The sequence below is a fragment of the Arthrobacter sp. fls2-241-R2A-200 genome (assembly GCF_030209745.1).
GTDB lineage: Bacteria > Actinomycetota > Actinomycetes > Actinomycetales > Micrococcaceae > Arthrobacter.
This window is the reverse complement of the sequence record NZ_JARVRJ010000002.1, coordinates 57,672-173,014: the sequence shown is the minus strand read 5'-3', so window position 1 is coordinate 173,014 and position 115,343 is coordinate 57,672. Positions and strand designations below refer to the sequence as shown.

The 115,343-nt window shown below is 62.4% G+C and carries 102 protein-coding genes, 2 tRNA genes and 1 riboswitch (1 of these 105 only partly in view); of the genes, 80 read left to right on the top strand and 24 right to left on the bottom strand.

Translation table 11 applies throughout. From position 1 onward, the window contains the following. Positions 1 to 515 carry the 5' portion of a vitamin K epoxide reductase family protein gene (locus QRN42_RS02970; RefSeq protein ID WP_284978014.1) on the bottom strand. The gene continues 169 nt to the left of window position 1, outside the view, so the window shows 515 of its 684 coding nt (coding positions 1–515); it begins with the start codon at positions 513 to 515; its stop codon lies off the left edge, out of view. Positions 516 to 983: 468 nt separating this feature from the next. Here QRN42_RS02970 and QRN42_RS02965 point away from each other — a divergent pair, with 468 nt between their 5' ends. From QRN42_RS02965 to QRN42_RS02910, 12 genes are all read left to right on the top strand, one after another. Continuing rightward, positions 984 to 4,193, top strand: coding sequence for a ribonuclease E/G (locus tag QRN42_RS02965; protein ID WP_284978013.1), 3,210 nt, complete (start codon positions 984 to 986; stop codon positions 4,191 to 4,193). A 120-nt stretch (positions 4,194 to 4,313) separates the two neighbouring features. After that, a riboswitch (TPP riboswitch) is annotated at positions 4,314 to 4,411 on the top strand. After that, entirely contained in the window at positions 4,401 to 5,921 is a 1,521-nt protein-coding gene (gene thiD / locus QRN42_RS02960) for a bifunctional hydroxymethylpyrimidine kinase/phosphomethylpyrimidine kinase (RefSeq protein WP_284978012.1), read from the top strand. Its footprint overlaps the riboswitch before it by 11 nt. A 396-nt stretch (positions 5,922 to 6,317) precedes the next feature. Beyond that, positions 6,318 to 6,626 (top strand): 50S ribosomal protein L21, encoded by a 309-nt coding sequence (gene rplU, locus QRN42_RS02955; RefSeq protein WP_284976517.1) that lies wholly within the window; start codon positions 6,318 to 6,320, stop codon positions 6,624 to 6,626. A gap of 59 nt (positions 6,627 to 6,685) precedes the next feature. After that, positions 6,686 to 6,949: a 50S ribosomal protein L27 gene (gene rpmA, locus QRN42_RS02950; RefSeq protein ID WP_003803426.1), complete on the top strand. Its 264-nt coding sequence runs from the start codon at positions 6,686 to 6,688 to the stop codon at positions 6,947 to 6,949. A 132-nt stretch (positions 6,950 to 7,081) separates the two neighbouring features. Continuing rightward, complete coding sequence (gene obgE / locus QRN42_RS02945) at positions 7,082 to 8,668, top strand: GTPase ObgE (RefSeq protein ID WP_284978011.1); 1,587 nt, start codon at positions 7,082 to 7,084, stop codon at positions 8,666 to 8,668. Further along, the gene (gene proB, locus QRN42_RS02940) at positions 8,658 to 9,839 is read left to right on the top strand and encodes a glutamate 5-kinase (protein WP_284978010.1); all 1,182 of its coding nucleotides are present in this window, start codon (positions 8,658 to 8,660) and stop codon (positions 9,837 to 9,839) included. Before obgE ends, proB begins: the two co-directional genes overlap by 11 nt. Next, positions 9,836 to 11,218, top strand: coding sequence for a glutamate-5-semialdehyde dehydrogenase (locus QRN42_RS02935; RefSeq protein WP_284978009.1), 1,383 nt, complete (start codon positions 9,836 to 9,838; stop codon positions 11,216 to 11,218). Before proB ends, QRN42_RS02935 begins: the two co-directional genes overlap by 4 nt. A gap of 83 nt (positions 11,219 to 11,301) precedes the next feature. Next, complete coding sequence (locus QRN42_RS02930; RefSeq protein WP_284976477.1) at positions 11,302 to 11,535, top strand: hypothetical protein; 234 nt, start codon at positions 11,302 to 11,304, stop codon at positions 11,533 to 11,535. Then, the gene (nadD, locus tag QRN42_RS02925; RefSeq protein WP_502869475.1) at positions 11,468 to 12,214 is read left to right on the top strand and encodes a nicotinate-nucleotide adenylyltransferase; all 747 of its coding nucleotides are present in this window, start codon (positions 11,468 to 11,470) and stop codon (positions 12,212 to 12,214) included. The genes QRN42_RS02930 and nadD overlap by 68 nt, the downstream gene beginning before the upstream one ends. Before the next feature lie 8 nt (positions 12,215 to 12,222). Beyond that, positions 12,223 to 13,440 carry a hypothetical protein gene (locus tag QRN42_RS02920; RefSeq protein WP_284978008.1) on the top strand — a complete coding sequence of 406 codons (1,218 nt, stop codon included), beginning with the start codon at positions 12,223 to 12,225 and terminating at the stop codon, positions 13,438 to 13,440. 119 nt (positions 13,441 to 13,559) lie between these two features. Continuing rightward, on the top strand, positions 13,560 to 13,964 hold the full coding sequence (gene rsfS / locus QRN42_RS02915; protein WP_284978007.1) for a ribosome silencing factor: 405 nt from the start codon (positions 13,560 to 13,562) through the stop codon (positions 13,962 to 13,964). A gap of 113 nt (positions 13,965 to 14,077) precedes the next feature. Then, positions 14,078 to 14,153 (top strand) — tRNA-Ala (locus QRN42_RS02910). 91 nt (positions 14,154 to 14,244) lie between these two features. On the opposite strand, the gene QRN42_RS02905 is transcribed toward QRN42_RS02910, so the two are convergent. Next, positions 14,245 to 14,829 carry a ScbR family autoregulator-binding transcription factor gene (locus QRN42_RS02905; protein WP_284978006.1) on the bottom strand — a complete coding sequence of 195 codons (585 nt, stop codon included), beginning with the start codon at positions 14,827 to 14,829 and terminating at the stop codon, positions 14,245 to 14,247. A 335-nt stretch (positions 14,830 to 15,164) separates the two neighbouring features. Between QRN42_RS02905 and QRN42_RS02900 the strand changes: the two genes are divergently transcribed. Beyond that, positions 15,165 to 15,237, top strand: a tRNA-Ala gene (locus QRN42_RS02900). Between the two features lie 68 nt (positions 15,238 to 15,305). Here the strand turns inward: QRN42_RS02900 and QRN42_RS02895 are convergent. After that, positions 15,306 to 15,683, bottom strand: a complete 378-nt coding sequence (locus QRN42_RS02895) for a cupin domain-containing protein (protein WP_284978005.1) — start codon at positions 15,681 to 15,683, stop codon at positions 15,306 to 15,308. Between the two features lie 317 nt (positions 15,684 to 16,000). On the opposite strand from QRN42_RS02895, the gene QRN42_RS02890 reads away from it, so the two are divergent. Both QRN42_RS02890 and QRN42_RS02885 read left to right on the top strand, forming a co-directional pair. Next, positions 16,001 to 17,104: a class I SAM-dependent methyltransferase gene (locus QRN42_RS02890; RefSeq protein WP_284978046.1), complete on the top strand. Its 1,104-nt coding sequence runs from the start codon at positions 16,001 to 16,003 to the stop codon at positions 17,102 to 17,104. Positions 17,105 to 17,139: 35 nt separating this feature from the next. After that, positions 17,140 to 18,390: an ROK family transcriptional regulator gene (locus tag QRN42_RS02885; RefSeq protein ID WP_284978004.1), complete on the top strand. Its 1,251-nt coding sequence runs from the start codon at positions 17,140 to 17,142 to the stop codon at positions 18,388 to 18,390. A 70-nt stretch (positions 18,391 to 18,460) separates the two neighbouring features. On the opposite strand, the gene QRN42_RS02880 is transcribed toward QRN42_RS02885, so the two are convergent. Then, complete coding sequence (locus QRN42_RS02880) at positions 18,461 to 18,664, bottom strand: hypothetical protein (protein WP_284978003.1); 204 nt, start codon at positions 18,662 to 18,664, stop codon at positions 18,461 to 18,463. 405 nt (positions 18,665 to 19,069) lie between these two features. Between QRN42_RS02880 and QRN42_RS02875 the strand changes: the two genes are divergently transcribed. After that, complete coding sequence (locus tag QRN42_RS02875) at positions 19,070 to 20,032, top strand: methylenetetrahydrofolate reductase (protein ID WP_284978002.1); 963 nt, start codon at positions 19,070 to 19,072, stop codon at positions 20,030 to 20,032. 132 nt (positions 20,033 to 20,164) lie between these two features. After that, on the top strand, positions 20,165 to 22,504 hold the full coding sequence (gene metE / locus QRN42_RS02870) for a 5-methyltetrahydropteroyltriglutamate--homocysteine S-methyltransferase (RefSeq protein WP_284978001.1): 2,340 nt from the start codon (positions 20,165 to 20,167) through the stop codon (positions 22,502 to 22,504). A gap of 85 nt (positions 22,505 to 22,589) precedes the next feature. Here metE and QRN42_RS02865 read toward each other — a convergent pair whose 3' ends face one another. Both QRN42_RS02865 and QRN42_RS02860 read right to left on the bottom strand, forming a co-directional pair. Next, entirely contained in the window at positions 22,590 to 23,093 is a 504-nt protein-coding gene (locus QRN42_RS02865; RefSeq protein ID WP_284978000.1) for a DUF2004 domain-containing protein, read from the bottom strand. A gap of 50 nt (positions 23,094 to 23,143) precedes the next feature. Further along, the gene (locus tag QRN42_RS02860; RefSeq protein WP_284977999.1) at positions 23,144 to 24,109 is read right to left on the bottom strand and encodes a LysR family transcriptional regulator; all 966 of its coding nucleotides are present in this window, start codon (positions 24,107 to 24,109) and stop codon (positions 23,144 to 23,146) included. Positions 24,110 to 24,460: 351 nt separating this feature from the next. Here QRN42_RS02860 and nrdH point away from each other — a divergent pair, with 351 nt between their 5' ends. The 4 genes from nrdH (at position 24,461) to nrdF (ending at position 28,458) form a co-directional block, all read left to right on the top strand. After that, positions 24,461 to 24,703 (top strand): glutaredoxin-like protein NrdH, encoded by a 243-nt coding sequence (gene nrdH, locus QRN42_RS02855; RefSeq protein ID WP_011775022.1) that lies wholly within the window; start codon positions 24,461 to 24,463, stop codon positions 24,701 to 24,703. Between the two features lie 62 nt (positions 24,704 to 24,765). Further along, entirely contained in the window at positions 24,766 to 25,236 is a 471-nt protein-coding gene (gene nrdI / locus QRN42_RS02850) for a class Ib ribonucleoside-diphosphate reductase assembly flavoprotein NrdI (protein ID WP_284977998.1), read from the top strand. A gap of 11 nt (positions 25,237 to 25,247) precedes the next feature. Next, positions 25,248 to 27,389 carry a class 1b ribonucleoside-diphosphate reductase subunit alpha gene (gene nrdE, locus QRN42_RS02845; RefSeq protein ID WP_284978045.1) on the top strand — a complete coding sequence of 714 codons (2,142 nt, stop codon included), beginning with the start codon at positions 25,248 to 25,250 and terminating at the stop codon, positions 27,387 to 27,389. Positions 27,390 to 27,483: 94 nt separating this feature from the next. Next, the gene (gene nrdF, locus QRN42_RS02840) at positions 27,484 to 28,458 is read left to right on the top strand and encodes a class 1b ribonucleoside-diphosphate reductase subunit beta (RefSeq protein ID WP_284977997.1); all 975 of its coding nucleotides are present in this window, start codon (positions 27,484 to 27,486) and stop codon (positions 28,456 to 28,458) included. A 455-nt stretch (positions 28,459 to 28,913) separates the two neighbouring features. Here the strand turns inward: nrdF and QRN42_RS02835 are convergent, their stop codons facing one another. After that, complete coding sequence (locus QRN42_RS02835; RefSeq protein ID WP_284977996.1) at positions 28,914 to 29,462, bottom strand: MarR family winged helix-turn-helix transcriptional regulator; 549 nt, start codon at positions 29,460 to 29,462, stop codon at positions 28,914 to 28,916. Positions 29,463 to 29,570: 108 nt separating this feature from the next. On the opposite strand from QRN42_RS02835, the gene QRN42_RS02830 reads away from it, so the two are divergent. Further along, positions 29,571 to 30,617, top strand: coding sequence for an FUSC family protein (locus QRN42_RS02830; RefSeq protein ID WP_284977995.1), 1,047 nt, complete (start codon positions 29,571 to 29,573; stop codon positions 30,615 to 30,617). Positions 30,618 to 30,850: 233 nt separating this feature from the next. After that, positions 30,851 to 31,018: a YciI family protein gene (locus QRN42_RS02825; protein WP_410550626.1), complete on the top strand. Its 168-nt coding sequence runs from the start codon at positions 30,851 to 30,853 to the stop codon at positions 31,016 to 31,018. Positions 31,019 to 31,023: 5 nt separating this feature from the next. Here QRN42_RS02825 and QRN42_RS02820 read toward each other — a convergent pair whose 3' ends face one another. Both QRN42_RS02820 and QRN42_RS02815 read right to left on the bottom strand, forming a co-directional pair. Further along, positions 31,024 to 32,466, bottom strand: coding sequence for an HNH endonuclease (locus QRN42_RS02820; RefSeq protein WP_284977994.1), 1,443 nt, complete (start codon positions 32,464 to 32,466; stop codon positions 31,024 to 31,026). Positions 32,467 to 32,560: 94 nt separating this feature from the next. After that, entirely contained in the window at positions 32,561 to 33,649 is a 1,089-nt protein-coding gene (locus QRN42_RS02815) for a PDDEXK nuclease domain-containing protein (RefSeq protein ID WP_284977993.1), read from the bottom strand. A gap of 60 nt (positions 33,650 to 33,709) precedes the next feature. Here QRN42_RS02815 and QRN42_RS02810 point away from each other — a divergent pair, with 60 nt between their 5' ends. After that, the gene (locus tag QRN42_RS02810; RefSeq protein WP_284977992.1) at positions 33,710 to 34,201 is read left to right on the top strand and encodes a DNA alkylation repair protein; all 492 of its coding nucleotides are present in this window, start codon (positions 33,710 to 33,712) and stop codon (positions 34,199 to 34,201) included. 80 nt (positions 34,202 to 34,281) lie between these two features. Continuing rightward, positions 34,282 to 35,793 carry an FAD-dependent oxidoreductase gene (locus tag QRN42_RS02805; protein WP_284977991.1) on the top strand — a complete coding sequence of 504 codons (1,512 nt, stop codon included), beginning with the start codon at positions 34,282 to 34,284 and terminating at the stop codon, positions 35,791 to 35,793. Here QRN42_RS02805 and QRN42_RS02800 read toward each other — a convergent pair. After that, positions 35,790 to 36,752 (bottom strand): hypothetical protein, encoded by a 963-nt coding sequence (locus tag QRN42_RS02800; protein ID WP_284977990.1) that lies wholly within the window; start codon positions 36,750 to 36,752, stop codon positions 35,790 to 35,792. The two genes, QRN42_RS02805 and QRN42_RS02800, sit on opposite strands and share 4 nt — an antisense overlap. A gap of 152 nt (positions 36,753 to 36,904) precedes the next feature. Here QRN42_RS02800 and QRN42_RS02795 point away from each other — a divergent pair, with 152 nt between their 5' ends. Next, positions 36,905 to 37,708, top strand: coding sequence for a thioesterase family protein (locus QRN42_RS02795; protein ID WP_284977989.1), 804 nt, complete (start codon positions 36,905 to 36,907; stop codon positions 37,706 to 37,708). After that, on the top strand, positions 37,708 to 38,451 hold the full coding sequence (locus QRN42_RS02790) for a lipoate--protein ligase family protein (RefSeq protein ID WP_284977988.1): 744 nt from the start codon (positions 37,708 to 37,710) through the stop codon (positions 38,449 to 38,451). The genes QRN42_RS02795 and QRN42_RS02790 overlap by 1 nt, the downstream gene beginning before the upstream one ends. A 21-nt stretch (positions 38,452 to 38,472) precedes the next feature. Here the strand turns inward: QRN42_RS02790 and QRN42_RS02785 are convergent, their stop codons facing one another. The 3 genes from QRN42_RS02785 to QRN42_RS02775 all read right to left on the bottom strand — a co-directional run bounded on the left by QRN42_RS02785 (position 38,473) and on the right by QRN42_RS02775 (position 40,599). Then, the gene (locus QRN42_RS02785) at positions 38,473 to 39,114 is read right to left on the bottom strand and encodes an MBL fold metallo-hydrolase (protein WP_284976505.1); all 642 of its coding nucleotides are present in this window, start codon (positions 39,112 to 39,114) and stop codon (positions 38,473 to 38,475) included. After that, positions 39,111 to 40,196 (bottom strand): S-(hydroxymethyl)mycothiol dehydrogenase, encoded by a 1,086-nt coding sequence (locus QRN42_RS02780; RefSeq protein WP_284976506.1) that lies wholly within the window; start codon positions 40,194 to 40,196, stop codon positions 39,111 to 39,113. Before QRN42_RS02780 ends, QRN42_RS02785 begins: the two co-directional genes overlap by 4 nt. 142 nt (positions 40,197 to 40,338) lie before the next feature. Then, positions 40,339 to 40,599: a mycoredoxin gene (locus tag QRN42_RS02775; protein WP_284976507.1), complete on the bottom strand. Its 261-nt coding sequence runs from the start codon at positions 40,597 to 40,599 to the stop codon at positions 40,339 to 40,341. Positions 40,600 to 40,745: 146 nt separating this feature from the next. Between QRN42_RS02775 and QRN42_RS02770 the strand changes: the two genes are divergently transcribed. Beyond that, complete coding sequence (locus tag QRN42_RS02770; RefSeq protein ID WP_284977987.1) at positions 40,746 to 41,525, top strand: SOS response-associated peptidase; 780 nt, start codon at positions 40,746 to 40,748, stop codon at positions 41,523 to 41,525. A 28-nt stretch (positions 41,526 to 41,553) separates the two neighbouring features. Here QRN42_RS02770 and QRN42_RS02765 read toward each other — a convergent pair whose 3' ends face one another. After that, positions 41,554 to 41,943 (bottom strand): hypothetical protein, encoded by a 390-nt coding sequence (locus QRN42_RS02765; RefSeq protein ID WP_284977986.1) that lies wholly within the window; start codon positions 41,941 to 41,943, stop codon positions 41,554 to 41,556. A 140-nt stretch (positions 41,944 to 42,083) separates the two neighbouring features. Here QRN42_RS02765 and QRN42_RS02760 point away from each other — a divergent pair, with 140 nt between their 5' ends. From QRN42_RS02760 to pdxS, 6 genes are all read left to right on the top strand, one after another. Then, a complete protein-coding gene (locus QRN42_RS02760) occupies positions 42,084 to 42,449 on the top strand; it encodes a DUF6504 family protein (protein ID WP_284977985.1) in 366 nt (121 codons plus the stop codon). Between the two features lie 3 nt (positions 42,450 to 42,452). Further along, positions 42,453 to 45,953: a DNA polymerase III subunit alpha gene (locus tag QRN42_RS02755; protein ID WP_284977984.1), complete on the top strand. Its 3,501-nt coding sequence runs from the start codon at positions 42,453 to 42,455 to the stop codon at positions 45,951 to 45,953. A 118-nt stretch (positions 45,954 to 46,071) separates the two neighbouring features. After that, positions 46,072 to 48,081 carry a threonine--tRNA ligase gene (gene thrS / locus QRN42_RS02750; protein WP_284977983.1) on the top strand — a complete coding sequence of 670 codons (2,010 nt, stop codon included), beginning with the start codon at positions 46,072 to 46,074 and terminating at the stop codon, positions 48,079 to 48,081. 19 nt (positions 48,082 to 48,100) lie between these two features. Next, positions 48,101 to 48,694, top strand: coding sequence for an HIT family protein (locus QRN42_RS02745; protein WP_284976513.1), 594 nt, complete (start codon positions 48,101 to 48,103; stop codon positions 48,692 to 48,694). Then, positions 48,684 to 49,313, top strand: a complete 630-nt coding sequence (gene pgsA, locus QRN42_RS02740) for a phosphatidylinositol phosphate synthase (protein WP_284977982.1) — start codon at positions 48,684 to 48,686, stop codon at positions 49,311 to 49,313. The genes QRN42_RS02745 and pgsA overlap by 11 nt, the downstream gene beginning before the upstream one ends. 164 nt (positions 49,314 to 49,477) lie before the next feature. After that, positions 49,478 to 50,404: a pyridoxal 5'-phosphate synthase lyase subunit PdxS gene (gene pdxS, locus QRN42_RS02735; protein ID WP_284977981.1), complete on the top strand. Its 927-nt coding sequence runs from the start codon at positions 49,478 to 49,480 to the stop codon at positions 50,402 to 50,404. 89 nt (positions 50,405 to 50,493) lie between these two features. Here the strand turns inward: pdxS and QRN42_RS02730 are convergent, their stop codons facing one another. Beyond that, positions 50,494 to 51,234, bottom strand: coding sequence for a type 1 glutamine amidotransferase (locus QRN42_RS02730; RefSeq protein ID WP_284977980.1), 741 nt, complete (start codon positions 51,232 to 51,234; stop codon positions 50,494 to 50,496). Further along, positions 51,231 to 52,562: a Mur ligase family protein gene (locus QRN42_RS02725; RefSeq protein WP_284977979.1), complete on the bottom strand. Its 1,332-nt coding sequence runs from the start codon at positions 52,560 to 52,562 to the stop codon at positions 51,231 to 51,233. Before QRN42_RS02725 ends, QRN42_RS02730 begins: the two co-directional genes overlap by 4 nt. A gap of 90 nt (positions 52,563 to 52,652) precedes the next feature. On the opposite strand from QRN42_RS02725, the gene pdxT reads away from it, so the two are divergent. From pdxT to QRN42_RS02680, 9 genes are all read left to right on the top strand, one after another. Further along, entirely contained in the window at positions 52,653 to 53,354 is a 702-nt protein-coding gene (pdxT, locus tag QRN42_RS02720; protein ID WP_284977978.1) for a pyridoxal 5'-phosphate synthase glutaminase subunit PdxT, read from the top strand. A gap of 3 nt (positions 53,355 to 53,357) precedes the next feature. Next, complete coding sequence (locus QRN42_RS02715; protein WP_284974528.1) at positions 53,358 to 54,113, top strand: YebC/PmpR family DNA-binding transcriptional regulator; 756 nt, start codon at positions 53,358 to 53,360, stop codon at positions 54,111 to 54,113. Between the two features lie 66 nt (positions 54,114 to 54,179). Then, positions 54,180 to 54,755: a crossover junction endodeoxyribonuclease RuvC gene (gene ruvC, locus QRN42_RS02710; RefSeq protein ID WP_284977977.1), complete on the top strand. Its 576-nt coding sequence runs from the start codon at positions 54,180 to 54,182 to the stop codon at positions 54,753 to 54,755. A gap of 147 nt (positions 54,756 to 54,902) precedes the next feature. Next, positions 54,903 to 55,553: a Holliday junction branch migration protein RuvA gene (gene ruvA, locus QRN42_RS02705; RefSeq protein ID WP_284977976.1), complete on the top strand. Its 651-nt coding sequence runs from the start codon at positions 54,903 to 54,905 to the stop codon at positions 55,551 to 55,553. Continuing rightward, positions 55,546 to 56,622, top strand: a complete 1,077-nt coding sequence (ruvB, locus tag QRN42_RS02700; RefSeq protein WP_284974531.1) for a Holliday junction branch migration DNA helicase RuvB — start codon at positions 55,546 to 55,548, stop codon at positions 56,620 to 56,622. Before ruvA ends, ruvB begins: the two co-directional genes overlap by 8 nt. Positions 56,623 to 56,811: 189 nt before the next feature. Further along, positions 56,812 to 57,195: a preprotein translocase subunit YajC gene (gene yajC / locus QRN42_RS02695; protein WP_284977975.1), complete on the top strand. Its 384-nt coding sequence runs from the start codon at positions 56,812 to 56,814 to the stop codon at positions 57,193 to 57,195. Positions 57,196 to 57,310: 115 nt separating this feature from the next. After that, on the top strand, positions 57,311 to 59,062 hold the full coding sequence (gene secD / locus QRN42_RS02690) for a protein translocase subunit SecD (protein ID WP_284977974.1): 1,752 nt from the start codon (positions 57,311 to 57,313) through the stop codon (positions 59,060 to 59,062). Further along, positions 59,062 to 60,051 carry a protein translocase subunit SecF gene (gene secF, locus QRN42_RS02685; protein ID WP_284977973.1) on the top strand — a complete coding sequence of 330 codons (990 nt, stop codon included), beginning with the start codon at positions 59,062 to 59,064 and terminating at the stop codon, positions 60,049 to 60,051. Before secD ends, secF begins: the two co-directional genes overlap by 1 nt. A gap of 173 nt (positions 60,052 to 60,224) precedes the next feature. Next, positions 60,225 to 62,618 carry a RelA/SpoT family protein gene (locus QRN42_RS02680; RefSeq protein WP_284977972.1) on the top strand — a complete coding sequence of 798 codons (2,394 nt, stop codon included), beginning with the start codon at positions 60,225 to 60,227 and terminating at the stop codon, positions 62,616 to 62,618. A gap of 61 nt (positions 62,619 to 62,679) precedes the next feature. Here the strand turns inward: QRN42_RS02680 and QRN42_RS02675 are convergent, their stop codons facing one another. The 3 genes from QRN42_RS02675 to QRN42_RS02665 form a co-directional block, all read right to left on the bottom strand. Next, positions 62,680 to 63,276 (bottom strand): hypothetical protein, encoded by a 597-nt coding sequence (locus tag QRN42_RS02675; RefSeq protein ID WP_284977971.1) that lies wholly within the window; start codon positions 63,274 to 63,276, stop codon positions 62,680 to 62,682. Between the two features lie 84 nt (positions 63,277 to 63,360). Next, entirely contained in the window at positions 63,361 to 64,857 is a 1,497-nt protein-coding gene (locus QRN42_RS02670) for a DUF349 domain-containing protein (RefSeq protein WP_284977970.1), read from the bottom strand. 66 nt (positions 64,858 to 64,923) lie between these two features. Further along, positions 64,924 to 65,715: a peptidylprolyl isomerase gene (locus QRN42_RS02665; RefSeq protein WP_284977969.1), complete on the bottom strand. Its 792-nt coding sequence runs from the start codon at positions 65,713 to 65,715 to the stop codon at positions 64,924 to 64,926. Between the two features lie 206 nt (positions 65,716 to 65,921). Between QRN42_RS02665 and hisS the strand changes: the two genes are divergently transcribed. From hisS to QRN42_RS02650, 3 genes are all read left to right on the top strand, one after another. Next, entirely contained in the window at positions 65,922 to 67,295 is a 1,374-nt protein-coding gene (hisS, locus tag QRN42_RS02660; RefSeq protein WP_284977968.1) for a histidine--tRNA ligase, read from the top strand. Positions 67,296 to 67,361: 66 nt separating this feature from the next. After that, positions 67,362 to 69,140 (top strand): aspartate--tRNA ligase, encoded by a 1,779-nt coding sequence (gene aspS, locus QRN42_RS02655; RefSeq protein ID WP_284977967.1) that lies wholly within the window; start codon positions 67,362 to 67,364, stop codon positions 69,138 to 69,140. A gap of 72 nt (positions 69,141 to 69,212) precedes the next feature. Then, the gene (locus QRN42_RS02650) at positions 69,213 to 70,004 is read left to right on the top strand and encodes a GNAT family N-acetyltransferase (RefSeq protein ID WP_284977966.1); all 792 of its coding nucleotides are present in this window, start codon (positions 69,213 to 69,215) and stop codon (positions 70,002 to 70,004) included. 1 nt (position 70,005) lies between these two features. On the opposite strand, the gene QRN42_RS02645 is transcribed toward QRN42_RS02650, so the two are convergent. Beyond that, positions 70,006 to 70,581 (bottom strand): Vms1/Ankzf1 family peptidyl-tRNA hydrolase, encoded by a 576-nt coding sequence (locus QRN42_RS02645; RefSeq protein ID WP_284977965.1) that lies wholly within the window; start codon positions 70,579 to 70,581, stop codon positions 70,006 to 70,008. 41 nt (positions 70,582 to 70,622) lie between these two features. Between QRN42_RS02645 and QRN42_RS02640 the strand changes: the two genes are divergently transcribed. The 27 genes from QRN42_RS02640 to QRN42_RS02510 all read left to right on the top strand — a co-directional run bounded on the left by QRN42_RS02640 (position 70,623) and on the right by QRN42_RS02510 (position 99,639). Beyond that, complete coding sequence (locus tag QRN42_RS02640; RefSeq protein ID WP_284977964.1) at positions 70,623 to 72,119, top strand: replication-associated recombination protein A; 1,497 nt, start codon at positions 70,623 to 70,625, stop codon at positions 72,117 to 72,119. Between the two features lie 167 nt (positions 72,120 to 72,286). Next, positions 72,287 to 72,907 carry a 30S ribosomal protein S4 gene (gene rpsD, locus QRN42_RS02635; RefSeq protein WP_284974543.1) on the top strand — a complete coding sequence of 207 codons (621 nt, stop codon included), beginning with the start codon at positions 72,287 to 72,289 and terminating at the stop codon, positions 72,905 to 72,907. A 258-nt stretch (positions 72,908 to 73,165) separates the two neighbouring features. Then, the gene (locus QRN42_RS02630) at positions 73,166 to 73,540 is read left to right on the top strand and encodes a DUF948 domain-containing protein (RefSeq protein WP_284974544.1); all 375 of its coding nucleotides are present in this window, start codon (positions 73,166 to 73,168) and stop codon (positions 73,538 to 73,540) included. A 23-nt stretch (positions 73,541 to 73,563) separates the two neighbouring features. Further along, positions 73,564 to 73,794 carry a DUF6167 family protein gene (locus QRN42_RS02625; protein ID WP_284977963.1) on the top strand — a complete coding sequence of 77 codons (231 nt, stop codon included), beginning with the start codon at positions 73,564 to 73,566 and terminating at the stop codon, positions 73,792 to 73,794. A gap of 113 nt (positions 73,795 to 73,907) precedes the next feature. Continuing rightward, the gene (gene alaS, locus QRN42_RS02620; protein ID WP_284977962.1) at positions 73,908 to 76,586 is read left to right on the top strand and encodes an alanine--tRNA ligase; all 2,679 of its coding nucleotides are present in this window, start codon (positions 73,908 to 73,910) and stop codon (positions 76,584 to 76,586) included. 2 nt (positions 76,587 to 76,588) lie between these two features. Beyond that, entirely contained in the window at positions 76,589 to 77,179 is a 591-nt protein-coding gene (gene ruvX / locus QRN42_RS02615) for a Holliday junction resolvase RuvX (RefSeq protein ID WP_284977961.1), read from the top strand. Further along, positions 77,176 to 78,999, top strand: coding sequence for an endolytic transglycosylase MltG (gene mltG, locus QRN42_RS02610; RefSeq protein ID WP_284977960.1), 1,824 nt, complete (start codon positions 77,176 to 77,178; stop codon positions 78,997 to 78,999). The genes ruvX and mltG overlap by 4 nt, the downstream gene beginning before the upstream one ends. Further along, positions 78,996 to 79,862 carry a shikimate dehydrogenase family protein gene (locus QRN42_RS02605; protein ID WP_284977959.1) on the top strand — a complete coding sequence of 289 codons (867 nt, stop codon included), beginning with the start codon at positions 78,996 to 78,998 and terminating at the stop codon, positions 79,860 to 79,862. Before mltG ends, QRN42_RS02605 begins: the two co-directional genes overlap by 4 nt. A gap of 26 nt (positions 79,863 to 79,888) precedes the next feature. Continuing rightward, complete coding sequence (gene aroC / locus QRN42_RS02600; protein WP_284977958.1) at positions 79,889 to 81,088, top strand: chorismate synthase; 1,200 nt, start codon at positions 79,889 to 79,891, stop codon at positions 81,086 to 81,088. 2 nt (positions 81,089 to 81,090) lie between these two features. Further along, on the top strand, positions 81,091 to 81,663 hold the full coding sequence (locus QRN42_RS02595) for a shikimate kinase (RefSeq protein ID WP_284977957.1): 573 nt from the start codon (positions 81,091 to 81,093) through the stop codon (positions 81,661 to 81,663). After that, positions 81,660 to 82,751: a 3-dehydroquinate synthase gene (aroB, locus tag QRN42_RS02590; RefSeq protein ID WP_284977956.1), complete on the top strand. Its 1,092-nt coding sequence runs from the start codon at positions 81,660 to 81,662 to the stop codon at positions 82,749 to 82,751. The genes QRN42_RS02595 and aroB overlap by 4 nt, the downstream gene beginning before the upstream one ends. Then, positions 82,748 to 83,269: a tetratricopeptide repeat protein gene (locus QRN42_RS02585; RefSeq protein ID WP_284977955.1), complete on the top strand. Its 522-nt coding sequence runs from the start codon at positions 82,748 to 82,750 to the stop codon at positions 83,267 to 83,269. The genes aroB and QRN42_RS02585 overlap by 4 nt, the downstream gene beginning before the upstream one ends. A gap of 168 nt (positions 83,270 to 83,437) precedes the next feature. Further along, positions 83,438 to 84,001 carry an elongation factor P gene (gene efp, locus QRN42_RS02580; protein WP_284974553.1) on the top strand — a complete coding sequence of 188 codons (564 nt, stop codon included), beginning with the start codon at positions 83,438 to 83,440 and terminating at the stop codon, positions 83,999 to 84,001. Further along, on the top strand, positions 84,001 to 84,411 hold the full coding sequence (nusB, locus tag QRN42_RS02575; protein WP_223933009.1) for a transcription antitermination factor NusB: 411 nt from the start codon (positions 84,001 to 84,003) through the stop codon (positions 84,409 to 84,411). Before efp ends, nusB begins: the two co-directional genes overlap by 1 nt. Positions 84,412 to 84,562: 151 nt before the next feature. Next, a complete protein-coding gene (gene pyrR / locus QRN42_RS02570) occupies positions 84,563 to 85,147 on the top strand; it encodes a bifunctional pyr operon transcriptional regulator/uracil phosphoribosyltransferase PyrR (protein ID WP_284977954.1) in 585 nt (194 codons plus the stop codon). After that, positions 85,144 to 86,172 carry an aspartate carbamoyltransferase catalytic subunit gene (locus tag QRN42_RS02565; protein WP_284977953.1) on the top strand — a complete coding sequence of 343 codons (1,029 nt, stop codon included), beginning with the start codon at positions 85,144 to 85,146 and terminating at the stop codon, positions 86,170 to 86,172. Before pyrR ends, QRN42_RS02565 begins: the two co-directional genes overlap by 4 nt. Continuing rightward, entirely contained in the window at positions 86,172 to 87,539 is a 1,368-nt protein-coding gene (locus QRN42_RS02560) for a dihydroorotase (protein ID WP_284977952.1), read from the top strand. The genes QRN42_RS02565 and QRN42_RS02560 overlap by 1 nt, the downstream gene beginning before the upstream one ends. Continuing rightward, positions 87,539 to 88,060: a PH-like domain-containing protein gene (locus tag QRN42_RS02555; RefSeq protein WP_284977951.1), complete on the top strand. Its 522-nt coding sequence runs from the start codon at positions 87,539 to 87,541 to the stop codon at positions 88,058 to 88,060. Before QRN42_RS02560 ends, QRN42_RS02555 begins: the two co-directional genes overlap by 1 nt. Continuing rightward, positions 88,041 to 89,291 (top strand): glutamine-hydrolyzing carbamoyl-phosphate synthase small subunit, encoded by a 1,251-nt coding sequence (carA, locus tag QRN42_RS02550; RefSeq protein ID WP_284977950.1) that lies wholly within the window; start codon positions 88,041 to 88,043, stop codon positions 89,289 to 89,291. Before QRN42_RS02555 ends, carA begins: the two co-directional genes overlap by 20 nt. Beyond that, on the top strand, positions 89,291 to 92,599 hold the full coding sequence (gene carB / locus QRN42_RS02545; RefSeq protein WP_284977949.1) for a carbamoyl-phosphate synthase large subunit: 3,309 nt from the start codon (positions 89,291 to 89,293) through the stop codon (positions 92,597 to 92,599). Before carA ends, carB begins: the two co-directional genes overlap by 1 nt. Continuing rightward, positions 92,592 to 93,464, top strand: coding sequence for an orotidine-5'-phosphate decarboxylase (gene pyrF, locus QRN42_RS02540; protein WP_284977948.1), 873 nt, complete (start codon positions 92,592 to 92,594; stop codon positions 93,462 to 93,464). The genes carB and pyrF overlap by 8 nt, the downstream gene beginning before the upstream one ends. 100 nt (positions 93,465 to 93,564) lie before the next feature. Continuing rightward, positions 93,565 to 93,891, top strand: coding sequence for an integration host factor, actinobacterial type (gene mihF, locus QRN42_RS02535; RefSeq protein WP_284977947.1), 327 nt, complete (start codon positions 93,565 to 93,567; stop codon positions 93,889 to 93,891). Between the two features lie 20 nt (positions 93,892 to 93,911). Beyond that, entirely contained in the window at positions 93,912 to 94,484 is a 573-nt protein-coding gene (gene gmk / locus QRN42_RS02530; RefSeq protein ID WP_284974562.1) for a guanylate kinase, read from the top strand. 39 nt (positions 94,485 to 94,523) lie between these two features. Beyond that, positions 94,524 to 94,784 carry a DNA-directed RNA polymerase subunit omega gene (gene rpoZ / locus QRN42_RS02525; protein WP_017197559.1) on the top strand — a complete coding sequence of 87 codons (261 nt, stop codon included), beginning with the start codon at positions 94,524 to 94,526 and terminating at the stop codon, positions 94,782 to 94,784. 37 nt (positions 94,785 to 94,821) lie between these two features. Further along, positions 94,822 to 96,072, top strand: coding sequence for a bifunctional phosphopantothenoylcysteine decarboxylase/phosphopantothenate--cysteine ligase CoaBC (coaBC, locus tag QRN42_RS02520; protein ID WP_284977946.1), 1,251 nt, complete (start codon positions 94,822 to 94,824; stop codon positions 96,070 to 96,072). 74 nt (positions 96,073 to 96,146) lie between these two features. Continuing rightward, the gene (gene metK / locus QRN42_RS02515) at positions 96,147 to 97,376 is read left to right on the top strand and encodes a methionine adenosyltransferase (RefSeq protein WP_284974564.1); all 1,230 of its coding nucleotides are present in this window, start codon (positions 96,147 to 96,149) and stop codon (positions 97,374 to 97,376) included. Between the two features lie 166 nt (positions 97,377 to 97,542). Beyond that, positions 97,543 to 99,639, top strand: coding sequence for a primosomal protein N' (locus QRN42_RS02510; protein WP_284977945.1), 2,097 nt, complete (start codon positions 97,543 to 97,545; stop codon positions 99,637 to 99,639). A gap of 10 nt (positions 99,640 to 99,649) precedes the next feature. Here the strand turns inward: QRN42_RS02510 and QRN42_RS02505 are convergent, their stop codons facing one another. The 4 genes from QRN42_RS02505 to QRN42_RS02490 all read right to left on the bottom strand — a co-directional run bounded on the left by QRN42_RS02505 (position 99,650) and on the right by QRN42_RS02490 (position 103,618). Continuing rightward, a complete protein-coding gene (locus QRN42_RS02505) occupies positions 99,650 to 100,732 on the bottom strand; it encodes a glycosyltransferase family 4 protein (protein ID WP_284977944.1) in 1,083 nt (360 codons plus the stop codon). Next, positions 100,729 to 101,673: an alpha/beta fold hydrolase gene (locus tag QRN42_RS02500; RefSeq protein ID WP_284977943.1), complete on the bottom strand. Its 945-nt coding sequence runs from the start codon at positions 101,671 to 101,673 to the stop codon at positions 100,729 to 100,731. The genes QRN42_RS02505 and QRN42_RS02500 overlap by 4 nt, the downstream gene beginning before the upstream one ends. A 10-nt stretch (positions 101,674 to 101,683) precedes the next feature. Continuing rightward, positions 101,684 to 102,574: an aldo/keto reductase gene (locus QRN42_RS02495; protein ID WP_284977942.1), complete on the bottom strand. Its 891-nt coding sequence runs from the start codon at positions 102,572 to 102,574 to the stop codon at positions 101,684 to 101,686. 81 nt (positions 102,575 to 102,655) lie between these two features. Continuing rightward, the gene (locus QRN42_RS02490; protein ID WP_284977941.1) at positions 102,656 to 103,618 is read right to left on the bottom strand and encodes a sugar-binding transcriptional regulator; all 963 of its coding nucleotides are present in this window, start codon (positions 103,616 to 103,618) and stop codon (positions 102,656 to 102,658) included. Positions 103,619 to 103,739: 121 nt separating this feature from the next. Here QRN42_RS02490 and QRN42_RS02485 point away from each other — a divergent pair, with 121 nt between their 5' ends. From QRN42_RS02485 to QRN42_RS02455, 7 genes are all read left to right on the top strand, one after another. Next, positions 103,740 to 105,524 (top strand): glycerol-3-phosphate dehydrogenase/oxidase, encoded by a 1,785-nt coding sequence (locus QRN42_RS02485; protein WP_284977940.1) that lies wholly within the window; start codon positions 103,740 to 103,742, stop codon positions 105,522 to 105,524. A 165-nt stretch (positions 105,525 to 105,689) separates the two neighbouring features. Then, positions 105,690 to 106,442 carry an MIP/aquaporin family protein gene (locus QRN42_RS02480; protein WP_284974571.1) on the top strand — a complete coding sequence of 251 codons (753 nt, stop codon included), beginning with the start codon at positions 105,690 to 105,692 and terminating at the stop codon, positions 106,440 to 106,442. A gap of 113 nt (positions 106,443 to 106,555) precedes the next feature. Continuing rightward, on the top strand, positions 106,556 to 108,070 hold the full coding sequence (gene glpK / locus QRN42_RS02475; protein WP_284977939.1) for a glycerol kinase GlpK: 1,515 nt from the start codon (positions 106,556 to 106,558) through the stop codon (positions 108,068 to 108,070). Positions 108,071 to 108,356: 286 nt separating this feature from the next. After that, the gene (gene leuS, locus QRN42_RS02470; protein ID WP_284977938.1) at positions 108,357 to 110,885 is read left to right on the top strand and encodes a leucine--tRNA ligase; all 2,529 of its coding nucleotides are present in this window, start codon (positions 108,357 to 108,359) and stop codon (positions 110,883 to 110,885) included. Positions 110,886 to 110,941: 56 nt separating this feature from the next. Continuing rightward, a complete protein-coding gene (locus tag QRN42_RS02465; protein ID WP_284977937.1) occupies positions 110,942 to 111,925 on the top strand; it encodes a DegV family protein in 984 nt (327 codons plus the stop codon). A gap of 70 nt (positions 111,926 to 111,995) precedes the next feature. Then, a complete protein-coding gene (locus QRN42_RS02460) occupies positions 111,996 to 112,916 on the top strand; it encodes a ComEA family DNA-binding protein (RefSeq protein ID WP_284977935.1) in 921 nt (306 codons plus the stop codon). Further along, positions 112,909 to 114,675, top strand: a complete 1,767-nt coding sequence (locus QRN42_RS02455; protein WP_284977933.1) for a ComEC/Rec2 family competence protein — start codon at positions 112,909 to 112,911, stop codon at positions 114,673 to 114,675. The genes QRN42_RS02460 and QRN42_RS02455 overlap by 8 nt, the downstream gene beginning before the upstream one ends. The last annotated feature ends 668 nt before the right edge of the window (positions 114,676 to 115,343 follow it).

Here is a 115,343-nt window from a genome sequence, read left to right as displayed (position 1 = left end):
ACAAACAAGGGGATCATGATGGACCAGACCACCATGCAGAGCGGGCAAAGTATGTTGATGACGTACAGGGCTTGGGACCATAGCCATACAACGAAGATGAACCCGAGGGTCACACCTGTTTGCAGGCCCAACCAGTACCAGCGCGCGAACTTTGCACCGGCCAGAAGTCCCATGGCGGTGGTGATGATGATGGCGAAAGCAACGATTCCGATGAACATGTTGGGGAATCCGAACACCGAGCTCTGCGGCGTCTTCATCACTTCCCCGCAGGAAACCCAGGGATTCACATCGCAGACGGTGATGTGGTTGGGGTCCTTGAGCACATCGAGCTTTTCCAAGACCAAGTCCCCGGATGCGAGCCAACCGATAATGCCCGTAATGAGCAACAGCCAGCCAAACGGCTTATCCCGAACCATCCGGGGCAGCGACTTCGATGCCGGCTCAGCTTGGCTGGACGTGTTTTCTGCCCTCGTGGAAGCTTGATTGCCCAGGTTTTCCCTGGCGGTGCTTGGCATCGCGGATGTAGTCCTTTTCAAAAAGTGGCCCGGCCTGCCCCGGAACGGCTCTTGGGAGGATTCTAGCCGTAGAGGCTGGGGGCAACCCCGGGGCATGCAGAGCCAGGCGACACAGCGGGCTTCCGTTGATATACGTGGTGATGTGAGAGAATGAACATGGCTGGAAGCCGATCCACATGCGGGTTCCGGTCCGGTGGCTTGTTCCCAAGACCGCCAGCATGAGCAGGGCATGCCCGGATCTGGTGATCCTCGGTAGGCCCGCCAGAACGCTGGACGGCACCTGGTTGTTAAAGCAAAACAACGGGTTTCGGAGCAAAACTACCGGCCTTCGAGGGCTGCCGCACCCCAATGATGGTGCGAACCGGAAGGCATACTACTGACTTCTGTCAACGCCTGCGGGTTTTGACAATAAATGCCCCACCGGGCGCCGGATGTGGCGGTGTCGCTGGGGCAGGAGCGTTGCCACATATGGATAATGACCAAGTTGTAGCTGTTAACGACGAAGCAACCCCCTCGGAAACCGCGGACGTGCCTAAGAAAGCCACCCGGTCCCGCCGCAAGGCTGTGCCAAAGGCGACAGTAGAGGCCGCCGCGGACTCGGCGACGGAAACACCGGTCGTCGAGGCTGGGGCCGAGGAGCCTGTTGCCGAGGCCCCCGCGCCCGTTCGCAGGACAAGGTCCCGCAAGAAGGCTGAACCCACTGAGCCATTGCCTGGCTTGGGCGAGGAAGCCGCCGTCGTGCCCGAAGCTGCTGCCGAATCCCAGCCGGAAGCGCCTGCTGACGCTGCCCCCGAAAAGCCTGTACGCCGTCGTCGGACCGCAAAGCCCAAGGTCGAGGCCGCAGAGGCGCCCGTAGCCGAAGAAGCTGCCCCTGAAGGGGCGGCCGAAATAACGACGCCGACTGCAGCAGACACGCAGGCACCGGCACCAGAGCAGACCCCCGCCCCGGAACAGGAAGCAGCACAGGAACAGGAACTAACACAGGAGCAGGAACCAACTGCGTCCGCCTCGACGTCCCTCTTCCTTGAGCCGGTCTCCATCACGTCCATGATTTTCCAGGCCCCCGACCTGACGACCGTGCCGCGCGTTGCGACGCCGGAGGATAAGTCGATCGAACCGGAAGAAGCGGCTGAGACCGTGGCGGACGATGAGCTTGAAGATGCAGGCAGCCGCCGTCGTCGCCGCAGCCGTGGCCGCAGGGGCCGTCGGGGAACCGAACGGGACGAGAACGGCGCTCCCGAGGATTCCTCGGAGCCTGAGACCGACGATGAGGACGCCCCGGAAGCGGAAGCACTTGAGGAGGGCGTGACGTCGCGTCGTCGTCGCCGTCGTCGCCGTGGCGACCAAGACCTCGAACTGACCGGTGGGACCGATGACGACCCGCCCAACACGGTGACACGGGTCCGCGCGCCGCGCCCGGTCACGGACACTGCTCCGTCCAACCGCGTCACCAGCGTCAAGGGATCCACGCGGCTTGAGGCCAAGAAGCAAAGGCGCCGTGAGTCCCGCGAGACCGGACGCCGCCGCCAGGTCATCACGGAGGCGGAGTTCCTTGCCCGCCGTGAGTCTGTGGACCGGCAAATGATCGTCCGTCAGCGCGACGACAGGATTCAGATTGCCGTCCTCGAGGATGGCGTGCTGGCTGAGCACTTCGTGTCCAAAACCCAGCAGGACTCCCTGATCGGGAACGTCTATCTGGGCAAGGTCCAGAACGTGCTGCCCTCCATGGAAGCTGCGTTTGTTGACATCGGACGCGGCCGGAATGCCGTGCTGTACGCAGGCGAGGTCAATTGGGACGCCGTCAACCTCGAAGGCCAACCCCGCAGGATCGAAAACGCGCTGAAGTCCGGTGACTCCGTGCTGGTCCAGGTGACCAAGGACCCGGTGGGCCACAAGGGCGCCAGGCTGACGAGCCAGATTTCCCTGCCCGGGCGCTACCTGGTGTACGTGCCGGGCGGTTCGATGACCGGTATCTCACGCAAGCTTCCCGACGTCGAACGCAACCGCCTCAAGCGGATCCTGAAGGACCGCTTGCCCGAACACGCCGGCGTCATCGTCCGGACAGCTGCCGAGGGAGCCTCGGAAGAAGAGTTGACCCATGACATCAACCGCTTGCGCGCACAGTGGGATGGCATCGAGGGCCAAGCGTCCTCAACCAAGGTTTTGGCGCCGGAACTGCTCTACGGCGAACCGGACCTCACTATTAAGGTTGTTCGCGACGTCTTCAACGAGGACTTCTCCAAGCTGATTGTCTCGGGCGACGACGCATGGGACACCATCGAGGCCTACGTGACCTACGTTGCGCCTGACTTGGTGGGACGGTTGGAAAAGTGGACCAAGGACCAGGATATTTTTGCTGCCTGGCGCATCGACGAACAGATCCACAAGGCACTCGAGCGCAAGGTCTTCCTCCCCTCCGGTGGCTCTTTGGTCATCGACCGCACCGAGGCGATGACCGTGGTGGACGTCAACACCGGCAAGTTCACCGGCAGCGGCGGAAACCTTGAGGAAACGGTCACCAAGAACAACCTCGAAGCTGCTGAAGAAGTAGTGCGCCAGCTACGCCTGCGGGACATCGGCGGCATTATCGTGATCGACTTCATCGACATGGTGCTGGAGTCCAACCGTGACTTGGTTCTCCGGCGCATGGTGGAGTGCCTCGGGCGGGACCGTACCAAGCACCAAGTGGCAGAGGTGACTTCCCTCGGGCTGGTCCAGATGACCCGCAAACGCATGGGAACCGGCCTCCTTGAGGTCTTTGGCGAGCAGTGTGAACACTGCGCCGGCCGTGGCATCGTGACCCATGACGAACCTGTGGAACACCGCCGCGCCAACGTGGTGGCAGCCGAGCATCACCGGCCGAGCGCCGAGGCCCAACCTCCCGCTGCCCGGACCGATCGCAAGCGTCGCCGCGGCAAGGGTGGGGGACAAGGGCCAGCGGAAGCCGCTGTTCCAGCCCACATGCCTGCGCCGGCACCTTCGGCACCCACGGAAAGCCAGGACCCGGTGCGCCAAGCCAAGGCGGAGGCCACAAGGGCGGCGCTGGCAACTATCGCAGCTGCGGCACATGCCGCGCACCTGCACGACGACGAGGTTCACCGCACCGAGGAGCTGGCGCATCGCCAAGGCGAATCCGGCGAGCCCGTTTCGGGAACCACCCAGGCCGGGCTGCCCGATGCAGAGCCTGCCGCGAGCGACGTCTCCGAGACCCGTTCAACCCCGGTTCTGCGATTTGGCGGCGAGGAAGTCGCCCTTCCGTTCGTCGAACACCACGAGGAGCCAGTGGCAAAGCCAGCCATGAGCTTGGACCTTTTGGCTGAGGCTTTCTCTCATCTGGGAGACGCTCCGGCGTCCGCAGAACAAACACACGCAGGACAGGCACCCGCAGGACAGGAACCGGCTGAACAGGCCCCCGCCGCAGCGGAGCCCGAAACGTCGGCTCCCGCCCCGCAGCAGGATCTGGGCCGTGCGCCTGCTTCCGGGTCGCGCCGTGGCCGCCGTAACCGCAGCGCCAGCAGGGCCCAAGGTGCTGCCAACGAGACAAGCGTGGAGCACACAGTGGGCGCCGCTTCCGGCGGATCGGCCCACGAGGCAAAGGCTCCGGCCGAGCCCGCCAAGAAAGCTTCGTCGGATGAGCCCATCATCCTCGGAGTCGGCGTACCGGCGTCGGAACTGTAGCGCAAACACCTGAAGGACCCGGCAACTCCGCCTACGCGGAGTTGCCGGGTCCTTTGCGGTTCCGGTCGCGGTTCCGAGCACTTCCGAATTACACAGCGGCATGATTGGCCGTTAAGCTGGGGAACTGACACGGGGTGCCGGCATTAGGCCAGGCTGAGATCCAGACCCGTTGAACCTGTCCGGTTAGCACCGGCGAAGGGATGTCCCATGACAACGTCGCCATACCCTGCCGTTTACCCTTTGAACCTTTCGCGTCGCTCCATACCGCGCGTGCTGAGCATCGCGGGTTCCGATCCGTCCGGTGGCGCCGGGATTCAGGCGGACCTCAAGAGCATCGCTGCGCAGGGAGGCTATGGGATGGCGGCCATCACGGCTTTGACAGCACAGAACACCATGGGCGTCCGTGCCGTGCATGTCCCCCCTGTTGAGTTCTTGCGTCAACAGTTGGATGCCATCGGAGACGATATCGCCGTTGACGCCGTCAAGGTTGGCATGCTCGGCGACGTCGCTGTGATCAATGAGGTTCGGGCCTGGATCGAAAAGGCGCGTCCCGCCGTCGTGGTGATAGATCCGGTGATGGTTGCTTCCAGCGGTGACAGGCTCCTGCGCGAATCCTCAGAGTCAGCATTGCGGGAACTCCTGCCCCTGGCGGACCTCATTACCCCAAACCTCCCTGAGCTCGCCGTCCTGTTGGGGGAGCCCGAGGCAACGGACTGGGCTACGGCGCTGGACCAAGGCAAGCGCCTGGCCGCCGAGTACGGAAACACGGTGTTGGTCAAGGGAGGCCACCTGGCCGGTAGTGAATGCCCCGACGCCCTGGTCAACACCACGGGTCTCCTCGGCCAAGACGTCATCGAAGTAGCCGGCACCAGGGTGGAGACTGAAAACAGCCACGGGACCGGATGCTCGCTGTCATCGGCATTAGCCACAGTCCAGGTCCGCACCGGTAACTGGGAGGCCTCCCTGCGCGAAGTGAAACCATGGTTGCTTCAGGCGCTGGCTACGTCCGACGTCCTCGGCGTAGGCCACGGGAAAGGCCCTGTGCACCACTTCCACCATCTCCACACAGGGCTCCAGCAGGGGGAGTTTGCCAAAGTTCTGTGGCAGGAAGCGCTACCTGAATTGGAGGCGATTCACGGACTCAGCTTCATCCAGGGCCTCCAGTCCGGAGCGCTCGACGAAACGGAATTCACGTACTACCTCGCCCAGGACGCCCTCTACCTCAACGGCTACTCAAGGGTGCTGGCCCGGGCCGGCGCACTTGCCCCCACCGAGGAGGAGCAATTGTTCTGGGCCCGGGGATCGCAGATGTGCTTGGAGGTCGAGTCAGAGCTGCACAGGAACTGGTTGAGCACCAGGACGGCGACAACCATAACCGGGCCTGTCACCAAGTCCTACGTGGACCACCTGCTGGCCGCCACATCATCTGGCAGCTACGCAGTGGTGCTGGCCGCAGTGCTGCCCTGCTACTGGCTCTATGCCGAGGTGGGACAGCAGCTGCACTCGGCTTACATCGATGACGGCGCGAACCCCGCCCATCCATACGCAGCGTGGCTGGCTACCTACGCAGATGAAGGTTTTGCCGCGGCCACCCGGAAGGCCATCGACTTCACCGACGCAGCGGCGTCGGCAGCTTCCCCCCGCGAACGCGAGGCCATGGTGGAGGCGTTTAGGCAGTCCTGCCGGTACGAGACAGCTTTCTTTGACGCGCCCAGGCTCTACTCCTGAAGAAACAGCGGGAAGGTTTTTCGACGGCGCACGGGCTTTCCGACGGCGCGCGGGCTTTCCCACGGCGCGCCGGGGCGTTGAATCGTCCGAATGGTCAATCACCCTGTAGGCTAGACGGGCACGGTGCCGGGAGAGTCCGATACCACTGGTGATGCGGGTCACGGGGTAGCCTCCGGACCCGGCCTCATTTGCAGCTGAAGGTCAAACTAGCGTAATCTTGATCTTCGGTGCTTACGCCAACACTTGGGTTATGCCCCTTGGAATTGTTCATGGGATGACTCGCGGGCTTCGATCAGAAGTCCACGGCGTTGAGGCACAGCGCGAACCAAGCCTGATTCCAGTTAAAGGTTCCGCACGCAAATTTAGTAAGAAACGTCGAGAGAAGTGAGTGCCCAAGTGGTGTACGCGATTGTCCGCGCAGGCGGCCGCCAAGAAAAAGTTTCCGTTGGAGACTACGTAACGCTGAACCGCGTCCCCGGTGGAGCTGGCAGCACGCTTGAGCTGCCCGCCTTGCTGCTGGTTGACGGCGACAAGGTCACGTCCGCTGCTGCGGACCTGGCCAAGGTCACGGTTACGGCTGAGATCCTTGAGGACCTCCGTGGCCCCAAGATCGTCATCCAGAAGTTCAAGAACAAGACCGGCTACAAGAAGCGCCAGGGTCACCGTCAGGAACTGACCAAGATCAAGATCACGAGCATCGCGTAACTTTCGTTACTCTGTTCAGATTTTCAGTTTCCCCAGAAATTTAGAGGCAGGCATTCCAAATGGCACACAAAAAAGGCGCGAGTTCCACTCGCAACGGTCGTGACTCCAACGCACAGTACCTGGGCGTCAAGCGCTTCGGTGGTCAGGTAGTTTCGGCCGGCGAAATCATCGTTCGCCAGCGTGGGACCCACTTCCACCCCGGCGCAGGCGTCGGTCGCGGTGGCGACGACACCCTGTTCGCATTGCAGGCAGGTGCTGTCGAGTTTGGTACTCGCCGTGGCCGTCGCGTAGTGAACATTGTTGCTGCTGCAGCTGCAGAGTAACAACAAGATCTGAACCGGTGGGGCGGGCCAATGGGCCCGCTCCACCGTTCTTTTAACCGCATTACAATCGACTAGGACGCTCCGGCGTGCTGGTATGCAACAGCGCTGGGAACAGCAATTGAGGAGATCCACGTGGCGAGCTTTGTAGACCGGGTAGTCCTGCACGTATCCGGCGGTACCGGCGGCCACGGCTGTGTCTCTGTTAAGCGGGAAAAATTCAAGCCGCTCGGCGGTCCCGACGGCGGTAACGGCGGCAACGGCGGTGACGTGATCCTTCGCGTTTCCTCCCAAACCACCACGCTGCTTGACTACCACCATGCGCCTCACCGCCACGCCACCAACGGTGGTCCGGGCATGGGTGACTGGCGCGGTGGCAAGAACGGTGAAACCCTGATCCTCCCTGTTCCGGATGGAACTGTGGTCAAGAACAAGGACGGCGAAGTCCTGGCCGACCTCGTCGGTGAGGGCACTGAATACGTTGCTGCGGCCGGTGGCCAGGGCGGCCTTGGTAACGCATCCCTGTCGTCGCAGAAGCGCCGCGCTCCGGGTTTTGCGTTGCTTGGTATTGAAGGCGAATCCAGCGACATCGTCCTGGAACTGAAGTCCATTGCCGATATTGCCTTGGTCGGGTTCCCCTCCGCGGGCAAGTCGAGCCTGATTGCGGCCATGTCTGCTGCGCGGCCCAAAATCGCCGATTACCCTTTCACCACACTGATCCCGAACCTTGGTGTTGTCCAGGCCGGAGAAGTCCGCTTCACCATTGCCGATGTGCCCGGATTGATCGAGGGCGCCAGCGAGGGAAAGGGCCTGGGGCACAATTTCCTGCGCCACGTGGAGCGATGCGCCGCACTGGTGCATGTCCTTGACTGCGGCACCTTGGAAGCTGACCGCGACCCGCTGTCGGATCTCGCCGTCATCGAGGCTGAGCTCGACAAGTACGCAGTGGACATGAGCTACGCCGGTGTTGACGGCGAGGTGATTCCCCTCAACGAGCGACCCAAGCTGGTGGTCCTCAACAAGGTGGACCTTCCCGACGGCAAAGACATGGCCGAGTTCGTCCGGCCGGACCTTGAAGCCCGTGGGTATCGCGTATTCGAAGTATCCGCGACCAGCCACGAAGGCTTGCGCCAGTTGGGCTTTGCCATGGCGGAGATCGTCCAGGCCGCACGCGACGCCGTAGCCGTGGCTCCTCCCAAAGTGGCACCTCCCGTCCTCCGGCCGAGGGCTGTCAACGAGTCCGGTTTCACCATCCGGCGCGAAGAAAAGAACCTCGAGCCCCTGTTCCGCGTCTTGGGCGAGAAGCCCGTGCGATGGGTCAAGCAGACCGACTTCACCAACGAGGAAGCCATCGGCTACCTCGCGGACAGGCTCGCCAAGCTCGGCGTCGAGTCTGAGCTGTTCAAGGTGGGGGCCAAGCCAGGAGACACTGTTGTCATCGGAGAAGAGGACGGCGTGGTCTTCGACTGGGAGCCCACCATGATGGCCGGAGCTGAGCTTCTAGCAACTCCTCGTGGAACCGACATCCGCGTGGCGGACATCGGGGATCGGCCCACGCGGTCGCAGAAACGCGACGAGCAAGTCGAACGTCGAGAGGCCAAAGCTGCCGCCCGCGCCGAGCTCGAAGCAGAGCGCAAGGCAGGCATCTGGACCGAATCCGTCAATGGCAGGCGAGGCCGTGCCCTCAAGGAGAGCGCCTTGGATTCCGGTGATGACGACTAGGACCCTCGGTACTCCCGGGACACCGCTGGCCCATGAGCGTGATGCGTTAGCTACTGCCAAGCGGATTGTGGTCAAGGTGGGGTCGTCCTCGCTGACCAGCATCAAGGGCGGTATCTCCGAGAAGTCGTTGACCGGTCTGGTCGATGCCCTCGCGGCCAAACGCAATGCCGGTACTGAGATCATCCTGGTCTCCTCCGGTGCTATTGCCGCTGGGCTGGCGCCCTTGGGCCTTGCAAAGCGCCCAAAGGACCTGGCCACCCAGCAGGCGGCGGCCAGCGTCGGGCAGGGGCTGTTGATGGCCCGATACACGCAGGCGTTCAGCGCCCACGGCGTCACTGTCAGCCAGGTCCTGCTGACCGCGGACGATCTCATGCGGCGCACGCAGCACACCAATGCCTTCCGGGCGCTGGATCGGCTGCTGAATCTCGGCGTCGTTCCGGTCGTCAATGAAAACGACACCGTGGCAACCCACGAAATCCGTTTCGGAGACAACGATCGCCTCGCCGCTTTGGTGGCCCACTTGGTCCGTGCCGACGCCTTGGTACTGCTGTCCGACGTCGACGCCCTTTATGACGGTCCGCCGGCCCACGGTGCGCAGCGTATCCCGCTGGTCCGCGGCCCGCAGGACCTCGAGGACGTGACCATCGGTAAGGCAGGGAAAGCCGGCGTTGGAACCGGTGGCATGATGACCAAAGTGCAGGCAGCATCGATCGCTGCCGGCTCGGGAATTCACGCATTGGTGACGTCCACGGCGAACGCTGCCGCTGCCCTCGCCGGCGAGGACGTCGGAACCTGGTTCGCCGTAAACGGCACCCGCAAGCCGGTCCGGCTCTTGTGGTTGGCCCACCTTGCCACGGTCCACGGCAGGTTAACGCTCGACGACGGCGCTGTGAAAGCCGTGCGCGATCGACACAGATCGCTCCTTCCGGCTGGAATTTCGGAGATCGCCGGTGAGTTCGAGGCCGGTGATCCTGTGGAAATGGTTGGACTCGATGGCGTGGTGCTCGGCCGGGGCCTGGTGAACTACTCCTCCGAAGAACTGCCGCGTATGCTGGGCCGCACCACCCAGGAGCTTGGCCAAGAGCTGGGACGTGGCTACGACCGTGAAGTTGTTCATGTTGACGACCTTGTACTCCTGCGGGCCGCACGCTCATCTAAACTGGGAGCATGACTGAAGCGCTGACTCCTGACTCCTTAGTGATTTCCGACGTTTCCGGTACCGCCAGCCTGACGCCGGAGGCTCCCGTGCTAAGCGGCAGTCCAGCGGCAGCTGCTGTTCCCTTGTCAGAGGCCGACGTTCAGGCTGCAGTTCACGCCATCGCCGATCGATCCCGTGTGGCAGCGCGACGCATGGCGCAGGCAAACCGTGCTTGGAAAGACCGCGCCCTGCATGCCATCGCTCAGGCGTTGCTCGAGGGCAAGCGCCACATTTTGGACTCCAACGCAAAGGATGTGGCCGCGGGACGAGCCAACGGGACGTCAGCGGCCCTCCTCGACCGGCTGACGCTGACCCCCGAGCGGATTGACCGCCTTGTTGCCGCTTTGGAAAACTTGGCGGGTTTGCCCGATCCGGTCGGCAATGTTGTGCGCGGACAAACGCTGCCCAATGGGCTGCGCCTGCGCCAAGTGAACGTACCCATGGGCGTGGTGGCAGCAATTTATGAGGCCCGTCCCAACGTCACCGTGGACATCGCCGGCTTGGCCCTCAAGAGCGGCAACGCAGTCATTCTCCGTGGTGGTTCCGCTGCTGCACACACCAATGAGGCCTTGGTGCAGGTTCTCCGGGACGCTTTGGAATCTGTGGGTCTCCCTGCGGACGCGGTCCAATCCATCGATCAATACGGTCGTGCCGGGGCCAATGTTTTGATGCGGGCGCGCGGCCTGGTGGATGTCCTTATTCCCCGGGGCGGACGGGACCTTATCCAGACCGTGGTAACCAACTCTGCCGTTCCCGTGATCGAGACCGGGGAAGGAAACGTCCATATCTTCATTGATGAGTCTGCCAACGAAGAAATGGCTGTCAACATCCTCCTGAACGCCAAAACCCAGCGGCCCAGCGTCTGTAACACCGTCGAGACGCTTCTGGTCCACTCAGGCTCTACCGTTCTGCCCGCCGTGGCCGCGGCCCTGCGGTCTGCGGGTGTGACTTTGCATGTGGATGCGCGAACAGCTGCCGCCTTGGGCCCGAACGTGGAAACGGTTCCGGCCGACGACGACGATTGGGCCACCGAATACATGGACCTGGACCTCGCGGTGGCCATGGTGGACAGCCTGGATGAAGCGGTTGGGCACATCCGGAAATGGACCACCGGCCACACTGAGGCGATCCTGACCAACAATTTGGCCAATGCCGAGAAGTTCATCGCGGACATCGACTCGGCCGCCGTGATCGTGAACGCTTCCACGCGCTTCACAGATGGCGGCGAGCTGGGGCTGGGCGCGGAAGTGGGCATTTCAACGCAGAAGCTTCACGCACGTGGACCGATGGGCTTGACAGAGTTGACCACCACCAAGTGGATCGTCCAGGGCGAAGGCCAAGTCCGCGGCTAGTGACGCGGTAACATAGAAGTTAAGCCAGACGACGGCGGGAGGTTCCGCCGTCGTACACCATTGATAACCAACTAGGGGAGAAGATGCTGTTTCAGCAGATCGCCACGTCCATTGCGCAGGCGGAGACCGCCCATGAGCAACCCGCCCCCCTCTGGGCCGAGCCGTGGGTCTTTGGCGTTTCGATGTTCGCAATCTTTTTGGTTTTGATGTTCGTTGCCCTTTCCTATACCAACCTGGGCAACCGCCACGATGCTGTGGAAGAGCACTCCGATCCGCATCGCCAGCACCCCAACAAGCACACCCACAAGGGCCACTGAAATTATCGCCGCAACACCGCGCGCGGAGTCGGGGCCCAGGCTTCGGCTGGGCGTGATGGGTGGAACGTTTGATCCCATCCATCACGGCCACCTCGTGGCTGCAAGTGAAGTTGCAGCCAAGTTTGACCTCGATGAAGTGGTTTTCGTGCCCACTGGCCAGCCGTGGCAAAAGTCTCACAAGCTTGTCAGCGAGCCAGAGCACCGTTACTTGATGACGGTCATCGCCACCGCCTCGAATCCCCGTTTCACGGTGAGCCGGGTAGACGTCGATCGTCCGGGCCCGACCTTCACCATTGACACACTCCGGGACCTGCGCCAGCTGCGGCCGGACGCCGATCTGTTCTTCATCACCGGCGCTGATGCCTTGGCTCAGATCCTGTCATGGAAAGACGTTGACGAGCTGTGGTCCTTGGCCCACTTTGTGGGGGTAACCCGGCCTGGGCATGAATTGAACGACCTCGGGAGGACTGATGACGTCAGCTTGCTCGAGGTCCCTGCCATGGCTATCTCTTCCACCGATTGCCGCATTCGTGTAGGGGCGGGCAATCCAGTCTGGTACCTTGTGCCGGACGGGGTGGTCCAGTACATCGCGAAGTACGGCTTGTACGCGGATGGCCCCCATTCGGGAGAACTGTCAGCGGTATTGTCCGGACCAGAAGACCAAGCACGCACTGAATGAGTTTCTAAATGAACAGCCAGGAAGAGCGACCCATCCGCAGTCGGCGCGAACTTCGCCGTGCCCGGGAAGAGCAACCTGAGCCCCAGGCTAACCCGAGTACGGGCTTGGACGCAGGCCGGGGTTCCGCCGTCGACGACCGCGCCCAAGGACGCAATCGTCGTGCGGCTGATGCGCCCGTTGATGCTGTCGGCGCTGCTGCGCAGGAGCGCTCCTCGCAGGTCCGGGCCCGTGATCGTGCCACCCTTCGCACCATCAAGGAATTGGCGGGCAAAGAGGAACAGCTCTCAGGCGGCGGTCCGCCTACGCGCCGCCAACTGAGGCTGCAACAGCTTCAAGCGGAGGTGGCAACCTCCGCCCATCCGATCGTTCCGATGCCGGGCCCAGCGGCGGGGTCGGCGCAACCGCCGTCGGAAAAGCAACCGGCCGACGCCTCGCTGACCGGTACTCAGAAAGCCAAGGGCGCTCCGTCTGAATCGGAGATGTCCGTGGAGCAGGCCTTGGCCGTCCGGGAGTTGATTGCTGCCCAGGTCCAGAACCAGACGGCCAAGTTGGAGCACATTGCCGAGCAGGATCCTCTCGCGGTGGATCCTGCGGTATTGGCCGAACAGATTGCCTTGGCGGAGCGGGCTGCGGTGCTGAACAAGCGCGCGGCCGCCAAGCAAAAGCTTGCCGAGCAAACTCAGGCGGGCAAAGCAACCCCCGAGCCCGCCACCCAAGCAGTCGAAACACAAGCCAACGAGTCGCAGCCCGGCAAGTCACAGCCCGCAAAGACCGCGACTCCCACGGGCAGCCAAGTGACTTCCGGCCCATCGACAGCCAACAACCTGGCCATGGTGACCCCGTTGGAGTTCGTCAAGGTCCCGGGTGTCGAGCGGCCCGTGATGAAGCGCCCCAGCACCACCTTCGTCCCCTTGGTCACCTCGGCTTCCCCCAAGGTGGATCAAGCCAAGGCATCCAAGCAACGCAGTACCCGTGGACGTTCCGGTGTTCTGGCACGTGCCGAAGCGGTAGCGAGAAGTGCCCGAAATCGCCCTCAGGTTTCGGAGCCGGCCGAGGAAAAGGAACGGCCGCCCGTCCCCGCGAACACGGCATATGGCCTGGATCCCTTGGATGCAAACACTGCCGGCTTGGCCCGCGCCCAGCGAGCGAGGCTGTTGCAGTTTGGTGTCCTGGCGCTCGGCGTTGTGGCCCTGATCGTGGGCGTCATCATGATCGCCGGCGGCTAACACCGTTACCGCTTCAGAACATCATCACCGCTTTAGAACACCATTAAGCCCTGTACATCACTACCGCTGCAAAGCGGCTCACGCCATTCAAAGGCCACCGGCCACAACAAGGAGTTTCAGTGTCTGCACATGAACAATCGATAACCCTCGCTCGCCATGCAGCGCGTGCTGCGGCCGACAAACTGGCCGAAGACGTTGTCGCCCTTGATGTCAGTGAGCGCCTTGCACTCACAGATATCTTCCTGATTGCGTCCGCTCCAACGGAACGCCAGGTCAACGCCATCGTCGACGGCATCGAAGAAGAACTGCTGAAGCAGAACCTGCGTCCAGTGCGGCGTGAGGGACGTTCCGAGGGCCGCTGGGTTCTCTTGGATTATGCGGACATCGTGATTCACGTCCAGCACGCTGAGGACCGAGTGTTCTACGCGCTTGAGCGTCTCTGGAAGGACTGCCCCGTGGTGGATCTTGAATTGGGGGACGACGCCTCAGCCAAGGCAGTCAGTGCGGAGGACGCGGAGCACTAAGGGGACCTGGACCGAATATTCCCGATTTGGAATTTTCGAAACTGCTGTTCTAAGATATTTGAGTTGCTTCGGCGCCGAGGGTTGGAAAACCTGGCGCGGAGCGGCGAGAATATGGGGCTGTGGCGCAGCTGGTAGCGCACCTGCATGGCATGCAGGGGGTCAGGGGTTCGAGTCCCCTCAGCTCCACCATAGGAGGCCTTGGTTTTCATCCGCTTACGCGGTGAAGACCGGGGCCTCTCGCCGTATCCGGCTAAATCTGTGGAAGTCCCAAGGCCGGTGCCTAAGGTCCCGGCACCAATGCCGGCAGCATGAACTCCCACATCTGTTCGATCCTCAAGAGAACGTCGGCCCGCCCGGTTAGTACATCCGACACCATCTGCACGCCCGTAAAGCACGCGATCAGGTAGCGGGAGAACGCTGCAGCGTCCAACTCAGGCTTGATGTCGCCCTCCGCCTGCGCCTGAGCGAGGAGCCCGGCAACTGTTGCTATCCAATCCTCGTAGGGCCCCGAGATGTCGGCTTGGAAGGAAGCCGCTTCAAAGGTCAGGCGGATCCCGCCACGGACGATCGGCTCATCGAGCAGTTGAAGGCCAAACATCCTGCAGAGTTGGATGATTTTGTCCAAGGCAGGAGCTTCCGAGCCAACAATTGCCGCTCCCGCTGCCAGGACAATCGCGTGCTGTTCCTCTATGACCGCCAAAGCCAATTCTCGCTTTGACGTGAAGTGGAAATACAGCGCGCCCTTGGTCACTTGGGCGCGCTGGGTAATGTCGGCCATGCTGGCGGTGCCGTACCCCACGTCCGCGAAGACATTCGCGGCACCTTCTATGACGGCAAGACGGGTATCTTTCGCACGCTGCTGCATGGGGGCAGGGAACCTCTCAGGTAATGCACGGCTGGCGCACGCTGGGCCGCCGTCGAGACTCCACAACGCTACCACCACCCACCTGCCCGCTCCGCCGGAAACCAACTGAACGGTTTTGTTTTATGGCTGTCAGCTCATAGAATTTGGGCAGACCTGCAGCTGAAGTTTGCTGCCGGTCCGAGGCGGCCGCTTGGGGGAGGTGCGGTGGAGAAATCCAGCGCACCTCGGCCGTTGGGGACTCGCGTCCCGCGATTTCGCTAATCGCGCCATTGTGGTTAGTATTGACGAGTTGCTTCGGCGGGAAGGGATGTTCACCTACCGAATTAAACACATCCGGGGCTGTGGCGCAGCTGGTAGCGCACCTGCATGGCATGCAGGGGGTCAGGGGTTCGAGTCCCCTCAGCTCCACTTCGGAAGAAAGACCCCGCTCGTAGAGCGGGGTCTTTTCACGTTCGGCCCTGGACGGGCGTGAACACTTACGCCAGCGACTGGCTGAACTCGGCAGCGCTGACGAACTCGATTCCTTGGAACGGTTGGTCCCCGACCACTTTGGCCAGGTGGCCTGGTGGAATTGTGTAGGAATCCCCGGACGAAATACTGATCTTTCCGCCGTCGTTCGTTTCCACTTCAAGGTTTCCGGACACGCAGAAACCGACGTGGCTCAACTGGCAGGTGTCCGTTCCAACCACAGGGCCGAGACAGCTTGCCCAGGTCCAGCCCGGTTCGAAGGTCAAACGGCCGAGTGTGTAATCGTTGATTTTGACGACGTCCACGGTGGTCTTCTCCTGATGCCTGGATTCGTCGGGTGAGTTGAGGGACTTTACTTGAAGGTTCGTGACAACATTGACACTCATGACTTGCTCGCAAATGGGGGAGGGAGCCGAATCTCTTCCGGTCCCGGCGCCTGGCTCCATGGGTCCGCCGCGGCCTGTGCCTGCTGCTGCCGCCGACTGTTGGGTCGTCCGTTTGCCAGCAGGTGTTTTATCCACGCACCCCAAGGTTCCTCCTTCGTCGCGACGAAGTCGAGACCAGCATGAATGTGAGTAGTGACGCAGCTGATGAGTCGAAAAGAAAGCGAGTACAGATCGTGACGGCATTGGATCCAGACGCCGGGCTTGAGCAGTTGTTCAACGCGCTCAGCAGGCGCCCCGATGTCGAGGCCGAGAACTTGATGGCCTACGATGCCACCGATCGGCTTCTGCTTGATGCGGCTTCTCACTACGTCAGTCCAGGAACAAGGACGGCGGTCATTGGTGACCGCTACGGAGCCTTGACCCTCGGAGCCCTGTCCGGGCTCGGCGTCGAGCATGTCCGCGTACATCAAGACCTCTACACCGGACGCCTCGCCCTCCAGCGCAACGCGAAGGCCATGGACATGGAGGGACGTTTCACCTCGCACGAGTTAGGACGGGAACTGCTCGACGGCGCCCAGTTGGTCCTCCTGCAACTGCCGAAGTCACTGGCGGAGTTGGAGGAAATCGTCGATGCCGTTGCCCGCTACGCTGCCCCGGACGCGGTCCTTCTGGCAGGCGGTCGGGTCAAACACATGTCTGTGGGCATGAACGCGGTATTGGAACGCTTCTTCGGTACGGTCCAACCGCAACTCGCGCGCCACAAGTCGCGGATCCTCTTGGCACGTGACCCGCAGCAGCCAGCAGGCACGCCGCCGTTCCCGCTAGTTGCCTTTCTGCCGGAACTCGGGCTCACGGTAAAAGCCCACGGCGCCGTCTTCTCCGGTGTTCGACTCGACATCGGGACCCGCTACCTGCTCACCTTCTTGGACCGGATGCCGCCGGTTTCACGGGCGGTTGATTTGGGATGCGGGACCGGCATCCTTGCTGCCATGTACTCGCGGCGGAACCCAGCGGCCCGAGTCATTGCGACCGACCAATCTGCCGCTGCGGTTGCCTCGGCCAAGGAGACCATCGCTGCCAATGGGTTACAGGAGCGGATCGAGGTGGTCCATGACGACGCTATGTCAAAGTTGGCCGCCGGTAGTGCCGACCTCATCTTGTTGAACCCGCCGTTCCACATCGGCGCCGGAGTCCATGCCGGTGCTGCGGTGAAAATGTTCGAGGCGGCTGCCCGGGTCCTCGCCCCCGGAGGGGAACTGTGGACGGTGTACAACAGTCACCTGCAGTACAGGGCTGCTCTTGAGCGTCTGATTGGACCCACAACCGAGATCGGTCGGAACCCAAAGTTCACGGTAACGCGGAGCCAGCGTGTGGCCGTGCCCGCGTCGGCGGGGGTGCCGTACCATTCAGACAGAACTTAATTCCGACCACTTTCTCCGCATGACGAGAGGTATCAGTGACTGAGATCCGGCAGCCAACCCCGAGGCGCGGAACCAATCTTCCCCGGATGGGGGACTTCAACCTCACCGTCATTTTGGAAGCCATCCGCCGCTCGCCCGGCGGGTTAAGCCGTGTCGAACTGGCCCAAGTGGTGGGGCTTTCTCCGCAGACCATATCCAACATCTCGCGGCGCCTTCTGGATCAGCACCTCATCCTTGAGGCGGGCAAGGAAGGTTCTGGCCCGGGCAAGCCGCGGACCATCCTTCAACTCAACCCGGGCGGAATGTACGCCGTCGGTGTGCACTTGGACCCTGCTGTCATTACCTTCGTTGTCCTGGACCTTGTGGGGGCCGTGGTCCGGCATAGCCGCATGGCCACCCCGGGTGGAGATCCGGCCGCGGTCATCACCACGATCGCTGAACAGATCACCGCGCTCATTGATGACTCGGGCGTGGACGCGGCAAAGATCGCGGGGCTGGGAGTGGCTGTGCCGGGCCCTATCGATCTTAAGGAAGGCTCTGTGGTGGAGCCTCCACTTCTGACGCGGTGGAACCGGGTCCGTATTCGTGAGGCTCTTCAGCAAGCAACCGGCTTGGAGACCGTGGTGGACAAGGATGTCACCAGTGCGGCCGTGGCGGAGACGTGGGCCGGTGGTGCCAGCGGTGCCGGCAGCTTTGTCTTCATGTATATGGGTACGGGCATCGGTTGCGGCATTGTTCTCAACGATGAGGTTGTTCGCGGCACCTCAGGCAACGCGGGCGAGATCGGCCACATCATGGTGGATCCTGATGGGCCACCTTGTGACTGCGGGCTCCGCGGTTGCGTGAAATCGTCCTGTATTCCCCAAGTGCTGGTGGCCGAGGCTGAGGCCGCCGGCGTGTTGGCCGGGCACCGCGCGGACGCCGACGGCCCTGAGGTCCAGGAACGCTACGCAGAGTTGTGCGATAAGGCCGACGACGGCGACGAGCAAGCGATTGCGATTCTGGACAGGTCGGCCACCCTCGTTGCCCGCGCAGTATCGGCGGTGACCAACACCCTTGACGTTGAACGTGTCGTGTTCGGAGGACCTTTCTGGGCGCGGATGGCCCCCTACTTCCTGGAACGTGTCCCGGCCCTGGTGGAGAAGGACAGCGCTGCTCGGATGATCCACGGCTTGGAAGTGGTGGGAACAGGCGTGGGGGAGGACGTGGGCGCTGTCGGGGCTGCCTGCCTCGTGCTCGAAGACGCGCTTGCTCCCCGGGCGCAACGGCTCTTACTGGAAGGCTGATCCGCCTGAGGACGTAGCTCGGCTGCGGATTAGTCGTCGATATCGCCGTTAGTCAGTCGATATCCTCGATTCAGTCGATATCCTCGATAATTTCGCCGTAAGGAATCGAATCGTCCAAGTGCGCTTGGTGCCCGGTGGAACCGGTGTTGAAGATGATGCGGACGCCGTGCCTTTGGTCCGCGGCTGATTGCAGCAGGACAGGGCGAATGGCATCTACCACGTGCTGCGTCTGTGCATCCAAGTAGTTCTGGTAGGAGGCTGGTAGTTTGTGCATGGCAAAAGAATAGACCTCGGCGGTCCCCATGGGGAGGGGAATCAGGGGGAGTTCGGCGAATAAAGTTCACGGATCTGTCCGCAACGTTCGTAAAACTGCGTCTTAATTCGGCGCTTGAATTGATCGCGCCGGCTCCCGCCCTTAGAGTCATAGACAAGTTACCGCGGTAACGTGTCAGCGATCCTCCGTTGGATCTGCCCCGCAAGGGCGGTGAGGAGGGTGTGGGTGCCCCCATGTGGGCCTGACATTTGCACACGGAAAAAGCTTCATCCCAGGCGTAACAGTCGCGGCTGCGTCCTGCTGGAGCCCATTCGTGTATCCCAAACTCAATTCATCATCCAAGATTTTCGCCACACCCATGCGGTCCGGCGGTCAGCAGGTGATGTCATACAGCCAAGGACGCAAATGTCGCCACCAAGCCTTATTGACGTACATCCGAATCTTGCCGGAACTGCCCCGGTAGCACTCTCCTACGAACTGTTTCCGCCGCGTTCTGCTGCCGCAGCCGAAACGTTGTGGACTACCATCCGCGAACTCGAAGCCACCGAACCGGATTATGTCTCGGTGACATACGGTGCCAGCGGATCCAACCGTGACACCGCCGTCGACCTTATCAATCGACTTCTCACGGAGACCACCTTGCGTCCCTTGGCGCACCTGACCTGCGTTGGCAATACGCCCACTGAACTGGCAGAAATCATCGGTGAACTGCTCGACCACGGAGTACGCGGCATCTTGGCGCTGCGTGGTGACCTTCCCCAAGACGGCCAGCCCGCCACGGGTTCCCTCCGGTATGCGCAGGACCTCATCGAGCTGATCCGCCGTGTGGAACTTCGCCGGTCAGCCCTGCTGTGCGCAGGCAAGATCGCGGTGGGAGTTGCTGCGTACCCCACCCGCCATCCGGAATCGCCCAGTGAAGGGCACGACGTCGAGGTGTTGCTTGCCAAGCAGCGCTCAGGGGCGGACTTCGCCATCACCCAGGTGTTCTTCCACGCCAGCGAATACGCCGGACTGGTCTCGCGTGCCCGCCGGGCCGGAGTGACCATCCCCATCATTCCCGGCGTCATGCCGCTGACCAGCCTGAGGCGCCTCAAGCGGCTTGGTGAACTGGCCGGCGTCGAGCCTTCCAGGGAACTCATCGAGCGCTTGGGCGCAGCAGAGACGGAAGGCGAACGCCGGCGCATCGGCGTTGCTGCCACGGTGGACCTCGCTAATGCTGCCCTGGATGCCGGTGCGCCCGGAATTCACCTTTACACCTTCAACGAGCACGCACACGCCTTGGATGTGCTGGACAAACTGAATTTGCCGCGGCCTTCCAAAGCTTTGCACCGCATAAAGAGCGCTGTACGCCAGGAATTCGCACACTGACCCCGATAGCTGATCACGGATCAGCTGACCCCACACGCCTGACCCCACACGCCGGGGCTACCGGTTGCCACGACATCACCGATTCAGCACCTACTTCATCGATTCAGCACCTACTTCATCAAGGAAAAATCCATGACTGACCAGATCACTCCCGCTACTCCTTTCCCGTCAGCATCGCTTCTGGGATATCCGCGCATCGGCCGTCGTCGCGAGCTCAAGAAAGCCGTCGAAGCATACTGGGCCGGCAAGATTGACGCTGCAGCGCTGGACGCCGCAGCCAAGGACATCCAGCTCACCATCGCCAAGCGTCTGCAGGAGCTGGGCCTCACCGAGGCGGCCGCAGTTCCTGGCACCTTCTCCTACTACGACCAAGTCCTGGACACCACCGCGCACCTGGGCGCAGTCCCTGCCCGTTTCGGTGAGCTCCTCAATGCGGAGGGGCAGCTGGATATCGATGGCTACTTCACCCTGGCCCGCGGCAACAAGGAGCAGCAGCCCCTTGAAATGACCAAGTGGTTCGACACGAACTACCACTACCTGGTTCCGGAAATCGGCCCCGAAACAACGTTCAGCCTCGCCTCCACGGCCAAGGTGGACGAGTTCGCCTTCGCGCTGGCCAACGGCATCGAGACACGGCCGTACATCGTGGGCCCGGTGACTTACCTTCTGCTGTCCAAGGCCTCCGACGACGCTCCGGCCGGCTTTGCTCCGCTGTCCCGCCTCGAAGACATCCTGCCCGTCTACGTCCAGCTCCTGCAGAAGTTGGCTGAAGCCGGCGCTAGCTGGGTTCAGCTGGACGAGCCTGCGTTGGTAGTCGACCAAGAAACCCCCGCAGCAGAGGTTGAAGCCGCAGTGGCGCGCGCCTACGAGGTCCTCACCTCGGCGGCCAACCGTCCGCAGATCCTCGTCTCCACCCCGTATGGTGCCCTCGACGGGCAGTTCGGCACCCTCGCTGCCACCAACATCGACGCCCTTCACATCGACGTCTTCAAGGGTTCCCTTCCGTCCGACGCAGCACTTGCCGGCTTGGGCAGCAAGACCTTGGTTGCGGGCGTCGTGGATGGCCACAACATCTGGCGCAACGACCTTGCTGCCTCGGCTGGGAAGCTGGATGAACTGAAGGCTGCCGCCGCCAAGCTCACCGTCAGCACTTCCACCTCGACACAGCACGTGCCTCACGACGTTGCCGAGGAAACACAGTTGTCCGAGCAGTTGCGCAGCTGGCTTGCTTTCTCGGACCAGAAGGCCGTTGAGGTCAAGACCTTGGCGTCCTACCTGGCAGACCCCGCTTCGGCCAAGGCCGCCATTGACGAAGCATCCGCAGTCATCGCTTCCCGTGCCACTGCTGAAGGCGTCCGCCGTGACGATGTTCGGGCCCGCACCGCTGCCTTGACCGCAGCAGACTTCAGCCGCTCCGAGTACTCGGTCCGCGAAGCAGCCCAAGAAGAGGCCCTGCACCTTCCGCCGCTGCCCACCACAACCATCGGTTCTTTCCCGCAGACCTCCGAGATCCGCTCCGCCCGTGCCCGCAACAACAAGGGCGATCTCACCAATGAGCAGTACGAACAGCTCATGAAGGATGAAATCAAGCGCGTTGTTGACCTCCAAGAGGAGCTCGGCTACGACGTCCTGGTGCACGGCGAGCCCGAACGCAACGACATGGTCCAGTACTTTGCCGAGAACCTCGAGGGCTTTGACGTTACAGTCCACGGTTGGGTTCAGTCCTACGGTTCGCGCTGCACCCGCCCGTCAATCCTTTGGGGCGATGTCACCCGAAGTGCGCCGATCACCGTGGCTTGGGCAGAGTACGCGCAGTCACTGACCAGCAAGCCGATGAAGGGCATGCTCACCGGTCCGGTCACCATCCTTGCTTGGTCGTTCGTCCGCGATGACCAGCCGCTGGGCGAAACCGCCAACCAGGTGGGGCTGGCACTGCGTGATGAGATCGCCGATCTCGAAGCTGCCGGTATCAAGGTCATCCAGGTGGATGAGCCTGCACTGCGCGAACTCCTTCCATTGCGCAAGGCAGATCACGCCGATTACCTGAAATGGTCAGTGGATTCCTTCCGCCTGGCCACGGCCGGAGCAGCTGACGCCACCCAGATCCACACCCACCTCTGCTACTCCGAGTTTGGTGTGATCATCGATGCGATCGACGGCCTCGACGCTGACGTGACCTCCATCGAAGCTGCCCGTTCCCGCATGGAGGTCGTCCACGACCTCGAGTCCCACGGGTTCGGCCGCGGCGTGGGCCCGGGCGTCTACGACATCCACTCGCCGCGCGTTCCCGGCGAGGCCGAGGTCACTGAGCTCCTGGCAACCGCGGTCAAGCATGTTCCCTCACGCCAGCTCTGGGTCAACCCGGACTGTGGCCTGAAGACCCGCGGTTACGTGGAAACCGAAGAGTCGCTGCGCAACCTGGTCAAGGCAACGCGGACGGTTCGGGCCACGTTGCTGGAGACTGCAAAGTAGTAGCTAGGCGTAAGGAACGACGGCGGCCGGTCACCTCAGAGGTGACCGGCCGCCGTCGGCTGCTTTAAGGCTTCTTTGGAGGTCGCTACTCCCACAGGATTTCGTCATCCACCATGCCGTCTTCATCCGCAGCGGCTACCAGCAATTCGTCGGTGAAGCGCGAGCCGAGGGTGAAGTCGAGGACGAAGTAGCGTTCCGGCTGGCCCGGATAGATGGCCACATGACCGAGCTTGAGGGCTTTGAGGAACACGTTGTTGGTGAGCTGCTCCTTGTCCCTGACGCCAAAGACGGATTCGAGTTGTTCCTCTTTGAGCTGCGAGCAGTGGAAGTGCAGGAACTGTTGGGGGTTGGTCCCGTCCTGGTCCAGTTCCTCGGAGATCATTTCCCGGACTTGGTCCACAAGCTCGGGAAGGAAACGCAACCTGTAGTCCACCTTGCGCATCGCGGCCTCATCGAAATGGTCATGCGCGGCGACGTTGAGGTCCAGTTCAAGCTGGCTACCGCCAATCTCATGTTTGGCAACAAAGCAATGTTCGCGCCCATTGCTGAGCTCAATTTCCCCAAAGTGCTTGCTCGCTAGCTTGCCCATGTGATCAATCTAACCCCAACACCGAGCGTGTTCCAGCAAATGGGGATATTTCAGCGGTTGCGCTGCGGACCCTTGACACGCCCGGTTTTGAGGGGATGCAGCCCGCTCCGGCCGGCGGAGCCGCGCAGCGAATCTGCCAGCATTTGCGTGAACAATTGGACTTGTGCGGTTCGCTTTTCATTGATGAGCAAAGCGAAAACATTTCGGGCCAGGCGGATGTCGGGGACGTCGAGGACCACGACTCCGGATGGCCGGTTCCATAAGGCCAGTTCCGGCACCAGCGAAGCACCGAGCCCGGCGGCCGTCATTTCGAGGCTGGCGTGGAAGTCGTCGCTGTAGGCCACGACCCGGGGATGGAGGTTGCAACTGGCGAACAGCCGCTCGATAACCAAGGCATCGCTCGTGCCGGGATGATGGACGATCCACGGCATGTCCGAGAGGTGGGAGGCCTCCATCTCGGCATCCTCACGGATTTTCCACGATGCCGGCAGGACAACGCGGAAGTCGTCGTCGCCAATCCATTGCCGCTCCAGCGAGTGCGGCCACGCCAAACCGGACTGCCCCACTTGGTAGACCAGGGCTACATCCAGCTCCCCGCCGCTGCGGAGCCCTTGGATGGTTTGGGCTGGTTCTGCCACGGAAACCTTGAGTTCTATGCCCAAGTCCTTCCAGCGGTCACTGAGCAGGATTTCCGGCAGAACGTAGGTGGCCAGGCTGGGGAAGATCCCTAGCCGCAGTTCCTGGGCGGGGGAGTCGTTCGTCCGCGAGGCTGCTGCCATGAGGGCCTCGACGTCGGTAAGTACCTTGGATGCATGGCGCGTCATGGTCACCGCGGCCTCCGTGGGGACGATGCTGCGAGCCGAGCGCTGGAACAGTTCGACGCCGGTATCCCGTTCCAGTGCAGCCATCTGTTGGGATACGGCTGAGGCGGTGTAGCCGAGCTGCGCGGCTGCGGCAGCGAACGACCCCAGTCGGGAAACCTCCATGAGTGTTCGGAGGTGGAGGAGGTTGACCATCACCAAATTTTAGCTGTTGAACGCACCACATTTTCAAAGTGTCACGACACGCCGCCACCCCGCGACACGCGGGAGATTTAATGTGGCTAAGTAGTCCACAGGGTGTGGATTTCATCTCTCACTTCGGCGGAATCACGGACATTTTGAAGGCCCCTGCCTGTGGACGAGCAGTGGATTGAATGACATACTTGTAATACATCATCTTGGGGTTCCATTTCGACGCTTGCACTACATGTAGTATCGGTTTACGGATTGGGCGGGAAACAGGGCCGGTATCGGATTCATTGGTTAGCTCCGGTTGAACCCGCCAGATACGAAGAGAATCAGACTTCAACTTAGGGGACAGGGATCATGACCGTAACGGTTTACACCAAGCCGGCCTGTGTTCAGTGCAACGCAACGTACCGGGCGCTCGACAAGAAGGGCATTGCCTACCAGAGTGTCGATATCTCCCAGGACGCCGAGGCACTCGAACGCCTCAAGGCCCTGGGGTACATGCAGGCTCCCGTCGTCGTGACCGAACAGGATCACTGGTCCGGATTCCGCCCGGACAAGATCGAGGAACTGGCCCAGGCCGTCTCCTCCGTGGCCTAAGTTTCCTGTCAGGCTTCGCCACCATACACACCAAGAATTCCTATGTAGTTGAGGTGACTCCCATGGCACCGGTGGCAGCGGCAACTGTTCGCGATGCGGCGCACGCTGTCACCACCCGGAGTCACCTCATTTACTTTTCCTCCACCTCCGAGAACACCAAACGATTCGTCCAGAAACTGGGCCGGGACGCTGCGCGGATCCCGCTCTATGCCCAGGACGCACCCCTTCAGGCACTTGAGCCTTTCGTCCTTGTGCTGCCCACATACGGTGGCACCAACGGCGAAGGTTCCGTGCCCAAGCAGGTGATCAGGTTTTTGAACGACCCCGGGAACAGGGAACTGATCCGCGGTGTTATCGGAGCGGGGAATACAAACTTCGCGGACAACTACTGTGCAGCGGGAGACATTGTCTCCGTCAAGTGCAAGGTGCCGCATCTTTACAAATTTGAACTCATGGGGACGCCAGAAGACGTCCAACGGGTCAACGAAGGGCTGGAAAAGTTTTGGACACAACTGTCGCAGAAACAGAAGTAACCGGGGGCGCTGTGGACACGGTCAAGAAGCCATTGCCTGAGGCTTACAAGGGACTGGGCTATCACGAGCTCAACGCCATGCTGAACCTGTATGGCCCCAACGGTGAGATCCAGTTCGAGGCCGACCGCGAAGCTGCGCACCAGTACTTCCTGCAGCACGTGAACAACAACACCGTGTTCTTCCACGACCTGGAAGAGAAGCTTGATTACCTGGTGAAGAACCAATACTACGAGCGCGAAACGCTCGACCAGTACACGATGAACTTCATCCGCGAACTCTATAACCGCGCCTACAAGAAGAAGTTCCGCTTTGAGACCTTCCTTGGTGCTTTCAAGTTCTACACCTCGTACACGCTGAAGACGTTCGACGGCAAGCGCTTTCTGGAGCGCTACGAAGACCGTGTCTGCATGGTTGCACTGCACTTGGCCCGTGGTGACGAAGAGCTCGCCAGCAGGCTCGTCGACGAGATCATCGACGGCCGTTTCCAGCCGGCCACCCCGACGTTCCTGAATGCAGGGAAGGCGCAGCGCGGCGAGCTCGTCTCCTGCTTCCTGCTCCGGATCGAAGACAACATGGAGTCGATCGCACGCGCCATCAACTCCGCGCTGCAGCTCTCCAAGCGTGGTGGCGGTGTGGCGCTCTCGCTCACCAACATCCGCGAGCACGGTGCGCCGATCAAGCAGATCGAAAACCAGTCCTCCGGCGTCATTCCCGTGATGAAGCTCCTCGAGGACAGCTTCTCCTACGCCAATCAGCTCGGTGCACGCCAGGGTGCAGGTGCCGTCTACCTGCACGCCCACCACCCGGACATCTACCGCTTCCTGGACACCAAGCGGGAAAACGCCGACGAGAAGATCCGGATCAAGACGCTCTCCTTGGGCGTTGTGGTTCCGGATATCACGTTCGAGCTCGCCAAGAAGAACGAGGACATGTACCTCTTCTCGCCGTACGACGTCGAGCGCGTTTACGGAGTGCCTTTCTCCGACATTTCGGTCACTGAGAAGTACTACGAGATGGTGGACGATTCCCGGATCAAGAAGACCAAGATCAGCGCCCGCGAGTTCTTCCAGACGCTGGCTGAGATCCAGTTCGAGTCCGGTTACCCGTACATCATGTTCGAGGACACCGTGAACCGGGCCAACCCGATCGACGGCAAGATCACCATGAGCAACCTTTGCTCGGAGATTCTCCAGGTTTCTTCGCCGTCGATCTATGCAGAAGACCTGAGCTACGAGACCGTGGGCAAGGACATCTCCTGCAACCTCGGTTCCATGAACATCGCCAAGACCATGGATTCACCGGACTTCGGCCTCTCCATTGAGACGTCCATCCGTGCCTTGAGTGCTGTCTCGGACATGTCCTACATCAACTCGGTTCCGTCGATTGCCCAGGGTAACGCCCAGAGCCACGCGATTGGCCTTGGACAGATGAACCTCCACGGCTACTTGGCCCGTGAGCACGTCCACTACGGCTCTGAAGAAGGCCTGGACTTCACCAATATTTACTTCTACACGGTGTTGTTCCACGCTCTCCGCGCTTCCAACAGGCTCTCTATCGAGACCGGCCAGAAGTTCGGCGGCTTCGAGAAGTCCACCTACGCATCTGGTGAGTTCTTCGACAAGTACACCGAGCAGGAATGGACTCCGGCAACGGAGCGTGTGCGTGAGCTCTTTGCCGGCCACCACATCCCCACGCAGGATGACTGGCGCGAGCTGAAGGCTTCCGTCATGGAGCACGGTATCTACAACCAGAACCTCCAGGCCGTACCGCCTACCGGTTCCATCAGCTACATCAACAACTCCACCTCGTCGATCCACCCGGTGGCCGCCAAGATTGAAATCCGCAAGGAAGGCAAGATCGGCCGCGTCTACTACCCGGCGCCGTACCTGACCAACGACAACCTGGAGTACTACCAGGATGCCTACGAAATCGGCTACGAGAAGATCATCGACACCTACGCCGCTGCCACACAGCACGTGGACCAGGGCCTGTCGCTGACGCTGTTCTTCAAGGACACCGCCACGACGCGTGACATCAACAAGGCGCAGATCTACGCATGGCGCAAGGGCATCAAGACCCTCTACTACATCCGTCTCCGCCAGCTCGCGCTGGAGGGTACGGAGGTTGAGGGCTGCGTCAGCTGCATGCTGTAGCCGACCGCGCACAAAACTGAAGAGTACGACGGCGGGTTCCCACCCGCCGTCGTACGCTTACCTTTAGAACTACCCACCGCTAAAAGGGGATGAAATGACCGAAAAGGTCAAGCTGCTGAGCCATGTCGAGGCCATCAACTGGAACAAGATCCAGGATGACAAGGACGTGGAAGTCTGGAACCGCCTGGTCAACAACTTCTGGCTTCCGGAGAAAGTGCCGTTGTCCAACGATGTCCAGTCGTGGCACACCCTGACGCCGGATGAGCAGCAGCTCACCATGCGCGTTTTCACCGGCCTCACCCTGCTGGACACCATCCAAGGCACCGTGGGCGCTGTCTCGCTGATTCCGGATGCTTTGACCCCGCATGAAGAGGCCGTGTACACCAACATTGCCTTCATGGAGTCGGTCCACGCGAAGTCTTACTCGTCCATCTTCTCTACCCTGTGCTCCTCCAAGGAGATTGACGACGCTTTCCGCTGGTCGCTCGAGAACGAGAACCTGCAGAAGAAGGCACAGATCGTCATGGACTACTACCAGGGCGACGATCCCCTGAAGCGCAAGGTAGCGTCCACGCTGCTGGAGAGCTTCCTGTTCTACTCGGGCTTCTACCTGCCCATGTACTGGTCTTCCCGCGCCAAGCTCACGAACACCGCCGACCTCATCCGCCTCATCATCCGTGATGAGGCCGTGCACGGTTACTACATCGGCTACAAGTTCCAGAAGGGCCTGGAGAAAGTTTCCGAGGCCCGCAGGCAGGAGATCAAGGACTACACGTTCGAGCTTCTGTTCGAGCTGTACGAAAACGAAGTCCAGTACACGCACGACCTCTATGACGGCGTCGGTTTGGCCGAAGACGTCAAGAAGTTCCTGCACTACAACGCCAACAAGGCCCTCATGAACCTCGGTTACGAGGCCATGTTCCCGGCCTCCGTTACCGACGTGAATCCGGCCATCCTGTCGGCACTCTCCCCGAACGCTGACGAGAACCATGACTTCTTCTCCGGTTCAGGCTCCTCGTATGTGATTGGCAAGGCTGTTAATACGGAAGATGAGGACTGGGAGTTCTAGGGTCTCTCGCGCCGCTCGGCGCCTTGGGCCGGGAAGACGGGCTTGAGGTGCGCCGCGTCGGGTGGGACGACAAGCAGCCGCTGTTCCGTCCCATCCGACACGCCTAGCGCGTCGAGGTCGCCCACGGTCACCTCGGCCGGTCCCGACGGCTGGCGAAGTCGTTCTAGAACACCACGACCTCAGCTACCGGCTGGCTCCAGACCGCGTGCATAGCGACCACCCTCCGCCATCTGTTCCTGGCGCGCACCCGACTGGGACCTGCTGCCGCGGCGTGAGCGCCGCCGGTCCCGGGCAGCGCGGAATGCGGCATGATCGGACACGCCTACGGCTGATCCACCGGGAGGATCGTTTAACCGGGCAAAGGCTTGTGTTCGCGCGGAACCCGGTAGCGTCGGCTGATGCTCACCCGAAGCGCGCGCTGCTGCGGCTCATCCGCAGGGCTCCAACGCTCCGTTTCACCGATGCTTGCTGGACCCGTCTTGGAGGCCGCGTCCTTGCTCCCATGCGGAGGTCAGCGCCCGCAGGGGATCGACCAAGCCTTCGATGGCCCAGACCGGGGCCTCGGCGAGTAGGGCATCTTCGAGGGCGAGCTGCGCGGGAATCACCTCGTCCACGAGCGCCGCGCCAGTGTCGGTGAGGACGAGCAGGGACGAGCGGCCGTCAGCCGGGTTGGCCGTCCGGCTCAGCAGTCCCCGAGCCTGGAGGGCGTTCAGCCGCATGGTGATCGCGGAGCGCGGGACAAGCAGCGTCTGGGCCAGGGACGTTGGGCTCAGAGGTTCGCCCGACCGGCGCAGCGCGGAAAGCACGTCCAGCTCGCCGCGGGTGAGCCCGTAGTCGGCCAGGAAGGCGTCGCTGGCTTCGAGGATAAGGCGGGAAGCGCGCAGCACGCGGTGGATCACCCCGAGGCTGCTGAAGCTCAGGTCCGGACGCAGCCGGGCCCACTCAAGCTGCATCCGGTCCACGACGTCGCCGTGAGCGGCGAAGCCGTCTGCATCCTGATTCATCCAGCTCCTCCGCGCCCCCGTGGCCGTCGCCTCGGTCAACCACAATAGTAGTTCATAACTGTAGTAACCTTGAGGTACTTCATTCCTGTACCACTTTGGAAGGTTAAAATGACGCAGGCCACCCCCACGCGGTCCTGGTGGGCGGCAGTCTTCGACGTGGGCCCGCATGCCGGCGCCCATTGGACCGCCCTGCGCGCAAGCCTGGCGATCTTCGTCCCGCTGGTGGCGTGCTTGGCGAGCGGTCGCGGCGACCTGCTGCTGTATGCCGCGATCGGTGCCTTCGCCGCCCTGTACGGCCGACACGAGCCGGCGCGGGTACGCCTAGCCATGCAGGCGCAGGCGGGCGCGGTGCTGGTAGTCGGTGTCGTCGTCGGCGCCCTAGTGGCGACCGTCCCGTTCCGGCTCTGGCTGCTCGTCCCGATTGCGGCCGTTTGGGCGGGCGTCGCGGTAGTGCTAGCCGAGCTTGGCCGATGGCATCCGGCCGGAGCTCTCAACCCGGTCTTCGCCCTCACAGCCTCGGCCACGGTCCCGATCGCGCTGAGCACGGTGCCCGCAGCCGCCCTCGCTGCGGCTGGCGCTGCCGTCTTCGCGCTGATGCTCGCCCTCCCGGGTCGCACAGCCCGCGACGGCGGCCCGGTGGGGTATCGGCTCTCGTGGCGCGACCTACGCCGGTCCGACCCGGTAGGCCGCCACGTCGCCCGCTATCTGCTCGGTATCGCCGCCGCCGGCCTCGCCGTCGCGACCAGCGGCATCGGCCACCCCTACTGGACCTTCGTCACGGCGTCCGTCCCCATGTCGGCACCCGACCTGCACGCCCGCCTCACGCGCGCCGCCCAGCGGGTGATCGGCACCGCCGCCGGCCTTGGCGCCGCAGCCCTCGTCCTGGCCGCCCACCCCAGCAGCTACGCCGCGATTATCGTGATCGCCGTGCTCCAGGCGTGCACCGAACTGACGACCGGGCGCAACTACAGCCTCGGCCTGGTCTTCTTCACCCCGATGGCCCTTCTGCTGGGCGATCTCATGCTGCCAGCCTCGATCGGCACGCTCCTGGCCCAGCGCGCGCTTGAGACCCTGATTGGCCTCACCATCGCCCTAGCCGCCACTGTCATCACCCACGAAAGGCGCACTCCTACGCAAGTCAGTCGGCGTGGGTGATGGCTTAAAAAGCCGCTGCATTGCCGGAGTCCAGAACTGGCCACGTCGGTCAACTAGCCTGCGAGTTCTAAGATCGGCCCGTCTCTGGTAGCTTCCAAGCCCCTTACGCACGGTCGCGTAGGGGGCTTCGCTATTAGTACTGGAGACGGACAATAACAAAGTACTTGATCTTGTTCCCGGGGAGGCCATGCAGCTCACGGCGGACGAGCTCGACGTCGCGGCGGAAGCCGGGCATGCAGTCACGCCGGGGCACGTACCCGGGATACACGGTACCCAATGGCGGCTGCACCATCCTGGAGTTGCCCGCGCGTGAAGCAGCAGTTGAGTGGGCCGCGAAGATCGCCGTCGCATGCCGCTGTCTCCAGGAACTCAGAGAGTTCCAGTACGATCCAGCCAGCTAAGGCCGTTAGGGGCCGCCTTCATCTGCCGACGCCAGCCAATCCATACGTTCGCGGCCTGGTAGGGGCGGGGCCGTGGACCGGTAGGTGTGTCCGGTGGGGGTGCTGACGTTCAGGGTATGCCGGGGGCCAGACTCGCTTCTGACAGACCAGCCAGGGTTTTCTTTGGTGTGATTGCAGGCTTCGCAGAGTCCCGCGCCGTTTTGGATGGACGTAGGACCGCCCAATTGCCACGAAACTATATGGTCGATGTGGCGGATGGGCGCATCACAGTAGGGGGTTCTGCATGCGGTATCCCGGGTCTCGATGAAACGCCGGAGCCGCTGGGGGAATAGCCGGGCTTTGGAGTCCGAAGCGAGCAACTCGCTCGTCGCAGGTGCTGTGTAGAGCCGGCGAAGCCACACACGGAAGTCGATGTCGACGGCAGCGGCATCTGCTCCTGTGCCGGAAGTCCGCGTCAGCTCCCCAGGTTCGCTTGGTTGAAGTAGTTTCCGTGCCCATCCTGCGGGGACTGTTCCGTAGCCTTTGAGCCGTGCTGGTTCGCTGTCGCCTCGGAACAGGGTGCGGTCCGTCATGACGAGTTGGACGTCGACGCCGGAGATTCCGCCAGGGGTGCCGGTGACGCGTTCCACGAGGGTGTCCGCCATGAGTTGTCCCCGGGATCGCTGATCGCCTGCAGACCGGAGCGAATCGGCGGTGCGGGTCAGCGCGGCGTAGGCGGCCACTCCTTGTGCTGCCGGCAAGAGGGCGGTCAGATAGGTCATGGTATCGGGCGCCGGGCGAAGGCTGACGGTTCGCTCGCTGGCGGCGTGGGCGGCACGTTGGGTGACCGAGCGGGGATCACGGCGGTAGGCGGCGGCTTTTGCCGCGGTGATGATGGCCTTGTCCCCAGAACCATTGAAGGTCCCGGTATCGGCGGCGAGTTCCTCATCCACCGCACAGCGATCCTCCACCGACAGGCACGCTGTTTCCTTCACCAGCAGTGTGGCGCGCCATTCGTTGAGCTGACCCGATTCCAGTGCGGCCATAGTGCGAGGCATCTCCGTGACCAAGGCCTTTGCCAAACCCAGCAACCGGCCGCCCCGGTTCGGCGACTCACGACGGGCCAACGCTACCTGCGCGGCGACACCGCCACCCCGCTGGGCAGCAGGAACACCGGCTGCCGCTTGTTCTGCGCGCTGGGCCAGGTCAAATGCGACCGCGATTTTGGCCTGCAAACTCGAGATGGCCGACTTCATATCCTCCAAAGCGCGCAACTGATCGATCAGATCACGGCTGATGGAACCATGACCCACCGAGCCGGGCTGCTCCGAGACCGTACCGTTCGCCACCGGACGTGGAGTCACTGATGCAGGAGCTGGGCCGGACCGTCTCGAAACAGGCCGGGGCGGGGAAGGCAGAAGCGCAGCACCTATAGCTGTGGCTACGTGCCTATCCCGAATCTGCTCCATGCCCCTACTCTGCCAAGGGGCACTGACATTATTAGCTCGCCACAGCGAACGCACTAGATGCCGCCCATTGCACCAGCGGTCAGAGACCGCTGACCTACCCCTCCACCCCCTCCGTCTGGTTCGCCAACTCGGCTTCCAATGTCTCGATGCTCGGCAAGCTCCCAATCAGCTCCTCGGGTAGCGAGTCGGCCAACGACGTTCGCCACTCAGCAATCCCCACCGGGGCTTTGAAGCCACGCAGGGCGTACTCGGCCACCACGCTGTTCTTCTCCTTGCAAAGCAGCAGCCCGATAGTGGGCTTGTCATCCGGGTGTGCCATGAGATCGTCAACCGCAGCCATGTACATCCCCAACTGCCCGAGGAAGCCGGGCTCGAACTTCACAGCCTTAAGCTCGATCACCATGTAGCACCGCAGCTTCAAGTGATAGAACAGCAGGTCCGCTAAAAACTCGTCGCCGGTAATTTCCAGACGAACCTGCTCGCCAACAAAGGCGAAACCTTGACCCAGCTCCAGCAGGAACTTCTCCACATGCTTCACCAACTGCACCTCCAAATCGCGTTCGGTGTGCCGTTCGGCCATGGCGAGGAAGTCAAAGACATAGGGGTCTTTGGTGGCTTGCTGGGCGAGGTCCGAGTCGGCCCGAACCATGGTGGAAGCGAAGTTGGTGATGGCCTGCCCGGAGCGCTCGTGCAAACGGGTGGAGATCTGATGCGTCAGGACGTTCCGGGACCAACCATGCTGGACGGCTGCCGCTGCATACCAGAGCCGCGTGGCGGCGTCGTCGAGCTTTTCCAGCAAGGCGATCTGGTGGTACCACGGCAATGTTGCAAGCGGTGCTTGCAACATCGGGAAGTCCGGCCACGCGTGGGCGAAGCTCTTCATGTACCGAAGGTTCCTGGGGGAGAATCCCTTCGCCCCGGGGAAGCGTGAGCGGATGTCAGCGGACAGCCTCGTGACCACTTTGGCGCCCCAGCCTTCCTGGGATTCGCGCTCGGCAAGCTGCCGGCCGATGCTCCAGTAGGAATTCAGCAGCTCAGCATTGGCGGCAGCGACGGCACGAGTCCGGCCAACACGAACTTCCTGAGCCACGGTGTGGAGCAAGTCCGGATACCACTCGGGCATGGAGGAGGCTCCCGGGACGCCCGGAAAGGAAGCCTCGGTTGCTAGCTCTTGGGACGTCATGTGTCTCCTGTCGGTTGCTGTTGGCCACACGCTATGGGCGGGCACTGACAAAATGGACGGGTGAGTGAAGCCGGTGAGTTCGTGGACTACACACTGCAGCGCGAATCGTCGTGGGAGAAAGCCGCAGAAGCCAGCGAGCGCCTGGGCGAAAGCGTGAAAGTGTATGGGGCATCTGTCGGGGCCGTCCGCGGAACCATCCGTGATGCCTTGAAGAAGTACAAGGCCCTGAGCCACGATGACATCACGGCGTTGAGCTCGGAACTGTGGTCGGAGCCTGTATTCGAACGCCGGCTGGCAGCGGTGGTGTTGTTGCAAGCCCGGGTGAGCTTGCTGGTCAACACCGACCTCACACGGATCGAGGGCTTCGTCAGGCAGGCCGGCACGCGGGAACTGGTGGACCCGTTGGCCAAAGATGTGGTCCGGCCGCTGTTGGCCCAGTTGGAGGGGCTGGCACGCGAGCGCGCGGATCGGGTCATGGACCGTTGGGCAGAGGACCCGGACCCGGAATTGCGGAGGGCTGCCGCGCTCGCGACAGGCCGTCCAACCCCTTGATAAGGACCAGCGACCCGCCTACCGTTGCCATCAACACATGCCAGGTGCCAATTCCGTGAATTGAGAGGCAGGGTTGTTTGATGAAATCGCTGTGGCTGGACAGGGAATCCCACTTCGCGTCCGATGCCCTACCGGATGAAAAGCATTGGGACACCATCGTTGTGGGTGCAGGAATCACCGGGATGGTGGCGGCCTTGCTGTTGTCCAGGTCCGGCCAACGCGTGGTGGTGTTCGAGGCCCGGAGCCTGGGCGCGGTGACCACCGGGAACACCACGGGCAAGTTGAGTTTGCTCCAGGGAGGGGCGCTCTCTGCCCTGCGCAGCCAGTACTCCTTGAAAGTGGTGCAGGCCTATGTTGAGGCCAACAAGACAGGGCAGGCGTGGCTGACGCAGTACATGGAGCAGCAGGCCGTCCCGTTTCAGCGCCGAACGGCGGTCACGTTCGCAACTACTGGCGACGGCGGCCAGCGGCTTCGCAAGGAGGCGGCGGTTGCGCGGGACGCGGGTTTGGATGTCCATTTCAGCCGTGACCCCGGACTTCCGTTTCCCGTGGTCGAGGCCTTGGAGTTGGAAGACCAGGCGCAACTTCATCCCATGGAAGTCCTGGATGCCCTTGCCAAGGACATTCGGGGACACGGTGGCGTGATTGTCGAGGGCGTGCAGGTGCAGAATGTTGGCTCCGGCCAACCGATGGAGGTTTCCACCCGCAAGGGTACGTTCACAGCAGACGCGGTGGTGGTGGCCACGGGAACGCCCATCCTGAATCGCGGCCTTTATTTCGCCAAGCTGGAACCGAACCGCTCGTACGCGGCCGCCCTCCGTCCGCCGGCGGGCACTACGGTCCCGCAAGGTATGTACCTCTCCATCGACTCGCCCACACGCTCCCAGCGCACCCACCCCACACCGGAAGGAGAGCTCCTGCTCGTCGGTGGATATGGGCACACCGCTGGCCGTGCGGCATCTCCGCAACAACATCTGGACGACCTCCTCGGGTGGGCGCAGGAGCATTACCCGGGGTCCGAAGTTACCCACACATGGTCCGCTCAGGACTACCAAGCGACCAACCTCATGCCTTTCTTCGGGAAGCTGCCGCGGGGGCATGGCCGGATCTTTTTCGCCACTGGCTACAACAAATGGGGCCTGAGTAACGGGGTGGCGGCGGCCCTGTCCCTTACCTCAGACCTTCTGGGCGGGCAATCGGATTGGGCGAGCGTCATCCACCATCGCGTCACGTCGCCGCAGGGTGCACTCCAGGCGGTGCGACTTAACGCGAGTGTCGCCAAGCGAATGGTCGAGGATAGAGCGAAGGTCCGGAACAACCCTGAGATCACTGACGAAACCCGGCCACCCGAGGGGATGGGCGTCGTCGGGCTTTATCAAGGTGAACCGGCAGCTGTTTCAACCGTCGACGGCAAAGTATGCAGGGTGTCGGCAAGTTGCGCCCACCTGGGTGGCCTGCTCAGTTGGAATGACGCCGAGAAGTCGTGGGACTGCCCGCTCCATGGGTCACGCTTCACCCCCGAGGGCAAGTACCTTGAAGGTCCGGCAACCCACCATTTGCAGAAGACGGTGGGTAAAAAGAAGAAGGATTAGCTCAGCCGGTCGACGCGCCGCTGTGCTTGGTCTGCGGTGCGTCGATGCTCCGTGGCGGCCCTGACGGCAACTTTCTTGTCAGCCTCGGCTGATTCGGCGTCGCGGGTAATTCCGATGAGTTGCGCTTCAAGGGCTGCCAGGCGTTTCTTCAGGTCCCTGATCTCCGCTTCGACGCCTGACCTTCGGCTCGCCAGCTCCTTCACGACGTCCCACGCCTTGGACGCTGCCTCCTCGGCGTCACGGGCCAACCGATCCGCTGATGCGAAGTGGTCCTGCGCCTCCCTGCGCGCTGCTGCGCGTTTGGCGGCACGGCGTTCGGCCAGGGAGGTCGCCTGCTCCCGCGGTTCGTGATCAGGACGTGGGGCGGTGCCGGCGGAGCGCTCCTTAGCTGCCTGTTTCTTAGCGACCTGGCCCTTAGGCGGCGCGGTTTCACCGGCGTCGAACGTGTCTTCCGGTCCGCCCGCCGCGATGGCGCCGGTGAGGTCCACCGGGTCAAAACCGTTCCCGCTGAGGGCTCGGACTAATCGGCCGGTCGATACGGCCCGGGCGGCCCCGGCGTCGGCCATGGCTGCCCGGAACGTTTGTTCGACGTCGGCAGCTGCGGCGGCACTCAGCGGCGCACCGAGCTCATGTGCCAGGTCCTTGGCGGCGTGAACTGCCGAGGTGAGTTGCCCCTGCCGATGTTGGCTGAGTTCGCGGAACGCTTCCGTGTCCGATTCAGCTTGGGCGTCTCGAAGGGAGGCGCCAAAACGGGCGACGCCGTCGATCACCTCGGGCTTGTGGACGGCCAGTATGTTGACCGCCCAGGCGCCCGCGGCAGGCTTGGCAAGCCCGGCAATTTCCTTGGCCACATCCTTGTCGCCTGCGTCCTTGGCTTTGCGCGATAACGCGGCTCGCTCAGCCGTGAAGTCCCGGGGCAGCACGGTGTACAGCTGCTGCGCAGCGTCACGGAGGTCCATGCACCCATCCTAGGGTTCTCCTTGGCGGCCACTGTGGGTCGGGATCCACGGGTCGTGATGAGGCAGGGTCGTGATGAGGCCGGGTCGGATGGGGCAGACATCAGCGGATAAAGTTGTCTGAGTTGACTGCTGGATCGGCGAAAGGCTTGGGTTTGACTACTGCAATACCGGAACTGGCGGACGGCAATTTCTACTACGAATCCCTGGGCGGGGGCCGATACCGCTCCACGATCCACGCCCAAGGTGCTTGGAATCCCGAAGAACAACACATGGCACCCGCGTCAGGCATCCTCGCTGACGCCCTAGTCCGCCACGAGCCCCGCGAGGACGTACGGATCGCCCGGATCAGCTACGAAATCCTCGGCCTCATCCCGGGCGGCGAGTTCCAGGTGTCCACCTCAACCCTGCGACCCGGCCGGACCATCGAACTCATCCAAGCCGAGCTCTCCGCCCGTGGCCGGGTGGCCATTCGGGCGGCGGCATGGCGGATGATCACCAGCGACACCAGCGCAGTGGCTGCAGTGGAAGACCGGCCCTTGCCCGCGCCCGACGAGTGCAAGCCGTGGGATGGAGCCATCGTGTGGCCCGGCGGCTACATCCGTTCGTTGGAAATGCGCGTCGCCGAAGGGCACCGTCCGGGATCCGGAAGGGTCTGGATAAGGTCTGAGCATCCCCTGACGGACAAAGAGGACAGCAGCGACCTCGCCCGGCTGATGGGACTCGTCGACACGGCCAACGGCATCGCCGCGCGCGTACCTCCTGGGCAAGGCAGCTACATCTTCCCGAACGTGGACTTGCAAATTCACATGTACAGGGCTCCCTCGGGGGAGTGGCTGGGGTTGGACAACGAGGTTTCCTTCGGCTCTGATGGCATCGGCCTGACCTCCACCGTGCTGCACGATATCAACGGACCATTCGGCAGGGCCGAGCAGATCCTGACACTAAGGAAAAGCTGATGACCGTGCCGTTGCCGCTTCCCCTCACGGTCTACCGGCAGCCGGAATCGTTGGGAGCAGGGCATGACCTGGATTTTGCCTTGGAGCTGCTAAGGCGGGCCCGAAGCGGCCAGTTGGGGCCGACGTTGCGCCTGTACCGGCCCGAACCCACCGTCGCGTTCGGCCAGCGGGACGCTAACTTGCCCGGATTCGCAGCCGCGGAAGAAGCCTGCAGAAACCTGGGCTTTGAGCCATTGGTCAGGAAGGCCGGGGGACGGGCAGCTGCCTACAACCCGGGCTCACTCGTGATTGACCACATAGAACCCCATGCGGATGCGATAGTAGGGGCCAAAGCACGTTTCTCGGTTTTTGGCGAGTTGCTCGCTGGCGCCCTTCGCAGCGTCGGCGTCCATGCCGCCGTCGGCGAAATTCCCGGGGAATATTGCCCCGGCGAGTTCAGTGTCCACGGAGAGGACCCGGATTTCCCGGCCCACCGTATAAAACTGATCGGTACAGCCCAGCGTGTGGTGTCCGGCGGCTGGTTGTTCAGTTCCGTGATCGTGGTGGAGGACTCTGCGCCCATCCGTGAGGTCTTGACGGCGAGTTACGCTGCGCTGGGCCTTGACTGGGACCCGACGACGGCGGGTGCCGCCAACGATCTGCTGCCCCACGTGGACGTCAGCGCAGTGGAAGACGCCGTGGTCGCCGCGTATGGCACCTACGCCGACGTGCTCGACGGCGACTTCAGGACGCTTCTGGCGTAGGTGCCCTGCGTGGGTGGATGGTTAGTGGCCCCGAGCTATCCATTCGTCCAAGTGCGGCTTTTCCGCGCCGATAGTGGTCGAATCACCGTGGCCAGTGCGCACCACAGTTTCCTCCGGCAAGGTGAGTAGCTTGGTCCTGATGGATTCGATAATGGTGGGAAAGTCGCTGTAGGAACGGCCGGTCGCCCCAGGACCGCCCTGGAAAAGCGTGTCACCGCTGAACAGGGTCTCCGCGGCGGGTAGGTGGAAGGACACTGATCCAGGCGAATGGCCCGGAGTGTGGATGGCTTTGAGCGCAGCACCAGCCACGGTGAACTCGTCACCGTCCACGATCTCAACGTCCGGGGCCGTGTCAGGGAACACCGCCCGCCACAGCATCATGTCGTCAGCATGGAGGTGAACGGGCGCCTTGACGAGCTCCGCGAATGCCCCTGCGGACGCGATGTGGTCGTCATGTCCGTGCGTGAGCAGTACGGCCTTTACCGCGCGCCCGTCGACGGCGGAGCGAATGGCTTCGGGGTCATGGGCAGGATCAATCACGATGCACTCGGAATCGTCCCCGACGATCCAGACATTGTTATCCACGTCCCAGGTGCCACCGTCAAGGGAAAACGTGCCGGATGTGACCACGTGATCGATGCGGGGGCTGCTTGCGGAGCTCATAGTTCAACAACCGAGCGCAGCACAGTGCCCTGGTGCATCTTGTCGAACGCTTCTTCGACGTCGTTGATGGTGATGCGCTCGCTGACGAAGGCGTCGAGATCCAGTCTGCCCTGTTTGTACAGGTCCACCAGCATGGGGAAGTCGCGGGATGGCAGGCAATCTCCGTACCAGGACGATTTCAAGGAACCACCCCGCCCGAACACGTCCAGCAGGGGCAGTTCCAGGGTCATCTCCGGTGTGGGAACGCCCACCAGTACCACCGTTCCGGCGAGGTCCCGCGCATAGAAAGCCTGCTTGTACGTTTCCGGCCGTCCGACCGCGTCAATGACGACGTCGGCGCCGAAGCCGCCGGTGAGTGCGCGGATTGCTTCCACGGGGTCCCCGGCGGAGGAATCCACCGAATGGGTGGCTCCAAGCTCTTTGGCACGTTCGAGCTTCTTCGCATCGATGTCGACGGCGATGATGGTGGTGGCGCCCGCGAGCGCTGCACCAGCGATGGCAGCTGTGCCCACACCGCCGCATCCGATCACGGCAACGGAATCGCCGCGCTTAACGCCACCGGTGTTCAGGGCCGCACCCAACCCGGCCATGACGCCGCAGCCGAGCAGGCCGACGGCGGCAGCATCGGCGTCGGGGTCCACTTTGGTGCATTGCCCGGCGGCAACAAGTGTCTTTTCGATGAAGGCGCCGATGCCCAAGGCCGGGGAGAGCTCCGTGCCGTCCTCGAGGGTCATTTTTTGGGTTGCGTTGTGGGTGTTGAAGCAATATTGTGCTTGGCCGCGGTTGCAGGCACGGCAGTTGCCGCAGACAGCGCGCCAATTCAGGACCACACGGTCCCCGGGGACGACGTTGGTGACGTCCGGGCCCACTGCGCTGACAACACCGGTGGCTTCGTGGCCGAGCAAGAACGGGAAATCGTCACTGATGCCGCCGAGCTTGTAGTGAAGATCGGTGTGGCAGACGCCGCTGGTGAGGATGTCCACCAACGCCTCACCGGGTCCCGGTTCGGGAACCAAGACGGTTTCGAGGGTTGCGGGTGCGCCCTTGGAGCGGACGACGACACCTTTGACTGCGTGGACCATGAAATGTTCCCTTCGGCCGTGCGGAGAGCAGGCCTGCTTAAAGCAGCAGGGCCCGCTACGGATTTCCCGTTCTGTCTATCACACGTGGCAGACAGTATGTGGAATGTTTCCGTGCGGGCCCGGGGCGCGGGCGCCTCTACAGCTATACGACGGCCAGCCGGCTCTCGACGTCGGAAGCGGACGGGTTGGTGGCGGCCGTTCCGTCGGGGAAGAGCACGGTGGGGACAGTGCGGTTGCCCCCGTTGAGCTGCTCGACGAGCTCGGCAGTGCCTTCGACTTCTTCGATATTGACTTCGGTGTAACCGATGCCCTTGGCGTCCAGCTGCTTCTTCAGGCGGTTGCAGTATCCGCACCATGTGGTCGAGAACATTGTGATGGTGCCGGATTCGGGAGTGAAGTCCATGGGCTCTCCTCTGTAGGTATTCTTGCGGCTGCAGGTAGCTGTAGCCCTTGATGGGTCCGTTCCTACCAACGGTATCCCGGCACTGAAAAATTCCCCGCCTCGGTGACCTGCTGGTGCCCTGCCCGGGTAAAGGGCAGACTGTTGGCATGTGTGGACGATATGTGATGGCTCGTGCGGTGGGGGATTTGCTCGCCGATTTTGATGCTGAACTGGACAGCGAGAATGCCCGCAAGGAGATCGCCCTCGAAAAGTCCTGGAACGTGGCGCCGACCGATGCCGTTCCTATCGTGCTGGAACGGCTTCTCGACGACGGGCCGAAGCGGCAGTTGCATGTTGCCAAATGGGGACTGGTGCCATCCTGGGCCAAGGATGCCAAAGGCGGTGCCCGGCTCATTAATGCACGCAGCGAAACTGTCCTTGAAAAGCCCTCGTTCCGGAAAGCTGCTACTGCCCGGCGTTGCGCCGTCCCGGCGGACGGGTATTACGAGTGGAAGAAGGGTGAAGGCAAGAGCAAGCAACCGTACTATGTGCACCCTGGGAACGGTGCGGCGTTGGCGTTCGCCGGGTTGTATGAGTGGTGGAAAGACCCATCGGCCGCTGAGGACGACCCCGGCCGGTGGCTGCTGTCCATGTCCATCCTCACAGCCGACACTCCAACCGCTGAATCCGCCCAGACCAGGCGCAGCGCCTCGGTGTTCGATGAACTGACAACCCTCCATGACCGCGTGCCGCTGCCCATGAGCAGGGAAACCATGCAAGCGTGGCTCGATCCGCGGGAGAAGGATGCCGCGGGTCTTGTGGAGATGGTCCGTTCGAGGGCGCACGACGCCGCCGCCGACTGGACGCTGGACCCGGTGGGCACCGCCGTCGGGAATGTCAGGAACAATTCCCCGGAACTTATCGAACCCGTCCAGGGCCTGTTCTAACCCGTTCTTCGGGTTTACCCGCGACGCCTCAGAGTGCCTCAGCGACTGGTACGCCTGACTGGAACTCCCTGCCGTCGGCTTCGCTGAAGGCTGTCATGATGTGGCCTTTGCTGAGCCCGTGGATGGCGGAGGCAGGGAAATTGCCGGTGATGACGTTGCCGGAGTGCTCCACGCCCTTGATGTCGTAGTTCTCCTCCGCGCTGAGGGAGTGATTGAACGAGAAGAACGACACTGCTTCGCCGTTCATGAATTCAATGCCGAGCCTGCGCTGGGAGGAATAGTCGGGGCTGGCCGCGACAAGGCCTACAACGTAAGCGCCGGAGCCCGGTATGGTGCCGTCGATTTCGAACCGGGCCACGAGGTTGCCGGCAGTTGCGGTGATGCTGACCTGCTTCAGGAGTGCGTCGTGGGTGCTCATGCCCCAATCCTGCTCTGTGGGCTTCCCGCCGTCCACCCCTGAACTTCGAAGTAGGTTTTGTCGCCTGGGCGTCGTAAACTTGAAGTATTCGAACATACTTTCGAATAGACAATTCGAATGGGCAGGCAAGGAGCGTGGAGATGGGGCTGTTCAGCGAGTCCGTGGACGTCACCTGCACCGACACCGGCCAGCCGCAGGCGGTCCAATGGAAAGGGACCCGGTACACAGTCTGCAGCGAACCCGTCCGATGGTTCGAACGGCGCCAATGGTGGGCCGAAGAAAACCGGGCGCCCCTCGGCAGCGGAGCCGGCCTGGTGGACCACGAGATCTGGCGGGTGCAACTCCAACCCGCCCATGATGCCACCGACTCCACCCGCACCATCACCCTCGACCTTGTCCGCTACGTTGGCAGCCACATTGGCGGCCACACAAGCAACCGGTGGAGACTCCTGCGCATCCACGACGCCGCACCAGCCAAGGCCGTCGAACCCGATGAAGCAGCGTGACCCTTGAGCTTCACCCACTTGCACGTCTCCACGGCATTCAGCGCACACTACGGCGTCTCCTGGCCCGATGAACTGGCCCAAACCGCAGCCGCAGACGGCGCAACAGCGCTCGCCTGCACAGACCGCGACGGCCTCTACGGCACCGTCAAACACCTCAAAGCCTGCATGAGCGCCGGCATCGACCCCATCGTTGGGGTCGACCTCGCGGTCTTCGACGACGACGGCGACCACCGCACCCAAGTCGCGGGCCGCGTCGTCGTACTCGCCCACGGGAACAACAACGGCGCAGGCTACCGCGCCCTCTGCCGCCTCGTCTCCGACGCACACGCCCGCACCTCCGGAAAAGCCGGAGGCGCCATCCCCGCAGCAGTGACCCGTGCCGAACTCGCTTCAAGGATCTTGGACCCGAAAACCCTCAAACCGGTCCTCACAGTCCTGATCGGGCCTGACTCGGACGCCGGACGGGCCATGGGGGGACGTAAATACCTCAGGCCCCGCACCCTCTTCAAACAATGGATCGACGCCATGCCGCCAGGTACCGTCGTCGCCGAAGTCGTCTCCCACCTCAGCGCCCCCGGAATACCCCTCAGCACAGCCCACGCCGTCCGCATGCTCAAGCTCGCCCTCGAATACAACGTCCCCGCCGTCCTCACCAACGCGGTCCGCTACTGCGCCCAGGACGGCGCCCCCACCGCAGATGTCCTCGACTCCGCACGGACACTGAAATCACTCCCCGAACTCACCTCCGAGCCACTGCTTCAACCCACCGGACAGGGATGGCTCAAAAACGGGCAACAAATGCTCCAACTCGGCAAAGAAATCATGCATGCAGCCGGACAAGGACAAGCCGGGCTCCACAAATTACTCGCCAACACAGAAGCGCTCGCCGACAAATGCCGCATGGACCCCGTAGGAGACATGGGATGGAAGAAGCCCGTGGTTCCCGAGTCATCCATCATCGGCATCGACTGCGATCCGATGATGGAACTCTCCCAGCGATGCGAAGCGGGAATCACCCGCAGATTCCCAGGCATCAAAGGCCCGGCAAGAGAACAGCTGCGCTCGCGGTTGGACCATGAGCTGGGGATCATTGGAAAACTCGGATTCGCCCCGTACTTCCTCACCGTGGCTGAAGTCTCGCGGATGATCATCGCCATGGATGTCAGGGTGGCAGCACGCGGTTCAGGGGCATCGAGCCTGGTGAACTACCTGATCGATATCAGCCAAGTAGACCCAATCCGGCATGACCTCATTTTTGAACGATTCCTGTCAAGCCGACGATCAACACTTCCGGATATCGACCTCGACGTTGAAAGTGCCGAACGGCACAACGTTTACCACAAGATCTTTGAACGTTTCGGGCGGGAGCGCGTCACCCTGATGAGCATGCAAAACGGCTACAGGGCCCGGGGCGCCGTGCGGGATGCGGGAATGGCATTGGGGATGGATGAAGGCGAAATCGGAGAAATTGCCAAACAGCTGTGGAGGTTTTCGGCCCGTCATTTCCGTGAAGCACTGGTGGAGAAGCCGGAACTGAGGGATTTTGCCGGCAGGGTGGAACGCAGTGGCCATGAAGAAAACCAGCAGCTGGACCTTCTGGTGGACCTCACCGAGAGGCTGGACCGGTTGCCCAGGCACATTTCCATGCACCCGTGCGGGGTGATTTTGGGAGACGCCACGCTGTTGGATCGGACGCCTGTGCAACCAAGCGGGTTGGGGCTGCCCATGAGCCAGTTCGACAAACATGACATGGATCCCATGGGCATGCTCAAGCTCGACGTCCTGGGCGTACGGATGCAAAGCGCCATGGCCTATGCCGTCCGGGAAGTCATTCGCTTGCACCCTTCCAAAGCCGAAGTTGTGGAAGCCGGAAAACATCCGGTGGGCCCTGATGGCTCAGGTCCGGACTATATCGCCCCCGATGGCAGGATCGAGCTCAATGCGGTGCCGTTCGACGACGAACCTACTTATGAGCTGATCCGCAGTACCCACACGCTGGGCTGTTTCCAGATTGAATCTCCAGGGCAGCGGGAGCTCATCGGGAAAATGGCCCCCCGCGAGTTCAATGACCTCATCATCGATATCTCCTTGTTCCGGCCCGGACCCATGAAATCGGACATGGTGCGGCCCTTCTTGGAGCAAAGGCACGGATTTGCTCCTGAAATCTATCCACACCCGGACCTCAAGCCTGCACTGCAGGAAACCCACGGAGTAACTGTCTTCCACGAACAGATCCTCAGGACCTTCCACATCATGACAGGGTGCGGACTGGACACGGCAGATGAGTTCCGACGAGCCCTGGGCGATGAAATCCTTGAGCCTGAGGTCGAGAAGAAGTTCCGACGCGACGCGATCAAGAAATATCCTCCAGAGGTGGTTGACAAAGTGTGGGCAACGTTGAAGGCCTTCGGCAGCTTCGGTTTTTGCAAAGCCCACGGTGCCGCCTTCGCGGTGCCCACCTATCAATCGGCATGGCTCAAAGCCCATCATCCCGAAGCGTTTCTGGCCGGCTTGTGGGAACACGATCCCGGCATGTACCCCAAGCGCCTCCTGGTCGCCGAAGCGCGGCGACTGGGGATCCCCATCCTGCCCTTGGACATTAACCGCAGCCAGGCTGAATACCGGGTGGAAAAAATCCAGGAGGGCAAGGACGCCGGCAAGTTGGGAATCCGGTTGAGCCTGAACGGTATCTATGGACTCTCAGGAGCTGAACTGCGAAGGATCGCGGCGGGGCAGCCCTACGATTCCCTGGCAGATCTCCGGGCTAGGGCGCGGGTCAGCAAGCCAAATATTAAGAGGCTGGCCCAGCTTGGGGCCTTTGATGCGTTGCATAAAGACTCCGGGGGAGTGGCGAACCGGGCCGATCTGGTCCAGCACCTGCAGTCCCTTCAGAGTGCTCCCTCCAGGAAACCCAGGGATGTTATCGACGGACAACTGGCCTTTCCACTTGGCGATGTGGAGTTGAAAAACCTGGTCCCGGAACTACCTGCGCCCACCTTGGTGGAAAACGTCCGGGCGGAGCTCGATCTAATGGCTGTCGATGTCAGCGAGCACCTTATGGGCAGCTACAAACCATTGCTGGACAAGCTCGGGGTCACTACTGCTGACAAGCTCCTTGGCTTGCGAAACGGGAGTGAGGTTTTGGTTGCCGGAGTCCGGGTCGCTACCCAAACACCGCCGATGAGAGGGGGCAGGCGCGTAGTCTTCATCAGCATTGACGATGGCACCGGTTGCGTCGATTCTGTCTTCTTCCACGAGGCGCAGGAAGAATCCGGCCCCCTGCTGTTCGGTACCAGGTTGCTTTTGATCCGCGGAACCACCCGCCGGACCGGCCCCAGGGGAATCAGCATAAGTGCCAGCAAAGCGTGGGATCTCAGTTCCCCGGAAACATTGCCCTATGGAGAGCTCCTGCCCAGCGGGGCCGGCTTGGATGATGAATTCACTCACGACGGACCGCTGCTGGGCATCTCCAGGAACCTGGCCATCACCGGATTGGGAAGCTGAAACGCCGGGACCGCCCTGCTTTTGCCGCCTCGACGGAAGCGGATACGATTGACGGTGGCTGGCTGTGGTCCCCGTACGCCACAAGCTATGAAGCCTCAACCATGAATAGGAGACACCCGTGTCAGATGCCCAACAGATCACCCTCATCGTCGATGGCGAAGAGACAAAGGTGACGGAAGGGACTACCGGCGCGGAACTCTTCTTCGAACGCCGCGACGTCGTTGTAGCCCGCGTCAACGGCGTCTTGAAAGACCTTGACCAGGTCCTTCCCGCCGAGGCCGACGTCGAAGGCGTCACCATCGATTCTCCGGACGGACTCAACGTCCTCCGCCACTCCACGGCCCACGTCATGGCACAAGCGGTCCAGCAGTTGCGGCCCGAGGCCAAGCTGGGGATCGGCCCCTACATCACGGATGGCTTCTACTTCGACTTCGACGTCGCTGAGCCCTTCACACCCGAGGAGCTCCGGCAACTGGAAAAGATGATGCAGAAGATCATCAACCAGAACCAGAAGTTCGTCCGCCGCGTGGTGACCGAAGAAGAAGCGCGCGAGGCCATGGCCAACGAGCCCTACAAGCTCGAACTGCTCGGCAAGAAAAACGACGCCGCAGACGCTGCTGAAGGGGTCAATGTCGAGGTTGGCGCCGGAGACATCACCATCTACGACAACGTGGACCGAAAGAGTGGCGAGAGCGTTTGGTGCGATTTGTGCCGCGGCCCGCACCTGCCGAACACCAAAATTATTTCCAATGCGTTCGCACTGACGCGTTCCTCCGCCGCGTATTGGCTCGGCAACCAGAACAACCAGCAGTTGCAGCGCATTTACGGCACCGCCTGGCCTACCAAGGAAGCGCTGAAGGCCTACCAGGAGCGCATCGCCGAAGCAGAGCGCCGTGACCACCGCAAGCTCGGCGTGGAATTGGATCTGTTCTCGTTCCCCGATGAGCTGGGTTCGGGACTTCCGGTATTCCACCCCAAGGGCGGCATCATCCGCAAGGCCATGGAGGACTACTCCCGCCAACGCCACGTGGACGCCGGATACGAGTTCGTCTACACCCCACACATCACTAAAGGCCACCTCTACGAAGTTTCGGGCCACCTGGACTGGTACAAGGACGGGATGTTCCCGCCGATGCAGGTGGACGCCGAACTCAACGAGGACGGCACCGTTCGCAAGCCGGCCCAGGACTACTACCTGAAGCCGATGAACTGCCCCATGCACAACCTGATCTTCCGCTCGCGTGGCAGGTCATACCGCGAGCTTCCCCTGCGCCTCTTCGAGTTCGGTTCTGTCTACCGCTACGAGAAGTCCGGCGTGGTGCACGGCCTGACCCGTGTCCGGGGCATGACCCAGGACGACGCCCACATCTACTGCACCCGCGAACAGATGAAGGACGAACTCACCACCACGCTCAACTTCGTCCTCGGGCTGCTCAAGGACTACGGCCTGGACGACTTCTACTTGGAGCTTTCCACCAAGAACGAAGAGAAGTTCGTGGGCGACGACGCCGCATGGGAGGAAGCCACCCGCACGTTGTCGGAGGTTGCCACAGCATCCGGCTTGGAGCTGGTGCCGGATCCGGGTGGAGCTGCGTTCTACGGCCCGAAGATCTCGGTCCAGGCAAAGGACGCCTTGGGCCGGACATGGCAGATGTCCACGATCCAGCTCGACTTCAACCTTCCGGAGCGCTTTGAACTGGAATACCAGGCTGCGGACGGCACCCGTCAGCGCCCGGTCATGATCCACCGTGCCCTGTTTGGTTCCGTGGAACGCTTCATGGGGGTCCTCACCGAGCACTACGCCGGCGCCTTCCCGGCGTGGCTTGCCCCGGTACAGGTAGTGGGGATTCCGGTTGCGGAGGCCTTCAACGATTACATGTTCGACGTCGTCGGGCAGCTGAAAGCGGCCGGCATCCGGGCCGAGGTGGATATTTCCTCGGACAGGTTCCCCAAGAAGATCCGCACTGCCAGCAAGGACAAGATTCCGTTCGTGCTCATCGCCGGTGGCGAGGACGCCGAGGCCGGTGCTGTGTCCTTCCGCTTCCGTGATGGCAGCCAGGATAACGGTGTTCCCGTGTCCGAGGCCGTTCGCAGGATCGTGGACGCTGTCAAGAACCGCGAGAACTGACGGAACGGACAACGAGACGGTGCAGGAGTACACAGGCGACGCAATTGAGTATCCGCACGACGCCGAGGTAACTGATGACTTCAGCCTGGCTGGCGTTCCGGACGCTTTTGCGCGTTTGTGGACTCCGCACCGCATGGCCTACATCAAGGGCGGGCAGGACCAGTTCAAGAACAAGGACGACTGCCCGTTCTGTGTAGGGCCAACCCGTTCGGACGAAGAATCACTCATCGTTTACCGGGGCAAGACGTGCTACGTAGTGCTCAACCTGTTCCCGTATAACCCAGGGCACCTGTTGGTGTGCCCGTACCGGCACGTACCGGATTACACCGATATCACAGAAGAAGAGACGGCGGAGTTCGCCGACTTGACCCAGACGGCCATGCGGGTGCTGCGCAAAGTCTCTAATCCGAGCGGCTTCAACCTGGGAATGAATCAAGGCGTCACGGGAGGCGCAGGCATCGCCGCCCATCTTCATCAACATGTGGTTCCGCGGTGGGGTGGGGACGGCAACTTTTTCCCCATCATTGCCCAGACCAAGGCCATCACGCAGACGCTGGACGAGGTTCGCCAGCTGGTCGCTGAGGCGTGGCCAGGGGAGTCGCATGCTGAATAAGCACGCGCGCGGCTTTTTCACGTCACTTTTCACCCCACTGGCACGATGGCTTCTTAGAAGCGGAGTGTCACCGGACGCCGTCACCATGGTCGGCACGGCCGGGGTGGTTGTGGGTGGGCTGGTGCTCTATCCGCTTGGACACCTGTGGTGGGGTTCGGTGGTGATCGCCTTCTTTGCGTTCTCCGATGTGGTCGATGGCATCATGGCCCGTTTGGAGGGCCGTTCAGGGGGCTGGGGAAACTTCCTTGACTCCACTCTCGACCGCCTGGCTGACGGGGCGATCTTCGCAGGACTGACGATCTGGTCCTTCACGAAGGGCGCGGACCCGGCGATCGGTGCGGCCGCCGTCGTCTGCCTTGTTGTGGGCATGGTGGTTTCCTATGCACGTGCCAAGGCAGAATCCTTGGGCTACCACGCCAGCGTTGGAATCGCTGAACGCGCTGAACGGTTGGTCTCCGTGCTGGTGGTTGCCGGTTTCACGGGCCTCGGGCTTCCGCCCGTTGTCTTGTTGGCCACACTCGTGCTGTTGGCGCTGGCCAGTGCCGTCACCATCGTCCAGCGGATGTCCGCAGTGCGGCGTCAAGCCATGGCTCAAGCGGACGGACCCGCACCAGCGTAAGGTGCTGCCGCTGCTGTCATGAATGTACGGGCACCCAGCTAGCTGGGACTACTATTACTAGTACTTGGTCACCTTGACCTGAAAACCCGGTGTGCACAGAAAGCGGTTATGTGGCTGCGCGTGCCGCCGGTGAGAAGGTCGTTTATCTACCCATAGGGGTTTTTGTGTCTACACCAGATGTAAGCAACGAAGCCGGTTCTGCCGCGAACAGCGTCACGGGCTCCAGCCGTGTGAAGCGCGGTATGGCGGAGATGCTCAAGGGCGGCGTCATCATGGACGTCGTTAACGTCGAGCAGGCCCGTATCGCTGAGGACGCCGGTGCTGTGGCGGTCATGGCGCTTGAGCGTGTCCCTGCTGATATCCGTGCCCAGGGTGGCGTGTCCCGCATGTCCGATCCGGACATGATCGATGCGATCATCGCTGCCGTGTCCATTCCGGTCATGGCGAAGGCCCGCATCGGTCACTTCGTCGAAGCGCAGGTTTTGCAGTCCCTTGGCGTCGATTACATCGACGAGTCCGAGGTCCTGACCCCGGCTGACTACGTCAACCACATCGACAAGTGGAACTTCACCGTTCCTTTTGTCTGTGGTGCCACGAACCTTGGTGAGGCGCTGCGCCGCATCAACGAGGGTGCGGCGATGATCCGTTCCAAGGGTGAGGCCGGGACCGGGGATGTTTCCAACGCGACCGGTCACATGCGGAAGATCCGTGCCGAGATCGCGAAGCTTTCCTCCCTTCCCGAGGACGAGCTGTACGTTGCGGCCAAGGAACTCCAGGCCCCGTACGAGCTGGTGAAGGAAATCGCTGCCACGGGTAAGCTCCCGGTGGTTTTGTTCACCGCCGGTGGGATCGCGACCCCGGCTGATGCTGCGATGATGATGCAGCTCGGCGCTGATGGTGTGTTCGTTGGTTCGGGCATCTTCAAGTCCGGGAACCCGGCAGAGCGCGCCGCCGCCGTCGTCAAGGCCACCACGTTCCACGACGACCCCGATGTCATTGCCAAGGTCTCCCGTGGCCTGGGCGAAGCGATGGTCGGCATCAACGTCGACGAGATCCCCCAGCCCCACCGCCTCGCAGAGCGCGGCTGGTAACAGGGACGCTTCTAGCGAGCAAAAGTACGACGCCGGCCGGTCACCTTGGTGACCGACCGGCGTCGTCGTTTGCTGCTGTTTTCCGAACCTCAGCGGGGCCGGCGTGCTGCGTGCTCCCTGGCGAGGCGGGCGTAGTCGTCGTCGGGCGTTCCCGGCACAAAGGAACCGAATTTGCGCTCGGCAGCGATGCGGATGAGGAAGTCCGCAATGGCCGGGTTTTTCGGCAACAGGGAGCCGTGCAGGTAGCTGGCCACGACGTTCTTGTACCTGGCACCCTCGTGACCGTCCTTGCTGTTGTTGCCCGCACCCTTGGTGACGGTTCCCAGCGGCTGGGCACCGGGACCCAAGGTGGTTTGCCCGCTGTGGTTCTCGTAGCCCATGACGTCGCCGAATTCGGTGGTCTGCATGATGACGTTCCCGATCAGGCGTTCGTCGGTTCCATACGTTTCGACGTCGAGGATGCCGATCCCGGGAATGACCGACCCCGAGCTGGTCTTGAAGAACTTGCCGAACAGTTGGTAGAGGCCGCAGATCGCCAGCATGGGCGCGCCGTCGTCGGCCAGCTTGCGCAACTGCTCCGCCCGGGTCTGGAGGTCGTCCTGGATCACCAACTGGCCACTGTCCTGGCCGCCACCACCGACGATGATGTCGACGTCGTCCGGGAAAGGGTCTCCGACGTTGTATTCCAGCAGTTCCGGGGTGTAGCCGTGCCACGCGATCCGCCGCTTGAGTACCAGGGCGTTGCCCCAGTCCCCATAAATGTTCATGTCCTTGGGATAGAGCTGCAGAACGCGCAGCGTACCCTTGCTTGGCTGTGCTTCCGAGGTCATGAGACCACCTCAACTATGGTGACTTTGGCCAGTTCGCGACGGATGGCGAGCATGGATGTGTAGGTGCAGAAGATCCGTTTCGGCTTGCCTCGCGAGCCGTTGATGAACGTGCGCAGCGCCGCAGTGATGTCCGGCTCCACGACGCCGAAGGGAACCTCGTCGTACTGAAGGCGAAGCGCCATGTCGTAGGCGCGAACCCCGGTGAGGACTTCCACGCCGTCCTCGCGCAACGACTCGAACTCGACATCCCACAGCCATGACATGTCCCTGCCGTCGGCGTAGTTGTCGTTGATGGCGATCATCGTGGCATATCCACCGGCCGGGAACGACTTCAAACCGAGCCTGAAACCACTCGGGTTTTTAACCAAAACCAGCTCGAGCGGCTGTCCATCGACGGTGAGGCTTTCGCCCCGCCCAAAAGCGGGAGCAACTTCGGCCAGTGCCTTGACCAGTTTGGGGGTATCCACCGGTCCTGTCCCGAGCACGGAACGCGCCAGTGACAGCGCCGCAGCGGCGTTGAAGATGTTGTAAACGCCACGAAGCTTCATCTCGGTGGTCACGGTCTCGCCGTCGAACTCAAAGTCGGCGTCCTGACCGCCCACGCGGCGCAGTACGACGTCGGCAGCCGGCAAGGCGACGGGCTCACCGGCGGCGGCAGCAACCGGAGTCCCGGAGGGGGAGGGTCCGATGCCGGTGGCGCGCATGTCGTCGTCGTTGGGGAAGGTGCTGCGGAGGGACTCGTCCAGGCCGAAGTACCTGACCTGCGGATGGTGAGCCGCATCAAGCCGGTTGAGGGTATCGGCGATGCGGGCCACCCGAGGGTCTTCGCGGTTCAGGACAACCGTGTCCGTTGTCTTCGATGCAATGTGCTCCAGCAACCGTGCGGTCTTGTCGATCTCGCCGAAGCGGTCCAACTGATCTCGGAGAACGTTCAACAGAAGGCTGTAACGGGGCTCTACCTTGTTGACGAAGTGCACCGCATGGGCCTCGTCCAGCTCAAGAATGGCCACGTCAGCATCGAGCCGGCCGCGCCAGTCCACCTCACCCAGCAGCGAGGCAGCCACCCCACGGGTGAAGTTGCTGCCGCTGCGGTTCGTGAAGACCTTGAGGCCCTGGCTTTCGAGGAGTTCCACCACCATCTTGGTGGTGGTGGTCTTGCCGTTGGTACCGCTGACCACGGCCACGCCGTGGGGGAGGGAGGAGAGGGTTCTCTGCATGAAGCCGGGGTCTATTTTTTCGACCACCAGTCCCGGAAAAGCGGAGCCTCCGCCCCGAAGCCGGGACAAGGTGCGGACCAGCTTGCCGAGGGGGACGCTGAAGGAAGGCATGCTCTGTAATATATCCCAGTCCCCAATGTGTCCGTCCTGCACGCCAGGTCCATCACCGCTCCATGGCCGCCGGAGCACTATGATGGATCAATGACCAACACCCTTTCTGACGCTTCTTCACGCGTGGGTTCAGGACTCCGGATCGGCGTTCTGGCCCTGCAGGGAGATTTCCGTGAGCACATTCACGCCGTTGAGGCTGCGGGTGCCACCGGTGTAGGCGTGAGGCGGCCATCCGAGCTCGACGACGTCGACGGACTGATCATCCCCGGTGGGGAGTCCACCACCATCGATAAACTGTCCCGCATCTTTGAGCTGCGCGATCCCCTCCGCAAGAAGATCGCCGAAGGCATGCCGGTCTACGGATCCTGTGCCGGCATGATCCTGTTGGCCGACGAGATCGCGGATCCTTCCGAGGATCTTGAAGGCAATGCGCAGCAGACATTCGGTGGCCTCGATATCACCGTCCGGCGTAACGCCTTCGGCCGCCAGCGGGAATCCTTCGAAACCGACCTGGATTTCAAGGGGCTGGACTTTAGTGCCGGCGAAGGCGGAGTCGAGCCCGTCCACGCAGTCTTTATTCGCGGCCCCTGGGTTGAGCGGGTCGGGCCTGGAGTTGAGGTACTTGCCCAGGTGCAGCCTGACGATGCCCGCCACACCGCCACTTTGCACGGAATGGCTAGAATTGTTGCAGTACGTTCGGGCCACCTGCTGGCAACCTCCTTCCACCCGGAAGTGACGGGCGAGAAGCGCGTGCATGAACTCTTTATTCGAATGATCAGAGGAGAAGCGTAAAGCATGTCAGGCCACTCCAAATGGGCGACCACCAAGCACAAGAAAGCCATCATTGACGGCAGGCGTGCCAAGTCGTTCGCGAAACTGATCAAGAACATCGAAGTTGCTGCCCGCATGGGTGGTCCCGACCTCGCCGGCAACCCGGGCCTGGAACTGGCTGTCACCAAGGCCAAGAAGACCTCGGTCCCCAACGACAACATCGACCGCGCCATCAAGCGTGGCGCCGGGCTCACCGGCGAAGTGGTCGACTACACCGAAATCATGTACGAGGCCAGGGGCCCCCAGGGCTCTGCGCTGTTGATCGAATGTTTGACCGACAACAAGAACCGTGCGGCCTCGGAAGTGCGCTTGGCCATCTCACGTAATGGCGGCACCATCGCCGACCCCGGTTCTGTCAGCTACCTGTTCACCCGCAAGGGCGTGGTGGTGCTGCCGAAGAACGGCCTGAGCGAGGACGACATCCTCATGGCTGTGCTGGAAGCCGGGGCCGAGGAAGTCAAGGACAGCGGAGAAAACTGGGAAATCCACTCCGAACCCTCCGACCTCCAAGCCATTCGGGATGCCCTGAAGGACGCAGGGATCGAGTACGAGACTGACGAAGCCGAATTCGTTCCGTCCATGCAGGTTGACCTCGACGTCGACGGCGCCAAGAAGTTCATGAAGCTCGTGGACGCCTTGGAAGAGTTGGACGACGTCCAGAACGTCTACAGCAACGCTGATCTCAGTGAGGAAGTCCAAGCAGCCCTCGACGCCGAATAGGCGTTTCGACATTCGTCGGTGGCGTCCCGCAGTGCTGTTAATTGAAGACAAAAGGAAGGCCCGGACGTGACTCTTCGTGTGTTGGGAGTCGATCCGGGCCTTACCCGTTGCGGCATCGGTGTGGTGGACATTGAGCGGAACCGGCGGGCCACGATGGTTGCCGTTGGAGTGGTTGGCACCTCCGCTGAGCTCACTTTGGACAAGCGGCTCTTGGTCATCGCCCAAGCCATCGACGAGTGGCTGGACCTGCACACGCCGGACGTCGTCGCCGTCGAACGGGTCTTTTCGCAGATGAACGTCAGCACCGTCATGGGCGTCGCCCAGGCCTCCGGCGTCGTTATCGCCGCTGCGGCGAGGCGGGGGATTCCGGTGGCCCTGCATACGCCATCCGAGGTCAAAGCAGCAGTAACCGGAAGCGGTACTGCCAATAAGGACGCCGTTACCAAGCTCGTCACCAAGATACTGCGCCTGGACGCGCCGCCGAAGCCCGCTGATGCCGCTGATGCCCTCGCCTTGGCCCTCACGCACGCGTGGCGCGCAGGTAGCGGTCTCGCGGCGAACGGCGGTGCAGGCAACAGTTCGCTGACTCCAGCGCAAAAAGCATGGGCCGACGCCGAGGCGAAAGCGCGCCGTGCGCGTTGATCGCTGACGATGTTGCTAGGGTATTCGTAGATATGTTCGGATAGGCGGCTTTGGCCGGGGTCTGACTCGGGCCTTGGCGGCAACGTGCAGGAGAATGTGGATGGCAATGCAAAGCATCGGAGCGGGACAACCGTCAGGGGCCGGGTCTTGATCAGTTTTCTTCGCGGGATCGTGGCAAATGTTGGCTTGTCGAGCGCAGTTATTGACCTCAACGGGGCTGGGATGAGCGTCTTCGCCACGCCGCAGACCTTGAGCCACCTCACGGTAGGTGCGGAAGCAAAGCTGTTCACCTCAATGATCGTCCGGGAGGATTCCCTGACGTTGTTTGGATTCGCCGACGAGGACGAGCGGGAAGTCTTTGACGTCCTCCTCAGTGTCAGCGGAGTGGGGCCCAGGCTGGCGTTGGCCGTTCTCGCTGTTCACGAACCCGAAGCCATTCGGGTGGCCGCCCACACCGGGGACGGGAAGACTTTCACCAAGGTGCCGGGCATCGGTCCCAAAGTTGCCGGGCGCATCGTCCTGGAACTTGCCGGAAAGCTGGTACCCCTGGGAACGGGGGCAGGCGACAGCAAGGCTCCCGCATTGGCTCCGAGCGCGGAGTGGAAGCCCCAAGTAGTCGCCGCACTGACCAGCCTGGGATGGTCGGAAAAGGACGCGGCCGGCAGTGTGGACAAGGCCATGGTCGATTCGCCGGAATTGGCCGCGGCCGGAAACGTCGCGCAAATCCTCCGCGCCACCCTCCGTTGGCTGGGCCAAGACGGGGCCCGTGCTGGCAACCGCGTAGGCAGCCGTGGCTGAGCAGTCATTGGTCACAGGGGGTGAAGAGCCCGAAGAGCGGATCATTGAGGCCGCACTCCGGCCCAAAAACCTCCACGACTTTGTGGGCCAGCACCGGGTCCGCAAACAGCTGGCGCTGGTACTGGAGGCCTCGCGCATGCGGGGCCGCAGCGCAGATCACGTCCTGATGTCAGGCCCTCCGGGCCTCGGCAAAACCACTTTGGCCATGATCATCGCCGCAGAAATGAATGCTCCCCTCCGGATCAGCAGCGGTCCAGCGATCCAGCACGCCGGCGATTTAGCAGCGATTCTCTCCTCCCTGACTGAAGGCGAAGTCCTGTTCCTGGATGAGATCCACCGGATGTCCCGCCCGGCCGAGGAAATGTTGTACATGGCCATGGAGGACTTCCGTGTGGACATCGTGGTGGGCAAAGGTGCCGGCGCCACGGCGATCCCACTGGACCTGCCTCCCTTCACTTTGGTCGGGGCGACTACGCGAGCTGGCCTCCTCCCGGGTCCGCTGCGCGACCGCTTCGGGTTTACGGGCCATTTGGAGTTCTACTCTGTTGATGAACTTGAGCTGGTCCTCCGTCGCTCGGCTGGCTTATTGGACCTCAAGGTCAATTCAGCGGGGTTCACGGAGATCGCCGGCAGGTCCCGTGGTACGCCCCGTATCGCTAACAGGCTGCTTCGACGCGTCCGCGACTGGGCACTCGTGCACGGTATCGAGCAAATTGACGCCCGTTCGGCGTCGGCGGCTTTGGACATGTATGAGGTCGACGCGCGGGGCTTGGACCGCTTGGACAGGTCCGTCCTTGAGGCCTTGATCACCAAGTTCAATGGGGGTCCCGTCGGCTTGTCCACGCTCGCTATTGCCGTGGGGGAGGAACCGGAAACGGTTGAAACGGTGGCTGAGCCCTTCCTGGTCCGCGAAGGACTGTTGGGAAGAACACCGCGGGGCCGCATCGCCATGGCCGCCGCGTGGACCCATCTGGGCTATGCAGTGCCCGCAGGCGTTTTCGGGCAGGAGACTTTGGCGCTGTTTGATGAGGACCAAAACCACGCCGAAACCATGGATACAGCCGGTTAACACGCGGTCTTCAGGTTTTCCCCCTAGACTGGTATGACGCTCGGCACGTTCGAGTCCTTGATCCATGTGCCCCCTTGCAGGTGAGGCGCAACGCTTTCCGGGGGTTTTACTTCCGCGGCTGCAGGATCTCCCGGGGACGTTGCCGTGAACCAAAACGTAAGTACAGAACGGAACTTCCCTGTGGATCCAATGACCATATTGCTGTTCGTCATGCTTGGACTCTTTGTCTTCATGATGTTCCGCCGCAACAAGAAGACCCAGCAGCAGCAGGCCGCGATGCAGTCCAAGTTCGCCCCTGGCGTGGACATCATGACCAGCTTCGGTCTCTTCGGGCGCATCGTTTCCATCGACGAAGCTGAGAACAAGGTAGTTATCGAACTTTCGCCGGGTATCGAGGCAACTGTTCACCGTCAAGCCGTCACCAAGGTGGTTGAAGCGACGCCCGAGGAAGCTCCCGTTGTTCCGGATGACGCTTCTTCCTTGACTGCGACTGGAACGGAACTGCCCGGCGTCGCGGAGACCCCGGATGAGACCATCGCGCGGCTCAACAAAGAGGACAAGAAGGACAACTAAGAAGGGTTTCCGGCGCCGTTAAGGCGCAGAACAACTTCTACGGCAGCAGAGAGCCGCCGGCAGACACGCATCAGTGTCCGCCGGCGGCTGTCCGGCGATAACAGGAAGATCGATAATGGCACGGACCGGCCCCAAAAACTCAGCCCGTAAGGTGCTGACTTGGCTTGGAGCAATATTAGTTGTACTCACCGCCGTCCTGGCCGGGGGAGTGGTGACAGGCCACGCAACCTGGGCTCCCAAGCTTGCCTTGGACTTGGAGGGCGGAACCCAGATGATCCTCGCCCCCAAGGTTGAGGGCTCCAGCGGCATCAATGAGGACCAACTCAACCAAGCCGTCGCCATCATCCGGCAGCGTGTTGATGGTTCGGGCGTCGCGGAGGCTGAGATCAGCACCCAGTCCGGGCGCAACGTTGTCGTGAGCCTTCCTGGAACTCCCTCCAAGGAAACCCGCGATCTGATTCAAGCATCGGCGAACATGAATTTCCGCCCGGTAATTCTGACGGGAGACCCTTCAGCCGTCCCGATCGCTTCACGGACGCCTGATGCGCAGTTGCCCAAGCCCACAGCGGCTCCGGCGAACGCAAGCGACCAGAACTGGGTAACTCCGGATATTTACAAGCAATTCGAAGCTCTTGACTGCGTGAACCCCTCTGCGGAAAAGGCACAAGCCTCGGACCCGGCCAAGCCGCTGGTGACGTGTGAGGCTGCCACGGACAAGACTCCGGCAGTCAAGTACATCCTCGGACCCGTGGAGGTCAAGGGACAGGACATCTCCTCGTCCTCGTACGACCCCGTCCAGGGTGCCCAGGGTTCCGTCACCAACTCTTGGGGCGTAACCATTACGTTCGACGCCGCTGCGACCGCCAAGTTCAAGGACGTGACCACACGCTTGAACCAGTTCTATGCCGCATCGCAGGCCCAGGGCGGAAACGACCCCAAGTCGCAGTTCGCGATCGTCCTTGACGATAAAGTCATCTCGGCACCGCGCGCGTTGGCAGTGATTTCTGACGGGAAGCCGCAAATTACCGGCAACTTCACCCAAGCGTCCGCCAAAGCGCTCTCGGACCAGTTGCGCTACGGTGCGTTGCCCATCAGCTTTGACATCCAGTCACAGGAGCAGATTTCGGCCACCCTTGGTGGGGATCAGCTCCGGCTCGGGCTGTTGGCCGGCATCATCGGCTTGTCCTTGGTTGTGATTTACTCGCTGTTCCAGTACCGGGCCCTTGGATTCGTTACCATCGCCTCCCTGGTCGTGGCAGGCGCGCTGACGTACCTAGCCATTGCCGTGCTGGGTTGGACCGAAAACTATCGGCTCTCCCTTGCGGGCGTTGCCGGCCTCATCGTGGCGATCGGTCAAACGGCCGACTCGTTCATCGTTTACTTCGAGCGCATCCGCGATGAGCTGAGGGAAGGCCGCGGGCTGGTTTCCGCCGTCGAGAACGGTTGGAAGCGAGCCAAGCGGACTGTGCTGGCCTCCAAGGCAGTCAACGTCCTGGCCGCCGTCGTGCTCTACTTTGTGGCTGTGGGCAGCGTGCGCGGGTTCGCGTTCACGCTTGGCCTGACCGCGGTTGCCGACCTGATCGTGGTGTTCATGTTTACCCACCCGATGCTGCAGGTCCTTGCGCGCACGCGCTTCTTCTCCGAGGGGCACCGTTTCTCGGGACTGTCCCCTGACCGCCTCGGTGCGATACCCCTGTACCGCGGCGCGGGCCGCCTCCGGACACCGGATGAAAAACCAACCGTAGTACGCGCACGCAATGCCGGCGCTACCGCTGAAGCTGAACGACGCATGACCATCGCCGAACGGCGCCTCGCCGAGAAGGGCCAGCTGACTGGCACTTCCAACGGCACCAAGGAGGAGAAGTAATGAGGACGAGCTTCGCAACCTTCGGTAACGAGCTATACACGGGCAAGCGCTCGTACAACTTTGTTGGTTCCAGGCGGATCTGGTTCATCATCGCGGGCGTCATCGTTGCGCTGTCCATCGTGATTCCCGTGCTTAAAGGTGGATTCAACCTCGGCATCGACTTCCGCGGTGGGTCCGAGTTCACGGTGTCCAACGTCAAAACCACTGACCCGAGTCTCGGCGAGAAAGCCGTCCACAGCGTGGTCCCGAGCGCAATTCCGCGCGTGGCCAACGTTGCGGGCAACACCATGCGCATCCAAACGGATCACTTGAGTGACGACGAGACCAACCGCATCAAGGAAGGCTTGACGAGCGCCTACGGGGTTACCGACAACGAGGTGACATCCAACTTCGTTGGACCAACCTGGGGACAGGACGTGACGCGGCAGGCGCTCATCGGCCTGCTGGTCTTCGTGGGCTTGGCCGCCGTCCTGATGGCGTTGTACTTCCGGACATGGAAGATGTCGTTGTCAGCATTGGCCGGCATGCTCGTGACCATGTTCACCACAGCAGGGGTCTACGCCCTGAGTGACTTCGAGGTGACGCCGTCGGCCATTATCGGCTTCCTGACCGTCCTGAGCTACTCGCTGTACGACACCGTGGTGGTTTTCGACAAGATCCGTGAGAACACGTCCGGCATTGCTTCTTCCACGCGGCGGACCTTCGCCGAGGAGGTCAACCTCGCGGTCAACCAAACCCTTGTCCGTTCCATCAACACCATGATGGTGGCGGTGCTGCCTGTGGCCGCCATCCTGTTTATCGGTGCGGGCTTGTTGGGTGCTGGAACGCTCAGGGACCTGTCGTTGGCTCTGTTCGTGGGCATCCTTATCGGTACCGCAGCCACGATTTTCATCGCGGCCCCCCTCTACGCCGCCCTCCGTCAAGGCGAGGCCGTCCTCGTCAAGCAGGCCAAAAAGGTAGCGCACCGGCGGGCAGAGGCCACCGTCTAGTCGGCCGATATTTGCTGTTTGCCTCAGAGCCGGTCCCCACGTAAGTGAGGGCCGGCTCTTTGGTGTGACGGTCGAGGCTCCTGCGGCGGCCCGTCATGTGCCCCTCCGGTTGCGGAAGCATTCAGTTGCGGGAATAGACTGGGAGAATTGAATCGTTTGTGAGGGGTACTTCTGTGGAAGAACGTGCGACGTCGGCGCCACCTTCGGGCGGGGAAGACGGCAACAAGGCTGTGGCCGGCCCGGCTACGAGCGTAGCTGGACGCTCCCTCAGTGCCGTTCCGGTGGATACTCCCGGTGTCCGCCCTACGTTTCCCGGCCGGCGCGAGCGCACTCGCTCCCGCCTTGCCCGCCTCACCGGGCGCGGTTCGGCTCCGTACTCACCGATTTTGGAGCCTTTGCTTCGGACTGTCCGGGCCAATAACCCCAAGGAAGATTTCGATCTCATTCAACGGGCGTTCGAGGTGGCCGAGCGCAGCCACCAGGGCCAGAAGCGCAAGAGCGGCGATCCGTACATCACCCACCCGGTAGCAGTAGCAACCATCCTCGCTGAACTTGGGATGACAGGCACCACCTTGGCGGCGGCGTTGCTCCATGACACCGTTGAAGATACGCCCTACACGTTGGCAGACCTGACGAGGGACTTCGGGCCCGAGGTTGCCATGCTGGTGGACGGCGTCACCAAGTTGGACAAGGTCAGTTTCGGCGAGGCGGCGCAGTCTGAAACCGTCCGCAAAATGGTCGTGGCGATGGCCAAGGACATCCGCGTGCTTATGATCAAGTTGGCTGATCGCCTCCACAACGCCCGGACCTGGCGCTTTGTCTCTGCCGAGTCGTCATCCCGCAAGGCCCGCGAGACCCTGGAAATCTTTGCCCCCTTGGCTCACCGCTTGGGCATGAACACCATCAAGTGGGAGCTTGAGGACCTGTCATTCGCTGCCCTGTACCCGAAGGTGTATGAGGAAATTGTGCGCATGGTGGGGGACCGGACCCCTGAGCGTGAGAAGAGCCTCAGCGTCATCCGCAACCAGATAGCGGACGATCTGCGAACCGCGAAGATCAAGGCGACCATCACCGGGCGCCCTAAGCACTACTACTCGATCTACCAAAAGATGATCGTGCGCGACAAAGACTTCGACGACATCAACGACCTCATGGGCGTCCGCGTCCTGGTGGATTCGGTCCGTGACTGTTATGCGGCGTTGGGAACGTTGCACTCGCGATGGAACCCGCTTCCCGGGCGGTTCAAGGACTACATCGCCATGCCGAAATTCAACATGTACCAGTCCTTGCACACTACCGTCATCGGGCCCGGGGGCAAGCCCGTTGAGATCCAGATCCGGACCCACGAGATGCACCGCAGGGCCGAATACGGCGTGGCAGCGCACTGGAAGTACAAGGATCAGCCCAACCGGACCGCCGTCGGACCCGGAAGTCCGCGCGATGGCGATATGGGCTGGCTGAGGTCGCTGGTGGACTGGCAGCAGGAGACTTCCGATCCGGGAGAATTCCTGGACTCCCTGCGCTATGAAATAAATGCCCGGGAAGTTTTCGTCTTCACTCCCAAGGGTGAAGTGATGGCCTTGCCGGCCGGTTCCACTCCCGTGGACTTCGCCTACGCCGTGCACACCGAGGTGGGTCACCGGACCATCGGAGCCCGGGTGAACGGGAAATTGGTCCCGTTGAACAGCGAGCTCAACCATGGTGACTGGGTTGAGATTTTCACCTCAAAGGCCGAAGGTGCCGGTCCAAGCCAGGACTGGCAGCACTTCGTCAAATCCGCGCGGGCCAGGAATAAAATCCGGCAGTGGTTCACCAAGGAGCGCCGCGAGGAGGCCATCGACCGGGGCAAGGATATGCTCACCCGGGCGATGCGGAAGCAGAACCTCCCGCTTCAGCGCCTCATGACGCACGACGCTCTATCGGCCGTGGCGGAGGACTTCCACTACGTTGATATATCCGGGCTCTACGCGGGCGTCGGAGACGGGCACACGTCCGCCCAGTCCGTCATGGAGAAGCTGGTCGAGCACCTTGGCGGCCATGAAACCCCTGACGAGGACCTCGATGAGGTCAGTATCCCGACGCAGGTTGCCAAGTCCAAGTTCTCCGACTCAGGCGTGATAGTTCGGGGCGTCGGCGACGTGTGGGTCAAGCTGGCCCGGTGCTGCACGCCCGTTCCTCCGGATCCCATCCTCGGCTTTGTCACCCGCGGTTCCGGTGTTTCCGTGCACAGGACCGACTGCACGAACGTTTCGGGACTTCGGGACCAGCCGGACAGGATCGTAGATGTTGAGTGGGCCCCAACCCAGTCAAGTGTCTTCCTCGTGGAGATCCAGGTTGAGGCTTTGGACAGGAAGTCGCTGCTCTCTGACGTAACACGTGTGTTGTCAGAGAACCACGTCAATATCCTCGCAGCTTCCGTGCACACCTCCAGTGACAGGGTAGCGATCTCCAAATTCGCATTCGAGATGGGCGATCCCAAGTACCTGCACCACGTCCTGAACGCCGTGCGCCGGATTGACGGAGTCTTCGACGTTTACCGGACCACCGGCAACCGGCGCCGCAACTAGCGCCGGTTGTAACCAGCGATAGTTGCAACTGGCTCGGGTCCTCCTGCGGGGCGTAGCTCCCTTACCTGGCCAGATGGGCCAGTGTGGCTAACGCCCGCTTCTTGTGGGGAACCCGGGGCGCCGCTTCGACGGCCAGGGTCAAAAGGCGCAGCCTGACGCCGAGCTCCGGATGGTTCAAAAGGCGTGTGAGGGCGGGCACCGCCCGCTCGGGTTGCACATGCAGGGCGATGTCGGTGGCTGTGCGCAAAGGACTGCTGACCAGCAGTCCGCCCAAGCTCACCACGTCCAATTGTCCGAGCCGGACCTCGTGGAGGCTGCAGCCTTTGGTGCTCCTCAGGCTGGAAATCCGATGTTTGGCGTCCACCAGGAGTGCAAGGTTTTCCGGTGGCGGGGCACAGCCATAGATCCATGCCGCAGTGAGGCGACCGGCGACGACCCGCGTGCGGATCTTTTCGGGTACCGTGAGCGCTGCCGCCCGGGCTCTCAGGCGTGCGGTCAGGGCGACACCCGGGGCCGCATAGGACTTCCCGTAAAGGGGGAGCAGGATCCCATCAAGCGCCATGCACTGTAATTCGACCCATGTAAAGATGGGGCTGGGGGAGTAGAGCTCGGCGATGACCGGCTCCAGCAGGTTTGGGGCGGCTACTGCGTGGACCATTCACTGATCATTCCGTGGAGCGGTCCAAGCAGTACAGGCTCCGCCCCGGCTATGTGGAAAACCGGAACGGAGCCCTGCGTTCAGCTACGCGAGGTCGCTGGCAGAACGCTGGATTTGGTCAAGCCATGCCTGACGGGCGTCCAGCGCTTCCTTGGCAGACTTGATTCGGCGCTGGTCGCCGGCCTTCTCTGCTTTGTCGAGATCCTCTTTGAGGCCAGCGATAGCAGCTTCAAGCTGGGAGAGGGCGCTGTTCGTCCGAGCTTTCGTTTCGGGGTTGCTGCGCCGCCACTTCTCTTCTTCGGCTTCACGGACCGCGTCTTCAACCTTGCGCAGGCCGGCCTCGATGCGGCCCATATCTGCCCGCGGCACTTTGCCGGCCTCTTCCCAGCGGTCCCTGATGGACTGGAGGGCCTTCTTGGCAGTGTTGAGGTCGTTGATCGGAAGCAATGCTTGGGCTTCCGCAACCAGCTGTTCCTTGACGGCAAGGTTGGCCGTGTATTCCTGGTCAATCTGTTCGTTGGCTGCCTGCCGGTGGCTGAAGAAAACGTCCTGGGCGGCACGGAAGCGTGCCCAGAGGGCGTCGTCGTCCTTGCGGCTGGCGCGCGGAGACGCCTTCCACTGATCCATCAGCCTGCGGTACTCACCCGCAGCGAAGCCCCAGTCAGTGGAGGAGGACAAAGCTTCAGCCTCCGCGATGAGTGCTTCCTTGGCGGCCTTTGCAGCAGAGTTGGTGCTGTCCAGTTGCGAGAAGTAGGCGCGACGGTGCCGATCAAACACTGTGCGCGCCGAACGGAACCTCTTCCACAGTGCGTCCTCGTTGCTCCGTCCCAGCCGAACGCCGCTCTTTTGCGCAGCCTTCCACGTCTCGAAGAGCTCGTTCATGCGGGCGCTGGAGGTCTTCCACTGGATTTGAGCAGGGTCCTGGCCGGCAATCGACTCGGCTTCGGCCACGATCGCCTCGCGTGCGGCGAGCTCGGAAGCGCGAACTGCTTCATGGGCTGCCTTCTCGGACTTCTCCAACTCCACGATTTGTGCGGACAGCGTGTCCAAGCGCGCCTCGGCGCCCCGAATGTCTCCCACCATGTTCCGTTCGGCCAGCTGTTCCCGCAGGTGGGTCACGGTTTTCTGCATGTCCGTTGCCGGCGCCTTGGAACTTACACGGTGCTCCAACAGGACCACCTGGGCGATGACGTCGTCGAACTTCCGGGCAAAGTAGGCCAGCGCCTCATCGGGGCTGACGCCCGGGTACTGGCCAACAGGGATCTCTTCACCATCGAGGGAGAGGAACACGTGGCCATCGCCTTCGGCGCGTCCCCACTTGGCTGCTTCAGCCAACGCGGCCGCGGACACAGCCGGCGCGGCGGGAACGACGGCGGCCGGCGCCTTGGGCCGTGCAGCCATCGCCGCCGGGGAAGGGGCAGCAGGGGGCGTGGGCCGTGGAGCTACGGGTGAAGCAGGCGCTTCACTCTCCGGGGTGTTCCCAGTCTCGGGGATGGCATTCGCGTCCTTATCGTCGTTTGCCACGCCGGATTCGTCGGGGATCGCTGCTGCTGTTTCGTCGGATTTCTGACTGTCTGTCACCGCTAAAAGTCTTTCGCTTGGAGGGACCGCTCTGGTACTGCTCCCCGGGCTGGGGCCTGGAGTTCTCTACTTCAGAGAAAACGAGTCTATCGTGACAGGTGCCACAGGGGCGCCGTCATTATTGGTGGCGCCTGCCTGAAGGCCCGCTGCAGCGATCTTTGTGATGACGTCCAAGCCACTGGTCACCTTGCCCACCACCGTGTAACCGCCTGCTGCATCGGCAGGAATATTCGTGTCTTTGTAGATGATGAAGAACTGGTGCCCGTTGCCATATGCGTTGTTGGAGCTACGGGCCACAGCGATAGTCCCTGCCGGGTACTTGTTATCCGCCGGGGTGTTTTCCAACGGGCCCCAGTGGTAGTTCGGATCGTCGGCGCCGTCTTGGGACTTGGCGCCGCACTGGAGCAAACCGAAGGTTTGGGCTGTGGTCAGCCGGTGGCAGAGGGCGCCCTTGTAGTAGTTGGAGTCAGCCAAGGACTTGAAAACAGCAGCCGCCTGCGGGGCCACCTTCCCGTCGAGCTCGACGCCCACAACGCCGCTGTTGAGCGCCAGTTGACCCGTAAACGTCTTTCCGGCCGCCGTGTCAGCGCTCGGGATTCCCTGGCTGTTCGAAGAAGGGGAGGCCGACGCTGAGCTGAGGCCGGCTTCCGCGGCAGCGAATTCCGATTCGCTCGGATTCGAACTGAACGCGGTGAGTTGAAGCACGACGGCGAGGATCACCGCCACAGCGGCGGCACCAATGGCAAGATAGTTATCCCGTTTGCGCCTCTTGGCTTGCTCCTGCCGCAGGGCGCGCTTGGCTTCCATCTGCCGGATGCGCCGTTTCGCTTCACGGTCGTCCCGCGATCTTGTTGCCAAGAGTCCTCCTGATTGTGTCCATGATCCACGGCTGCCTGCGGGAGATCGGCACGATGCATTAGAACTGCACGCGCGGAAAGCATAAACTGACTGCCGCACATAGTTTATGCATGACCAGCTGGACGCCCGCCCCATAAACGCCAACGACGCGCTTAATCCTGGCGGCCCGCACTTTTGTCAGCTTTCTTTGAGGAGACCTTTCCACCATGGCCCGTACCGCCTCCCTGTCCGGATTCCCCGAGTGGCTTCCCCAGGAGCGCCTCGTGGAGCTCCATGTGCTCGATACGCTCCGCACCACATTCGAACTGCACGGCTTTTCCTCCATCGAGACGCGGGCCGTGGAAACCGTGGGGCAATTGCTGCGCAAAGGCGACATCGATAAAGAGGTCTACGGACTGAGCAGGCTCCAGGAGGACGACGACGCCGGTTCAGGTTCCGCCGGTACGGACTCCACCCAGCGAGCTGAGAAGGCAGATCCGAATGCCTTGGCCCTGCACTTCGACCTGACAGTCCCTTTTGCACGGTATGTCGTGGAAAATGCCGGATACTTGGCCTTCCCGTTCCGCCGCTACCAGATCCAGAAGGTGTGGCGTGGGGAACGTCCGCAGGAAGGCCGCGCCCGCGAGTTCACCCAGGCCGATATCGACGTCGTGGGCGACGGTGAGCTGCCTTTCCGCTACGACATCGAGATCGCCTTGGTAATTGCCGAAGCCCTGGGCGCCCTCCCCATCCCTGATTTCAGGCTGCGGATCAACAACCGCAAGCTCGCGGAGGGTTTCTATCGGGGCATTGGCCTGACTGACACCGCCGGCGTGCTCCGAAGCATCGACAAGCTCGAAAAGATCGGCGCCGAGAAAGTGGCGCAACTGCTCAAGAGCGAGCTTGGCGCAACGGATGAGCAAGCTGACTTGGCATTGAAGCTCGCCACCATCCGCACCGAGGACACATCGTTCGTCCAGCAGGTGCGCGCACTAGGCGTCAAGGACGACCTTCTGGATGAAGGCTTGGGCGAACTTGAACAGGTGATAGGAGCCGTGGCCCAGCGGGCCCCGGGCAAGGTGGTAGCTGATCTCAGCATCGCCCGCGGGTTGGACTACTACACCGGGACCGTAGTGGAGACCGTGTTGGTGGGCCATGAGCAGCTGGGGTCGATTTGTTCCGGCGGACGCTACGATGCCCTGGCCAGTAAGGGCAACCGCAAGTTCCCCGGCGTCGGACTTTCGATCGGCGTGACCCGCCTGGTCTCACGCATCCTCAGCCAGGAATTCGCCGTTGCCTCCCGGGCTGTGCCAACAGCTGTCCTGGTGGCCCTCAATGACGACGACAGCTGGTCTGCCGCGCAGGATATTGCGGCCGAGCTTCGCGGACGCGGGATTGCCACCGAAGTTGCCGCGAAAGCGGAAAAGTTTGGAAAGCAGATCAAGTTCGCTGACCGCCGGGGCATCCCGTTCGTATGGTTCACCAACGAGGACGGCAAGCACCAGGTCAAAGACCTCCGCTCCGGGGAGCAGGTTGACGCCGATCCCTTGAGCTGGTCGCCGTCGGAGGATGACCTGCATGTGCGGGTCACCACGGCCTGACAGGTAAACTCGGACCGGGACGCCCTTGCGGAAGTCCCCCTCATTTTTCACGCTGAAAGGAATGCTGTGCTGCGCACACATGACCTCGGATCACTTGGTTCCGAGCACATTGGACAAACCGTTACCCTGGCCGGCTGGGTGGGCCGTCGCCGTGATCACGGTGGCGTGGCATTCGTTGACCTGCGTGACGCATCCGGCGTGGCCCAGGTTGTGGTCCGCGAGGAAGAGGTTTTCCACGGACTGCGCAACGAGTACGTCCTGCAGGTGACGGGCACAGTCAACAAGCGCCCCGAAGGCAACGAGAACCCGGCGCTTGCCACAGGCGAGATCGAAGTTATCGCGGACAAGGTTGTGGTTCTCAACACCTCCGATCCGCTGCCCTTCCAGATCGATGAGCATGTCGAAGTGGGTGAGGAAGCACGCCTGAAGCACCGCTACCTCGACCTTCGCCGTCCCGGCCCGGCGCGCAACCTGCGCCTGCGTTCGGAAGCGAACCGGGTTGCCCGCGAACTGCTGCACCAGCGTGGCTACGTTGAGATCGAGACGCCCACCTTGACGCGCTCGACGCCGGAAGGCGCCCGTGACTTCGTGGTTCCGGCACGCTTGGCTCCAGGCTCCTGGTACGCCCTCCCGCAGTCCCCGCAGTTGTTCAAGCAGCTCCTGCAGGTTGGCGGCTTTGAGAAGTATTACCAGATCGCCCGCTGCTACCGCGATGAAGACTTCCGTGCGGACCGTCAGCCCGAGTTCACGCAGCTGGACATCGAGGCAAGCTTCGTTGACCAGGACGACGTTATCGAGCTTGGCGAGGCGATCGTCAAGGCGCTCTGGCAGCTCATCGACGTCGAAGTTCCCACGCCCATTCAGCGGATGACGTACTTGGATGCCATGGCGCGGTACGGCTCGGATAAGCCCGACCTCCGCTTCGGCCTGGAGTTGACCGAGCTGACCGAATTCTTCAAGGACACCAATTTTGGTGTCTTCATGGCTCCGTACGTCGGCGCAGTTGTCATGCCCGGTGGCGCCTCGCAAGCACGTCGTGCCTTGGATGCATGGCAAGAGTGGGCTAAACAGCGCGGCGCCAAGGGCCTGGCCTACGTTCTGTACAAAGAGGACGGCGAGCTCGCCGGTCCTGTTGCCAAGAACCTGACCGATGCAGAGCGTGCCGGACTGGCCGACGCCGTCGGGGCCAAGCCCGGCGACTGCATCTTCTTCGCAGCCGGGGAGAAGACCCCTTCCCGGGCGCTTCTGGGTGCAGCCCGCGTGGAGATCGGCCACCGCACGGGGCTGATCGACCCCAAGGACTGGGCATTCGTCTGGATCGTGGACGCGCCGATGTTCGAGCCTGCCGCTGCCGCAGTGGCATCCGGTGACGTGGCGGTTGGTGCAGGGCAATGGACGGCCGTCCACCACGCCTTCACCTCGCCGAAGCCGGAATTCATGGACACGTTCGACAAAGATCCTGAGTCAGCGCTTTCCTACGCCTACGACATCGTCTGTAACGGCAACGAAATCGGCGGCGGTTCCATCCGTATCCATGAGCGCGACGTCCAGGAACGCGTGTTCCAGCTCATGGGGCTGGACAAGGAAGACGCAGAGACCAAATTCGGCTTCCTTCTGGAGGGGTTCAAGTACGGCGCCCCTCCACACGGCGGCATTGCCCTTGGCTGGGACCGCGTGGTGGCGCTCCTGGCGGGCGTCGAGTCCATTCGCGACGTTATCGCCTTCCCGAAGTCCGGCGGCGGCTATGACCCGCTCACCGCGGCGCCTGCCCCGATTACGGCACAGCAGCGCAAGGAAGCGGGCGTAGATTTCAAGCCCGAAACCAAGCCTGAGACCAAGTCCTGATAGACCGGTAGCCAAAGGCTCCCCGCCATAGCGGGGAGCCTTTGGTGTTCCTGCAGAGAAAGGGTGCGCAGAGTGCTCGAACAATCGCTTCTGGAAACGCTGATGGACAAGGCCTGGCCAGCACGTGAGCGCGAGGACACGGGAGAGTGGGTACTGCGTGCATCCCAGGGCGTGACGCAACGTGCCAATTCGGTGTGGCCAAGGGACCCCGGTTGTGGCGCGGCAGGATCGTCCACCGAAACCGTCATCGCGGCTGGTGTCCGCGCGGCGTCGGAGTGGTACAGAAAGCGCCGGCTACCGTTGATCTTCCAAGTATTCGACGATCCCCGGAGCGCCACCCTCAATACTGTTTTGGATGGGCAACGCTTCTCGAAGCAGTCCGAAACCAAGATCATGGTCCGCGATGTGGGCGCACTGCCACTCCTCCCCACTGCACACAGCGTTGAGCTTTCCGAGCAGCCAACCCAGGAGTGGTTGGACCTCTGGTGGGCCGTTGACGGGCGAGGCGGCGGTGGGGAACTGGCGATTGCGCGCGAGATTCTAACGGGCTGTCCCTCGCTGTATGCGCTGGTAAGGGACGACGACGGCGTCCCGGCCGCCGTCGGACGTCTTGCCTTGGTGGATGGCTGGGGCGGTCTTTACAGCATGGCCACGTCAGCGGGGCACCGCCGGCGCGGCTACGGCACCAGGGTGCTTTCTGCCCTGCTCGACGCTGGCGCCCGGAGGGGACTGCAGGGCTTTTGGTTGTTGGTGACAGCGCCAAATGTTGGCGCGCAGGGCCTTTACGGCAAGGCTGGCTTTTCGGAATACGGCAGCTATCTGTACCGTCAGGCTCCGTTGACGCGGACGCCCGGGGGCTGCTGACTCAGGGGTTTTTTACTGTGATTCGGATGGCGCATGCGTCCGCGGCAGCCTTGGCCAGAACTGAGCTTCTGGGCTCCTGAATGTCCAGGAAGGACAGGCGCGTGCAGCCGGCCACCGCTTTGAGCAATGGATGTGCCAGAACCTGATCGACGAGAACACGGTCCCCGCCGGGGACGATGTACTCCACGCCCTGGCCGTTAAAGATCCCTGCAGCAAAGTCGGCCGTGGTCTTGGGATCGCTGTGCCGCTTCCCGCTCTTCGAGGCAAGAATTGCGGACCCGCTGGCAGCGGCAACCGCAAAACCGCCCCGCCGAACGAGCAGGATCCCGAGCCGTCGCTCCTGGGCAGCGAGGGAAACCAGGCGGTCAAGGTTGGAGGCGCCCCTGCCTGGGCGTCCGTCCACCGGCCACGGTGCCTTGAGCAGAGCAGTGGCGCCATCCCCTGCGGTGAGCAGCAGACCGTCGTCGTCGAAGTCCTCTTCTATTGCGCCGTGGCTTGCCGCGAAACGCTCCACCCACCCGTGCAGCCTGGGCGCGGGTACCAGGGCCAGGCGGGTGCTGGCTGAGGGGCGGTCCACGTCGATGTCTCCTTTGCCGTAACTATGAGTAGCCTATCCATGTGGAAGATCTCTTTGGTGCCGGTGGCCTCGACGACGACGAGTCGGAGGAGGTGCCTGCCGTTGGGGGTCCTTCGGACGCAAACTGGATGGCCTCCCAACGCAGCCCGCTAGCGGTGCGCATGCGGCCCCGTAGCTTGGATGAAGTAGTGGGCCAGCAACACTTGCTCGGTCACGGTTCACCCCTGCGACAGCTTGCGGCCGGAGTGGACGCCGCCGGTCCGGCCGGGCCCAGCTCGGTGATTCTCTGGGGGCCTCCAGGGACTGGTAAAACTACGCTGGCACACGTGATCGCCCGTGGGCCGGGCCGTAAATTTGTTGAGTTGTCAGCCATCACGGCAGGCGTCAAGGACGTTCGCCGGGTGATGGATGAGGCGTTGACAGCCCGAGACTTGTACAAAAAGACCACTGTCCTGTTCCTCGATGAGATCCACCGGTTCAACAAGGCCCAGCAGGACGCCCTGCTGCCGGGAGTCGAAAACCGCTGGGTCGTCCTGGTTGCAGCTACCACCGAAAATCCGTCGTTTTCCGTGGTGTCGCCGCTGTTGTCCAGATCCCTGCTGCTCACACTGAAGCCGCTCACCGATGAGGACATTTACGGTCTGCTGCAGCGGGCTGTTGCGGATGCCCGCGGCCTGTCGGGCCGAATCGAGCTCAGCTCCGAGGCGTTGGATCACCTGGTCCGTTTGTCCGGCGGAGACGCCCGCCGGGCGCTGACGGCACTCGAGGCCGCCGCCGGCGTGGCGTTCGGTGACAGCACCGCCGTCGTACCTGGCCCGGAAGGCAGCGCGGACGCCAGCGCGGACGACGACGCTGACGACGACGGCGAACCGGGCCTTGCGAACGACGGGGCACCTGATCCGGTGCTGGTGGAATTGCGGCACACCGAGCGTGCCCTTGACGCAGCAGCAGTCCGGTACGACCGCGCGGGTGACCAGCATTACGACGTTGCCAGCGCATTCATCAAATCCATTCGCGGTTCGGACGTGGATGCCGCGCTGCACTACCTGGCACGGATGCTTGAAGCCGGGGAAGACCCGCGCTTCGTGGCCAGGCGCATCGTCATTTCCGCTGCCGAGGACATCGGCATGGCCGATCCCACGGCGTTGCAAACGGCCGTGGCTGCAGCCCAGGCGGTGCAACTGATCGGTATGCCGGAGGGGCGCATTGTCCTGGCAGAAGCTGTGGTTCATCTGGCCACCGCACCAAAGTCCAATGCCGCCTACATGGGCTTGAATAAAGCCGTGGCGGACGTCCGCGCCGGTTTCGGTGGCGGAATTCCGATGCATCTGCGTGATGCGCACTATCCGGGTGCCAAGCAGTTGGGTCACGGCACAAGCTATAAATATGCCCATGACGAGCCACATGGCGTGGCCACCCAGCAGTATCCGCCTGATGACCTGGTGGGGAAGAACTACTATGAGCCCACCGGGAACGGTGCTGAACGGGAAATTGCGCCCCGGTTGGAACGGCTCCGCAAGATTGTCAGGGGAGAGTAGGGAAGTGGTAGCATTGATCCTTGTCTGGCATGACCCGACGCTCACATCCCTTGAAGATTCTTCAATAGTGCTGCGCCCGGGCCAGTAGCAAAAGGCAGCGGTTGGCCGATGCTCTCCCTGATGGAGGCCAGTAACACTGACACACCGCAGTAATTGGAAGGACACAAGTGGCTAACAACACTCGTGCTCGCCGTACCGCACGCCTTTCGCGTGCACTCGGCATTGCTCTGACCCCCAAGGCCGCCAAGTACATGGAGCGCCGCCCGTACGGCCCCGGTGAGCACGGCCGTGCCCGCAAGAAGCAGGACTCCGACTACGCCGTACGTCTGCGCGAAAAGCAGCGTCTGCGCGCCCAGTACGGCATCCGCGAAGCCCAGATGACCCGTGCCTTCGAAGAAGCACGCCGCACCAAGGGCCTCACCGGTGAAAACCTGGTTGAACTGCTCGAAATGCGTCTGGACGCCCTCGTGCTTCGTGCTGGTTTCGCCCGCACCATCGCACAGGCCCGCCAGCTGGTTGTCCACCGCCACATCATGGTTGACGGCGTCCGCGTGGACCGCCCGTCCTTCCGCGTTGGCGAAGGCCAGCTCATCCACGTTCACAGCCGCTCCGAGGTCATGGCTCCGTTCCAGGTCGCAGCAGCTGGTGCCCACGCTTTGAACAACGTGCCGGCTTACTTGGACGTCAAGCTCGACGCCCTCCAGGCTCGTTTGGTTCGTCGCCCCAAGCGCTCTGAGGTCCCCGTGATCTGCGAAGAGCAGCTCGTCGTCGAATTCTACGCTCGCTAAAACCAAGCAGCGCATCCAGAGAAGCCCGTGGCACATGCCGCGGGCTTCTTTGTGTAGCGGCCCTCCCTCCTATTAGTGGATGGGTTCATGCCTTTCGGTTTCGTCCCTTCGGGTTCATGCCTTCCGGTTCGTCCCTTCCTTGGCTGGCTACGGCCCATTTATAGGTAAGGTACTGGGGGAGGCTTTGGGCAATGCCCACGATGGCCCATGCAAGCCAGAGCAACCAAGGCAGTCCAACAAACCTAGGAGTTGATTTATATGACTGGTGGCGACATCGCCGGCCTTATCGCTGCAGGAGTGTTCGCGCTCCTTGTCCTGCTGTTGGCCGTGCCTATCTTGAAGCTCGGCGGCGTATTCGACGAGGTGCGGACCTCGATCCGTTCCATCAGCGATGGCGCCACGCCCCTGATGGACGAAGTCACGGCAACCGTGACCACCACCAACCAGCAGTTGAAGAAGGTCGACGGCATTGCGTCCAACGTCTCGGACGCCTCGGCTAACATCTCGGCGCTGTCCTCGCTCGTTGCTGCAACTGTGGGTTCGCCATTGATCAAAGTTGCCGCATTCAGTTACGGGGTCCGGTCCGCTTTTGCTGGACGCCGCACCCCATCTTCCGGCCGACGCAGCCGCTGAACCAACGGGAAGAACCTTAGACCATGAAAAGAATTGTTTGGATGGGCATTGGTGTGGCCATCGGTGTAATCGCTTTCCGGAAAATCAATCAGGCCCAGAACGCACTCGGCCCGGAAGGCCTCAACCGGGCCGTTGGCCGGATGGCCGATGGCCTGTACGACTTTGCCGATGCAGTCCGCTCGGGCATGCACCAACGGGAAGAAGACTTGCGCGCCGCGCTTGGCATCGAGAGCGACGGAGCAACCCGCCGCTAGTGAGCGGTTCGCTCCTGTGATCGCAACAGGGCAGAATGGAAAGCTGCGGAACGGCACCAGCCGGGTCCGCGCACATCGTGTGCAGTGAATTGAGAAGGGTAAGTAAACAGCTAATGAAGTCGCAGGAGATCACCAAACGCTGGGTGGACTTTTTTGTCAGCAAGGGTCACACCGCCGTTCCCTCCGCATCGCTCGTTTCCAGCGACCCGTCCCTTCTCTTCACCGTGGCCGGCATGGTGCCCTTTATCCCTTACCTGACCGCACGCGAAGAGCCGCCCTACAGCCGGGCCACGAGCGTTCAAAAGTGCATCCGGACCGGCGATATCGAGGAAGTGGGCAAGACCGCCCGCCATGGCACGTTCTTCCAGATGTGCGGAAACTTCTCATTCGGTGACTACTTCAAAGAAGACGCCATCAAGTTCGCCTTCGAACTTCTCACCTCAAGCGTTGACGACGGCGGTTACGGACTGCCAGCCGAACGCCTCTGGGTAACGGTGTACGAGGAAGACGATGAAGCCAAGGAATTGTGGCTGAAGCACACCGGAATCCCGGCAGAGCGCATCCAGCGTATGGGTAAGTCCGACAACTACTGGCACACCGGCCAGCCGGGTCCTGCCGGTCCGTGCTCGGAGATCTACTACGATCGTGGTCCCGCGTACGGCATCGAAGGCGGCCCGCTGGCCGATGAAACCCGCTACATCGAGATCTGGAACCTCGTGTTCATGCAGTACCAGATCGAAAATGTCCGGTCCAAGGTTGACTTCGACATCGTGGGCGAACTGCCGAACAAGAACATCGATACCGGCCTCGGCATGGAGCGCTTGGCGATGATTCTCCAGGGCGTGGAGAACATGTACGAGACCGACCAGGTCCGTCCCGTGATTGACAAGGCAGCTGAGTTGTCCGGCCGGGAGTACACCTCGGCCGAGTCGCCTGAGGATCCGCATCACACCGATGACGTCCGGATGCGCGTTGTGGCAGACCACATCCGCTCGGCCCTGATGTTGATTGCCGACGGCGTGGCACCTTCCAATGAGGGCAGGGGCTACGTCCTGCGTCGCCTGATCCGCAGGGCAGTGCGAGCCATGCGCCTCCTGGGTGTAGAGAAGGCATGCCTGCCGGATCTTTTGCCGGCCTCCAAGGACGCGATGAAGGGCGTCTACCCTGTGGTGGAGACGGACTTTGCGCGGATCAGCCGTATCGCGTACGCCGAAGAAAAGGCGTTCCTGCGCACCATCGCCTCCGGCACTGCACGACTCGAGGACGCCGTTGCTGAGTCCAAGGCCGCCGGTGTTCCGCTCTCCGGAGCCGATGCCTTCGCCCTCCATGACACGTACGGCTTCCCCATTGACCTCACCTTGGAAATGGCAGAAGAAGCAGGCCTCAAGGTAGACGAGCCCGGTTTCCGTGCTTTGATGCTGGAGCAGCGTCAGCGTGCACAGGCCGACGCCAAAGGCAAAAAGGGCGGCCACGCCGACCTCAGCGCCTACCAGGAACTTCTCGGCAAGGGCGAAACAGTCTTCACGGGTTACGACGAACTCGAGGGCGAAGCCACAGTCCGGGGCATCGTCAGCGCCGGGCGCCCCGTAGCGCACGCTTCCACTGGGGAGGAGATCGAACTCGTTCTCAACGAGACGCCGTTCTACGCCGAGGCCGGTGGCCAATCCGCAGATACGGGCCTCATCACAGGTGACGGCTTCGTCGTCGAGGTTTTGGACGTCCAGCGTCCCATCAAGGGCCTCAGCGTCCACAAGGCGATCGTCCGTGAAGGTGAGATCTCCTCAGATGCCTTGGTGCGTGCCGCCGTCGACCGTGAACGTCGCCATGCAGCAGAACAGGCGCACACCGGTACGCACATCGTGCACGCCGCCCTGCACCAGATCCTCGGTCCGGAAGCCACCCAGCGCGGCTCCTTCAACAAGGCCGGCTACCTGCGGTTCGACTTCGCCTGGGGTGAGGGCCTGAGCCCTGCTACCCGGTCCGAAATCGAAGAGGTTTCCAACATCGCCATCCGCAACAACTACCGGGTGGACACCAAAGTCATGGGACTGGCTGACGCCAAAGCGCTCGGTGCCATGGCGCTCTTCGGTGAAAACTACGGCAGCGAAGTCCGCGTTGTGGAGATCGACGGCGCGTGGTCCCGCGAGTTGTGCGGCGGCACGCACGTGTCCAACACCTCGCTGATCGGCAGCCTTTCGCTCCTCGGTGAGCAGTCCGTGGGGTCAGGAAACCGCCGCGTTGAGGCATTCGTAGGCCTCGACGCCTTCCGGCACCTGGCCGCTGAACGTGCCCTCGTGACGGAACTTACCGAATTGCTGAAGGTCCCCTCGGGACAACTCGCAGACCGTATTTCGAGCACGCTGAACAAGCTGAAGGCAACCGAGAAGGAACTTGACCGCCTTCGCAAGGAGCAGCTTGCTGCTGCTGCCGCCACGCTGGTGGGTACGGCCAAAGACGCGGCCGGCGTGCGTGTGATTGCACACGACGCCGGACAAATCGGAGGAGCCGACGATCTCCGGAACCTTGCACTGGATCTCCGGAACCGCCTGGGTTCGGAGGCTGCCGCCGTGGCAGTAGCCGGTGTCAGCAATGAGCGCCCCGTCATCCTGATCGCCACGAATGAGGCCGCCCGTGAAGCCGGAGTGAAGGCCGGCGCGCTTGTTCGCTTGGCTGCCGGGATCCTCGGCGGTGGCGGTGGCGGTAAGGACGACGTCGCACAGGGCGGCGGCACCGATGCCGGGAAGGTCCCTGCGGCCCTCACGGCAGTGGTCGACGCGATAGCCAAGCGCTAACGGTGAATTCGGCCGAAAGCAGCGACGCCTACCCCCGCGGCACCAAAGTGGGGGTAGACGTCGGGACCGTCAGGGTAGGCGTCGCGATATGTGATCCGGACGGTATCTTGGCAACCCCGTTTAAAACGGTGTTGCGGGATAGCAAGAAAAATTCGGACGTGCGCTACCTGGTCAAGCAGGCCGCCGAATTGGCTGCGGTGCAGATCTTTGTAGGCCTGCCCCGCACCATGAAGGGCGACGAGCGGGGCTCTGCACAGATGGCATCCGATTACGCCCAAGCGCTGGTTAGCGAGCTGCAACGTGTCGGATTGGACGTCCCGGTCAACCTCGTCGACGAGCGTTTGTCCACGGTCACGGCGCACCGGAACCTCCACGAAGCTGGCATGAGCAGCAAGAACCACCGTAAAGTGGTTGATCAGGTTGCTGCTGCTGGAATACTGCAGCACGCAATCGACATGCAAAAAGCCAGAGGAACGGACGTCGGCCGCCGCGTACACGCGCAGGCGGAGTCCGAAAAACCCAGCAGTGCCCCAACGCTGCGGGCTGCCTCCGGCAGTGAATCCGATTCTTCTACGAGGGGACTGCCATTGTGAGCCCGGTCAACAACGACCCCTCCAGCGGTACCGCCGGTGGCGGCATGCCGCTGACACGCAAGGAGCTGCGGGCGAGGGAACGGTTCCTCGCCACGCAAAACCAAGACGTCATCACCTTTCCCGAAGCCACGCCTGGAGCAGCAGGCGGCTCCGCCGACGTCGAGCCCGAATTGCCCCGTCCGGTGCCCGCAGTCCGGCGTCCATTTGGCGAGCAGCGGGACCCCCTGAACTTCACTCCGCCGCCAGCCCGCTCGCCTCAGGACCCCACGCCTCAGGACCCCACGCCTCAGGACGCCACGCCTCAGGACGGTACTGATCAGGGAAAGCCGGAGCACGTTGAGCCCAAGCAGCGTCACGAACACGTCCCCGTTCACGAAGAAACGGGTCACGACGGCGATGCTCACCACGACGCTGTTGTTCACGAGGGTGGTCACCACGACGCTGTTGAAGACGTTGTTCACGAAGACGTTGTTCACGAAGACGTTGTTCACGAAGACGTTGCTCACGAAGACGTTGTTCACCACGACGCTGTTCACCACGACGCTGTTCACCATGAAGCGGGGCAGGACGCGCACGTTGCCGAGGCGGATTTCGCCCACCACGATGACTTCGTCGAAGGGCACCACCTTGGTGAGGAGCACTTTGACGAGCACCCGCTGGCAGAACACCCGCTGGATGAGCATCCCCTGGATGAGCACCCCCTGGATGCCCACCATGAGCTTCTCACCCCCGTTAAGCCTGCGGTGTCGAAGGCTGCTGCGAAGAAAGCCCGGCGCCGCCGTCGTATTCTCGCCCTCCTCATCACGCTGGTTGTCTTTGTCACCGCCATAGCGGTGGGCGCCCAGTTCTTGAAGCCCCTGCTCGGAATGGACAAGGTGACGGACTACCCTGGACCGGGTACAGGCTCAGTGACCATCACCGTCCCTGCAGGTTCAGGGCCTAAGCAGGTGGCTGCGGACCTCGTTGCGAACAACGTCGTGGCTAATGCCGATGCCTTTGTGAAGGAGTTCGTCGCAGAGGGCGGGGAACTTGCCCCGGGCGACTTCACGTTCCGCACCCAGATGAAAAACAAGGATGCCGCCGCGATTCTCCTGAACAAGGACGCCTCGAAGGTCATGTACTTTGCTTTGAGTGCAGGGCTGCGCATCAGTGAGTCCCTGGATGCGATTTCCAAGGGTTCAGGTATTCCGCTGCAGCAACTGAATGCACTGAACCAGGCACCCGGGCAGTTCGGACTGCCGGCCAAGGCCAAGAACCTTGAAGGGTACCTGGCGCCGGGAGAATACCGGTTCGATCTCGGCACACCGGCCAAGGACATCATCCAGAAACTGGTCAACACCACACTGGACGAACTCAAGTCCCAAGGAATCACCGATCCCGCCAAGCAGTACGACATTGTCACCATCGCCAGCATCGTCCAGGCAGAAGGCGGACAGGCGGACTACGGCAACGTCGCAGGCGCCATTTACAACCGTCTCAAGCCCAACAACACCGAAACCGCCGGCCTCATCCAGTCCGATGCCACAGTGACCTACGGTCTCGGGAGGAAGTCTTTCCACCTGACGGATGCAGAAAAAGCCGACAAGTCCAACCCGTACAACACGTACGCCACCCCAGGGCTGCCTGCAGGTCCGATAGGCTCGCCCGGCAAGACGGCTATTGACGCCGCGGCCAAGCCAACTGCCAATGACTACCTCTACTGGGTGACCATCAACCTGGACACCAAGGAGACCAAGTTCTCCAAGACGCTGGCCGAGCACCTCACCTACGTTGCGCAGTACAACGCGTGGTGTGACGCCAACCCGGGGCGGTGCGTGTGAGTCGACGCGCCGCCGTCCTGGGGCACCCGATCTCGCATTCGAAGTCACCCGCGCTGCATATGGCGGCCTACGCCAAACTGGGCGTGGACATCGAGTACACAGCCAAGGACATCGAAGTGGGTGGGCTCCGGCCATTCATGGAGTCGCTCCGAGGGGATCCCACGTGGTGTGGGCTTTCGGTCACCATGCCCTTGAAATCGGCAATGGTCCAGGAAGTTGATGAAGTCCGGGGCGCCGCGGCTGCACTGGGTGTGATCAACACGGTTGTTTTTGAGCCCGACGGAGATTCGGTGCGTCGCGTGGGTTACAACACCGACGTTGGCGGGATCGTGGAGGCCGTGCGTTACGGAGGCGTGGCGGCCAGCCCGCACGCAGCCGTCCTCGGTGGCGGTGGCACATCAGCCGCGGCCATCGCTGCGGTTCATGAGCTTGGGGCGCGGCATGTCGATGTCTTCGTTCGTGACACCGGGCGGGCCCGCGAAGCGCAAGCTGCAGCGGCCGCCGTCGGAATTTCCCTTGCGCTCAGGCCAATCACCGAAGCAGCAGGAGCCATGGCTGGTTCGGACTTGGTCATTTCCACCCTCCCCCCGCGGGCCGCGGATGGCCTGGCCGAAGAGTTGGCATCGCTTACTGGCCAGGGGATGGGAACCGGCGCCGGAGTCCTGCTGGATGTGGCTTATGATCCATGGCCCAGCAGGCTCGCCGAGGCCTGGCAAGGGCACGGAGGCGTCGTTGTCCCTGGGCTCGAAATGCTGATGTACCAAGCAGCGGAGCAGATCCGCCGTTTCAGCGGCTGTGACGTGGATGCCTCCGTCATAGATGTGATGTGCGACTCAGTCGGGCTTCCCCGACGAGGGTTCTAGGAGCCTTACATGGCAGGATTGGTTTTATGTTGCGTTGGTTGACCGCCGGTGAATCCCATGGTCCGGCTCTGATCGGAATTATTGAAGGTGTGCCCGCTGGTGTTGAACTCACCAGCGAGCAGATTCGCGATGCCTTGGCTCGCCGCCGCCTGGGCTACGGCCGTGGCGCACGGATGAAGTTCGAGCAGGACGAGGTCATGATCCTCGGCGGCGTTCGGCACGGTCTTACCCAGGGCGGCCCCGTGGCCATTCAGGTGGGCAATACGGAATGGCCCAAGTGGGAACAGATCATGTCAGCGGACCCCGTAGCCCCTGAACTCCTCGCTGACCAGGCACGCAACGCTCCGTTGACGCGGCCCCGGCCGGGGCATGCCGATTTCACCGGAATGCAGAAATACGGTTTTGACGAGGCCCGTCCCGTCCTGGAGCGCGCAAGCGCCCGCGAAACCGCTACCCGTGTGGCATTGGGTACCGTCGCCGCACAATACCTGAAGCACTTGGGCGTGGAATTGGTCAGCCACACGGTGTCGATCGCCAGCGTCAGCGTCCCCGAGGGACGGCCGCTGCCCATGCCTCGCGACGTGATCGCCCTCGACGCCGACCCCTTGCGTTGCTTTGACCGCGAGACATCCGATGCCATGGTGGATGAAGTGGATGCCGCCCACAAGGAAGGCGAAACGCTCGGTGGCGTGGTGGAGGTACTCGCCTACGGCCTTCCTCCGGGACTCGGCAGCTACGTGCACTGGGATCGCCGCTTGGATTCCCGCTTGGCTGCAGCCTTGATGGGCATCCAGGCCATCAAGGGCGTGGAAGTTGGCGATGGTTTCCTGACCGCGACGCGCCGGGGTTCTGCTGCCCATGATGAAATCGTCAAGGATGAGGACGGCAAGATTGTCCGGCAGACCAACCGCGCGGGCGGGATCGAAGGCGGCATGAGCATCGGACAGGTTTTGCGCGTGCGTGCTGCCATGAAGCCGATTGCCACGGTGCCGCGCGCCCTGCGCACGGTCGACGTCAGCACCGGGGAGGCCGCGAAGGCCCACCACCAGCGCTCGGACGTGTGTGCCGTTCCCGCAGCGGGCGTTGTAGCTGAGGCGATGGTTGCCTTGGTCCTGGCCGAAGCGGTGGCCGAGAAATTCGGCGGCGATTCTGTTGCCGAGACCCAACGCAACCTTCAGGGCTATCTGGACAGCATCCCCGCCACCTTGGACTCGGTCGGGCGGTAGTGATGGGCCCGAATTCGGAGGGCGTTCCCGGCCTTCCGGAAGGCCCTGTTGTCCTTGTGGGACCGATGGCGGTGGGGAAGTCCGCCATTGGCCAGAGACTGGCAGACCACTTGGGCTTGCCGTTTGTGGACACGGACGCTGTCATCGTTGCCGCCCACGGAAGCATCGCCGATATTTTTGCAGGCCGTGGGGAGCACGCGTTCCGCGAGATTGAGGCCCGCGCCGTCGCCAAGTCCATCGAGTCCGCCAAGGTCCAGCCGGCCATCATTTCCCTTGGCGGCGGAGCGGTGCTTGATTCCGGTACCCAGCAGTTGTTGGGGGATTGCACCGTGGTGTACTTGGAGTGCGATCGGGAAACCGTTGCAGACCGGATTGCCCGCAATACCGGACGCCCGTTGTTGCGCGGCGATGCCCTGGGCCGGTGGGAAGCCTTGTTCGTCACCCGGCGCCCCGTATATGAGCGCCTGGCCGACGTCGTCATGGATGTCCGTTCCGGATCCGTGGCAGAAATCAGCCTCCGCCTGGAGGAGCGGCTGCGCGAGCACGCAGCCTTGAAACAGGAAGTTGAAAAGTGAGCACCGAGGCAACTGTCATCAAGGTGACCGGCCAGTCCGCGAACGAGAACTACGACGTCGTAGTGGGCCGCGGCCTGTTGGAATCGCTCCCTGCCAAGCTGGGGGAGAGGGTGCGCCGTGTCCTCGTCATCCATCCCAGGGCGCTTCGGTTGACCGGCGATACGGTCCGCGATGAGCTGGAAGCTGCTGGGTTCACGGCCCTGACTGCTGAAATTCCGGATGCGGAAGAGGGTAAGCACATCCAGGTTGCAGCCTTCTGCTGGCAGGTGCTTGGACAGAACGATTTCACGCGCTCGGACGCCATTGTCGCAGTGGGCGGTGGCGCTGTCACCGACCTCGCCGGATTTGTCGCGGCCACCTGGCTGCGTGGCGTGAAAGTCATTCACATGCCCACGAGCCTGCTCGGTATGGTGGACGCTTCAGTTGGCGGCAAGACCGGTATCAACACGGCCGAAGGCAAGAACCTCGTTGGTTCCTTCCATCCGCCTGCCGGTGTCTTGGTGGACCTGGACACCCTGCAGACGTTGCCGCGGAACGAGTTGATTTCCGGCATGGCCGAGGTCATCAAGTGTGGCTTCATCGCCGACCCGGTGATTCTTGACCTGGTGGAGAAGAACACCGATGCAGTCATGGATGCCGGCTCGGACGTTGTTCGTGAGCTCATTGAGCGTGCCATCAGCGTGAAGGCACGGGTGGTCTCCCAAGACCTCAAGGAATCCGGCCTCCGGGAAATCCTGAATTACGGACATACCCTGGGTCACGCGATTGAGCTCGTGGAGCGCTACTCGTGGCGCCACGGGGCTGCCGTGTCTGTTGGCATGATGTTTGCTGCGGAGTTGTCCCGCAGCGTCGGTCGGCTCTCCGATGCCGACGCCGATCGGCACCGTACGATCCTCGAGGGACTCGGATTGCCTATCACCTACCGCAGGGACCGATGGCAGGGCCTGCTGGACGGAATGCGGCGGGACAAGAAATCGCGTGGGGACCTGCTTCGCTTCGTTGTCCTCGACGGCGTCGCAAAACCCGGCATGCTCGAAGTTCCGGACACGTCCCTGCTCTTCGCGGCATATCAGGAAATCGCGTCATGACCATCGCTCATCCCGAGGGGGTCAGCGACTGGCCTACCGGAGGCTTCCCTGGGGTCCGAATGAATCCCGACACGCTGCTTCCCGTGGTGGTCAACGAGGACGCCATGGCAGCGGCCTTGGTGGCTTCGAATGACCCGGCTGACCACATCATGGCATTGCTGCTGGAGGACCAGCCCAAGGAAGCCGCCGAGCTCTTGGCCGAAGCGCGGTACAAGGATCCGGAATCCTTCCAGCTCCGCATTTTCGAAGCGGAAGTCCTGAGGGCGACGAGCCGCTTGGGCAGGGCAATCCAGTTGTTCCGGCAGCTGCTCCACGAGGTCCAAGGGACGCCAAGGGAAGCGCTCGTCCGGCAATACCTAGGACGCGCCTATTTCGTCAGCGGTAATGCCGTGGCGGCATCGGAGGAATTCGCCCGCGCTCTTGATCTGCGGGTCGCCATGGCAGCCGATGCCGCGTTGATCTATTCCTCCACGGTTGCGCTCCAGCGCGCCCGCAACGTCATGGATCTGGCGTCCTGACACCGCGCCAAAGGGTGCTCGCCAAGCCCACCCGGGATTTGCCGGTAGAATGGATCTTGGATTTTTGATAAATACGCGCTGGTGGGCCGTTTGGTGTGCCGGTTTGGCATACCAGGCTGGATGCTGGAAACCATAGCTAGAACCAGCGAAAGAAACCAGAGGATACGAGTGGCAACCACAAACGACATCAAGAACGGGACCGTACTGAAGCTCGAGGGCCAGCTCTGGAACATCATTGAGTTCCAGCACGTCAAGCCGGGTAAGGGTGGCGCTTTTGTTCGTACCAAGATGCGCAACGTCATGTCGGGCAAGGTCGTGGATAAGACTTTCAATGCCGGCCTGAAAATCGAAACCGCGACCGTGGACCGTCGCGACTACCAGTACCTGTACCAGGACGGCGAAGACTTCGTCTTCATGGACACCCAGGACTACGACCAGATCACGGTCTCCGGTGCCACAGTGGGTGACGCCACCAATTTCATGCTGGAAAACCAGATGGTCAACATCGCCATCCATGAGGGCACCCCGCTGTACATTGAGTTGCCGCCGAGCGTCACGCTTGAAATCACTTACACCGAGCCGGGCCTTCAGGGCGACCGCTCCTCGGCCGGCACCAAGCCCGCCACCGTTGAGACCGGATACGAAATCCAGGTCCCCTTGTTCGTTGAGCAGGGCACCAAAGTGAAGGTTGATACCAGGGACGGTAGCTACCTGGGCCGGGTTAACGACTAGTGAGCGCACGCGGTAAAGCCCGCAGCAGGGCTTTGGAAGTACTCTTCGAGGCGGAGCAGCGCTCCGTGTCGGCTTTCGACGCGTTGAAAGCGCGTCGGGAGAAAACAGACCTGGTCATCAACCCGTACACGGTAGAAATCGTCGAAGGGGTTGTCTCCATGCAGCCCACCATCGACGAGTTCCTGCAGACCTATGCCCAGGGATGGACGCTGGAGAGGATGCCGTCGGTAGATCGCATCATTCTCCGCATCGGTGCCTGGGAGCTTCTCTACAATGACGAAGTTCCGGACGGGGTCGCCGTCAGCGAGGCAGTAGCGCTGGCCAAGACCATGTCCACCGACGAATCCCCGGCCTTCATCAACGGATTGCTGGGAAGGCTCCAAAAATTGAAGCCTTCCCTCCTGGCCTAGAACTCCTTTGCCAGACATCAAAGACCCGCCCACAGCAAGCTGTGGAGCGGGTTTTTTGATGCGGCCCCAGGCGTTGCCCTGTGATACCTTGAACGTGCAAATATTCCTTTTTTAATTCCGTCCCGTGAGGCGGGGAAAGGGGAGACGAGCGATGACTGAAGTCACTTCAGCGCAGGTACCGTCGCGGATTGTTCTCAATCAAGCGGACATCGACCGGGCGCTGACTCGTATCGCCCATGAGATCCTTGAAGCCAACAAGGGCTCGCAAGACCTGGTTTTGTTGGGCATTCCCAGCCGCGGCTATCCCTTGGCCGTGAGGCTCGCCGAGAAGATCGCTGCCGCGGATTCAACCGTGGCCGCAGAGACCATTGTGGGCCAGCTGGATGTCACCATGTTTCGGGACGACCTCTCGCACCAGCCCACGCGGCCACCGCACCACACCCGCCTGCCTCTGTCAGGCATCGACAACAAAGTGGTGGTGCTGATTGACGATGTCCTGTACTCCGGCCGCACCATCCGCGCTGCACTTGATGCCTTGGTTGACCTCGGACGTCCCAAGATAGTGCGCTTGGCGGTATTGGTGGACAGAGGACACCGCGAACTACCCATCCGTGCTGATCATGTGGGAAAGAACCTGCCCACATCCTCCTCGGAGAAGGTCCGGGTCCGCCTCGAGGAAATCGACTCGGTGGACGGCGTGCCCGTCAACGAAGTCGTGATCGAGGCCGGTCAGTGAAACATCTCCTCTCCACCGAAAACCTCAGCGCTTCGGACGCCATTCGCATCCTTGATACGGCCGAGGAAATGTCCGCCGTCGGTGAGCGTGAAGTCAAGAAGCTTCCGGCCCTGCGTGGCCGAACCGTGGTGAACCTCTTCTTCGAGGACTCCACCCGCACCCGCATCTCCTTCGAAGCCGCAGCCAAACGCCTCTCCGCGGACGTCATCAACTTTGCGGCCAAGGGATCGTCAGTTTCCAAGGGAGAGTCCCTCAAGGACACCGCCCAAACACTGGCGGCGATGGGTGCGGACGCCGTCGTCATCCGGCATTGGGCCTCCGGAGCGCCGCACCGCCTGGCGGCCACGGACTGGATCGACGCGGCCGTCATCAACGCCGGGGACGGTACCCATGAGCACCCCACCCAGGCCCTCCTGGACGCTTTCACCATGCGGCGGCACTGGTCCCGGGTCAACGGGACGGCTTCGGTCGCGGCTGACCTCAAAGGGATGCGCGTGGCGATCGCCGGGGATGTTCTGCACTCGCGCGTCGCCCGGTCCAATGTCTGGTTGCTGAAGACCCTGGGTGCGGAGGTTACGTTGGTGGCACCGCCCACGCTGCTGCCGATCGGCGTCGAACACTGGCCGTGCAAGGTGAGTTACAACTTGGACGCGACGCTCGAAGCCGGGACCGACGCCATGATGATGCTGCGGGTCCAAGGCGAGCGGATGAATGCCTCGTTTTTCCCCTCCACGCGGGAATACTCACGCCGCTGGGGCTTCGATGACGCCAGGCTGCGTGCCTTGGATGACCTTGGCATGAAAGACACCATCATCATGCATCCCGGGCCGATGAACCGCGGGCTCGAAATATCTTCGGCTGCTGCCGATTCGCCGCGCTCCACCGTCCTTGCGCAGGTTCGCAACGGCGTCTCGGTCCGCATGGCGGCCCTATACCTGCTGCTCTCCGGGGACTCCCGCGAAGCAGCTTCAACGAACGCAGCGACACTGGCTTTCGCTGGCCAGTCCAGCAAGGAGAGCAACTGATGGCTGAGAACACTTACCTGATCCAGGGCGCTGCCATTTTGGGCGGTGACCCGGAGGATCTGTTGATTCGCGACGGCTTCATCGCGGCCCGCGGACAGGACATCTACGGCGCTGCAGGGTTCGATGACGCAACCGTCCTCGACGCCGCCGGGCTGGTGGCCCTTCCCGGCATGGTGGACGTCCACACGCATCTTCGCGAGCCGGGCCGCGAGGACGCCGAAACGGTGGAAACCGGTACTCGCGCAGCAGCCCTGGGCGGCTTCACGGCCGTCCACGCCATGGCGAACAGCAATCCTGTGGCCGATACGGCAGGCGTCGTGGAGCAGGTTCACAGCTTGGGCCGCGCAGCGGGCTGGGTGGACGTTCGTCCAGTGGGGGCGGTCACGGTTGGGCTGGCCGGTGAGCAACTCGCAGAGCTCGGTGCGATGGCAGATTCCCGCGCCCAGGTGCGGATGTTCTCCGACGACGGCATCTGCGTGCACGACCCCGTGCTGATGCGCCGTGCGTTGGAGTACGTGAAAGCGTTCGACGGCGTGGTGGCCCAGCACGCGCAGGAACCGCGCCTGACCGCCGGCGCGCAGATGAACGAGGGCGCAGTATCCGCCGTGCTCGGCCTGGCAGGCTGGCCCGCCGTTGCCGAAGAAAGCATCATTGCCCGTGACGTGCTCCTCGCACAGCACGTTGGTTCACGCTTGCACATCTGCCACGTCTCCACCGCTGGATCCGTGGAGATTGTCCGTTGGGCCAAGGCCCGGGGTATCAACGTCACCGCCGAGGTGACACCCCACCACCTGCTGCTGACCGATGAACTGGTACGCAGCTACGACCCCGTGTACAAAGTCAATCCGCCGCTTCGCACCGACGCGGACGTGCAGGCGCTGCGCGAGGGTTTGGCCGATGGCACCATCGACGTCGTGGGCACGGACCACGCGCCGCATCCCAGCGAGCACAAGGAATGCGAATGGGCCCAGGCCGCCATGGGCATGACGGGCCTCGAGACGGCGTTGTCCGTGGTTCAGGAAACCATGATCGAAACCGGCCTCATGACGTGGGCGGACTTTGCCAGGGTCACATCCTTCACCCCCGCGGTGATTGGCAGGCTCTCTGACCAGGGCCGTCCACTGGAAGTTGGCGAACCCGCCAACGTCATCTTGGTGGACCCGGCTGCGCGTTGGACGGTGGACCCCCATAAAATGGCCACCATGGGCCGCAATTCACCGTTCAAGGGCAAGGAGCTGCCTGGCTCCGTGGTGGCAACGTTCTTCAAAGGACACCCCACCGTGCTGGACGGACAGCTGAACACGCCTTACCGTTACCCGGAACATCAGGAACCGATGGGTGCCGCCGGGGCAGTCAGCAGCAAGTAATGACCAACCAGACACTTACCGTGCTGATCACGGTGCCGCTGATCGCCGTCGTTCTGGCGTTGATCTGGCTTGGGTGGCGAAGCCGCCTGAGGCGACAGTCCGACGTCGAACGCCTCCCGGAGGTGCCGCAACAACTGACGCCGGCCACCGTCGTCGCGGATGGCCAGTACGTTGTCACCACCACAGGCGGGGACTGGCTGGACCGGATCGCGGTTCAGGGCCTCGGCATCCGTACCAACGCCGAGTTGAGCGTCCACGCCGAAGGCGTGCTGTTCGACCGCAAGGGCGCGGCCCCGGTTTTCATCCCCGCCAGCGCCATCGTTGAAAGCCGCGAAGCAAGCGGCATGGCCGGAAAGTTCGTCGAGAAGGACGGGCTCCTGGTCATCAGCTGGAAACTCGGAACCCGGGAGCTGGACACCGGATTCCGATCCAAGCGCGCGGCCGACAAGAAGTACCTCCTCCAAGCCCTCCATAATTTGATCTCCGCAGCCCCTCAGGCAGATGCCGATAGTGGAAAGTAATAAAGTGACGGATAGTAAAGCAGCCACCACCCCCACCCCCTCAGCCGCAGTGCTGGTGCTCGAAGACGGCCGCATATTCCGCGGCCGCAGCTACGGCGCCCAGGGAGCGGCGCTCGGTGAGGCCGTGTTCGCCACCGGCATGACCGGCTACCAAGAGACCATTACCGACCCCTCGTACGCGCGTCAGTTGGTGGTCCAGACGGCGCCGCACATTGGCAACACAGGCGTCAACAGCGAGGACGCCGAGTCCAGGCGCATCTGGGTGGCCGGGTACATCGTTCGCGACGCCGCCCGCCGCCCCTCGAACTGGCGCTCAGAGCGCAGCCTTGACGATGAACTGACAGAGCAGGGAGTCGTTGGCATCCAGGGCGTTGACACCCGCGCCATCACACGCCACCTTCGCGAACACAAGACCATGCGTGCAGGGATCTTCTCCGGTGAGGCCGCCCAGGCATCCGAGAAAGAACTGCTCGCTACCGTCCTGGCCAGCGCCCCCATGGAAGGTGCGGCGTTGGCTGAGGAAGTTTCCGTTGACGAGGCTTACGTCGTTGAGCCCAAGGATCACGGCTGGGAGGGCGAGCCACGGTTCTCCATTGCCGCCGTCGACCTCGGCATCAAAGCCATGACGCCCGTGCGCTTTGCCGAGCGTGGGGTGCGGGTCCACGTCCTGCCCGCCACATCTACGGTCGAAGACGTCAAGGCAGTAAACCCTGACGGATTCTTCATGTCCAACGGCCCAGGCGACCCCGCCACCGCGGACCGCCAGGTTTCGCTGTTGCGTTCAGTGCTGGATGAAAAGGTCCCGTACTTCGGCATCTGCTTCGGTAACCAGATCCTGGGCCGCGCGCTCGGTTTCGGCACCTACAAGCTCCGCTACGGGCACCGTGGCATCAACCAGCCCGTCATGGACCGTCGCACAGGCAAGGTGGAAATCACCTCGCAGAACCACGGCTTCGCCGTCGACGCACCGCTCAACGGTGCCACAACTGCGCCGGAAGAACGCTACGGCCGGGTGGAAGTCAGCCACGTGTCGTTGAACGACGACGTCGTTGAAGGGCTTGCGTGCCTGGACATCCCGGCGTTCTCGGTCCAGTACCACCCGGAGGCTGCCGCCGGTCCGCACGACGCCGCGTACCTCTTCGACCGCTTCATCGACCTCATGGCCGACACCAAATCGAAAACAACCGGCGCTGCCGTCGCCACCGAATCCAAGACTGAGGACAAGAAGTAATGCCCAAGCGTACAGATCTCAAGAGCGTCCTGGTCATCGGTTCCGGCCCCATTGTTATTGGCCAGGCGGCCGAGTTTGACTACTCCGGAACCCAGGCACTGCGCGTCCTCAAGGACGAAGGCCTGCGCGTCATCCTGGTCAACTCGAACCCGGCCACCATCATGACCGACCCCGAGTTTGCCGACGCCACCTATGTCGAGCCCATCACTCCCGAGGTGGTGGAAAAGATCATCGCCAAGGAGCGCCCCGACGCCATTCTGCCCACCCTGGGTGGCCAGACAGCTTTGAATACGGCTATCGCGTTGGACAAGAACGGTGTGCTTGAGAAGTACAACGTCGAGCTGATCGGTGCGAACATCGCAGCCATCGAGCTTGGCGAAGACCGTGAGAAGTTCAAAGGCGTAGTGGAGCGTTGCGGCGCCGAGTCGGCACGCAGCCACATCATCCACACCATGGATGAGGCGTTCGTCGCCGCGGAAGACCTCGGGTACCCCATGGTTGTCCGCCCGTCCTTCACCATGGGCGGCCTGGGTTCGGGCCTTGCGTACAACGAGGATGACCTCCGCCGCATCGTGGGCCAGGGCCTGCAGTACAGCCCCACCACCGAGGTCCTGCTCGAAGAGAGCATCCTCGGTTGGAAGGAATACGAGCTCGAGATGATGCGCGACAAGAACGACAACGTCGTTGTTGTGTGCTCCATCGAAAACTTCGATCCTGTTGGCGTCCACACGGGTGACTCCATCACGGTGGCGCCGGCACTGACGCTGACCGACCGCGAGTACCAAAAGCTGCGCGACGTTTCCATTGCCGTCATCCGTGAGGTGGGCGTGGACACCGGTGGTTGCAACATCCAGTTCGCCATCGATCCAGCCACAGGACGTGTGGTGGTCATCGAGATGAACCCGCGCGTATCCCGTTCCTCCGCCCTAGCCTCCAAGGCAACAGGCTTCGCCATCGCCAAGATTGCCACCAAGCTTTCCCTTGGCTATACCTTGGACGAGATCCCCAACGACATCACCCAGAAGACTCCGGCGTCGTTTGAGCCGACGCTGGACTACGTGGTGGTGAAGGTCCCGCGCTTTGCGTTCGAGAAGTTCCCGGCCGCAGATAACACGCTGACCACTACCATGAAGTCGGTTGGCGAAGCCATGGCCATGGGCCGTAACTTCACTGAGGCGCTCCAGAAGGCGCTGCGCTCCCTGGAGCAGAAGGGCTCGCAGCTCGATTTCAGCCCGGTGCCGGAGTACGAAGTTGCCGAGCTCATCGAGAAGGCAAAGCGCCCCACTACCGACCGTCTGTACCAGGTTCAGCGGGCCCTTTTGGGCGGAGCCTCGGTGGAGGATCTCTTCGAAGCAACCAAGATCGATCCCTGGTTCCTGGACCAGTTGCAGCTTCTCAACGAGACGGCCCAAGAGATTCGCAAAGCGGGCGTCCTCACCGAGGTGATGTTGCGCACCGCCAAGCGCCACGGCTTCTCCGACGAGCAGATCGGCGCACTGACGCACAACAACGAGGCAGTGGTCCGCGGTGTGCGCCAGGCGTTGGGTATCCGGCCTGTCTACAAGACTGTGGATACTTGTGCCGCTGAGTTCGCGGCGTACACGCCGTACCACTACTCCTCCTATGACGAGGAAGACGAGGTAGGCCTGCACTCCAAGCCTTCCGTCATCATCCTTGGTTCCGGCCCGAACCGCATCGGCCAAGGTATCGAATTCGACTACTCCTGCGTCCACGCCTCGATGGCGTTGCGCAAGGCCGGGTATGAGACCGTCATGGTCAACTGCAACCCGGAAACGGTGTCCACCGACTACGACGTTTCCACCCGCCTCTACTTCGAGCCGCTGACACTTGAAGATGTCTTGGAGGTCATCGCGGCCGAGGAACGGACCGGCGGAGTGATGGGCGTGTTTGTTCAGCTCGGCGGCCAGACCCCGCTGAAGTTGGCCCAGCAACTGGCGGACGCCGGTGTTCCCATCCTCGGAACGTCCCCGGAAGCGATCGACCTCGCCGAGCACCGCGGCGCATTCGCCCGTGTGCTGGATGAGGCTGGCCTGACGTCCCCCAAGAATGGCACCGCTGTTTCCTTCGAGGATGCAAAATTGATCGCCGACGAAATCGGGTATCCGGTGCTGGTGCGTCCGTCCTACGTTTTGGGCGGCCGCGGCATGGAGATTGTCTACGATGAAGCCAACCTCTCCCGCTACATTGCCAATGCCACTGAAATCACGCCGGACCACCCGGTGTTGATTGACCGCTTCCTGGAGGACGCCGTCGAAATCGACGTCGACGCGCTCTTCGACGGTACTGACATGTACCTTGGCGGCATCATGGAGCACATCGAGGAAGCTGGCATCCACTCCGGTGACTCCGCTTGTGTGCTTCCCCCGATCACCCTGGGGAATAACGTGATCGAGCGGGTCCGCACGGCAACACGTGCCATCGCCGAAGGCGTGGGCGTCCGGGGCCTCATCAACATCCAGTTCGCGCTGGCCTCCGATGTCCTCTACGTCCTCGAAGCCAACCCGCGCGCTTCCCGCACGGTTCCGTTCGTTTCCAAAGCGACAGGCGTGCAGATGGCAAAGGCCGCGGCGCTCATCGGCACCGGCGTCACCATCAACCAGTTGCGCAGCGCATACCGGATGCTCCCTGAAACCGGCGACGGTTCCACCCTGCCGTTGGACGCACCGGTAGCCGTCAAGGAAGCTGTCCTGCCGTTCAGCCGTTTCCGCACGCCGGAAGGAAAGGTTGTGGACTCCCTGCTCGGCCCGGAAATGCGCTCCACCGGCGAGGTCATGGGGATCGACAAGCACTTCGACACCGCATTCGCCAAGAGCCAGGCAGCGGCCAATAATGCACTGCCCACCGAGGGCAAGGTGTTCGTGTCCGTCGCCAACCGTGACAAGCGCTCGGTGATCATGGGCGTCAAGCGCCTCTCGGATCTTGGCTTTGAGATCGTTTCGACCGGCGGCACGGCCGATGTCCTGCGCCGTAACGGTATCCAAGCGTCACCGGTCCGCAAGGTCGCCGAGGGCAGCAGCGCCGAGGGCGAAGGCACCATCGCCGACCTCATCATTGCCGGTGAGATCGATATGGTGTTCAACACCCCTTCCGGAGGCGAAGCACGCAGCGACGGCTATGAACTCCGCGCCGCGGCGACCTCCATTGGCATTCCTTGCATCACCACGGTGGCGGAATTCAATGCCGCCGTGCAGGCAATAGAGGCTCTGCGGACCTACGAGTGGTCAGTCACCAGCCTCCAGGAGCACGCGGCCAACCTGGCAAAGGCAGTGGAAGCTGCCAATGCCTGAGTCCACTGTCCGCAATGACACGCAGCAGCCCGCCCGGGAGTCTTTCGGCTCCCGGCTGGCTGCGGCCATGGCTGCCCGCGGTCCGCTCTGCGTTGGGATCGACCCGCACCCGCAGTTGCTGGCCGAGTGGGGATTGAACGACGACGCCGCGGGGCTGGAGCGCTTCTCCCTGACCGTTGTGGAAGCCGTGGGTTCCCTCGCTGCCGCGGTGAAACCGCAAGTGGCCCTCTATGAGCGTCACGGGTCCGCTGGCATGGCTGTACTGGAGCGGACGCTTGCCGCGGCGTCGGATACCGGCATCCTGAGCATCGCCGACGCCAAGCGCGGGGACATCGGCTCCACCATGGCCGCATATGCCGATGCGTGGCTACGCGATGGATCGGCACTGGCGGCGGACTCGGTGACCCTGAGCCCGTACCTGGGCTTTGAGTCCCTGCGACCAGCGCTGGAGCTTGCGGCAGAGTATGGCAGGGGAGTGTTCGTGCTGGCCCTGACGTCCAACCCTGAGGGCAAATCCGTCCAGCACGTTGGTGGTGGGGATTCGGTCGCCCGGCGCATCGTGGCCGCTGCCGGCGTCGAAAATCAACGCTACGAAGGCAGCCTCGGCTCTGTTGGCCTGGTTGTTGGAGCGACGATCGGGTCTGCCCTCAAGGACTTGGACATTGATCTTGGTCCTGTTCGTGGAGCCATTCTGGCACCGGGGCTTGGCGCCCAAGGCGCTACGCCTGCTGATCTCCGTGCGACGTTCGGCGCGGCCTATCCGACGGTCCTGGCTACCTCCAGCCGGGGGATCTTGGCGGCTGGTCCCTCCGCCGCGGCCCTGCGGGAGGCCACTGAAGCAACCTTGGATGGGCTACGCTCCTAGTCGGCTGCTTCTACTCATTGCGAAACGTGGTCCCTAACGGTAGGTTCAGCATCAGCGCGCGTGATCTGGATCACAAGCATGATCTGACAGGGGTTTAGCAGTGGGCCTTAAGGAGTTGACGCCCCAGGAGCGTTCCGACGCGCTTGAGAAGGCCGCCAAGGCGCGGGCCACCCGTGCCGCAGCCAAGGAACAACTCAAGCGCGGAGAGGTGAGCGTAGCGGAGCTGATTTCCTCGGCGGATACCGATGATGCGATCGCGCGTATGCGGGTGGTGGAGCTTCTGGAGGCGCTGCCGGGAATCGGCCCTGTACGGGCGGCCGGGATTATGGGCGAGATTGGCATCGCCGCGTCCAGGCGAATCAAGGGGCTTGGAATTCACCAGGCTCGAGCGCTGGTAGATTTTATGGATACCCAACAAAGCGTTTGACGCATTTCCCGAAGGAATCCGTGAGCAAGAAACCCGGACTGACTGTCCTTGCAGGCCCCACTGCCGTTGGCAAGGGAACCGTATCCACCTACATCAGGGACAATTATCCGGAAGTTTGGCTTTCCGTTTCGGCCACAACCCGCGCGGCCCGTCCGGGGGAAACCGATGGCGTGCACTACTTCTTCAAGTCCGCCGAGGAATTCGACTCACTGGTCGCTGACGGCGAACTGCTGGAATGGGCCGTGGTCCACGGCCACAACCGCTATGGCACGCTGCGCAGCACCGTCAATGCTGCCATCGCCGATGGCAAATCAGTCCTTTTGGAAATCGACCTCCAAGGTGCCCGCCAAGTAAAGGCTGCCGTTCCGGACGCGAATTTCGTCTTCCTCGCTCCGCCCAGCTGGGACGAAATGGTTCGTCGGCTGGTTGGCCGGGGGACTGAAAGTGCGGAGGAGCAGCAGCGGAGGCTGGAAACCGCTAAACTGGAACTTGCTGCTGAACCGGAGTTTGACCACACCGTCATCAATGACGACGTTCGCCGGGCAGCAGACGAGCTTGTTTCACTCATGGGGCTCACCCCGCACGGGCGCTAAGCGCTTGCATTTGTTGGCCCGCTAGAATTTGGAGAATTCGTGTCCACGAACCTTGAAGGCATCATCAACCCGCCGATCGATTCGCTGCTTGAGGCTGCCGATTCCAAGTACGGCCTGGTCATCTTCGGCGCCAAGCGTGCCCGCCAGATCAACGCCTACTACGCCCAGCTGCACGAGGGCCTGTTCGAGTACGTTGGTCCGTTGGTCGATACCAAGCTGAACGAAAAGTCCCTGTCCATCGCGCTCCGCGAGATCAACGAGGGCCTGCTGGTCTCCACCCCGATCGAACCGGCAGAATAAGCAGGACAACAACAGACTGCCTGCTGACGGAGGTCACGTGCGCATAGTCCTCGGAGTCGGGGGAGGGATCGCAGCCTACAAGGTTGCATCGCTCCTCCGGCTTTTTACTGAAGCCGGACACGAGGTCACGGTCATTCCCACGGAGGCCGCTACGCGGTTCGTGGGAGTCGCCACCTGGGAGGCGCTCTCAGGAAACCCCGTGAGCAACAGCGTGTTCGATGCCGTTGAGAGTGTGAACCATGTCCGGCTGGGGCATGAAGCCGACCTGATCGTCGTCGCTCCGGCCACCGCAGACCTCCTCGCCAGGGCTGCCGCGGGGCAGGCTGGGGACCTGCTCACCACCACGCTCTTGATGGCCCACGGTCCGGTCCTGTTCGCGCCCGCCATGCACACGGAGATGTGGCAGCACGCCGCAACGCAGGCCAATGTGGAGACGTTGCGCAGCCGTGGTGTAACGGTGCTCGAACCGGCCTCCGGGCGCCTGACCGGTGCCGACTCCGGCCCGGGACGCTTGCCCGAGCCGGAAGTGATCTTCACCGCAGCGTTGGCCTTGGCCGAAGCTGCCCTGGCCTCGGAAGAAATCCCGTCACCGCGCACCTCCCTTGCCGGACGCTCAGTCACCATATCCGCTGGTGGAACCAGGGAAGCCCTGGACCCTGTGCGCTTCCTCGGCAACCGTTCCTCCGGAAAGCAGGGGGTCGCACTGGCAGCCGCAGCCTTGGAAGCCGGGGCAACGGTCCGGTTCATTGCCGCGCATATGGACGTCGAGCCACCGGCCGGCGTCGAGCTTGTCCGCGTTGAATCGGCCCTGGAACTGCGCGAGGCAGCGCTGACGGCGGCGGTTGATTCCGACGTCGTCATCATGGCTGCCGCCGTGGCGGATTTCCGTCCGGCAGCGGTTTCGGACACCAAGATCAAGAAGGTCGACGGCGAGGACGCGCCAGTGATTCAACTGGTCCGGAACCCGGACATCCTGCAGGAACTTGTCGAGCGCCGAAACACCCGTGGTGGTCGGCAGTTGGTGGTGGGTTTCGCTGCGGAAACCGGTGATGCGCAAGGCGACGTCCTGGAGCACGCCACCGCGAAACTCAAACGCAAAGGCTGTGACCTGTTGGTTGTCAACCAGGTGGGTGCTGGTCGCGTCTTCGGCCAGGACGAAAATTCCGTGGTGATACTTTCGGGCCACGGTGCACAACCCCAGCCAGCCGCGGGATCTAAAGCGGACGTAGCTGCTGCCGTCATGGACCGTGTGGCATCGGAACTGACGCAACATTTCCCGGTCGCCTAAACGGGCGGCCCCCAATTCTTCGCATAGGGACACACGGCAGATGCCGCCGTCCCGCAACACAGTAAGGTGGTCGAGTGACTTTACCGCTGCACCATGAACGCCATGGCACCCCGCCCAAGCTCCGGCTCTTCACCTCCGAGTCTGTCACTGAAGGGCACCCGGACAAGATCTGCGATCAAATCAGCGACGCCATTTTGGACGCGCTGCTTGCCGCCGACCCCGAATCGCGGGTAGCCGTTGAGACCATGGCCACCACCGGCTTGGTCCACGTGGCTGGTGAAGTCACAACGGATGCTTACGTCGAGATTCCGCAGATTGTCCGCGAGACGATTTTGGGCATTGGCTACGATTCGTCAGCCAATGGCTTCGACGGCGCGCGGTGCGGCGTCTCCGTTTCCATCGGCCAGCAGTCAAACGACATTGCCGGCGGAGTATTCAACTCACTTGAGGCCCGCGAAGGCCGCCAGGAGGACGACTACGATCTCCAAGGCGCCGGCGACCAGGGCCTGATGTTCGGTTACGCGAGCGACGAGACTGCGTCCTATATGCCAACGCCGATTTGGTTGGCCCACCGACTTTCCGAACGCCTCACCGAGGTGCGGAAGAACGGCGAACTCGCGTATTTGCGGCCCGACGGCAAGACCCAGGTCACGGTAGGGTACGACGGCGATCGACCCGTTTCGGTTGAAACGGTTGTGATCTCGAGCCAGCACGCGGAAGAAGCGAGCCTGGATCAGTTGCGGGCAGACCTCGCCAGTTACGTCATCGAACCCGTCCTGTCCGCGTCGAACCTCGATCTATCGCGCACGGCCAACATCCTGAACCCCGCAGGGGCCTTCGTCATTGGCGGCCCGGTGGGGGATGCCGGCCTGACTGGTCGCAAGATCATCGTGGATACCTACGGTGGGTTCTCGCGCCACGGCGGTGGAGCCTTTTCCGGAAAAGATCCGTCCAAGGTCGACCGTTCCGCGGCGTACGCCATGCGCTGGGTTGCCAAGAACGTGGTGGCCGCGGGACTGGCCAAGCGCGCCGAGATCCAGATTGCCTACGCCATTGGCCAGGCGCGGCCGGTGGGTACCTACGTTGAGACCTTTGGGACGGAAACAGTTGACCCGGCCCGGATCAGCGAAGCTATCGACGAGCTGTTCGATCTCCGTCCCCGGGCCATCATTGATGCCCTGGATCTCAAGCGTCCCATCTATGCCAAGACTGCTGCGCATGGCCACTTCGGCCGCGACGAGCCCGATTTCACGTGGGAGCGTTTGGATCGCGTAGCGGACCTGAAGGAATACTTCAACGCCTGATCAGTACGGTGCTTGCTTGGCCTTAGTCGCAGCCGGTTGCTGTTTTGTCAGTGGCCCGTGATTGGCTTGAGCCAGAGAGATGCCCGCAGTGGGTCCGTCCCGCTGCGGGCATCCGTCATTGAGGGCCGTGTCGGTTCGCACGAGAAACGCCGTGGAGGTGAAGGATATGGCAGTACGCGAGGGTCAGTCTTCGCTGCTTCAGCCTTCATTGCTGCAAGGGTTTCCGGACCGGACACCGGCAAGCGGTCCTCCGTTGGCCGAGGACAATCCAGTGGCCCGCGTGGTTCTCGAGTCCGGCCTGCCCCATCTGGACCGGCCCTTCGATTACAGCGTCCCCGCCGAACTGTCCGCTGCCGCACTTCCCGGAGTACGTGTGAAGGTCAAGTTCAACGGGCAGGAGTTGAACGGCTATCTGGTGGAGAGACGCGCGGACTCCGATGCCGCCCACCCACTGACCCCGCTTCATAAAGTGGTGTCCGGTGTAGCGGTCCTCACTCCCGCAGTCCTCGAGCTTGCGGGCACGGTGGCCGCCCGGTACGCCGGAACGTTGAGCGATGTCCTCCGGACGGCGATTCCGCCACGGGTTGCCAAGGTGGAGAAGGAACTGCTTTCCGGAGACGCAGAAGCTGAAACGGCTGCGCCGGAAACGTTGTCGGTGCCTGCCCGGGCTTGGCGTGACTACTCCAACGGCACACCGTACCTGCAGCATCTTGCTGCCGGAGGTTCACCCAAGGCCGTGCTGACCGCCCTGCAGGGTTTTGGGACGGAAGGGTGGCCCGAACTGGTGGCCACCGCGGTAGCCACGGTCCGATCCTCCGGACGCGGTGCGGTGGTGGTGGTGCCGGACTACCGTGATCTTGAACGGTTGGAGGCGGCACTGGCTAAGCTCTTGCCGCCGTCGGACGTCGCTCGTCTCACTGCTGACGACGGCCAGACTCCGCGGTACAGAAACTTCCTCCGGGTCCTGACCGGGGCAGCCGGGGTGGCCATCGGGACCCGTTCGGCGGCGTATGCACCTGTTCGGGACCTCGGGTTGGTGGTGTGTTGGGACGACGGCGACGACCTCCACATAGAGCAACGGGCCCCGTATGCGCACACACGTGAGGTCCTGCTCCTCAGGGCCGAACAGGAGAACGCCGCATGCCTCATGGCTGCCCATAGCAGGAGTACCGAACTTCAGCGCCTGGTGGAGCTTCAGTGGGCTGTTCCCATTGAGGCCCCTAGGACAACCGTGCGGTCCACGGTGCCCAGGGTGCTCAACACTGCAGACAGCTTTGAGCAGGAACGCGATCCCTTGGCCCGGATTGCACGACTGCCCGGGGCTGCCTGGCGTGCAGCCAAGGAAGGCCTGGAACGTGGCCCCGTTTTGGTCCAGGTGGCCCGGGCCGGCTACGCGCCGTCGCTCGTATGCGAGACATGCCGCGAGCTCGCCCGCTGTAACGCCTGCCAAGGCCCTTTGGCGGTCTCCAGCGGCTCAGCGATGCCCGCCTGCAAGTGGTGCTCCACCCCGGCACCGCAGTGGCGTTGCAGTCACTGTAACGGGACCAGGCTGCGCAGGGGAGCCACGGGGGCCATCAGGACTGCCGAGGAACTGGGACGGGCATTTCCCGGCCACGCTGTGGTGACCTCATCCGGGGAACAGGTGAAGTCACGCGTGCCGGACGTGCCGGCCTTGGTGGTGGCAACCGTGGGGGCGGAGCCCGTGGCCACCAATGGCTATGCCGCTGCGTTGCTGCTGGACGGCAATTCCTTGCTTCGGCGGGAAAACCTGCGGGCCGGCGAAGACACGGTTCGCCGCTGGTTTAATGCCGCTGCACTGGTGCGGCCAGCCACAGAGGGCGGCCTCGTGGTCATTACCGCGGACGACACCTCAGCTACCGGGGCATTGTTGCGGTGGGACGCCGCTGGATACGCTTCCCGGGAACTGGCGCTCCGGAAGGAACTCCAGCTCCCGCCAGCGGTCCGGGTGGCCTCAGTCACGGGTGACAGGGCCGACGTCGAGCATTTCGCGAACGCCTTCGAGGCAGGTGTCGCGCTGCCCGCCGGGACCAAACTTCGCGTTGCCGGGCCTGCCGCAGTGAACCTGTTCGCCGGAGCGGGGCAGGGCGCTGACCTTGAGGCCGAGGTGAGGACGCTGTACTTCATCCCTTACGCCCATGCGGCGGAAACCACCCGCGCCATGCGGGCTGTCAAGGCCGCCAGTGCCGCCAAGCGAACTTCGGGCCCGGTGCAGTTGCGCCTGGACGGCGTGGACGTCCTCTAGTTTCAGCCCGCTACTTCCTGTTACCCCGCAAGGCCACAGCTTCCTCCGCGGCGGCAAGAAGTTGCCGCGCGGATTCGTGCCAGTTGAATTCCGCCGCTTGCTCCACGGACTGGCGGGAGCGCTCTTGCCAGAGCACGTCATCACCTAGGGCGGTCACTGCCGTTGCGAAGTCCGCGGACGATTCCGGGTCCACGTAACTCACGGCGTCGCCGCCTACTTCCCGGAAGATAGGGATGTCGCTGGCGATCACAGGCGTGCCCAGCGCCATCGACTCCACCAGTGGCAGGCCGTACCCCTCGGCACGCGAGAGGCTGATGAGCGCCGTCGCCTTTTTGAGAAGCTCTTCATACTCCGCGTCGGTGACGCCGTTGTGGAACTGTACCGAAGCTCCATGCGGAATCATGGCCTCCAGCTCCTCGCGTCGCTGTGGCGTGATCCGGCTCAGAAGGTGGAGGCTGAAGCTCGGGAGCCCGGCCATGCCACGGATCATGGTTTCCACGTTTTTGTAGGGCATGAATGAACCCATGTAGAGCAAGGTCTTCTCCGCTCCTGCAGCGGGATCGCGTGGGGTTTGTCCCGGCTGGGGGGCGTTGCCGACAATCCGCACCGGTCTCTTGGTGAGCTTGTATTTGGCAATCAAGGCCTCGGTGGTGCTGCTGATCGTAGCCACGACGTCGGCCCGGTTCAGCAGCAGCCGTTGCGGCCAGAAGGCCTTGTGGTAGAGCCGCCAGAGCACCCGCACAGGCGCGGGAAGGAATCCCGGGGGTGCGGGGTGCTCGTAGTAGATCAGATCGTGCAGCGTGAGGATCAACCCGTACTTCCGGCCGACGGTGCCCATGGTCTGCATGGGGCACACCACGACGTCGGCGTTAAGCGGGTTGACCTTGCGGGCCACGAACAACTCCCTGGGCGAGAGTGGGCTGTTGATCAGGACGTACGGCACGTCGGGAAGCAATGCCAACTGGCGCTTGTCGCTGATCAGCATGGTGACGTCTGCGATCTTCGATGTGGCGGCTATGAGGCTTGACCCGTAGCGGCTGATGCCATCGTGGTGGTCCGTCCTGGTAAAGCGGGCGTCGATGACTATTTTCACGCGGGGTGTTCCTCCAGGAAAGTACGGATGGCAGCAGCCGCCGGCGCCGGCGTCTCGTAATGGATCAAATGCCCGACGCCGGGAATCACTTCCAGCTTGGCGTCGGGTAGGCGCTTCACCAGTTTGTACTGGTCGGGCAGGGTGGCGATCTCGTCCTTTTCGCCCGCGACGAGCAGGACGGGCAGCGCCAGTTTTTCGGCGACCTCCGCTACGTTGCCCGAAACCGAGGCTTTGAAGGATTCGAGCAGGCTCTTCCTGTCCGAAAACGCACTGAAGTAGGCATCGTGTTGCCCATGGATGAAGCGGCGGAGCCGCTTGTCTTTGGTCTTGGCCATGGTGATGCTCATGACGCGGACAATCGCACGGTTCCTCAGGATCGCCAATCCCAGCCGCCGGGGGAGTTTTGCAGATGCCTGGTAATAGAAAACAGCGAGCTTGGTCATGATGCCCTTAGGCCCTTCCAGCGCCGGAGCCGCGATGGGGTTGACCAAGATCAGGGGAGAAACAGCGCCCGGATGGGCCGCCACGAAGTGGCTTGCCACGATCGAGCCGAAAGAGTGCCCGAGCAAGACCGTCTTGGGGCCTAATCCGAGGGCGCTCATGAAGCCCGAAATGAACCGCCCATATCGTTCAACGGTGTGCTCATCGCCCTTGAAAGGATCTGAGCTTCCGAAGGCAGGCAGGTCGGGCATGATCAGCCGCATCTCCGGTAGTTGGTCAGCGACCCGCAGCAGGCCATGGTGATCCCCGCGGAATCCGTGGATAACCAGGATGGTGCGTGTTTGGGGCGTCAGCGTGACCGGTTCGTACGTCCAATAGGCTACGTTGCTGCCATCAACAGTCACTTCCAATGCGTGCGTCCTCCCTGCAAGGGACGCGCTGAAGAATTCGCTGCGGGTCTGCCCGCCATGGGAGAAGTTCGCGGTGTCCACCTTTTCCATGTGGCTGCTCCTAGTTCACGTTGTCCGGGTGCGACCCCGTGCGATGGTGGCGTTCGAGTCCGGCGATTCCATCCATGTCGCCGGAGTCCAGCTCAAAATCGAAGACGTTAAAGTTCTCCTTGATCCTTTCCGCCGAGCTTGCTTTGGGAATGACCAGGTTCCCCAGTTGCAGGTGCCAGCGGAGAATGATCTGGGCCGGCGTCCGGGCATGCTTGTGTGCCAGCGACACAATGGCCGGGTCAGCCAAGACCTGGCCCCGGCCGAGCGGGCTCCAAGCTTCAGTGGCGATGCCAAGCTGTTCGTGCAGTGTCCGCAAGCTGGTCTGCTGCAACCATGGATGCAGCTCGACTTGATTGACGGCTGGGACCACTTCGGCCTTTTGCATGAGCTCTTCAAGATGTCCTGGCTGGAAGTTAGAGACGCCGATCGCGCGTACCTTGCCCTCGCGATAAAGCGTCTCCATGGCTTTGTAGGTCTCGACGAAGAGTCCCCTGCCGGCGCACGGCCAGTGGATGAGGTAGAGGTCGATGTAGTCCAGTCCCAGATTGGAAATGGAGGTGTCGAAGGCCCGGAGCGTGGCATCGTAGCCGTGGTGGTCATTCCAGACCTTGGTGGTCACGAACACGTCTTCCCGCATCAGGTTGTGGACGGCTTCACCGGAGCCGCCTGTAGTCCCAACAGCGGAATCTGCTTGTGCGGCATCGCCGATCGCCCCTCCGATTCCGCGGCCAACGCCCACCTCATTGCCGTACATGGCGGCTGTATCGAAGCGCCGGTACCCTGCGGCAAGTGCCGTTGCCACGAGCGACCCGGCATCAGCGGGGGGTACCTTGTAGAGTCCGAACCCCAGGCGGTCCATCTGTACGCCGTTGTTTAGTGCCATTCGGGCAGGAAATCTCATAGCACGACTCTACCTATACCTCGCGATGTTATTTCCGGAAGCTGGTGCTGCCGAGGGTCACGTCGCGGGTTAAGGCGAAACCTATCCCTCGTGGGCGGAGGAGACCAAGCGCCGGGCAGAGGCTTCGTCGAGGATCAGGTCCGTGGCCAAACCTGCGGCAAGCGCCCCCTGTAGTCCGTTGATTTTTGATGCCCCGGACACCACGCAGATCCGTCGTCGGACTTGTCGTAGTTGTTCGTGGCTCGGTCCGGTTGACCTCTCGTTGAGCGTGATGCCGTCTGAGGAACCGTCGCTTCGAAAGAACACGGTCGCTACATCGCCCACGACGTCGTCCGCCGCCAGGACTGCGAGGTCTTGTTCGTCGAGGTAGCCGCCGGCGTAGACGTGGCTCGGGTAATCGGAATGGACGGTGCCCACACCGAAGATGGCGATACTCATCCGGGCTTGAAGGTCCAGGATGCGTTGAACGCTGCGTTCATTCCACATAGCTGTCTTTGTTGCGGCGTGGTCAAAAAAGGCCGGGACGGGAAATTGTTCAACCCGCGCACCGTAAGCGGCTCCGAAGCGGCGCATGATGTCGCTGGCATAGGTGATCCCTGTGGTTTGCATGTTTCCAGCGCCGTTGAGCTGCACCACGATGCTGTCGTGGGTGATCTTGCGCGTGAGCTGGCGACTGACCGCGCTGAGCGTCGCGCCCCATGCCACGCCGATGATGGCATTCGAGTCCACCAAGGGTCCGATGGTCCTTGCGGCCTGCATGGCCACGCGGTCCAACGTCTCTGCTTCGTTCAGCGTGTCCAGTACGGGAACGACGTGGACGTCGACGCCGAATTGGCTGCGGATCTGGCTTTCCAGCTCAGGACCTGTGTCAAAAGGACTCCTGATCTGGACCTGCACCAGGCCGGTTTCCCTGGCGGAGGACAGGAGCCTGGACACCGTGGAGCGGGATGTCCGGAGTTCCCGGGCGATCGCGTCCATGGTCAGGTCCTGCAAGTAATACATCTGTGCAGCTCGGAGCGCATCTGCGTGCCGTGATCGTGCCATCTCATATCCTTACTGCACGTTTGTGCAAATAGCTTGACTCCATTTTCCACCTTAGCCAGATTAGTGGTGAACGGTGCAGCAGCGAGCCTCGCAGCGCACGAGCCGAGCCCAAGGAGCAGTTTTGGGACACAACAAGAATTCAGGTACCTCCGGCCACGCAGCACAGCGTGATTCCGTCATTGCTTTGCAGGAGCGGCCGTCAGCGAAGGTGCTCATCATCGGTGGTGGGATCAACGGCGTCGGAACCTTCCGTGATCTGGCGCTGCAGGGAGTGGACGTCGCCCTTGTGGAACGCGGCGACTATTGCCAGGGCGCCAGCGGCGCATCGTCGCACATGATCCACGGCGGGATCCGCTACCTGGAAAATGGCGAGTTCCGCCTCGTCCAGGAGTCCGTGGTGGAGCGCAACAGGCTGCTGCGCATCGCTCCGCATTACGTGAAGCCGCTGCAGACCACCATTCCCATTTTCAGCACCTTCTCGGGAATCCTCTCAGCGCCCATGCGCTTCCTGACGCACAAGCAGGGCAAGCCCAAGGAGCGCGGTGCGTTCCTCATCAAAGTTGGCCTGAGCATGTACGACTTCTTCTCACGCGACGGCGGCAGCGTTCCGCGCCACCAGTTCCGTGGCCGGAGCAAAGCCTTGGCTGAGCTTCCCAAGCTGCACTCCGGTATCAAGTACGCGGCTACCTACTTTGACGCCTCGGTCCATAACCCCGAGCGCTTGACCCTTGACGTCCTGCAGGACGGCGAGAAGGCAGGCCGCGGCGGCGGGCTGCCGGGAGGAAGTGCCCGTGCCAGCAACTACGTCTCCCTGGTATCGATGGGTGCGGAGGGTGTCCTCCTCCGGGACGAACTGACCGGCAAGGAATTCGAGTTCCAGGCTGACGTCATCGTGAACACCACGGGTGCTTGGGTGGACCTCACCAACGCCGCCATGGGCGCTGCCAGCAAATACATGGGTGGCACCAAGGGCTCGCACATTGTCTTGGACCACCCTGAGCTGCTCGCTGCCTGCAATGGCCGGGAAATCTTCTTCGAACACACTGACGGTCGCATCGTCCTCATCTACCCGATGGGTGATCGCGTACTCGTTGGGACCACGGATGTGGACGCTGATATGTCCGAAGACGCAGTGTGCACGGAGGAGGAGATCGACTACTTCTTCGATCTGGTGGGCCATGTGTTTCCCACTATCAAGGTGGAGCGCGAACAGATCGTCTACAGCTTCGCCGGTGTACGTCCCCTGCCGCGCCACGAAGCAACCCAACCCGGCTTCGTCTCGCGTGACTACCGGATCGAACGCAGCGTCCGCACCGGCAGTGATGGCGTAGCAACGCCTGGCGGTAAGGCCGCCGTCGTGCTCAGCCTCGTAGGCGGCAAATGGACCACCTTCCGCGCCTTGGCGGAACACATGACCAACGATGTCCTCCGTGAACTCGGCATGGAACGTAAGGTCTCGACGGCGAAGCTCGCCATCGGCGGCGGTGCCGGCTTCCCTGCATCGGTGCAAGCCGAACAGGAATGGATCAAGAAGCACATGGGCCCGGGCCTGGACGCCGATCGGGTAGCGGTCCTGCTGACACGCTACGGAACCCGTGCGGAGGCAGTCATCGAATACCTGAAGGCCGGGCACGACACGCCGCTGCGCTCAACCCGTGAGCTGAGCGTCCGCGAGCTGGCCTACATGGCTGAGCATGAGCAGATCGGGCACTTGGTGGATGTACTCATCCGCAGGACATCCCTGGCCTTCCGTGGCTTGGTCACGGGGGAGCTGCTCAATGAGATTGCCGCAGCAATCGCCCAGCCCTTGGGATGGGACCCTGCACGCCGGGAAACCGAAATCCGTCACGCCCAGGACGTACTTCGCAGGTTCCACAAAGTAGAGGTGCACAGCCTCGTAGCCTGAGCGCAGGCGAGGCAAGAAGCTTGACCGCCCCAAATGCGGTAGGGGCGGAAATGGGGTAGGAGGACCAGCTGGTCCTCCGCACCGGAACGGTACCGATGATGTGCCGTCCCAACAGCCTTCCTCAACCCGCGAGGAAGCTGACAACAGAAAAATGAGGAGTCAAAGATGTCTCTTGGAATTGTTTTCCTTTCCGAAGTATTCGGAACCATGATGCTGACCCTGTTGGGTTGCGGCGTCGTGGCCAACGTTGCGCTCAGAGGCACCAAGGGCAACAACGCTGGATTCTTGATGGTGACGTGGGGATGGGGAATTGCGGTTTTCGCGGGCGTTTTCGTGGCCGCAAAGTCCGGCGCACACCTGAATCCGGCCGTCACCTTGGGCCTGTTGGTCAAGGGCAGCAAAAACTACGCACCCGATGTCGCCGTTAGCTTCGGCTCGACGTTGACGTACTTTGGCGGAGAACTCCTTGGCGCTTTCCTGGGCGCCGTGGTTTGCTGGTTGGCCTACAAGCAGCACTTCGATGAGGAACCGATTGCGGCCAACAAGCTCGGTACCTTCTCTACGGGACCGGCGATCCGCTCCACCCCGTGGAACCTTGTCACCGAAATCATTGGCACGTTCGTCTTGGTATTCGTGATCCTGACCTTCGGTGGCACACCTTCGGGCCTTGGCCCCCTCGCTGTGGCCTTGCTCGTCGTAGGCATCGGCGTTTCCCTCGGTGGTCCCACCGGCTATGCCATCAACCCCGCCCGTGACCTCGGTCCCCGCATTGCGCACGCCCTCCTTCCCATCAAGGGCAAGGGGTCAAGCGATTGGGCGTATGCATGGATCCCGGTTGTTGGCCCACTGGTGGGCGGCGCACTTGCCGGCCTCGTGGCCATCTGGGTACCGGCAATCATGCCGGCCGTCGCCGGCTAAGCGGACACTGTCCGCACTGGCACCACAATCAAGCTGTATCCGACTAACAGCGATTAACACCAGCAAGCCACTCATCCATTAAGCGGTTAAGCCATTAAGACAAGGACGTCACCATGAATCAGTACATCATCGCCATCGACCAGGGCACCACCAGCTCCCGGGCCATCGTTTTCGACCACGCAGGCACCATCGTGTCCACCGGCCAGATGGAACACGAGCAGATCTTCCCGCAGGCCGGCTGGGTGGAACACAACCCGGCGGAAATCTGGAACAACACCCGTGAGGTCATCGGGTCCGCCCTGTCCAAGGCAAACCTGACGCGGCACGATATTGCCGCCGTCGGAATCACCAACCAGCGGGAGACCGCCGTCGTTTGGGACAAGAACACCGGGGAGCCGGTCTACAACGCCATCGTCTGGCAAGACACCCGCACCCAGCCGATCGTGGATCAACTGGCCCAAGACGGCGGCCTCGAGCGGTTCAAACAGAAGGTCGGCCTGCCGTTGGCCACCTACTTCTCCGGTACCAAGATCAAGTGGATCCTGGACAACGTCGACGGCGCACGCGAAAAAGCCGAGGCCGGCGACCTCCTGTTCGGCAACACCGATGCTTGGGTTCTCTGGAACCTGACGGGCGGCGTTGACGGGGGCGTGCACGTCACCGATGTCACCAACGCATCGCGGACATTGTTCATGGACCTCGAAACACTCCAGTGGGACCAGGAGATCCTCGACGTCTTCGGCGTCCCGGCCTCCATGATGCCCACCATCAAGTCCTCCTCCGAGGTCTACGGGCACGTCCACACGTCGCAGCTGCTTCGTGAAACTCCGGTGGCTGGAATCCTCGGTGACCAACAAGCTGCAACCTTCGGCCAGGCAGCTTTTCAGCCGGGTGAAGCAAAGAACACCTATGGCACCGGATGCTTCCTTATCTTCAACACGGGCGAGGAAATCGTTCACTCCAAGAACGGCCTGCTCACCACGCTCGGGTACAAGCTGGGCGACGCGAAGCCGCACTACGCGCTGGAGGGTTCCATCGCGGTCACCGGGTCACTCATCCAGTGGCTACGCGACAACCTCGGCATGATCAGCTCCGCCCCGCAGGTTGAGGAGTTGGCCGCCGCCGTCGAGGACAACGGTGGCGTCTACATCGTCCCCGCCTTCTCCGGGCTGTTTGCCCCTTACTGGCGTGCGGACGCCCGTGGCGCGATCGTTGGACTCACGCGCTTTGCCAACAAGGGACACATCGCCCGCGCTGCCCTGGAAGCCACCGCTTTCCAGACCCGTGAGGTCCTCGACGCGGTCAACGCTGACTCGGGTGTACCGCTCACCGAGTTGAAGGTCGACGGCGGAATGGTCGCCAATGAGGCCCTCATGCAGTTCCAAGCAGACATCCTCGGAGTGCCCGTGGTCCGTCCGAAGGTCGTTGAAACAACGGCCCTTGGCGCGGCCTACGCAGCCGGTCTCGCCGTCGGATTCTGGAAGGACCTCGGCGAGCTCAGTGCCAACTGGAACGAGGACAAGCGGTGGGAGCCGCAGTTGCCGGCCGAGGAGCAGGAACGTCAAATGCGTTTGTGGAAGAAGGCCGTCACCAAGTCGATGGACTGGGTCGACGAAGACGTGAAGTAGTCACCCACCAGAGGTTCCGGGGACTCCCGCCCGCCGCTTTGCGGTGCCCACCACACCATGGCGGGGAGTCCCCGGAACCGCTCTCGGCGTACGGACGTCGTGCGCCCGGCCCAGGCGCTTGGTGCGGTAAGGTATTCGTATGCGTGCGATCCTTCTGCTTAGCTAGCCGCCCGGCACACCATAGCCGTGCGGCAGCCCCTCCATTGTTGAGGGGCTTTTGTGTGTCCGGGGCTTTCCGGGCAGCAGCAGGAGCCAACCCGCCATCGAAGAACAGAAGAGGGCAGCAGTGAGCGTTCAGCCGGAGACAGAGACCGGAACAGCAGTGGTACCCGCGGCCGAGGCGCCTGAAGAAGGCGTCTACAGCTTCGCTGCCATGGAGGCCAAATGGCCGCAGGTATGGGAAGACCTCGGCGTCTTTACTCCGCTTGACGACGGTTCCCGGGAACGCCGCTATGTGCTGGACATGTTCCCCTACCCGTCCGGCGACCTCCACATGGGCCACGCCGAAGCGTTTGCCATGGGCGACGTCGTTGCCCGGTACCTGCGTCAAAAGGGCTTCGATGTCCTCCACCCGATCGGCTGGGATTCGTTCGGTCTTCCGGCTGAAAACGCAGCGATCAAGCGCAACGCCCACCCCAGTGAGTGGACCTATGCCAACATCGACACCCAAGCGGCGTCCTTCAAGCGATACGCCATCTCGGCTGACTGGTCGCGCCGCCTCCACACCTCCGACCCTGAGTACTATCGCTGGACCCAGTGGTTGTTCAAGCGGTTCTATGAGCGCGGCTTGGCGTATCGCAAAGACTCGCCCGTGAACTGGTGCCCCAAGGACCTCACTGTCCTGGCCAATGAGCAGGTGGTCAATGGTGCTTGCGAGCGTTGCGGTACCCAGGTCACCAAGAAGTCGCTCAACCAGTGGTACTTCAAGATCACCGATTATGCGGATCGCCTGCTGGAGGACATGGACCAGCTCAAAGGCCACTGGCCCGAGCGCGTCCTGGCCATGCAGCGGAACTGGATTGGCCGGTCCGAGGGCGCTCACGTACGGTTCGTCATCGAAGCTACAGAAGACCGGGCCGAACGTGAGGTTCCCGTTTTCACCACGCGCCCGGACACGCTCTACGGTGCGACATTCTTCGTCGTAGCCGCGGACGCGCACTTGGCGCTGGACCTGGTCACGCCGGAGCAACACGACGAGCTCATGGCATACCGTGAGAAGGTCAAGGCGCTGTCCGAGATCGAGCGGCAATCCACCGAGCGTGAAAAGACCGGTGTGTTCACGGGCCGCTACGCCATCAACCCCCTCAACGGTGAGAAACTCCCGGTCTGGGCCGCCGACTACGTCCTGGCCGACTACGGCACCGGGGCAATCATGGCTGTGCCCGCCCACGATCAGCGCGACCTCGACTTCGCCAAGGCCTTCGACCTGCCGGTGCGTGCAGTCGTGGATACCGGGGAAGAAGACCCGGCGGAGACCGGGGTAGCTACCGCGGGCGAAGGCACCTTGAAGAACTCCGGGGAGTTGGACGGCCTGTCCAAGTCGGAGGGCATCCCGGCCGCCATCGCGATCCTCGAAAAGCTCGGAACGGGCGAGAAATTCGTCAACTTCCGGTTGCGTGACTGGCTGCTGAGCCGCCAGCGCTTCTGGGGAACCCCCATTCCCATCATTCATTGCGGCGAGTGCGGTGAGGTGCCGGTTCCCGATGACCAGCTGCCCGTCCGGCTCCCCGAAAACCTGCGCGGCGAGGCACTGGCACCAAAGGGCACATCCCCACTTGCTGCGGCTGTCGAATGGGTCAATGTCGAGTGCCCCAACTGTGGCCGGGCCGCGCAGCGCGATACCGATACCATGGACACTTTCGTGGACTCGTCCTGGTATTTCCTGCGCTTCGTTTCACCGGACTACACAGAGGGTCCGTTCGATCCCGAAAAGATCAACAATTGGATGCCCGTGGGGCAGTACGTTGGCGGCGTCGAGCACGCCATCTTGCACTTGCTGTATGCGCGCTTCTTCACCAAGGTCATCAAGGACATCGGCTTGATCGAGGCCAACGAACCGTTCACGGCGCTGCTGAACCAGGGCCAAGTGTTGAACGGCGGCAAGGCAATGAGCAAGTCGCTCGGCAATGGCGTGGATCTGGGCGAGCAGCTGGACAAGTTCGGTGTCGATGCTGTCCGCTTGACCATGGTGTTCGCGTCTCCGCCCGAGGACGACGTCGACTGGGCTGACGTGTCGCCGTCGGGTTCAGCGAAGTTCCTTGCCCGGGCTTGGCGCTTGGGCCAAGATGTCAGCAGCGAGCCTGGCGTCGATCCCGCCACTGGCGACCGCGCGCTCCGGACTGTTACCCACAAGACCATAGCTGACGCCGCGGAACTGCTGGACAACAACAAGTTCAACGTTGTGGTTGCGCGCCTGATGGAGTTGGTTAACGCCACCCGGAAGGCCATCGACGGCGCAGCCGGTGCTGCGGACCCTGCCGTTCGTGAAGCCGCGGAAGCCGTCGCCGTCATCCTTAGCCTCTTTGCTCCGTACACCGCAGAGGATTTGTGGAACGCCCTTGGCCATGAGGCATCGGTGGCAAATGCGGGGTGGCCGGAACACGACGAGTCGCTCTTGGTCCAGGAAACAGTGACAGCTGTTGTCCAAGTACAAGGCAAGGTCCGCGACCGTCTGGAGGTTTCGCCGGAGATCACCGAGGACGCCCTCCGGGAACTCGCGCTGGCATCCGAGAATGTCCAACGTGCCCTGGACGGCCGCGGTATCCGCACCGTGATCGTGCGGGCGCCTAAACTGGTGAACATCGTCCCCGCCTAGCGGAGATTCGGCCGCCGGCGCTATGCCGGCGGCCGGCCATCATCGTTGGAGGTTGCGTGCCCGAGCGAGAACCGCCCGCCTGGATATGGCTCAAGGAACGGGTGTCACGGCTTCGCCAGCCATCCGCAACGGTTCCTGTAGTTGCGGACCCGTTGTCCGCCGTCGTTACCACTGCGGTGGTCACTGACTCAGCGGCAGCCCTGCCGGCGGACTGGGTGTCGGCGTTTAGCTCGGACGGCCGCCTCACCGTCGTTCCCATGCCGGTCATGGTGGGGGAGGAAATTTACGGTGAAGGCGAAGACGACATCACCGAGACACTCTCTGTTGCGTTGGCCGCCGGCGCGTCAGTCAAGACGTCCCGGCCTTCTCCCGGCCAGTTCGAACAGGCCTACCTGGCCGCGCAGCGTCGTGGATTCAAGGCTGTTGTCTCCATACATCTCTCATCGGAGCTCTCCGGAACCGTCGACGCCGCCCGCCTCGCTGCTGCACGCGTGCAGATTCCCGTTGACGTTGTAGATTCCCGCACCGTCGGGATGGCGCAGGGCATGGGGGTCCAGAGCGCGGTGGTGGCGGCAGCGGACGGGCAGGGTATGGCCGAGGTTCGCGGCTTTGCGGAGCGGCGAATGGAACGCACCAAGGTCTATTTTTACGTTCCGAGCCTTGAGCAGTTGCGGCGCGGCGGCCGCATCGGAGCAGCTGCATCATGGTTGGGCACCGTTCTGGCCATCAAACCCATTCTCGCGGTCGACGGCGGCAAGATCGTCCCGCTCGAAAAGGTGCGTTCGGCGGTGCGTGCGGTTGCGCGCCTTGAGGAAATTGTGGCTCAGGAAGTCTCCACCCGGCCGCCGGGGCAACAAAGGGTGGCGGTGCATCACTTCGGAAACCTTGCTGAAGCGCAGGGGCTTGCTGCTCGGCTCGCGGAGGCGTGTCCGCAATGTCCGGCTCCCCAGATCAGTGCGTTACCGGCCGTTTTGGCAGCGCACGCAGGTTTGGGTGTCCTGGCGGTTATTGTGGGCGAAAGCAGTACACCCACGAGCTGACTGCCTCTGTTTATCCACATAGCCCATGTTCTCGGGGCATGGCCGGAATGCCAGCCCATAGTCTCGATTCATGCCACGCCGCCACGGGAACGAATCCTCGCCAGATTCCGCTGTCGCTGCGCGGCGGCGGTTCGCGGCCCGGTTGTCTGCTGATCCGACGTCGGAGCCGTTGTTGGAGCTGATGGCTGCGGAGGATGGTGCCGGAGAGCACGGAGCTGCAGAGCACGGAACTGTAGGGCCGACGGGTGGGGATGCTGGGGCGGGGTACTTGGATGGGGACGTGCCGGCGACCAGATTCCGGTGGCGGACTCGATGGCGGGCAGCGGCGCTGGTGGCTGTCATCGCGGCACTCATTGTCGGTTGGAATTTTTGGCAGTCAGCCGTTGGTTCCTCAACTTCGGAGCCGCTAGGCAGTGCTGGCCCGGTGGACGAACAGCCAGGTACAGCAGGAGCTAGTCAATCACCGGGGACGCCCCGACCCTCTGCATCGCCATCGGGAGCCGAGGGTAACGGTAGCGTCGTCGTCGTTCATGTCGCCGGGGCCGTCCACAAGCCGGGTGTCGTCTCCTTGCCCCAGGGCAGCAGGGTCTTCCAGGCTATCGAAGCCGCGGGCGGCGCCGCTGCTGACGCGGCGCCGGACGGGCTGAACCTTGCAGAGGTCCTCAGCGATGGCGTGAGGGTGTATGTGCCGACCGTGGGCGAGCCAGCGGGCACCTCAGTAATTCCCTCGAGTAGCCAAGCCGGAGCCGGTGGTGCCGTCGGCACCACCGCTTCGGGAACAAGCGCAGGGGCGAAGATCAACATCAATACGGCCTCTGCCGAAGAGCTCGGAACCTTGCCCCGGGTAGGTCCGGTCATGGCCCAGCGCATTGTCGACTGGCGGAAAGAGCATGGTTCCTTCGCCTCCGTGGATGAACTCGACGCTATCGACGGAATAGGTCCCAAGCTCATGGAATCACTGCAGAAACTTGTGACGGTGAACGGTGGGTGAACCGGCTGCCGGGGGAGCGCCGCGAGGCCGTCGCTTGGACCTGAGGGCAGTGCCCTCCATGATGATTGCGTGGATTGCCGCTCTCGCCTGCGGTGCCCTGGAGACTTCGTGGTGCCTTGTTGTGGCTGGCACGTTGGCTGCCGGCGGAGGACTGCTGCTGGCACTGGGATACCGCCAGCGCAGGACGGCCCCGCGCGCCCGGACCGTGACCGTGACGTTTGCCGTGGCGGGTGTTCTCGGTGCTGCCGTCGCAGTTCATTGCGCCGTGGCGGTAAGTAAGCGCGAAGTCGGTCCGCTCGCTCACGTAATCCAAGCAGGCGGGGGAGTGGTCATGGATCTCCTGGTCACCGACAATCCTCGTGAGGCCCCGTCATTCGGTCATGAGGCTCTTAGTCAGGCCGAGTCTGGCAATGCGGGGGAAGGACGGTGGATGGTATCGGCAGCACTGGTCGACGTGACCTCCAGCGGCACGGTGGTTCGCGGCTCAGCGGACATAGCCGTCCTGGGAGGAGAGGCTTGGCGGAACGTCCATCCGGGAGACCGGGTCCGCACTACGGGTGTGCTCAAAGACGTCAGAGAAGGACAATCACAGACCGCGGTCCTTTCGGCCTCGTCCGCACCTCAGATCACAGGTGCGAGCTTTGACATCCGTGGGCCCGCCGGTCTGCTGCGCGAATCCTTCCTGAATGCTGCCCGCTGGTTGCCCGGGGATGCTGCCGGGCTGTTGCCCGGAATGGTGATAGGAGACACCAGCGGCTTGACGGAGTCACTCAAGACGGACATGAAGACCACGGGCATGACGCACCTGACGGCGGTTAGTGGCGCTAACTGCAGCCTGGTCCTCGGCGGATTTGTCTTGATGGCCCGGTGTTTGCGGTTGTCCAGACCGGTGGCGGCCATTCTGGCCTCGTGTGGTTTGGTGGCTTTCGTGGTCATGGTGGGGCCTGATCCGAGCGTCATGCGTGCCGCCCTCATGGGAGGAGTGGGACTGGCTTCCTTGGTTGGAGGATGGCGCGGGAGGTCCCTGACGTTCCTCTGCCTGTCCGCAACAATGCTTTTGCTCATGGATCCGCCCATGGCATCCAATGTCGGCTTCCTGTTATCGGTCCTTGCCACGCTCGGCATCGTGTTGTTGGCCGTTCGCATTGCGGCGTGGATTCCACCCCGGATACCACGCTGGTTGGCCGTCGGAATCGCGGTTCCTTTGTCCGCGCAGTTGTTGTGCACTCCCGTTATCGTGGCACTCCAGCCACAGTTCACGCCCTACGCACTGCTTGCCAACATCATCGCTGGTCCTCTTGTGGCTCCCGTAACAGTCCTGGGGACCATTGCCGTCCCTGTCTCCGCAGTCGTCCCCGGGTTGGCGTGGCCGCTCATTGCCGGGGCAGGAACGTGCGCGGCACTCGTGGCAGCTACAGCGCGGTTCATTGCCGGATTGCCGGGAGCTGCCTTGCCTTGGGCTGAGGGCTTTACCGGGGTTGCCGCCATGGCTGTCTTTTCCGGGCTCACCCTTGCCGTCGTGTGGGTGCTGCTTCACCCAAGGACGGTGATGGTGCATGCCGGGGACCTCCATGGTCGCATCACAGCATGGTTGGAACGGCACACCGAGCCACGCAATGTCGGCTCAGGCAGAGCGGCCAGGGGTGGGCTTGCCGCGTCGAAGGTACAAGACGACGAAAAACCCAACAGCCAGGCCGGCGGAGATCGTGCCGCAGAGGACTGTTCCCGCTCCTTGAGCAGGCCAGGCGAGCCACCCTAACGTGAAAAAGTACTCCGCACCGTAGATGAGGCCGAGGAGCAGCACCGTCAGGTTGATGTTCCACGCGTAGTCATAAAAAAGCATCAGGAAGCGGGTCCAGGCCGTTTGGCGTAGTGGAACCATCGACAATGCCGCGCTGCCTGCCGCAGGGCCGATCGAAGCGCCCGGTGCAGACTGGGAGGTGAAGGACAACCGCTCTGACCGATATGCCGGACGCAGTGAACGAACGAAATAGGTGAGCGACAGGAAGCAGAGAGCTAGGGTTCCGAACACCAGTGCCAACGTGGCATATCCCAGAATCGCAGCTACCAACGGCACCGCGATGAGCGCGCCTATCGTCTCGCCCACTGAGGAGAGGGTGTTCTTGATCATGGGCCCGGTGCCGAGCGGCAGAGCCCCCTCGGAATCAGAGACCACCAGAACGGGGATCAGCAGAACCGTAACGTAAAACGACACTGCCGCCAGCGCTGCGTACACCATTGCCATCCCGAGGTATCCGAAAGGGCGTAGGGCGAGCTGTACGTTGGAAGGTGCTGAGGATCGGACGCGCGCCTTGCGCCGGAGCCGCACTTGTTCAGTCCTTCGATCTGCTTCCTTCTTCGCTGCCCTGTCAGGGCGGCGGAAGCTCTCCGTTTTTTGATCCATTTAATGCTCTCCCCGGTTACACC

What these genes read in the sequence shown, in the direction of transcription:
- QRN42_RS02825 (WP_410550626.1), top strand. Translation starts at nt 30,851, where the DNA reads ATGCAGTCACGCCGGGGCACGTACCCGGGATACACGGTACCCAATGGC.
- QRN42_RS02895 (WP_284978005.1), bottom strand. Translation starts at nt 15,683, where the DNA reads ATGAGTGTCAATGTTGTCACGAACCTTCAAGTAAAGTCCCTCAACTCA.
- QRN42_RS02555 (WP_284977951.1), top strand. Translation starts at nt 87,539, where the DNA reads ATGACCAACCAGACACTTACCGTGCTGATCACGGTGCCGCTGATCGCC.
- QRN42_RS02510 (WP_284977945.1), top strand. Translation starts at nt 97,543, where the DNA reads ATGGCAGTACGCGAGGGTCAGTCTTCGCTGCTTCAGCCTTCATTGCTG.
- QRN42_RS02835 (WP_284977996.1), bottom strand. Translation starts at nt 29,462, where the DNA reads ATGAATCAGGATGCAGACGGCTTCGCCGCTCACGGCGACGTCGTGGAC.
- QRN42_RS02775 (WP_284976507.1), bottom strand. Translation starts at nt 40,599, where the DNA reads ATGGACTTCACTCCCGAATCCGGCACCATCACAATGTTCTCGACCACA.
- hisS (WP_284977968.1), top strand. Translation starts at nt 65,922, where the DNA reads ATGGCCCGTACCGCCTCCCTGTCCGGATTCCCCGAGTGGCTTCCCCAG.
- QRN42_RS02865 (WP_284978000.1), bottom strand. Translation starts at nt 23,093, where the DNA reads ATGGGCAAGCTAGCGAGCAAGCACTTTGGGGAAATTGAGCTCAGCAAT.
- carB (WP_284977949.1), top strand. Translation starts at nt 89,291, where the DNA reads ATGCCCAAGCGTACAGATCTCAAGAGCGTCCTGGTCATCGGTTCCGGC.
- QRN42_RS02500 (WP_284977943.1), bottom strand. Translation starts at nt 101,673, where the DNA reads ATGGAAAAGGTGGACACCGCGAACTTCTCCCATGGCGGGCAGACCCGC.
- QRN42_RS02595 (WP_284977957.1), top strand. Translation starts at nt 81,091, where the DNA reads ATGGGCCCGAATTCGGAGGGCGTTCCCGGCCTTCCGGAAGGCCCTGTT.
- QRN42_RS02815 (WP_284977993.1), bottom strand. Translation starts at nt 33,649, where the DNA reads ATGACGTCCCAAGAGCTAGCAACCGAGGCTTCCTTTCCGGGCGTCCCG.
- QRN42_RS02800 (WP_284977990.1), bottom strand. Translation starts at nt 36,752, where the DNA reads ATGGACCTCCGTGACGCTGCGCAGCAGCTGTACACCGTGCTGCCCCGG.
- QRN42_RS02890 (WP_284978046.1), top strand. Translation starts at nt 16,001, where the DNA reads ATGGCCTACGATGCCACCGATCGGCTTCTGCTTGATGCGGCTTCTCAC.
- QRN42_RS02875 (WP_284978002.1), top strand. Translation starts at nt 19,070, where the DNA reads ATGTCGCCACCAAGCCTTATTGACGTACATCCGAATCTTGCCGGAACT.
- QRN42_RS02495 (WP_284977942.1), bottom strand. Translation starts at nt 102,574, where the DNA reads ATGAGATTTCCTGCCCGAATGGCACTAAACAACGGCGTACAGATGGAC.
- pyrF (WP_284977948.1), top strand. Translation starts at nt 92,592, where the DNA reads ATGCCTGAGTCCACTGTCCGCAATGACACGCAGCAGCCCGCCCGGGAG.
- pyrR (WP_284977954.1), top strand. Translation starts at nt 84,563, where the DNA reads ATGACTGAAGTCACTTCAGCGCAGGTACCGTCGCGGATTGTTCTCAAT.
- glpK (WP_284977939.1), top strand. Translation starts at nt 106,556, where the DNA reads ATGAATCAGTACATCATCGCCATCGACCAGGGCACCACCAGCTCCCGG.
- QRN42_RS02490 (WP_284977941.1), bottom strand. Translation starts at nt 103,618, where the DNA reads ATGGCACGATCACGGCACGCAGATGCGCTCCGAGCTGCACAGATGTAT.
- nrdH (WP_011775022.1), top strand. Translation starts at nt 24,461, where the DNA reads ATGACCGTAACGGTTTACACCAAGCCGGCCTGTGTTCAGTGCAACGCA.
- QRN42_RS02965 (WP_284978013.1), top strand. Translation starts at nt 984, where the DNA reads ATGGATAATGACCAAGTTGTAGCTGTTAACGACGAAGCAACCCCCTCG.
- QRN42_RS02725 (WP_284977979.1), bottom strand. Translation starts at nt 52,562, where the DNA reads ATGCCTTCCTTCAGCGTCCCCCTCGGCAAGCTGGTCCGCACCTTGTCC.
- carA (WP_284977950.1), top strand. Translation starts at nt 88,041, where the DNA reads ATGCCGATAGTGGAAAGTAATAAAGTGACGGATAGTAAAGCAGCCACC.
- nrdF (WP_284977997.1), top strand. Translation starts at nt 27,484, where the DNA reads ATGACCGAAAAGGTCAAGCTGCTGAGCCATGTCGAGGCCATCAACTGG.
- QRN42_RS02765 (WP_284977986.1), bottom strand. Translation starts at nt 41,943, where the DNA reads ATGAGCACCCACGACGCACTCCTGAAGCAGGTCAGCATCACCGCAACT.
- nrdI (WP_284977998.1), top strand. Translation starts at nt 24,766, where the DNA reads ATGGCACCGGTGGCAGCGGCAACTGTTCGCGATGCGGCGCACGCTGTC.
- metE (WP_284978001.1), top strand. Translation starts at nt 20,165, where the DNA reads ATGACTGACCAGATCACTCCCGCTACTCCTTTCCCGTCAGCATCGCTT.
- QRN42_RS02860 (WP_284977999.1), bottom strand. Translation starts at nt 24,109, where the DNA reads ATGGTCAACCTCCTCCACCTCCGAACACTCATGGAGGTTTCCCGACTG.
- QRN42_RS02480 (WP_284974571.1), top strand. Translation starts at nt 105,690, where the DNA reads ATGTCTCTTGGAATTGTTTTCCTTTCCGAAGTATTCGGAACCATGATG.
- alaS (WP_284977962.1), top strand. Translation starts at nt 73,908, where the DNA reads ATGAAGTCGCAGGAGATCACCAAACGCTGGGTGGACTTTTTTGTCAGC.
- QRN42_RS02760 (WP_284977985.1), top strand. Translation starts at nt 42,084, where the DNA reads ATGGGGCTGTTCAGCGAGTCCGTGGACGTCACCTGCACCGACACCGGC.
- QRN42_RS02715 (WP_284974528.1), top strand. Translation starts at nt 53,358, where the DNA reads ATGTCAGGCCACTCCAAATGGGCGACCACCAAGCACAAGAAAGCCATC.
- proB (WP_284978010.1), top strand. Translation starts at nt 8,658, where the DNA reads ATGACGACTAGGACCCTCGGTACTCCCGGGACACCGCTGGCCCATGAG.
- QRN42_RS02630 (WP_284974544.1), top strand. Translation starts at nt 73,166, where the DNA reads ATGACTGGTGGCGACATCGCCGGCCTTATCGCTGCAGGAGTGTTCGCG.
- QRN42_RS02585 (WP_284977955.1), top strand. Translation starts at nt 82,748, where the DNA reads ATGACCATCGCTCATCCCGAGGGGGTCAGCGACTGGCCTACCGGAGGC.
- QRN42_RS02935 (WP_284978009.1), top strand. Translation starts at nt 9,836, where the DNA reads ATGACTGAAGCGCTGACTCCTGACTCCTTAGTGATTTCCGACGTTTCC.
- aroC (WP_284977958.1), top strand. Translation starts at nt 79,889, where the DNA reads ATGTTGCGTTGGTTGACCGCCGGTGAATCCCATGGTCCGGCTCTGATC.
- QRN42_RS02905 (WP_284978006.1), bottom strand. Translation starts at nt 14,829, where the DNA reads ATGCAGCAGCGTGCGAAAGATACCCGTCTTGCCGTCATAGAAGGTGCC.
- QRN42_RS02830 (WP_284977995.1), top strand. Translation starts at nt 29,571, where the DNA reads ATGACGCAGGCCACCCCCACGCGGTCCTGGTGGGCGGCAGTCTTCGAC.
- QRN42_RS02785 (WP_284976505.1), bottom strand. Translation starts at nt 39,114, where the DNA reads ATGAGCTCCGCAAGCAGCCCCCGCATCGATCACGTGGTCACATCCGGC.
- QRN42_RS02820 (WP_284977994.1), bottom strand. Translation starts at nt 32,466, where the DNA reads ATGGAGCAGATTCGGGATAGGCACGTAGCCACAGCTATAGGTGCTGCG.
- pgsA (WP_284977982.1), top strand. Translation starts at nt 48,684, where the DNA reads ATGCTGAATAAGCACGCGCGCGGCTTTTTCACGTCACTTTTCACCCCA.
- QRN42_RS02780 (WP_284976506.1), bottom strand. Translation starts at nt 40,196, where the DNA reads ATGGTCCACGCAGTCAAAGGTGTCGTCGTCCGCTCCAAGGGCGCACCC.
- nadD (WP_502869475.1), top strand. Translation starts at nt 11,468, where the DNA reads ATGCTGTGGAAGAGCACTCCGATCCGCATCGCCAGCACCCCAACAAGC.
- QRN42_RS02560 (WP_284977952.1), top strand. Translation starts at nt 86,172, where the DNA reads ATGGCTGAGAACACTTACCTGATCCAGGGCGCTGCCATTTTGGGCGGT.
- QRN42_RS02930 (WP_284976477.1), top strand. Translation starts at nt 11,302, where the DNA reads ATGCTGTTTCAGCAGATCGCCACGTCCATTGCGCAGGCGGAGACCGCC.
- QRN42_RS02770 (WP_284977987.1), top strand. Translation starts at nt 40,746, where the DNA reads ATGTGTGGACGATATGTGATGGCTCGTGCGGTGGGGGATTTGCTCGCC.
- thiD (WP_284978012.1), top strand. Translation starts at nt 4,401, where the DNA reads ATGACAACGTCGCCATACCCTGCCGTTTACCCTTTGAACCTTTCGCGT.
- pdxT (WP_284977978.1), top strand. Translation starts at nt 52,653, where the DNA reads ATGACCAACACCCTTTCTGACGCTTCTTCACGCGTGGGTTCAGGACTC.
- QRN42_RS02675 (WP_284977971.1), bottom strand. Translation starts at nt 63,276, where the DNA reads ATGGTCCACGCAGTAGCCGCCCCAAACCTGCTGGAGCCGGTCATCGCC.
- QRN42_RS02880 (WP_284978003.1), bottom strand. Translation starts at nt 18,664, where the DNA reads ATGCACAAACTACCAGCCTCCTACCAGAACTACTTGGATGCACAGACG.
- QRN42_RS02920 (WP_284978008.1), top strand. Translation starts at nt 12,223, where the DNA reads ATGAACAGCCAGGAAGAGCGACCCATCCGCAGTCGGCGCGAACTTCGC.
- secF (WP_284977973.1), top strand. Translation starts at nt 59,062, where the DNA reads ATGAGGACGAGCTTCGCAACCTTCGGTAACGAGCTATACACGGGCAAG.
- QRN42_RS02460 (WP_284977935.1), top strand. Translation starts at nt 111,996, where the DNA reads ATGCCACGCCGCCACGGGAACGAATCCTCGCCAGATTCCGCTGTCGCT.
- secD (WP_284977974.1), top strand. Translation starts at nt 57,311, where the DNA reads ATGGCACGGACCGGCCCCAAAAACTCAGCCCGTAAGGTGCTGACTTGG.
- yajC (WP_284977975.1), top strand. Translation starts at nt 56,812, where the DNA reads ATGACCATATTGCTGTTCGTCATGCTTGGACTCTTTGTCTTCATGATG.
- QRN42_RS02805 (WP_284977991.1), top strand. Translation starts at nt 34,282, where the DNA reads ATGAAATCGCTGTGGCTGGACAGGGAATCCCACTTCGCGTCCGATGCC.
- QRN42_RS02790 (WP_284977988.1), top strand. Translation starts at nt 37,708, where the DNA reads ATGACCGTGCCGTTGCCGCTTCCCCTCACGGTCTACCGGCAGCCGGAA.
- QRN42_RS02625 (WP_284977963.1), top strand. Translation starts at nt 73,564, where the DNA reads ATGAAAAGAATTGTTTGGATGGGCATTGGTGTGGCCATCGGTGTAATC.
- rpmA (WP_003803426.1), top strand. Translation starts at nt 6,686, where the DNA reads ATGGCACACAAAAAAGGCGCGAGTTCCACTCGCAACGGTCGTGACTCC.
- QRN42_RS02730 (WP_284977980.1), bottom strand. Translation starts at nt 51,234, where the DNA reads ATGACCTCGGAAGCACAGCCAAGCAAGGGTACGCTGCGCGTTCTGCAG.